General features: G+C 37.7%; 96 protein-coding genes (1 of these 96 cut by a window edge). 51 read left to right on the top strand and 45 right to left on the bottom strand.

Annotated elements, in window-relative coordinates; translation table 11 throughout:
• Positions 1-127: 127 nt before the first annotated feature.
• Both ACQ334_RS21915 and ACQ334_RS21910 read right to left on the bottom strand, forming a co-directional pair.
• Positions 128-763 carry an LON peptidase substrate-binding domain-containing protein gene (locus ACQ334_RS21915; RefSeq protein WP_430990417.1) on the bottom strand — a complete coding sequence of 212 codons (636 nt, stop codon included), beginning with the start codon at positions 761-763 and terminating at the stop codon, positions 128-130.
• Positions 764-776: 13 nt separating this feature from the next.
• Positions 777-1,526, bottom strand: a complete 750-nt coding sequence (locus ACQ334_RS21910) for a glycosyltransferase family 2 protein (protein WP_430990416.1) — start codon at positions 1,524-1,526, stop codon at positions 777-779.
• Between the two features lie 249 nt (positions 1,527-1,775).
• On the opposite strand from ACQ334_RS21910, the gene meaB reads away from it, so the two are divergent.
• Together meaB and ACQ334_RS21900 are read left to right on the top strand one after the other, a co-directional pair.
• Positions 1,776-2,666, top strand: coding sequence for a methylmalonyl Co-A mutase-associated GTPase MeaB (gene meaB, locus ACQ334_RS21905; RefSeq protein ID WP_430990415.1), 891 nt, complete (start codon positions 1,776-1,778; stop codon positions 2,664-2,666).
• Positions 2,666-2,977, top strand: coding sequence for a CDGSH iron-sulfur domain-containing protein (locus tag ACQ334_RS21900; RefSeq protein WP_430990414.1), 312 nt, complete (start codon positions 2,666-2,668; stop codon positions 2,975-2,977). The genes meaB and ACQ334_RS21900 overlap by 1 nt, the downstream gene beginning before the upstream one ends.
• Here the strand turns inward: ACQ334_RS21900 and ACQ334_RS21895 are convergent, their stop codons facing one another.
• Positions 2,978-3,202: a hypothetical protein gene (locus tag ACQ334_RS21895; RefSeq protein WP_430990413.1), complete on the bottom strand. Its 225-nt coding sequence runs from the start codon at positions 3,200-3,202 to the stop codon at positions 2,978-2,980.
• A gap of 122 nt (positions 3,203-3,324) precedes the next feature.
• Between ACQ334_RS21895 and ACQ334_RS21890 the strand changes: the two genes are divergently transcribed.
• Both ACQ334_RS21890 and ACQ334_RS21885 read left to right on the top strand, forming a co-directional pair.
• Positions 3,325-4,050, top strand: coding sequence for a tetratricopeptide repeat protein (locus ACQ334_RS21890; protein ID WP_430990412.1), 726 nt, complete (start codon positions 3,325-3,327; stop codon positions 4,048-4,050).
• A 155-nt stretch (positions 4,051-4,205) separates the two neighbouring features.
• On the top strand, positions 4,206-5,120 hold the full coding sequence (locus tag ACQ334_RS21885; protein ID WP_430990411.1) for a glycosyltransferase family 2 protein: 915 nt from the start codon (positions 4,206-4,208) through the stop codon (positions 5,118-5,120).
• Between the two features lie 9 nt (positions 5,121-5,129).
• On the opposite strand, the gene ACQ334_RS21880 is transcribed toward ACQ334_RS21885, so the two are convergent.
• The 3 genes from ACQ334_RS21880 to ACQ334_RS21870 all read right to left on the bottom strand — a co-directional run bounded on the left by ACQ334_RS21880 (position 5,130) and on the right by ACQ334_RS21870 (position 11,280).
• Positions 5,130-5,999 carry a glycosyltransferase family 2 protein gene (locus ACQ334_RS21880; protein ID WP_430990410.1) on the bottom strand — a complete coding sequence of 290 codons (870 nt, stop codon included), beginning with the start codon at positions 5,997-5,999 and terminating at the stop codon, positions 5,130-5,132.
• Positions 6,000-6,137: 138 nt separating this feature from the next.
• On the bottom strand, positions 6,138-7,949 hold the full coding sequence (typA, locus tag ACQ334_RS21875; RefSeq protein ID WP_430990409.1) for a translational GTPase TypA: 1,812 nt from the start codon (positions 7,947-7,949) through the stop codon (positions 6,138-6,140).
• Between the two features lie 187 nt (positions 7,950-8,136).
• Positions 8,137-11,280 carry a T9SS type A sorting domain-containing protein gene (locus tag ACQ334_RS21870; RefSeq protein ID WP_430990408.1) on the bottom strand — a complete coding sequence of 1,048 codons (3,144 nt, stop codon included), beginning with the start codon at positions 11,278-11,280 and terminating at the stop codon, positions 8,137-8,139.
• 166 nt (positions 11,281-11,446) lie between these two features.
• Between ACQ334_RS21870 and ACQ334_RS21865 the strand changes: the two genes are divergently transcribed.
• Positions 11,447-11,905 (top strand): methylglyoxal synthase, encoded by a 459-nt coding sequence (locus ACQ334_RS21865; protein WP_430990407.1) that lies wholly within the window; start codon positions 11,447-11,449, stop codon positions 11,903-11,905.
• Here the strand turns inward: ACQ334_RS21865 and ACQ334_RS21860 are convergent, their stop codons facing one another.
• Positions 11,906-13,033, bottom strand: a complete 1,128-nt coding sequence (locus ACQ334_RS21860) for an acyltransferase family protein (protein WP_430990406.1) — start codon at positions 13,031-13,033, stop codon at positions 11,906-11,908. It abuts the gene before it with no gap.
• 96 nt (positions 13,034-13,129) lie between these two features.
• Here ACQ334_RS21860 and ACQ334_RS21855 point away from each other — a divergent pair, with 96 nt between their 5' ends.
• From ACQ334_RS21855 to ACQ334_RS21830, 6 genes are all read left to right on the top strand, one after another.
• Positions 13,130-14,497 carry a Gfo/Idh/MocA family protein gene (locus ACQ334_RS21855; protein ID WP_430990405.1) on the top strand — a complete coding sequence of 456 codons (1,368 nt, stop codon included), beginning with the start codon at positions 13,130-13,132 and terminating at the stop codon, positions 14,495-14,497.
• Between the two features lie 94 nt (positions 14,498-14,591).
• Positions 14,592-15,692 (top strand): LBF_2804 family protein, encoded by a 1,101-nt coding sequence (locus ACQ334_RS21850; RefSeq protein WP_430990404.1) that lies wholly within the window; start codon positions 14,592-14,594, stop codon positions 15,690-15,692.
• A 4-nt stretch (positions 15,693-15,696) separates the two neighbouring features.
• A complete protein-coding gene (locus ACQ334_RS21845) occupies positions 15,697-15,981 on the top strand; it encodes a hypothetical protein (RefSeq protein WP_430990403.1) in 285 nt (94 codons plus the stop codon).
• Between the two features lie 76 nt (positions 15,982-16,057).
• Positions 16,058-17,989, top strand: a complete 1,932-nt coding sequence (locus tag ACQ334_RS21840) for a TlpA family protein disulfide reductase (RefSeq protein WP_430990402.1) — start codon at positions 16,058-16,060, stop codon at positions 17,987-17,989.
• A 150-nt stretch (positions 17,990-18,139) separates the two neighbouring features.
• Positions 18,140-20,179: an excinuclease ABC subunit UvrB gene (gene uvrB, locus ACQ334_RS21835; RefSeq protein WP_430990401.1), complete on the top strand. Its 2,040-nt coding sequence runs from the start codon at positions 18,140-18,142 to the stop codon at positions 20,177-20,179.
• A 205-nt stretch (positions 20,180-20,384) separates the two neighbouring features.
• Positions 20,385-21,482 (top strand): MBL fold metallo-hydrolase, encoded by a 1,098-nt coding sequence (locus ACQ334_RS21830; protein WP_430990400.1) that lies wholly within the window; start codon positions 20,385-20,387, stop codon positions 21,480-21,482.
• On the opposite strand, the gene ACQ334_RS21825 is transcribed toward ACQ334_RS21830, so the two are convergent.
• A complete protein-coding gene (locus tag ACQ334_RS21825; protein WP_430990399.1) occupies positions 21,483-21,857 on the bottom strand; it encodes a VOC family protein in 375 nt (124 codons plus the stop codon).
• 76 nt (positions 21,858-21,933) lie between these two features.
• Here ACQ334_RS21825 and ACQ334_RS21820 point away from each other — a divergent pair, with 76 nt between their 5' ends.
• The 5 genes from ACQ334_RS21820 (at position 21,934) to polA (ending at position 28,112) form a co-directional block, all read left to right on the top strand.
• Positions 21,934-22,677 (top strand): ParA family protein, encoded by a 744-nt coding sequence (locus tag ACQ334_RS21820; RefSeq protein ID WP_430990398.1) that lies wholly within the window; start codon positions 21,934-21,936, stop codon positions 22,675-22,677.
• Between the two features lie 257 nt (positions 22,678-22,934).
• Entirely contained in the window at positions 22,935-23,306 is a 372-nt protein-coding gene (locus tag ACQ334_RS21815; protein ID WP_430990397.1) for a GxxExxY protein, read from the top strand.
• 107 nt (positions 23,307-23,413) lie between these two features.
• On the top strand, positions 23,414-24,145 hold the full coding sequence (locus ACQ334_RS21810) for an esterase family protein (RefSeq protein WP_430990396.1): 732 nt from the start codon (positions 23,414-23,416) through the stop codon (positions 24,143-24,145).
• A gap of 85 nt (positions 24,146-24,230) precedes the next feature.
• The gene (locus ACQ334_RS21805) at positions 24,231-24,647 is read left to right on the top strand and encodes a hypothetical protein (protein WP_430990395.1); all 417 of its coding nucleotides are present in this window, start codon (positions 24,231-24,233) and stop codon (positions 24,645-24,647) included.
• Between the two features lie 594 nt (positions 24,648-25,241).
• On the top strand, positions 25,242-28,112 hold the full coding sequence (gene polA / locus ACQ334_RS21800; protein ID WP_430990394.1) for a DNA polymerase I: 2,871 nt from the start codon (positions 25,242-25,244) through the stop codon (positions 28,110-28,112).
• A gap of 157 nt (positions 28,113-28,269) precedes the next feature.
• Here polA and ACQ334_RS21795 read toward each other — a convergent pair whose 3' ends face one another.
• The gene (locus ACQ334_RS21795) at positions 28,270-28,452 is read right to left on the bottom strand and encodes a hypothetical protein (RefSeq protein WP_430990393.1); all 183 of its coding nucleotides are present in this window, start codon (positions 28,450-28,452) and stop codon (positions 28,270-28,272) included.
• Between the two features lie 207 nt (positions 28,453-28,659).
• Entirely contained in the window at positions 28,660-30,252 is a 1,593-nt protein-coding gene (locus ACQ334_RS21790) for a L,D-transpeptidase family protein (protein ID WP_430990392.1), read from the bottom strand.
• Positions 30,253-30,358: 106 nt separating this feature from the next.
• On the opposite strand from ACQ334_RS21790, the gene ACQ334_RS21785 reads away from it, so the two are divergent.
• Positions 30,359-31,006: a DsbA family protein gene (locus ACQ334_RS21785; RefSeq protein WP_430990391.1), complete on the top strand. Its 648-nt coding sequence runs from the start codon at positions 30,359-30,361 to the stop codon at positions 31,004-31,006.
• A 144-nt stretch (positions 31,007-31,150) separates the two neighbouring features.
• Here ACQ334_RS21785 and ACQ334_RS21780 read toward each other — a convergent pair whose 3' ends face one another.
• Genes ACQ334_RS21780 through ACQ334_RS21745 form a run of 8 tightly spaced genes read right to left on the bottom strand, consistent with a single transcriptional unit; the run spans position 31,151 to position 35,483 of the window.
• Positions 31,151-31,606, bottom strand: coding sequence for a DUF1801 domain-containing protein (locus ACQ334_RS21780; RefSeq protein WP_430990390.1), 456 nt, complete (start codon positions 31,604-31,606; stop codon positions 31,151-31,153).
• Positions 31,607-31,617: 11 nt separating this feature from the next.
• A complete protein-coding gene (locus tag ACQ334_RS21775; RefSeq protein WP_430990389.1) occupies positions 31,618-32,142 on the bottom strand; it encodes a DinB family protein in 525 nt (174 codons plus the stop codon).
• 11 nt (positions 32,143-32,153) lie between these two features.
• On the bottom strand, positions 32,154-32,498 hold the full coding sequence (locus ACQ334_RS21770; protein ID WP_430990388.1) for a TfoX/Sxy family protein: 345 nt from the start codon (positions 32,496-32,498) through the stop codon (positions 32,154-32,156).
• A gap of 12 nt (positions 32,499-32,510) precedes the next feature.
• Positions 32,511-32,894, bottom strand: a complete 384-nt coding sequence (locus tag ACQ334_RS21765; RefSeq protein WP_430990387.1) for a VOC family protein — start codon at positions 32,892-32,894, stop codon at positions 32,511-32,513.
• Positions 32,895-32,923: 29 nt separating this feature from the next.
• Positions 32,924-33,277 (bottom strand): hypothetical protein, encoded by a 354-nt coding sequence (locus tag ACQ334_RS21760; RefSeq protein WP_430990386.1) that lies wholly within the window; start codon positions 33,275-33,277, stop codon positions 32,924-32,926.
• 28 nt (positions 33,278-33,305) lie between these two features.
• Positions 33,306-33,890, bottom strand: a complete 585-nt coding sequence (locus tag ACQ334_RS21755; RefSeq protein WP_430990385.1) for a rhodanese-like domain-containing protein — start codon at positions 33,888-33,890, stop codon at positions 33,306-33,308.
• A 21-nt stretch (positions 33,891-33,911) separates the two neighbouring features.
• The gene (locus tag ACQ334_RS21750) at positions 33,912-35,021 is read right to left on the bottom strand and encodes a DUF2911 domain-containing protein (protein ID WP_430990384.1); all 1,110 of its coding nucleotides are present in this window, start codon (positions 35,019-35,021) and stop codon (positions 33,912-33,914) included.
• 48 nt (positions 35,022-35,069) lie between these two features.
• A complete protein-coding gene (locus tag ACQ334_RS21745) occupies positions 35,070-35,483 on the bottom strand; it encodes a VOC family protein (RefSeq protein WP_430990383.1) in 414 nt (137 codons plus the stop codon).
• A gap of 177 nt (positions 35,484-35,660) precedes the next feature.
• On the opposite strand from ACQ334_RS21745, the gene ACQ334_RS21740 reads away from it, so the two are divergent.
• Together ACQ334_RS21740 and ACQ334_RS21735 are read left to right on the top strand one after the other, a co-directional pair.
• On the top strand, positions 35,661-36,545 hold the full coding sequence (locus tag ACQ334_RS21740) for an RnfABCDGE type electron transport complex subunit D (RefSeq protein WP_430990382.1): 885 nt from the start codon (positions 35,661-35,663) through the stop codon (positions 36,543-36,545).
• 58 nt (positions 36,546-36,603) lie between these two features.
• Positions 36,604-38,085 (top strand): DUF2330 domain-containing protein, encoded by a 1,482-nt coding sequence (locus ACQ334_RS21735; protein WP_430990381.1) that lies wholly within the window; start codon positions 36,604-36,606, stop codon positions 38,083-38,085.
• Between the two features lie 350 nt (positions 38,086-38,435).
• Here ACQ334_RS21735 and ACQ334_RS21730 read toward each other — a convergent pair whose 3' ends face one another.
• The 5 genes from ACQ334_RS21730 to ACQ334_RS21710 all read right to left on the bottom strand — a co-directional run bounded on the left by ACQ334_RS21730 (position 38,436) and on the right by ACQ334_RS21710 (position 43,309).
• Positions 38,436-38,858, bottom strand: coding sequence for a hypothetical protein (locus ACQ334_RS21730; RefSeq protein WP_430990380.1), 423 nt, complete (start codon positions 38,856-38,858; stop codon positions 38,436-38,438).
• Between the two features lie 99 nt (positions 38,859-38,957).
• On the bottom strand, positions 38,958-39,449 hold the full coding sequence (locus ACQ334_RS21725; RefSeq protein ID WP_430990379.1) for a Spy/CpxP family protein refolding chaperone: 492 nt from the start codon (positions 39,447-39,449) through the stop codon (positions 38,958-38,960).
• Positions 39,449-39,784 (bottom strand): hypothetical protein, encoded by a 336-nt coding sequence (locus ACQ334_RS21720; protein ID WP_430990378.1) that lies wholly within the window; start codon positions 39,782-39,784, stop codon positions 39,449-39,451. The genes ACQ334_RS21725 and ACQ334_RS21720 overlap by 1 nt, the downstream gene beginning before the upstream one ends.
• Before the next feature lie 5 nt (positions 39,785-39,789).
• Entirely contained in the window at positions 39,790-40,365 is a 576-nt protein-coding gene (locus tag ACQ334_RS21715) for an RNA polymerase sigma factor (protein ID WP_430990377.1), read from the bottom strand.
• Between the two features lie 43 nt (positions 40,366-40,408).
• Positions 40,409-43,309, bottom strand: coding sequence for an outer membrane beta-barrel protein (locus tag ACQ334_RS21710; protein ID WP_430990376.1), 2,901 nt, complete (start codon positions 43,307-43,309; stop codon positions 40,409-40,411).
• 220 nt (positions 43,310-43,529) lie between these two features.
• On the opposite strand from ACQ334_RS21710, the gene ACQ334_RS21705 reads away from it, so the two are divergent.
• Positions 43,530-44,033: a DUF5606 family protein gene (locus ACQ334_RS21705; protein ID WP_430990375.1), complete on the top strand. Its 504-nt coding sequence runs from the start codon at positions 43,530-43,532 to the stop codon at positions 44,031-44,033.
• A gap of 121 nt (positions 44,034-44,154) precedes the next feature.
• Complete coding sequence (locus ACQ334_RS21700; RefSeq protein ID WP_430990374.1) at positions 44,155-45,873, top strand: M3 family oligoendopeptidase; 1,719 nt, start codon at positions 44,155-44,157, stop codon at positions 45,871-45,873.
• A 69-nt stretch (positions 45,874-45,942) separates the two neighbouring features.
• Here ACQ334_RS21700 and ACQ334_RS21695 read toward each other — a convergent pair whose 3' ends face one another.
• The gene (locus ACQ334_RS21695) at positions 45,943-47,343 is read right to left on the bottom strand and encodes a hypothetical protein (protein WP_430990373.1); all 1,401 of its coding nucleotides are present in this window, start codon (positions 47,341-47,343) and stop codon (positions 45,943-45,945) included.
• Positions 47,336-47,917, bottom strand: a complete 582-nt coding sequence (locus ACQ334_RS21690) for an RNA polymerase sigma factor (RefSeq protein WP_430990372.1) — start codon at positions 47,915-47,917, stop codon at positions 47,336-47,338. Before ACQ334_RS21690 ends, ACQ334_RS21695 begins: the two co-directional genes overlap by 8 nt.
• A gap of 372 nt (positions 47,918-48,289) precedes the next feature.
• On the opposite strand from ACQ334_RS21690, the gene ACQ334_RS21685 reads away from it, so the two are divergent.
• The gene (locus ACQ334_RS21685; protein ID WP_430990371.1) at positions 48,290-49,009 is read left to right on the top strand and encodes a murein L,D-transpeptidase catalytic domain family protein; all 720 of its coding nucleotides are present in this window, start codon (positions 48,290-48,292) and stop codon (positions 49,007-49,009) included.
• A 159-nt stretch (positions 49,010-49,168) separates the two neighbouring features.
• Here the strand turns inward: ACQ334_RS21685 and ACQ334_RS21680 are convergent, their stop codons facing one another.
• Both ACQ334_RS21680 and rpoN read right to left on the bottom strand, forming a co-directional pair.
• Complete coding sequence (locus tag ACQ334_RS21680; RefSeq protein ID WP_430990370.1) at positions 49,169-49,849, bottom strand: hypothetical protein; 681 nt, start codon at positions 49,847-49,849, stop codon at positions 49,169-49,171.
• A gap of 15 nt (positions 49,850-49,864) precedes the next feature.
• Positions 49,865-51,349, bottom strand: coding sequence for an RNA polymerase factor sigma-54 (gene rpoN / locus ACQ334_RS21675; RefSeq protein WP_430990369.1), 1,485 nt, complete (start codon positions 51,347-51,349; stop codon positions 49,865-49,867).
• A 132-nt stretch (positions 51,350-51,481) separates the two neighbouring features.
• On the opposite strand from rpoN, the gene ACQ334_RS21670 reads away from it, so the two are divergent.
• The gene (locus tag ACQ334_RS21670) at positions 51,482-51,880 is read left to right on the top strand and encodes a hypothetical protein (RefSeq protein ID WP_430990368.1); all 399 of its coding nucleotides are present in this window, start codon (positions 51,482-51,484) and stop codon (positions 51,878-51,880) included.
• A gap of 7 nt (positions 51,881-51,887) precedes the next feature.
• A complete protein-coding gene (locus tag ACQ334_RS21665; RefSeq protein ID WP_430990367.1) occupies positions 51,888-52,502 on the top strand; it encodes a hypothetical protein in 615 nt (204 codons plus the stop codon).
• Between the two features lie 7 nt (positions 52,503-52,509).
• On the opposite strand, the gene ACQ334_RS21660 is transcribed toward ACQ334_RS21665, so the two are convergent.
• Positions 52,510-53,727: a DegT/DnrJ/EryC1/StrS family aminotransferase gene (locus ACQ334_RS21660; RefSeq protein WP_430990366.1), complete on the bottom strand. Its 1,218-nt coding sequence runs from the start codon at positions 53,725-53,727 to the stop codon at positions 52,510-52,512.
• A 210-nt stretch (positions 53,728-53,937) separates the two neighbouring features.
• Here ACQ334_RS21660 and ACQ334_RS21655 point away from each other — a divergent pair, with 210 nt between their 5' ends.
• From ACQ334_RS21655 to ACQ334_RS21635, 5 genes are all read left to right on the top strand, one after another.
• On the top strand, positions 53,938-55,986 hold the full coding sequence (locus ACQ334_RS21655) for a tetratricopeptide repeat-containing sensor histidine kinase (RefSeq protein ID WP_430990365.1): 2,049 nt from the start codon (positions 53,938-53,940) through the stop codon (positions 55,984-55,986).
• A 61-nt stretch (positions 55,987-56,047) separates the two neighbouring features.
• Positions 56,048-56,683: a response regulator gene (locus ACQ334_RS21650; RefSeq protein ID WP_430990364.1), complete on the top strand. Its 636-nt coding sequence runs from the start codon at positions 56,048-56,050 to the stop codon at positions 56,681-56,683.
• A gap of 157 nt (positions 56,684-56,840) precedes the next feature.
• Positions 56,841-58,865, top strand: a complete 2,025-nt coding sequence (locus ACQ334_RS21645) for an SBBP repeat-containing protein (RefSeq protein ID WP_430990363.1) — start codon at positions 56,841-56,843, stop codon at positions 58,863-58,865.
• Between the two features lie 356 nt (positions 58,866-59,221).
• Positions 59,222-61,156: a tail fiber domain-containing protein gene (locus ACQ334_RS21640; RefSeq protein ID WP_430990362.1), complete on the top strand. Its 1,935-nt coding sequence runs from the start codon at positions 59,222-59,224 to the stop codon at positions 61,154-61,156.
• A 55-nt stretch (positions 61,157-61,211) separates the two neighbouring features.
• Complete coding sequence (locus tag ACQ334_RS21635; RefSeq protein WP_430990361.1) at positions 61,212-62,579, top strand: T9SS type A sorting domain-containing protein; 1,368 nt, start codon at positions 61,212-61,214, stop codon at positions 62,577-62,579.
• Positions 62,580-62,590: 11 nt separating this feature from the next.
• Here ACQ334_RS21635 and ACQ334_RS21630 read toward each other — a convergent pair whose 3' ends face one another.
• The 6 genes from ACQ334_RS21630 to ACQ334_RS21605 all read right to left on the bottom strand — a co-directional run bounded on the left by ACQ334_RS21630 (position 62,591) and on the right by ACQ334_RS21605 (position 68,102).
• Positions 62,591-63,781 carry a glycoside hydrolase family 10 protein gene (locus ACQ334_RS21630; protein ID WP_430990360.1) on the bottom strand — a complete coding sequence of 397 codons (1,191 nt, stop codon included), beginning with the start codon at positions 63,779-63,781 and terminating at the stop codon, positions 62,591-62,593.
• A gap of 9 nt (positions 63,782-63,790) precedes the next feature.
• A complete protein-coding gene (locus ACQ334_RS21625) occupies positions 63,791-64,243 on the bottom strand; it encodes a MarR family winged helix-turn-helix transcriptional regulator (protein WP_430990359.1) in 453 nt (150 codons plus the stop codon).
• 10 nt (positions 64,244-64,253) lie between these two features.
• Entirely contained in the window at positions 64,254-65,297 is a 1,044-nt protein-coding gene (locus ACQ334_RS21620; protein WP_430990358.1) for an AI-2E family transporter, read from the bottom strand.
• 28 nt (positions 65,298-65,325) lie between these two features.
• Positions 65,326-66,357, bottom strand: coding sequence for a radical SAM/SPASM domain-containing protein (locus ACQ334_RS21615; protein WP_430990357.1), 1,032 nt, complete (start codon positions 66,355-66,357; stop codon positions 65,326-65,328).
• A gap of 24 nt (positions 66,358-66,381) precedes the next feature.
• The gene (gene lepB / locus ACQ334_RS21610; protein ID WP_430990356.1) at positions 66,382-67,116 is read right to left on the bottom strand and encodes a signal peptidase I; all 735 of its coding nucleotides are present in this window, start codon (positions 67,114-67,116) and stop codon (positions 66,382-66,384) included.
• Between the two features lie 65 nt (positions 67,117-67,181).
• A complete protein-coding gene (locus tag ACQ334_RS21605; RefSeq protein WP_430990355.1) occupies positions 67,182-68,102 on the bottom strand; it encodes a lytic transglycosylase domain-containing protein in 921 nt (306 codons plus the stop codon).
• A 136-nt stretch (positions 68,103-68,238) separates the two neighbouring features.
• Here ACQ334_RS21605 and ACQ334_RS21600 point away from each other — a divergent pair, with 136 nt between their 5' ends.
• From ACQ334_RS21600 to ACQ334_RS21585, 4 genes are all read left to right on the top strand, one after another.
• Positions 68,239-70,185 (top strand): M1 family aminopeptidase, encoded by a 1,947-nt coding sequence (locus ACQ334_RS21600; RefSeq protein WP_430990354.1) that lies wholly within the window; start codon positions 68,239-68,241, stop codon positions 70,183-70,185.
• A 68-nt stretch (positions 70,186-70,253) separates the two neighbouring features.
• The gene (locus tag ACQ334_RS21595; protein WP_430990353.1) at positions 70,254-71,018 is read left to right on the top strand and encodes a glycoside hydrolase family 25 protein; all 765 of its coding nucleotides are present in this window, start codon (positions 70,254-70,256) and stop codon (positions 71,016-71,018) included.
• A gap of 73 nt (positions 71,019-71,091) precedes the next feature.
• Complete coding sequence (locus ACQ334_RS21590) at positions 71,092-71,310, top strand: hypothetical protein (RefSeq protein ID WP_430990352.1); 219 nt, start codon at positions 71,092-71,094, stop codon at positions 71,308-71,310.
• A gap of 96 nt (positions 71,311-71,406) precedes the next feature.
• Positions 71,407-71,796, top strand: coding sequence for a hypothetical protein (locus ACQ334_RS21585; protein ID WP_430990351.1), 390 nt, complete (start codon positions 71,407-71,409; stop codon positions 71,794-71,796).
• A gap of 28 nt (positions 71,797-71,824) precedes the next feature.
• Here the strand turns inward: ACQ334_RS21585 and ACQ334_RS21580 are convergent, their stop codons facing one another.
• Positions 71,825-72,253: a YybH family protein gene (locus ACQ334_RS21580; RefSeq protein ID WP_430990350.1), complete on the bottom strand. Its 429-nt coding sequence runs from the start codon at positions 72,251-72,253 to the stop codon at positions 71,825-71,827.
• Positions 72,254-72,408: 155 nt separating this feature from the next.
• Between ACQ334_RS21580 and ACQ334_RS21575 the strand changes: the two genes are divergently transcribed.
• Both ACQ334_RS21575 and ACQ334_RS21570 read left to right on the top strand, forming a co-directional pair.
• Positions 72,409-72,867, top strand: a complete 459-nt coding sequence (locus ACQ334_RS21575) for a GyrI-like domain-containing protein (RefSeq protein ID WP_430990349.1) — start codon at positions 72,409-72,411, stop codon at positions 72,865-72,867.
• Between the two features lie 2 nt (positions 72,868-72,869).
• Positions 72,870-73,244 (top strand): DUF1801 domain-containing protein, encoded by a 375-nt coding sequence (locus ACQ334_RS21570; protein WP_430990348.1) that lies wholly within the window; start codon positions 72,870-72,872, stop codon positions 73,242-73,244.
• A gap of 32 nt (positions 73,245-73,276) precedes the next feature.
• On the opposite strand, the gene ACQ334_RS21565 is transcribed toward ACQ334_RS21570, so the two are convergent.
• On the bottom strand, positions 73,277-73,666 hold the full coding sequence (locus ACQ334_RS21565) for a MerC domain-containing protein (protein ID WP_430990347.1): 390 nt from the start codon (positions 73,664-73,666) through the stop codon (positions 73,277-73,279).
• Between the two features lie 157 nt (positions 73,667-73,823).
• Between ACQ334_RS21565 and ACQ334_RS21560 the strand changes: the two genes are divergently transcribed.
• The 4 genes from ACQ334_RS21560 to ACQ334_RS21545 all read left to right on the top strand — a co-directional run bounded on the left by ACQ334_RS21560 (position 73,824) and on the right by ACQ334_RS21545 (position 78,769).
• A complete protein-coding gene (locus ACQ334_RS21560) occupies positions 73,824-74,561 on the top strand; it encodes an SCO family protein (RefSeq protein WP_430990346.1) in 738 nt (245 codons plus the stop codon).
• 104 nt (positions 74,562-74,665) lie between these two features.
• Positions 74,666-75,079 (top strand): Fur family transcriptional regulator, encoded by a 414-nt coding sequence (locus ACQ334_RS21555; protein ID WP_430990345.1) that lies wholly within the window; start codon positions 74,666-74,668, stop codon positions 75,077-75,079.
• Between the two features lie 89 nt (positions 75,080-75,168).
• Entirely contained in the window at positions 75,169-76,251 is a 1,083-nt protein-coding gene (locus ACQ334_RS21550; protein ID WP_430990344.1) for an acyltransferase family protein, read from the top strand.
• Positions 76,252-76,585: 334 nt separating this feature from the next.
• Positions 76,586-78,769, top strand: coding sequence for a T9SS type A sorting domain-containing protein (locus ACQ334_RS21545; RefSeq protein WP_430990343.1), 2,184 nt, complete (start codon positions 76,586-76,588; stop codon positions 78,767-78,769).
• A 122-nt stretch (positions 78,770-78,891) separates the two neighbouring features.
• On the opposite strand, the gene ACQ334_RS21540 is transcribed toward ACQ334_RS21545, so the two are convergent.
• A complete protein-coding gene (locus ACQ334_RS21540) occupies positions 78,892-79,878 on the bottom strand; it encodes a DUF5777 family beta-barrel protein (protein ID WP_430990342.1) in 987 nt (328 codons plus the stop codon).
• 130 nt (positions 79,879-80,008) lie between these two features.
• Here ACQ334_RS21540 and ACQ334_RS21535 point away from each other — a divergent pair, with 130 nt between their 5' ends.
• The 10 genes from ACQ334_RS21535 (at position 80,009) to ACQ334_RS21490 (ending at position 91,140) form a co-directional block, all read left to right on the top strand.
• Entirely contained in the window at positions 80,009-81,436 is a 1,428-nt protein-coding gene (locus ACQ334_RS21535; RefSeq protein WP_430990341.1) for an oligosaccharide flippase family protein, read from the top strand.
• 81 nt (positions 81,437-81,517) lie between these two features.
• Positions 81,518-83,167, top strand: a complete 1,650-nt coding sequence (locus ACQ334_RS21530; RefSeq protein ID WP_430990340.1) for a hypothetical protein — start codon at positions 81,518-81,520, stop codon at positions 83,165-83,167.
• Positions 83,167-84,132, top strand: coding sequence for a glycosyltransferase family 2 protein (locus ACQ334_RS21525; protein ID WP_430990339.1), 966 nt, complete (start codon positions 83,167-83,169; stop codon positions 84,130-84,132). Before ACQ334_RS21530 ends, ACQ334_RS21525 begins: the two co-directional genes overlap by 1 nt.
• A 23-nt stretch (positions 84,133-84,155) precedes the next feature.
• On the top strand, positions 84,156-85,076 hold the full coding sequence (locus ACQ334_RS21520) for a hypothetical protein (RefSeq protein ID WP_430990338.1): 921 nt from the start codon (positions 84,156-84,158) through the stop codon (positions 85,074-85,076).
• On the top strand, positions 85,073-86,206 hold the full coding sequence (locus ACQ334_RS21515; RefSeq protein WP_430990337.1) for a glycosyltransferase family 4 protein: 1,134 nt from the start codon (positions 85,073-85,075) through the stop codon (positions 86,204-86,206). The genes ACQ334_RS21520 and ACQ334_RS21515 overlap by 4 nt, the downstream gene beginning before the upstream one ends.
• Positions 86,203-86,976 carry a 2OG-Fe(II) oxygenase gene (locus ACQ334_RS21510; protein ID WP_430990336.1) on the top strand — a complete coding sequence of 258 codons (774 nt, stop codon included), beginning with the start codon at positions 86,203-86,205 and terminating at the stop codon, positions 86,974-86,976. Before ACQ334_RS21515 ends, ACQ334_RS21510 begins: the two co-directional genes overlap by 4 nt.
• 26 nt (positions 86,977-87,002) lie before the next feature.
• A complete protein-coding gene (locus ACQ334_RS21505; RefSeq protein ID WP_430990335.1) occupies positions 87,003-88,106 on the top strand; it encodes a DUF1972 domain-containing protein in 1,104 nt (367 codons plus the stop codon).
• Positions 88,103-89,371 (top strand): O-antigen ligase family protein, encoded by a 1,269-nt coding sequence (locus tag ACQ334_RS21500; protein WP_430990334.1) that lies wholly within the window; start codon positions 88,103-88,105, stop codon positions 89,369-89,371. The genes ACQ334_RS21505 and ACQ334_RS21500 overlap by 4 nt, the downstream gene beginning before the upstream one ends.
• Positions 89,372-89,406: 35 nt before the next feature.
• Positions 89,407-90,195, top strand: a complete 789-nt coding sequence (locus ACQ334_RS21495; protein WP_430990333.1) for a glycosyltransferase family 2 protein — start codon at positions 89,407-89,409, stop codon at positions 90,193-90,195.
• An 18-nt stretch (positions 90,196-90,213) separates the two neighbouring features.
• Entirely contained in the window at positions 90,214-91,140 is a 927-nt protein-coding gene (locus tag ACQ334_RS21490; RefSeq protein WP_430990332.1) for a hypothetical protein, read from the top strand.
• A gap of 1 nt (position 91,141) precedes the next feature.
• Here the strand turns inward: ACQ334_RS21490 and ACQ334_RS21485 are convergent, their stop codons facing one another.
• From ACQ334_RS21485 to ACQ334_RS21460, 6 genes are read right to left on the bottom strand one after another with little or no spacing between them, the layout of a single operon-like run.
• The gene (locus tag ACQ334_RS21485) at positions 91,142-91,966 is read right to left on the bottom strand and encodes a class I SAM-dependent methyltransferase (RefSeq protein ID WP_430990331.1); all 825 of its coding nucleotides are present in this window, start codon (positions 91,964-91,966) and stop codon (positions 91,142-91,144) included.
• Complete coding sequence (locus tag ACQ334_RS21480) at positions 91,963-93,429, bottom strand: B12-binding domain-containing radical SAM protein (protein ID WP_430990330.1); 1,467 nt, start codon at positions 93,427-93,429, stop codon at positions 91,963-91,965. Before ACQ334_RS21480 ends, ACQ334_RS21485 begins: the two co-directional genes overlap by 4 nt.
• Complete coding sequence (locus tag ACQ334_RS21475; RefSeq protein ID WP_430990329.1) at positions 93,430-94,470, bottom strand: SPASM domain-containing protein; 1,041 nt, start codon at positions 94,468-94,470, stop codon at positions 93,430-93,432. It lies immediately after the preceding gene.
• A 3-nt stretch (positions 94,471-94,473) separates the two neighbouring features.
• Positions 94,474-95,211, bottom strand: coding sequence for a class I SAM-dependent methyltransferase (locus ACQ334_RS21470; RefSeq protein WP_430990328.1), 738 nt, complete (start codon positions 95,209-95,211; stop codon positions 94,474-94,476).
• Positions 95,208-95,873: a methyltransferase gene (locus tag ACQ334_RS21465; protein WP_430990327.1), complete on the bottom strand. Its 666-nt coding sequence runs from the start codon at positions 95,871-95,873 to the stop codon at positions 95,208-95,210. The genes ACQ334_RS21470 and ACQ334_RS21465 overlap by 4 nt, the downstream gene beginning before the upstream one ends.
• Positions 95,874-95,882: 9 nt before the next feature.
• Positions 95,883-97,382 (bottom strand): B12-binding domain-containing radical SAM protein, encoded by a 1,500-nt coding sequence (locus ACQ334_RS21460; protein WP_430990326.1) that lies wholly within the window; start codon positions 97,380-97,382, stop codon positions 95,883-95,885.
• Between the two features lie 173 nt (positions 97,383-97,555).
• Between ACQ334_RS21460 and ACQ334_RS21455 the strand changes: the two genes are divergently transcribed.
• Both ACQ334_RS21455 and ACQ334_RS21450 read left to right on the top strand, forming a co-directional pair.
• On the top strand, positions 97,556-98,443 hold the full coding sequence (locus ACQ334_RS21455) for a glycosyltransferase family 2 protein (RefSeq protein WP_430990325.1): 888 nt from the start codon (positions 97,556-97,558) through the stop codon (positions 98,441-98,443).
• Positions 98,440-99,501 (top strand): glycosyltransferase family 9 protein, encoded by a 1,062-nt coding sequence (locus ACQ334_RS21450; protein ID WP_430990324.1) that lies wholly within the window; start codon positions 98,440-98,442, stop codon positions 99,499-99,501. The genes ACQ334_RS21455 and ACQ334_RS21450 overlap by 4 nt, the downstream gene beginning before the upstream one ends.
• Here the strand turns inward: ACQ334_RS21450 and ACQ334_RS21445 are convergent.
• Positions 99,492-100,553 (bottom strand): glycosyltransferase family 4 protein, encoded by a 1,062-nt coding sequence (locus tag ACQ334_RS21445; RefSeq protein WP_430990323.1) that lies wholly within the window; start codon positions 100,551-100,553, stop codon positions 99,492-99,494. The genes ACQ334_RS21450 and ACQ334_RS21445 overlap by 10 nt on opposite strands.
• On the bottom strand, positions 100,546-102,028 hold the 3' portion of the coding sequence (locus ACQ334_RS21440) for an ATP-binding cassette domain-containing protein (protein WP_430990322.1). It continues 188 nt past the right edge of the window; only the last 1,483 of its 1,671 coding nucleotides appear in the window; the start codon falls outside the window, past its right edge — the gene reads right to left on this strand; it ends in the stop codon at positions 100,546-100,548. The genes ACQ334_RS21445 and ACQ334_RS21440 overlap by 8 nt, the downstream gene beginning before the upstream one ends.

The raw sequence follows: 102,028 nt of genomic DNA, 5'->3' as shown, positions 1-102,028 counted from the left end.
TTCAACTTTCAACTTTCAACTTTCAACTTTCAACTTTCAACTTTCAACTTTCAACTTTCAACTTTCAACTTTCAACTTTCAACTTTCAACTTTCAACTTTCAACTTTCAACTTTCAACTTTCAACTTTCAGATATCAAATCCTTTTAAATTTTTAAAATGTCCGTTCAACTGCACCCGTTCTTTTAAGGTTTCCATTTCGGCAATAACCGGTACTACTTTTTTCAGGTGACGTTTTAAATATTCCTGTCTTTGTAATTCGTGCAGCAATTGCAGCAGTTCATACTCTTCCGTTAAAGATAAGCCTGCATGATGTGCCACATCATAACTCCACAATTCTGCATCAGGTTTTTTAAACTCTTTACTTATTTTAAGTAACTTATGCAGTTCTCTTATGGCTGCAATAATATTCTGCATCAGCGCACGGTTGCCGGCTTCCACATTATCAGGATAATTTACAATAGCGCCGCTATATAATTTCTCCGGCAGGTCTTTTATCGATTCTAAAATAGTAAATACCTGCAGGCCTTCTGTTTTAATATCCATCTTACCATCGTCGTACACGTTAGTAATCTCCAGCACTCTTACCAGGGTGCCGGTTTCCTGTAATTTATCATCAATTACAGGAGGAATACCAAATGGTTTTTTAGTATCGAAGCACTCTTTTATCAGTTGTTTATACCGGGGTTCAAAAATATGCAGGTTCAGCTGTTCGCCGGGGTACACAACAATGCCAAGTGGAAATATGGGGATAAAGTTTGTCACTATAGTTTCTTTTTTACTGCCTGTTCAACTCTTTTAAAAAAGTGTATTTTAAAAAAGTGTACCAGGCCGTGGTTTTAGCAATCAGGTAACCTTCCCAGCCATCTAAAAAACCGAGGCGTAAAATATAATGCTGAAAAAAAGTAAGCCACGGAGCCATACGCAATTTAAAAAAATTGGCCTGCTTTCCCTGCACATGATATTTTTGAGCGTTTAACCTGGCGTAGTTAATTGTTTTGCTAATATATTCATCAATATTTTGCGTGGTGTAATGCAACACATGGCCGGGCAGTAACACCATTTTTGTGGTGCTGTTTAAAGTAAGTCCTTCATGCACGGCAGCATCGTTCCAGCGGATGGTATTACGGTTAAACAGGCGCACATGTTTATCGCCAGACCATTCCCCATAGCGTATCCACTTATTGCAAAAAAAGTTTTTGAACTTAAAATTATATACGGTATTCTCATCCGCAGGGTTCAGCTGCTCTATGGCTGTTTTAAGGGTGGTATCGATGGCTTCGTCGGCATCCAGGTTCAATATCCAGTTGTATTTAGCAACAGCAATACCTTTGTTTTTATTAGGGCCATAACCATCCCAGCTGGTTTCAATAATGGTGGCGCCAAAACTTTTGGCTATGGCAATGGTGGTATCGGTACTGCCACTATCTACAATTATAATATCATCGGTAATTCCCTGCAGGCTTTGCAGTGTGGTACCAATAATATGGGCTTCGTTCCTGGTTATGATAACTACCGATAATAACATTACTGCAATAAGCTTTATACGCAACTCTTCTTTGCAAAGAAACAATAAAGAGCAACAACTTAAACGCCTGCTGCAAATTAATTTGGTTATGGGGTATGGGTTAGGGGTTACGGGTTAGGGGTTACGGGTTTCGGGTTAAATTGTTTGCGATTATTAAAAACGGCTACACCCGAATTACTTGTAACCCGTAACTTTTTTAACCCGTAACACCTTTGTTGGGAATGCCCCTATTAATTTGTTACTTTGCTTATGTGGCAGCAACAGTTAAAAGAAATACAACAAGGCAATAGTAAAACACTGGCCCGCTGTATTTCTCTTGTTGAAAATGAAGTGGCCGGTTACGAAAACCTGTTAGAACAATTGCCCTTTTCTCACACCCCTGTTATTGGTATTACCGGCCCGCCGGGCGCTGGTAAAAGTACATTGGTAGATGCCTTAACGGCATTACTGGTTGCTGATGGCAAACGTGTGGGTGTGCTTTGTGTTGACCCTTCCTCTCCATTTAATTTAGGGGCTTTACTGGGCGACCGTATCCGCATGAGTGAATGGTATAACAATCCCAATGTGTTTATACGCTCACTGGCTACAAGAGGTTCGTTGGGAGGGCTTCATCCAAAGATCATTGAAATAACGGACCTGCTTAAGGCTGCAGCCTTTGATTATATTATTGTGGAAACGGTGGGTGTAGGGCAAAGTGAAATTGAAATAGCAGGTCTTGCAGATGTTACAGTGGTGGTGGTAGTGCCCGAAGCCGGCGACGAAGTGCAAACCATGAAGGCAGGGCTGATGGAAATTGCCGATGTATTTGTAGTAAATAAAGCCGACAGGCCCGACGCCGACCTGTTTGTAAAAAATTTACGCCTGATGCTGGCTCCTGCATTTCATAATCATACCATGCCGGTACCGGTTATAAAAACCACCGCATCGCAAAAAAAAGGAATTGAAGAATTGCTCACGCTGATAAGCCATACCAAACACCTGCCACTTAACAGCAAACGCAATTGGCTGCTGGCCGAAAAAGCTTTTCGCCTTATTGAACAAAAGCGTATGAAAGACGTTAGCAAAGAAGAACTTAAAAACAATATAGCTGCTGAAGGCGATGCCTTTAATTTGTATCAATTTATAAAAAAATACTTCTGATGGAAATGATCCCTAATAAGAACTTACCGCATGTTGCCAAAAAAGAACCGGCGATGGTAAATGTTGTTCCCGGAAAAATATACTCCTGGTGTACCTGTGGCCTTAGTACCGAAAAACAACCCTTTTGTGATGGCACCCACAAGCGCATCGAGCATACCATTAATGAGCATAACGAACCCGTATTGCCTTACCGTAGCTTAAAAGTAGAATTTGAAAAGGAAGAAGAAGTGTGGTTTTGCCAGTGTAAACAAACCAAAACACCTCCATTCTGTGATGGCAGCCATAACCGGCTGAAAGAAGATCAATCTTGATCAGGCTTCATATTCTTTATTGCCTCTCCACCATTGATAGCCTACTATGCCCACAATAGCAAAAGGGGCAAACATCAAATATAAAATGCCCTGGTTAAGCCCTTTGGCAGGTTTTTCACCCATTTGTGAAGCCGTTTTAGTGCATACCGAACATTGTGCTTTAGCCTGTGGGCTAAAAACAATACCGCTAAATACCAACAACAGAATGATAAAAGTCTTTTTCATTTGCAGTGGCAAAGTTAGCGAAGAATATGCCTTTTTGAGCGGATTGTTTAACTAAAAATTTTAAAAAAAGCTGTCTGTAGAAGACAAACTTGCTTTTACTTTGCTTATAAATTATTTACTGCATGATCAAATATTTTTACACTGGTTTATTAGGTATCCTTATTTCAGCTTTTGTAATGGCACAACCGCCAAAACAAGCGGTTGCATTGTATCAAAAGGGATTGACCCTTGAAGAAAGCGGCCGGGTTCCCGAAGCCATTGTTGCCTACAAAAAAGCTATATCACTATATAAAAAATATGATTCCGCATATATACACGCCGGCCTGGCTTATGTAAAAGCCAGCAAACCAGACAGTGGGGTTATGATTTTGAAAACTGCTGTAAAACTAAACCCGGCATTTACCGATGCTTATCTTGCAATGGGCAATATTTACAGGGACGTAATAAAAAGGCCTGATGACGCCATAGAGAATTACCTGAAGGCAGTAAAAATTGACAGCACTAACAAAGTAACTTATTACAGCCTGGCCTGGTGCAATAATGCAAAAGAATATTACAGGGAAGCCGTAAAGTATGGTGTTAAAGCCCTTGAAATTGATAATGATTACAAACCCGCCTATAATGAGCTGGGCCATGCTTACCGCCAGCTTAAAGCTTACGAGGAAGGAATAGCACAATTTAAAAAGAACCTGGCCATATCCACCAATGACCTGCCCATGCTGTATATCGGCTACTGCTATATGGAATTGAATCAGAAGGATAAGGCTCTTGAAATGTATGAAGAACTTAAAAAAATAAATGAGAAAATGGCCGGGGCTATGAAAAAGAGGCTGGACGCCATGAAATAAAGCTGATCAGCTACATTATTTTACGCTTTTATTTTTTGTATCGGTTAAATGGTTTTCTCCAATCAATAAATGCTCGTGTGGCAGTTTCTGCCTGTTCTTTCATCAGCAGTTTTCTTTAGTTATCTTTAACCGGATTATTTGCAAATATTTTAATTATGGCAAACACGGCTCCTTTGGTATCTGTAGCAATGGCAACTTATAATGGAGAAAAATACATTGCAGCCCAGCTGGAAAGTATCATTCATCAAACTCATCAAAACATTGAAATTATAATTACTGACGATGCTTCTGCAGACAGTACTGTTGCAATAATCAACAATTTTCAACAGCAGTATAGTTATATAAAATTGTTCATTAATGCCGTTAACAGCGGCGTTACTAAAACCTTTGAGCATTCCTTTAAAAATTGTAGCGGCGATTTTATTGCTATATCCGACCAGGATGATATCTGGGAACTCAATAAGATTGAAACCCTATTAAGCCAGATCGGTAAAGAAGATGCTGTTTATTCTAATTCACTTTTAATAGATAAGAACGGGCAATCCCTGCACCAGGAATTTAAATCCTTAATGCACCTGCAATCTTATTATGATGGCGCTCCTTTTTTAATGGGTAATTGCGTACCCGGGCACACGATAATAATGAAAGCAGCATTTGCAAAAACGATCTTGCCACTACCTGCCGAAATGATGTTTGACAGGTGGATCAGTTTTTGTGCGGCAGCAAATAATGGAATTAAATATGTAGACATGCCACTGGTGCAATATCGCCAGCACGATAACAATGCAGTAGGTGTGGGAAAATCTAAAAATAAAAAACAGCGAAAAACCAAAACGCAACAGTTCAATATTAAACTGCAGGAGTTAAAAGCTTTTGAAAAAGCTCCTGTAACCAACAATAATACTAAACAAATACTTAGTGAAATGCTGGGCTTATTTACCCGCAAACTAAGCTTACACCGAAGCCTTTTTTTCTTTAAAAATATTGATACGCTTTTGGTGATTAAAAACAAACCGAGGTACAGGAAAAATCTGTATAGCCTTAAAATGTTTTTTAAAGCCAATTATTAAGTCTGAAACTTATCCGGTAGTATTTTTCTTTGCAAATCTTTCTTCCGCTTTTTTAAATGGAGATTTAATCACATTAAGCAGGTAGCCCGAAAAAATAAACGGCGCAAAAAGGAAACGCTTAATATCTGTTGTATATTTTTTACGGATATAATTAAGCTTAAGGTATTCGTCCAGGTAAAGTTGGTGGTGCTTTTTTACAATGTAGTTCTGATTATCTGCTTTTTTCTTTTCATCTTTAAATTGCGTAGCTACTGAAGCTGCTACAATACGGTAGTGAAATAATTTTTCGGTAATAAAATAAAATTTAAAACCGTTAGCATAAGCATTTATCCAAAACTCCCAGTCTTCGTGGCCCCAGTAAGGAATGTTGGTATCGTAGCCATTATTTTTTACCCACACTTCTTTTAAAAACATAGCGCAATTATCTATGTAATTAGCTGCTAATAATTCAGTAATATCAAAAGGGATAGATTGAAAAGTTCTTGCATCGGCACCGGTATCTCCAAAAAAAACAGGAGTGCAATATACTACCTGGTATTCGCCTTTTTCTAAAATAGCGATCCCGGTATTAATATACTCCGGTGTCAACATATTATCCGCATCCAGTGGAAGAATATATTTCCCTTTCGCATTTTTAATAGCTGTATTTCTTGCCACTGCCGGGCCTCCATTCTGCTGGTGAATTACAGTATAGCCTTCCGCTTTTAATTCGTCGAGTTTTGTAAGTGTGTACGCATCTGTTGAGCCATCATCAACAATGATCACTTCAAAAGAAAAATTTACCCTTTCTTTTTTAATACTGTCTAAAGCATCCTGTAAATAAATACCATGATTAAAGCAAGGCATTATTACAGATAACATGCAATTGGAGGCATCCATATTTATAAATTACGCAAACATAGTTCTAAAAATTTACTATTGAAAACATGCACAGATTTAAACCATGAGATAATTGGCGGGCAAAATAAAAACCCGGAAGTATTAGTTCCGGGTTAATAAACAAAGTTAAAATATAATTTATACCGCTTCGCTTTTCATCGACTTTGAAACTCTTGAACGTTCGTTCTCATCCAAAATCACTTTACGCATGCGGATGCTTTTTGGTGTTACTTCAATACACTCATCTTGTTGAATATACTCCATACATTCTTCCAGCGTCATCATGATCTTTGGAGCTGCCTTGCTGGCATCATCACTACCACTTGCACGGTGATTGGTTAATTTTTTAGGCTCGGTAGCATTTACATTTAAATCGCCTGGCTTAATATGCTCGGCAATAATTTGTCCTGCATAAACTTCATCTCCCGGATCTACAAAGAACCTGCCTCTGTCCTGTAATTTATCAATAGAGTAGCCTGTTGTTTTTTCGGTATTTTTAGATAATAACACACCATTGCTTCTGCCCGGTATTACACCTTTCCATGGGCGGTAATCGGTAAAGCGGTGAGCCATTACTGCCTCTCCTGCTGTATTGGTCAGCATATTGCTGCGTAAGCCAATCAACCCTCTTGAAGGAATATCAAATTCCAGGTGCTGCATTTCGCCTTTGCTTTCCATGATCAGCATTTCTCCCTTACGTTGTGTAACCAGGTCAATTACTTTACCACTGAATTCTGAAGGCACATCTACCACCAGGTTCTCATAAGGTTCGCACCTCTTGCCATCAATCTCTTTTACCAATACCTGCGGATTACCTACTGTTAATTCAAAACCTTCCCTTCTCATGGTTTCTATCAAAATACCTAAATGCAAAATACCTCTTCCGTAAACCAAAAAGCTATCAGCACTATCAGAATCTTCTACACGAAGCGCCAGGTTTTTTTCTGTTTCTTTCATCAGCCTGTCTCTTAAATGACGGGAAGTAACAAATTTACCTTCACGGCCAAAGAACGGAGAGTTGTTAATGCTGAACATCATGCTCATGGTAGGTTCATCCACACTGATCACCGGTAATGCTTCTGGAAAGTCCACATCACAAATGGTATCACCAATATTAAAAGTTTCCAACCCTACTATTGCACAAATATCACCTGCACTTACTTCTGTTGCTTTCTTTTTACCTAAAGCTTCAAAAGTGTACAGTTCTTTTACTTTCATTTTTTTAATGCCGCCATCTGCCTGTACCAGGGCAATTTGCTGACCTTCCCTTACAGTACCACGGGCTACTTTACCTACAGCTATCCTTCCTAAGAAAGAAGAATAATCCAAAGAAGTGATCTGCATCTGGGTAGTACCTTCATTTACTTTTGGTTCGGGTACATGTTCCAGTATCGCATCCAGTAACGGGAAGATATTATCAATTTCATCAAGTGTGGTATTCATCCAGCCGTTCTTGCTGCTACCGTAAATAGTAGGAAAGTTCAATTGCTCTTCTGTAGCATCCAGGTTAAAGAATAATTCAAAAACTGCATCATGCACTTCATCAGGGCGGCAGTTTGGTTTATCTACTTTATTAATTACCACAATAGGATGCAAACCTAAATGCAATGCTTTTTGTAATACAAAACGTGTTTGTGGCATGGGGCCTTCAAAAGCATCCACCAGCAACAACACACCATCAGCCATTTTTAAAACCCTTTCTACCTCACCGCCAAAGTCACTATGGCCGGGAGTATCAATCACGTTAATCTTAACGCCTTTATAAGTTACAGATACGTTTTTACTGAAAATGGTAATGCCTCTTTCTCTTTCAAGGTCATTGTTATCCATGATCAATTCACCGGTCTCCTGGTTATCCCTGAAGATATTGGTGCTGTGTAAAATTTTGTCCACCAGGGTAGTTTTTCCGTGATCTACGTGGGCAATGATTGCGATGTTACGAATATTCATTATGTAATTATTGTGGTAAAATATTGAAAACCAGTACAGTTATAATTTTTACCTATTTTTTTGAAGGTGCAAAGGTACGCTATTTAACCCGGCTTTCCGCATTAAATAACCATGAAATTGAGCTGGTGTGGGTAAAAGCAAATGGCCCGTTCGGGAGCCATTTGCTGTAGAAATGATGCCTGGTATGCTATTGGTTTTCCTTTACAAAACTCTTTACATACTTTTTATCTCCGGCCAGTATCGTAAAAATATACTCGCCTGCCGGCAGGTCTTTTACCGGCATAGAATAATAATTATTCCCTCTTTCAAATAATGGTGGCGAAACAGATTTTACCATTTTACCCTCTGCATTATAAATAGCCACAGTACAGCGGGTTTGTTTATCCAGTATAAAGTTTACGTTTATTACACCTGTTACCGGGTTGGGGTACATCACAATATTATACGCATCACTGGATGCTTTTATAAGCACTATATTAGAATAAGTAATGCTATTATCTGTGTTCAGCATTTTTAAACGGTAATAATAGGGTGTAGCAGGATTAAGGCCTTTATCCGGATATTCATAATTGCTGGTAGCTGCTCCTTTTGCCTTAACGTCGGCAATTTTGGTGAACTGTACACCATTAATACTTCTTTCCAGCTCGTAGCCTTTTACGTTAACCTCGTTGGTATTGATCCATTTTAAAATATTTGAACCCTGAATCTTATCTCCTTCAAGGCTTATAGATTTTACAGCCAGGGGAATAATAACCAGGTTAACCCGGAAGGTTTTCATTTCATTATGCCCGATCGCAGTTAATAAATTTCTTGCACTGTAGGCATTGTCATTCATATCTGTTTCCACATGAGTAGTGCGTTTAGCCTGGCTGATTATAAGGTTGTAACCCAATGTAGGTGTAGCATCATTATCACTCAGGTTCCATACCCTTGTAATAGTACCACGGGTAATACCTTCTTCTGCAGGTTTTACTGCCCATATCAGCGAACCCGGGTCGTCATTGCTAACATAAGAATACTGTTCGGGCAATAAAAAGTTAACCGGGTTATACACTACTCCGCATACCATGGAGTCCTGGTGTTCCAATGCTTCTTTCATATCAGCAGCAGCTGAGTAAGCAGTATGTGTGGTTATAGCAAAACGCTGGTTAAAAAGCATATCATTACCCTGGTCTTCAATACCTAAAGGGAAGCCTGAGTTGGTAGAATTAATTCTTCCTCCGGATAAAACGTTTAATTGAGCGGTATTTTGATTCAAAGTACTTACTGTGCTATTTCCCAGCTTCATAAAATAGCAATCCTGGTTGGAAAGACTGACCCCATAGCCTGTTGGATCATTTACACTGGCAAAATGTCCAATGGTACTCCAATCGTACCGGGCATTTTGGGTAGCATAATGGCCACCGTTATTAGTGAGTTTAGCTTTTATAACGGCACCTGTTTCTTCGTGCCAGACATCGGGTGAGGTGATATTAAAAGAATAAGTCCAGGTTTTATTGGTGGTGAAATTTTCTGTGATCTGGTTATCAATTTCAATCCGGGATATATTTTTAAAGAGTGTAATTCTTGTAGTGCGTGCAGGGGCAACCGTGGTACTGGTAAGTATTGTTACAGAAACGGGGCCATTGTTCTCTACTGAAGAAGTACCGGTGTTGGAATTACCAGTACCAAAATCGTTAAGAAATCCGCCGGCAGCAACTAATTCTTTATTACCATTGTGCTTATCAATAAGGCTGGTTATTACCCCCTGGTTGGTATAGGTAACTTTAAAAGAATCGCTTTCCACAAACTTAAAACTTCCGTTTACGCCGGTAGTATACCAGCTAGCCGGGAAAGATCCTGCTATATTCTGTATCTCATACACTTTGTAGCCAATTGAGGGAATGCTGTCTGCAAGTACCCTGAGGTAATGAACGTTATTTTTTACAATATCCTGGTAAGGTACTTCTGTATTAGTACTTACATCCATTACCCTTGTAGGGCCACTTATAGTATAGGCATAATCCGCATAGCCTGTTCTCTTCCAACCCAAGGGATTAAATGCAAAAAATCTTGGCAGGCCAGCACTACCGGTGCTCTTTGTAATAAGGTTACTCAGGTTGCTACGGGAAAGATTATATAACTGGTCAACATAGGAAGATATAGTGGCTTCTAACCTGCGCTGATATAAATTGCGTTCAATAAGACTCACATTTCCTGCAAAACCAAAATCATGTTCCCAGTACATGCCTAAAGCCATCCAGGCTTCTGTTTTTAAACTATCTAAAGCGCCTGCAAAAGTAGGATTGTAATTGGTGACTATTGCCGCCATCGCTTCTGCCGACCGTAGCTTTTCTAATGAGCGTTTTACCTTAGCACTTACTTCTGCTATGGAAGCACAGGCAAGGTCCCACTCGTTACCGAAGGTTTGGGTTACAGAAGGCAGGGAACTACCATACGTAGTTTCAAAATCATGAAAAAAGTCAGTTTCGTTGGATACAATGATCTGCTGACTTGCGTTGGTATTATTTATTGCCGCATCAACCAAATCATCATTAGTGGTTTCAAAATCATCCCAACCTACCCCAAAACCACCCGCAATGGTATATGGATAACCCGCTGTGCTGCATTTAGCAGAAAGGTAATTGATTGCTGCATCAGCAGTCTTTACTTCACCATACCCACCCACAAAGTTACTTTGGCCACCATTTGCCAGGTTATACCATTTTAATAAAAGTTTACTGGTATCCATTCCTTTATACCAGTAAATCTGGTTTTGCCTGTTGGTAAGCCCCGGAACAGCGGTATAACAATCGCACACACCATACCAGCAATATTTTGCGCCTGCGCCTTTCCATAAAGAGGCCATACCTAAGGGAAGCGTCTGGTTCTCCATTGCTGCTGCCATTTCAAAACGCAGGTTATATTGCCTTTCCAGGCTTCCGGCATAATACATCCCCCGCAAAACAGCTTCTGCAGGCACGCCACCATAAGTAGTAATTAAAGGGGAATAAGGCACAGTTATCTGCCCGTTTTTTATCTGGTCAATAAGCCTGCTAAACTGTGCAGGGGTTCTGTATTTTTTGTACGCTTTTACCCAAAAAGTTCCGTCGCAGTTCCATTTGCTTTGAAGATTATAATTACCCGGATGCTCAAGTTTTGTCTGGTCATTGTAGTCCATCCATACGTCAAGCATGTTTATAAAAGCAGAGTCATAATCGATCTCATTGGCCGTCCACATGTAATCGGTATGATCGTCGTTGGCAACGTAAATACGCTTTTGAGCATTTGAAGTAACCTGCAATAATAGAAATACAATAACAACACCTATCTTAGTAAATGTTTCCCTCATAAATGTTTGTTTACATTAGTTAGTTTTACTTTACATATAATGCAAGCAAGTCAATCAAATATTAGTAGCTAAGGGGAGATGGTTTTTTGATAGAATTGAGAGAGGCGAACGCAAATATATAGGTTTTTTGTAAAAATCCCGTTTTTTATCACAAATTATCAACAAGATGAGTGACGTTAGAAAAATTGCACCCCGTAAAAGAATAGCACTGGTGGCGCACGACAACAAAAAGGCCGATCTGATAGATTGGGCTGAATTTAATAAACTGGTACTGGCAAAACACGACCTTATTGCTACCGGTACTACAGGTAAAATGCTGGAAGAAAAACTGGACCGGCCTGTAAAGAAAATGCTGAGCGGCCCTCTTGGCGGCGATCAGCAAATTGGTGCCATGATAGCGGAAGGAAAAATTGATGTATTGATATTTTTCTGGGACCCGATGGAAGCACAGGCACACGATAGTGATGTAAAAGCTCTTTTACGCCTGGGTGTGGCCTGGAATATTTTGCTGGCCTGCGACAGGGCCACTGCAGATTTTATTCTTACATCACCACTGATGCAACAGTATTATGAAACGCAGATACCTGACTACAGTAATTATTTAAAGAGAAAAGTGACCCGCTAATTATACCCTGATGTAAATTTTTCTCTTATCCAAAAAATAACCCACCAGCCAGCATAGCAACATAAAACAAACAGCGAATAAAAAGGAACCAAGATAATCACCAGCGGGTTGAAAAATACTGTTGTATACCCATTGGTACAAAGTTGTTTTACTATCTGCCCTGAAAAAGTATAATAAAGTGGCACCTAATTCCGACAGCAGGTAAATAAACAAAGGGTTACGGCCGGGTACTTCAAAAAACCAGGTCCAGCCGGTTTTGTTTTTAAAGTTGATGATATAAATAAGTGTGGCAAGAATGATACAATCTAATCCGACAGTCAGCACTACAAAAGAGCTTGTCCATAATTTTTTATTTACCGGAAAATTCAGGTTCCAGCAATAGGCAGTAAACAATAACGCTGCACCAGCGAGTAATAAAACCGTTAGCCCTTCGTAACTGTTTCCTTTTTGCTGAATGTACCTGCCCACTATATAGCCAGCTATAACATTGGCAATAGCTGGCAATGTGCTTAGTAAACCTTCGGGGTCAAATGCCACCCCTTCGCCATGATACAAATGTTTTTCATTCAGTAACCACCTATCCAATATAGAGCCTGCATTGGTTTGCATACCCAGGGGATCAGTGGCATCCCCAAACACGTATAATAAAACCCAGTAAGCAAGTAAAAATATCACAGCAAGTATAACCGCTGTTTTGGGTTTTACATAATATACAATCAGCGAAGCAATACCATAACAAAGCGCTATTCTTTGTAATACACCAAAAACCCTGGTATCTTCAAAAGGAGCAAAAATAAAATTACCAGCCACATCTCTTTTTACAAACGGAAACCAATACATGAGGTAGCCCAGTAAAAAAATGATGAAAGTTCTTTTCAATATTTTCCACAGCACCTGGCTTTGCTGCAGGTTATTCCATTTAGGCATTACAAAACTCATGGCATTGCCTACAGCAAATAAAAAAGAAGGAAATACCAGGTCGGTAGGTGTAAAACCATTCCAGTGTGCATGCAGCAGCGGCGAAAAAGTAGTAGCCCCGTTACCGGGTGTATTAACAATGATCATAAAGCAGATCGTCATGCCACGAAATACATCTAATGCAGTAAATCTTTGAGTGGTTGCAGTCATAAGCAAGTGTTGTGATCTGTAAAATAAACATTTTTTATTGCGCAACTAAACATTTGTAACTTTAAACATCCCATTTACATTTTAAACTGATTGCTTATGTCAAAACCCTGGTCCCGCCGTGATGCCATTAGGGCATTAGGTCTTTCTTTTGGAACTGCTGCTCTTCCCTTTTCATCATGGGCTGTTGATGAAAATAAACAACGCATTTTATTACCGCAGCAAAAATTACAATTGGATAAACCCGTTACGGCTATTACCTGTGGTGCCGGCAACAGGGGTAATGTGTATGGCGGTTTTTCATTGGCCTACCCCGATCAATTGGATATTGTGGGTGTGGCAGAGCCGATTGCCATCCGCAACGAGCGTTATGCAAAAAAACACAACATTAAAGATGAAAACCGTTTTACTACCTGGGAAGATGTTTTTAAACGGCCCAAATTTGCTGATGCAATCATTATCACCACTCCCGATAATTTACATTACGGCCCTTGTATGAAAGCATTGGCAATGGGTTATGATGTGTTATTGGAAAAACCCATTTCTCCCAGCGAAAAAGAATGCCGTGATATTTTAGCACTGGCAAAAAAAACAGGGCGTATTGTTGCCGTCTGCCATGTACTTCGTTATGCGCCTTATTTTGTAAAGCTGAAAGAAATTATGCAGAGTGGTGTGTTGGGTGAGATCATCAGCATACAACATATGGAACCCATTGAGCACATACATATGAGCCACTCTTATGTACGTGGCAACTGGCATAACAGTGCGGCCACCACGCCCATCATTTTAGCAAAATCCTGCCACGACCTTGATATTTTAAGATGGATGCTGGAAAAACCCTGCACCAACATACAGGCATTTGGAAACCTGAAATGGTTCACCGAAAAAAATGCACCGGCTGGCAGTACTGCAAGATGTACTGATGGTTGCAAGGTAGAAGGCCAATGCCCTTACTCTGCCCTGGAAATTTATTACCGCAAGAGAGAACGCAATTATGTTTTTGACCTGCCGGAAGAAAAAGAAAAACAGGCGGCTTATGTTTTAGAACAATTGAAAACCACTAACTATGGCCGTTGTGTGTACCGCATGGATAACGATCAGCCCGATCATTACACCACCAATATTTTATTTGAAGGTGGTGTAACGGCAGCATTTTCTATGGAAGCATTCACATCTTACGACGGCCGCAGAACCAGGATAATGGGAAGCTTAGGTGATGTGGTAGGTGATATGACCAGTTTTGTGATGACCGATTTTTTAACCGGCAAAAAAACCGAATGGAAACAGGATACCGACGGCCATGGCGGCGGCGACTGGAGGCTGGCGCAGGATTGGATAAAAGCGGTATCGCAACATAACCCTGCATTGCTTACTTCTACCATTGATGCTTCTATTGAAAGCCATGTGATGGGTTTTATGGCAGAAGAAAGCAGGAAACATAAAAAAGTGATGGAAGTGAAATTATAACCACAGTCTGTGTCTTCACCGACCGGAAGGCCGGAATAAAATGAATAGCGGATTTGTTGAACTGAGAATTCAATAAATCCGCTATTTTGCATTGGTGAAACCGATATACAATTTATTTTACCGCATACTTCCCATAAGAAAAGTTAATACTGACAACCAGCTTTTTTTATTAACCGAAGAAGAAATAAAGATCATACGCACCAAGGAAAAAATTGCGATATGGTCGGCTGCATTTTTTGGCGCCATGGGTGTGGTGCTGTTGTATGTACCGCAATATGCTTTCCCGCATTTATTTCCCAATACCAATATCAGCATGTTTGGAAAAACATTCGCTGTGCCGGTTGTAATGTTAGTGTACAGTGTGGTATTGGTGATCATAGAAATTATGCTGCTCACTTTTTTAAACATCTGGTGTGCACATGAAATAGCCGTAGCCACAGGTTTTCTCAATTATCAATCTAAAAAAGAAAAAGATAAACGTAACCTGCTCATCAATATCGGTCTTGAAAAAAAGAACAAGGAAATTTTAAAATATGGTATTGATCCTTTGCAGGGCATTAATAAAAAAGCGTTGCTGGCGTGGAACTTTTTCTTCATTTTAAAAGCCACACTCAGCAATATGTTGTTTAAAATATTGATACAGCGCTTGCTTGGTCGTTACGCTATAAAAGCAGTACAGGACTTTGCAGGTATCCCCATTTTTGCTGCATGGAATGCTTATGGTACCAAAGTAATTTTAAAAGAAGCCCGTGTAATAATTATGGGGCAAAATCTTATTGAAGAAGTTTGCAGGCGCATCCGTAAAGACCAGGCACCTACTGAAGAATTTAAAAATTTATTGTACGATACTTTGCAATACATTGCAGTAAGTAAAAGAGATTTTCATCAGAATCATTTTATACTTACTAAAAATTTATTTGAAATATACAATGTGCAACCTAAAGACAGGCATTGGCTGGAAGAAGGCTATTACCAAAAACTACATGCTGCAGGTAAGGAAGAAAAAGAAGTGTGCCAGTTATTAATTTCAATTGGATTTTTATTGGATGGTAAATTATCCATCACAGAAAGATTACAGATTCATGAATTGAAAAAAGAAGGTTTACTGGATATCAGCACCGAAGAAATAAAAAAATACCAGCATGATTTTTTAAACGGCCGCGGCATTGAAGGACTGATAACAAAATATATCTGAACACATGGAAGCACCTAAAAAAGTATTTGTACCGCATATTGCCATCTGTATCATCATGGATGTAATTGGTATGGCTACTTATGCTGTTCCGGGTTTAGGAGAGTTTGGTGATATTATCTGGGCGCCTCTTTCGGGCTATATATTTTTCAAATTATTTGGTGGCAGGTTTGGCGTAATTGGTGGCGTGCTCAATTTTTTAGAAGAAGTTATTCCTTATACAGACATTATTCCCTCTTTTACCATTGCGTGGTTCATCAGGAAAAAGCAAGCAGAAAAGTTACTACGATAGGCCGCCTTTTAACAAGAATTAATTTGAGCCTCGCTTTTTTCATGTTATATTTATTCCTCATCTTAAAACACCATAAATGAAGCAATTACTGTTATCTGCTATTGCATTCGCTTTAATAAGTATAGCCACAGCACAGGTTAAGTTTGAAGCCTTAACTATTACACCCCAGTTTCCTAAGGCCGGGCAAACAGTGAGTTTTAAATACAACAAACAACTGTCGCCATTAATTGATGAAAAGAAAATAGATATTGTGGTATATCTTTTAGATGGTACTGAATACAAAGTGATAGAACCTAAAGCAGTGCAGGCAGGCACTACTTTCTCCGGCAGTTTTAAACTTGGCGATAAGACCAAATGTTTTGCTTTTACTTTTTCATCTGATAAGGAAAAGGATATCAATGCCAGCAAAGGTTATTTTGTTCCGGTGTACAACAGCAAAAACGAACCGGTTCCGGAATATTATTCTACGCTTTATAATATACAAAGGTTTTATGGCGAAGATTACTTTGGTATCACCTTCAATGCACAAAAAGTATTCAGCATTATTGAAGAAGGGCTTAAGCAACACCCTGAGTTAAAGAATGACCCTACTTTTTTTAATACCTATCTATCTTCGCTTAATGGCGCAAAAAAAGGAGAAGCAATACCCGTTATCAAAGAAGAATTGCTGAGCCTGGAAAACAAAGGCAACCTTACAGAGAAAGATTATAACACACTTATACAATGGTACACCAGGGATAAAAGAAAAGGCAAAGTTGATACCCTGACCACAGCAATGAAAGTTGCTTTTCCAAATGGTGACTGGAAAAACAATGAAGCATTAACAAAATTCTATGCGGAAAAGGACCTGGTCAAAAAAGTGGCACTGTACAACGATTATGTTACCCAATATCCTCCAACCGAAGAAAATAAAGTAACCATTGACAGATTAAAATCGCAGTTGGCTAATGCTTATGCAAAAGCCAAAGATTATAAATCATATAATGAGTGGAATCAAAAATTAAGTAAGGCAATGGCGGCCAGCAATGATAATAATATTGCCTGGGCAATGGCAGAGGCCAATGAAAATATAGAAGAGGCAAAAAAAATGTCTTTATCTGCTACCAGTTATGCCAAAGCCGAAAATCTGAAACCCACTGAGAAAAAGCCGGATTATTTTACTACCAAACAATGGACAGGTAGCCGCAAAAGCCAATACGGCATGTATGCAGATACTTATGCATTCATTATGTATCAAACGGGTGATTTTAAAACTGGTTTGCCTTACGCAAAAGATGCAGCAGCAGCCAGCGATTATAAAAACGCAGAGTACAATGAACGCTACAGCCAGTTAATGGAAAAAGTATTGCCCCCTGCAATGGTTAAAAAAGAAATCGAACAGTTTGTAAAAGATGGTGCTGCATCTTCTAAAACAAAGGCCATCTTAAAAACTTTGTATGTAGCAGAGAAAAAATCAGATGCTGGTTATGACGACTATCTTACCAAACTGGAAATGACTGCCAGAATGAAAAAAAGAGAAGAAATGGCAAAAACCATGACTAACGATCCGGCACCAAAATTCAGCCTGAAAGACCTGGAAGGCAACGATGTTAGCCTTGAAGGATTAAAAGGTAAAGTAGTGATCGTTGATTTTTGGGCAACCTGGTGTGGGCCTTGTATTGCTTCTATGCCTGCTATGAAAACAGTGCAGGAAAAATTAAAAGCAAGGGATGATGTGGCTTTTGTTTTTGTGGATACCTGGCAAACTGAAGCAGACAAAAAACAAAACGCCATTGATTTTCTGAAGAAGAACAATTACCCTTTTCATGTGTTGTTAGATAATGAAGATAAAGTAGTGTCAGAATTTAAAGTGAATGGTATTCCTACAAAATTCGTTATTGACAAAACAGGGAACATTCGTTTTAAAAGCGTGGGCTTTGGCGGTAATGACGATGCATTAATTGATGAAGTAGATATGATGGTAGAAATGGCCGCTGCAGATTTTCCTGTTGACAGGCATGTAAAATAAAAATTTGTTTACGGCCGGAAAAATTCCGGCCTACATTATTGCCGGACTGTACATTTATTATTGGTAAATTTACAGTCCGGTTTTTTATTAAATTTATTTTTTATTAAGGTTTCCAACCTTTGATAACATTCAGTTAGTTAATTATTATTCATGCAATTCAAACTTCAATCTTCATATCAACCTTCAGGCGATCAGCCACAGGCCATTCAGCAACTTACAGAAGGATTGCTGAATGGAGAACGTTACCAGACTTTACTGGGTGTAACCGGTAGTGGTAAAACTTTTACCATGGCCAACGTGATACAAAATGTGCAACGACCGGTATTAGTACTTACACATAACAAAACACTGGTAGCGCAATTGTATGGCGAGTTCAAACAATTTTTTCCTGATAATGCCGTGGGTTATTTTGTAAGTTATTACGATTACTACCAACCCGAAGCATACATGCCGGTGAGTAATACCTACATCGAAAAAGACCTGAGCATTAATGAAGAATTAGACAAATTAAGATTGCAGGCCACGGCACAATTATTAAGCGGCAGAAGAGATATTATTATTGTGGCCAGTGTAAGTTGTATCTATGGTATGGGTAACCCTACTGATTATGAAAACGGCATCATCCGTATTACGCAAGGCCAGCAAATTTCACGGCAGGCTTTTTTACATGCTTTAGTCAATTCTTTATACAACAGAAGTGAAGGCGATTTTACAAGAGGTACCTTCCGTGTTAAAGGAGATACGATCGATATTAATTTGCCTTACGTGGATTTTGGTTACCGCATTACGTTTTTTGGCGATGAAATTGAAACGATAGAAACACTGGAACTCAGCAGCGGCAAACGCATCAGCAGCGTAGAGAATGCGGCTATCTTTCCTGCTACTTTGTATGTGGCGCCAAAAGATATGTTGCAACAGGTAGTACATGAAATACAGGATGAAGTGTTGGCGCAGGAAACGTATTATAAAAACTCAGGAAAATATATTGAGGCGCAACGCATCAGCGAAAGGGTGAATTACGACCTGGAAATGATTCGTGAATTAGGTTATTGCAATGGTATAGAAAACTATTCCCGTTTTTTTGACAGAAGAAAGCCCGGCACCAGGCCATTCTGTTTGTTAGATTATTTTCCAAAAGATTTTATTGTGATGATTGATGAAAGCCATCAAACGATTCCGCAGGTGAGTGGTATGTATGGTGGCGACAGAAGCCGTAAATTAATTTTAGTAGATTATGGGTTTCGTTTGCCCAGTGCATTAGATAACCGCCCTTTAAATTTTCATGAGTTTGAAGCATTGACAGGGCAAACCATTTTTGTTTCGGCAACACCTGCCGATTATGAACTGGAAAAAAGTGAAGGCATTGTGGTGGAACAGGTAGTTCGCCCTACCGGTTTATTAGATCCGCCGATAGAAGTGCGTCCTTCTTTAAATCAGATTGATGATCTGCTGGATGAAATTGATAAGAGAATTAAAAAAGGCGATCGTGTTTTGGTAACCACACTTACCAAACGCATGGCGGAAGAGATGACGAAATATCTGGAACGTATTAACATCAAATGTAAATACATCCACAGCGAAGTAGATGCTTTGGAACGTGTGGAAATTTTACGTGAGCTACGCCTTGGTATAATTGATGTATTGGTGGGTGTGAATTTATTAAGAGAAGGATTGGATCTGCCCGAAGTTTCTTTAGTCGCTATTTTAGATGCGGATAAAGAAGGTTTTTTACGCAATGAAAGAAGTCTTACACAAACAGCAGGAAGAGCTGCACGTAATGTAGATGGCCTGGTAATTTTTTATGCCGATGTAATGACAGAGAGCATGCAAAAAACAATTGACGAAACCACACGACGCAGGGAAAAACAAATTGCCTACAATATTGAACACAATATCACTCCTACTACCATTAAAAAAGATACGCAACAAATTATGGCGCAAGGCTCGGTACTGGATGTAAGAGGTTACGATCCTGCAAACCCATACTCCATTAAACCTGATGAAGATATTGTGAGCATTGCTGCCGAAGATGAAGTAGAATACAAAACCATTCCCCAGTTGGAAAAAGGTATTGGCAAAATAAAAAAGCAAATGGAAAAAGCTGCCAAGGACCTGGATTTTATGGAAGCTGCAAGATTGAGGGATGAAATGTTCAGGTTGCAAAAAGAATTGGAAGGCATGAAAAAATAGTTTGAAACTACTTCGTAGTTTTTGGTTGCCACTAATTACACAAATTAACACTAATGGTTTTGTATTATTCGTGCCCATTCGTGTAATTTGTGGCAACCATATTCACGCAGTGAATATAAAAAATATCCTGGCCCATAAAACATCTCTTCCCCTCATTCGTCTACACTAACAGAGCATCCGATTTTTCAAAAAAATAAGTTTTCAAATGATAGTGTCTTTGGTAATTGTTGTGGCATTAGTAGCAGCCGTTTATTTTTTCATGCAGCAATCAAAATTTGGCAGTCAGCCTACCGGCGAAAGATTAGAATTACTAAGGGTTTCTCCGCAATATAAAAGTGGGGCCTTTCAAAATCAAAGCCATACACCCAGCTTAACCGAAGGCGCCAGCTTTACTTCTGTACTTGGTGAATTTTTATTCAAACAAAAAGAAAGAAAAAAACCGGCAGAGGCGTTACCTTCTGTAAAAACTGACCTGTTTGCATTGAAGAAAGATGAAAATGCTTTGGTATGGATGGGGCACTCTTCTTACTTTATGCAAATTGATGGCAAAACAATTTTAGTTGATCCGGTATTGAGCGGTGCTGCATCGCCATTAAGTTTTACCACAAAGAGTTTTCCGGGCTCGGATATTTATACTACAGATGATATTCCCGCCATTGATTATTTGTTTATCTCACACGATCACTGGGACCACCTGGATTACAATACGCTAAGAAAGTTAAAACCCAAAACAAAAACTATCATCACCGGGTTGGGTACCGGCGAACATTTACAGCGCTGGGGTTTTAAAAAAGATATGATCATTGAAAAAGACTGGAATGAAAGTGTAACACTTGCAGATGGCTTTTCAGTGACAGTTACCCCGGCAAGGCATTTTTCGGGCAGAGGATTTAAAAGAAACGGTGCATTATGGGTATCCTTTGTTTTACAAACACCCAAACATAAAATTTACCTCGGCGGCGATAGTGGTTATGATGACCATTTTAAAACTATCGGTAACCAGCATGGCCCGTTTGACCTGGCGATATTAGAATGTGGTCAGTACGATAAAAACTGGAAATACATTCACATGATGCCCGAAGAAACAGCGCTGGCAGCACAGGAATTGAAAGCTAAAAAATTACTGGCGGTGCATTGGGGTAAATTTGCTTTAGCCAATCATACCTGGGACGATTCGATTAAAAGGGTATATAAAGCCGCAAAGGAAAAGCAACTGCATTTACTTACCCCAATGATTGGAGAAAAAGTGTCTATTGATGATGATGCACAACAATTCTCAGCCTGGTGGGAGCAACTGGATTAATTATTGGGCTGCATGCACCGGCCACCAGTCATTTCCAAAAGCATCTTTAAAACCACAGGTATAACCGTAGTCCATTGTACATGGTTCCATTTGTGATACAGCGCCAAAAGCCAATGCTTTTTTATAGGTTTCATCCACATTATCTACATAAATAAAAATACCGGCAGGCCGGGGTGCAAACTGTTCGGTAGCATCGGCAAACATTATTACGGCATCCCCGATCCGCAATTCGCCATGCATAATTACGCCTTCGCTACGGGGCACAATTACCTGTTCGGTTGCCCCAAATACAGCTTTCATAAAAGTAATGAAGTCATACGCTTCTGGAATGATCATATACGGCATCAGCCGGTTGTAATGTGCTGGAATTTGCATAAGCATGTTTTGTAAAAGGTACGATTTTCCTGAAAAAATCCTATCTTACTAATCCGATATTTATAAAACATAAATCATGACAACAATTGCTCTTTACAACCTTAAAGGCGGCGTTGGTAAAACCGCCAGTTGTGTAAACTTCGCCTATTTAGCTGCTGCCGATGGTTTTAAAACCTTACTGTGGGATATTGATCCACAGGGTTCTTCTTCGTTTTATTATAAGGCAAAACCCAAAACCCACCCCGGCATTAAAAAATTAATTACCAAAGATGCCGACCTGGAAAATGGTATTATGAGCACTGATTTTGAATTGCTGGATGTAATACCTGCCGACAGCAGTTCTAAAACATTCGATATTATGCTGGAAGAAATGAAGGGTAACAAAACCAGGCTGAAAGGGGTATTGAAACAACTGGATAAAGAATATGATTTTGTGTTTATCGATTGCCCTCCGGGGTTTAGTGCTTTAAGTGAAAATATTTTTAATGCTGCGGATATTGTACTGATGCCGGTTATTCCTACTACTTTATCCATCCGCACTTACCATATGGTAAAGGATTATTTTAAAGAAAAGGACCTTGACCTTGCCAAGATGATGTGTTTTTTTACCATGGCCGACCTGCGTAAAAACATGCACAACGAAATCATGCAGGAATTATATAAGGACAAACGTTTCTTCCAAAACTATATTCCTTATTTATCTGATGTAGAAAAAATGGGTGTACACAAAGCGCCAATTATGGAATTTGCCAACAGCAGTTATGCGGCAAAATGTTATCGGGAATTGTGGACAGAGATTAAAGAAGGCGTATTAGAATAGTTGTGACACGGAGATACGCTGAGGATACACAAAGATTCACAGAGTTCTTTGTGTATCTCTGTGAAAAACCTCTGGGTAACTTTGTGGAATAAGCAAGGTGCGTTAGAATAGTTCTGACACGGAGATGCGCTGAGGATACACAAAGATTCACAGAGTTCTTTGTGTATCTCTGTGAAAAACCTCCGGGTAACTTTGTGTAATAATTCTCTTCGTGCAACCTACTCAGCTATCACTTCATCTACGTCATAAACTACACTATGACAGAAAATGAAATTGCTACTATTATTATTGGCTGTGCCATTGACGTACACCGAGCATTTGGTCCGGGGCTTTTAGAATCAGCTTACAGAGAATGTCTTCATTATGACTTGACTGAAAAAGGCCTTTTTGTAGCAAAAGAAAAGCCAATGCCAATCGTTTATAAAGAAGTAAAACTTGACCATGGTTATAGAATGGATCTGTTGGTGGAAAATAAAGTAGTGGTGGAATTAAAAAGAACAGAAGCGATAAATGATGTTCATATCGCACAACTTCTCACGTATCTTAAATTAGGTAATTATAAACTTGGTTTGATCATTAATTTTCAGAATAAATTACTTAAAGACGGCATTAAAAGACTGATTAATTAATAGCATTTTGCAGATATTTATAAAATTCTGCTTCAGGAAATTTTAATTCCACTCCGTGCATCTCTGTGTTACAACTTTGTGCATCTTTGTGAAACAAACACCAAAACATGAAAAGAGAACTCACCAGCTGGTTTAGCCCGGCACTGCAAAAAGAAATGCCCATTGTTACTTATGGAGATTATGGTTTTGCTTTGTTACTAGTACCTACTGCAGCTGCAGATTACCTGGAATATGAACGCTTTCAGTTGATGGATTGTTTGGCTCCTTATATCAATAGCGGAAAAGTAAAAGTGTTTTCTGTAAACAGCATCAACACCGAAAGCTGGATGAACAAGCAAATACAAGGTGAGCACAAAGCCATTCGCCAAAACCAGTTCAACGAATATATTTATAATGAAGTGGTGCCTTTTATCAGGAACAGCACTTCCTGGGAAACACCCATTATTACCTGCGGTGCTTCTTTTGGTGCTTTGCACAGCATGAACCTTTTTTTAAAACGTCCCGATCTTATTAATGGTGTAATTGCCATGAGTGGCGTATATAACCTGATGGAATATACCGATGGTTTTTATGATGACCAGGTGTATTTTAATTCACCCATGCATTATATTCCAAATCTTACCGATCATTACGTTTTAGAACAGATACGCAGAAGCTCTCATGTACATATCCTAACCGGCAGCGGCGAGTATGAAGCACCTGATGCAGCCAGGGAATTTGCCGGCGTTTTGTATAGTAAAGGCATTAATTACGAGCTGGATGTGTGGGGCCATGAATGGAAACACGACTGGCCAACCTGGCGGGCTATGTTACCGGCCTACCTGGAAACCCGTTTTTAGGCTTTTAATAGCTTTTTAATCTCATATATACAATAAAGCAAGGCTTTTTCTGTTATAACTAGGAATCCTTTTAAGATCCAGTCACATGAAAAAGCCTTTTCTACTTTTTGCACTAAAGTGCTCAGTAATAGTATACTTTGCCGCATGTACCAGTATAGATCAGTTAGCGGTTTCAAATTCAATTACAGATAAACTTACTACTAAAGGCGCCTGGAAGGTGAACTGCTTTGGTAATGCCACCAACGACAATACCTGCGTTTTTGAAGGTTACGCTTTTGCTTTTGATGCTTCGGGTAAAGTAGTGGCCAGTAAAGATGGCAATACCATTGAAGGCCACTGGCTGGAAGACAATATCTCAAAAACCATTACCATCAGTTTTAAAGACAGTAATAATCCCTTCGGTCAAAGATTAAATACCCAATGGTCTATTAATACGGTTGATAAATCTTCTATCAGCCTTAAAAGCGATAACAGGGAAACCCTTCTTATTTCAATAATCTAACTACTTCATCACCCCCTAAAAAAAGTGGGGTTAACCTCATAAACTTGCTTGCTCCGCTAAAAGCGGGGCATTCTATTTTTGTGTTATTAAAGCCCTAAGCTAAACAGCTGAAACCAATACCTGTAAAAACCAATATCCAATGTGGCCCGTTTAAAAATCCGTCCTTAAAACATACCGGTTTAGTTTTAAAATCCAATTTCAAATGTATTGATTAAGGTTGTTGAAAAACAACCTTTTTTGTTGTAATCATTCAAAGGCAATTGCAATAAAAACTACCGGCAGCTTTTTTTACCCCATAAAAAATGCGGGGTATCTTTTATAAACTTGCTTGCCTGTACCCCTTAAATGCGTACTAGTTTTGTGTTAACAAAGAACCTAAGAGATAATCCAATGAAACCAAACCAGGAAAAAGCCAATATCCAAACCAATATCCAAATTGTACCCGCAAAAAAAATTCGTCCTGTGAAAACAAAAAATATTACTCTTAGTCTTTAAATCCAATTTTTTTGAAAAACTTTAATTAAAGGTTGTTGTTGAACAACCTTTTTTTATTTTTTCATTGGGTTAGCCATGCATAATGTTTATTTTTACCGCATGCAAAAAAAATTATTTTTATTAGATGCTTTTGCCCTTGTGTTCCGGGCCTATTATGCGTTGATACGCAACCCACGTATTACCAGTAAGGGAAGAAATACCAATGCACAATTTGGTTTTACCAATACGCTGATCGATTTAATAAAAAATCAAAACCCCACGCACATGGCCGTGTGTTTTGATACCAGTGCGGCTACAGAACGCCACACCGATTTTGCCGATTACAAAGCCAACCGCCAGGAAACACCCGAAGATATTTCTGCCGCTGTGCCTGATATAAAAAGAATCATTGAAGGATTGAATATTCCTGTAATTGCTATTGATGGATACGAAGCTGATGATGTAATTGGTGCATTGGCAAAACAGGCTGAAAAAGAAGGCTACGAAGTTTTTATGGTTACACCTGATAAAGATTACGGCCAATTGGTTACTGAAAATATCAAGATATATAAACCGCCTTACCAGGGTGGCAACTTTGAAATAATGGGGCCTAAGGAAGTATGTGCCAAATGGGATATTGAAAGAGTAGAACAGGTAATTGATATTTTAGGTATGATGGGAGATGCGGTAGATAATATACCCGGTATACCTGGTGTAGGAGAAAAAACTGCTGCTAAACTATTGAAAGAATACGGCACATTAGAAAACGTTTTAGACAATGCAGAAAAAATAAAAGGTAAGCTGGGTGAAAAAATTGTTGCCGGCAGAGAGCTGGCGATGATGAGTAAAAAATTAGCTACTATCATCACTAATATTCCTGCTGCTGAATTTCATGAAGAGAATTTCAGGATAAAGGAAATGAATAAAGAAGCGCTTACAGCAATTTTTGAAGAGCTGGAATTTAAAACTTTAGGGAAAAGAATTTTAGGCGATGATATTAATGTAACTGCTGAGGTTTGGAATCATACTAACCAACCGGCAGAAAAAGCTCCAAAAAAAGAAACCGCACAAATGGATCTGTTTGGAAATATTATCGAACAACCTGAAGCTAAAACTACGGCGGTAGCCCCTAAGCCTGAAGGTGATGTTGAGGAGGGCTCACTAGCAGTAGACAAAAATATCAACAATACTGCACATAATTATATTCTTGCCAATACCGATGAACTGATAAGCCAATTAACAAATAAACTAATTAACCAACAGGAAATTTGTTTTGATACAGAAACCACCGGCATTGATGCGAATGATGCTGAGTTAGTTGGCCTAAGCTTTTCTATAACTCCCGGTGAAGCCTGGTATGTGCCCTGCCCTGCAGACAGAGAACAATGCATTGCACTCTTAAATAAATTCAAAGCTGTATTTGATGATGCTACAAAAGTTTGGGTTGGTCAAAATATCAAGTATGATATGCTGATGTTGAAATGGTATGGCTTTGAAATGGCGGGCAACACTTTTGATACCATGCTGGCACATTATGTAATTGAACCAGATGGTAAAAGAAATATGGATGCATTAAGTGCAAAATATTTAGGTTACGAACCGGTGCATATTGAAGAACTCATCGGTAAAAAAGGTAAGGGGCAAGGTACCATGAGAGATGTGGAAGCAGAAAAAATAAAAGACTATGCTGCTGAAGATGCAGACATCACCTTGCAGTTAAAAAATATTTTTCTTCCTCAATTAAAAGAAAAAGAAGTTGAGAAAGTTTTTTATGAAGTAGAGAATCCATTAGTGAAAGTATTAACGGCAATGGAATTTGAAGGCATCAGGATTGATGAAGGTTTTTTAAATGATTACAGTAAAGAATTAGAAAGAGAAGCCAAAGCTGCAGAAGAAAGTGTATACAAACAGGCAGGTGTTCGATTTAACCTGGCCAGCCCAAAACAATTAGGCGAAGTATTATTTGATAAATTACAATTAGACCCTAAAGCTAAAAAAACAAAAACCGGGCAGTATGCAACGGGTGAAGATGTGTTATTGAAATTAGCTGCACAAAATAAAATTGTAGATGATATTCTGGTGTTCAGGGAATACACCAAATTAAAATCCACTTATGTTGATGCACTGCCGTTGATGATCAATAAAAAAACGGGAAGAGTACATACGAGCTATGCACAAGCGGTTGCTGTTACAGGCAGGCTGAGCAGCAATAATCCTAACCTGCAAAATATTCCTGTACGTACAGACAGGGGAAGAGAAATACGCAAAGCATTTATCCCACGAGATAAAGACCATGTATTAATTTCTGCAGATTATTCGCAGATTGAATTACGTATTGTTGCTGCTATCAGCGGCGATGTAAACATGTGCGAAGCTTTTACCACAGGAAAAGATATTCATACTGCAACAGCAGCAAAAGTTTTTAATGTGGAAGAAAAAGATGTAACCAAAGAAATGCGCTACAAAGCCAAGAGTGTAAACTTTGGTATCATCTACGGGCAAGGTGCATTTGGTTTAGCAGAAAACTTAGGCATTCCAAGAGCTGAGGCCAAAGAGATCATTGATAATTATAAAAAGCAGTTTCCCAATATTCAAAAGTATATGGATGATACTATCAACTTTGCCAAAGAAACCGGGTATGTGGAAACGCTGATGGGCCGCAAACGTTGGTTAAGGGATATCAATTCTGCTAATTTTACTGTTCGTGGTTTTGCAGAGCGTAATGCTATCAACTCTCCTATTCAAGGGAGTGCTGCAGATATGATCAAACTGGCAATGATAAAAATTCATGCTGAGTTTAAAAAGCAAAATTTTAAAAGTAAGATGTTATTACAGGTGCATGATGAATTGGTGTTTGATGCACACCGCAGTGAAATTGAAATTATTAAACCGGTAATTTTAAATTGTATGCAAACCGCATTGGCATTACCTAATGGTGTGCCCACCGATGCTGAAATTGGAATGGGTGAGAATTGGTTGGAGGCGCATTAAAAAATTCCGTGTGGGTCACTCCTTTAGAGTGGCTCACCTGGAATTTTTTTATTTAGGGTGAGCCACCCTAAATAAAAAAAGGTTATCCTTCGATAACCTTGATCTCCTTAACTCAAAACTAAACTAACTGAGCAAATTGAATAGGGCCGGTACATGCTTACGCATAGTTTCTTCTCGGAGTGGTGCTTTTCTTTTGCCGCTGAATATTCCACAAATCGGCAGAAGTGAAAATTTTATGGTGTGTAAGATGTTCAAAAGCTAATGTTTCTTTTACTTCTTTTGTTAACACTTCCATTTCATCCCTGCTGATAGTGATATCCAACTTTGTTGTTGTTTTCATGACTATCTTTTTTTGTACCACAAAGAGAATAAAAAAATATACTCCCCTTTACAAATAACTCTTATACGGTATTTGTAAATGAGTAAGCGGAAAGTTTCAGGCTATACGTTATATTGTAGTAACCGGCATGCGTTATCAAAAGAAGTCAAGTCTTTAAGACTTGACTTCTTTAATCACTATTTTATCAATACTACAGTTTTGTAGTTCTTATTTCCCAAACAACCTGGCTTTCATTTTTTTGTCGTGGCCATAAATATCATCACGAAAATTTAATTTACCTTCTCCATCTACCCAGGCAGTAAAGTAGCCGATAAAAACAGGGATCGTTTCTTTTAAAGTGAGGTATTGTTCTTTACCGGCATTCATGGCGTTGGTGATTTTTACAGAGTCCCATGCTGCATCATTACGCAAAAGAAATTGTGCCAGTTTTTTAGGTTCGCCTAATCTTATACAACCATGGCTGAATGCTCTTGTAGCTTCGCTGAATAAACTTTTAGCCGGGCTATCATGTAAATAAATATCGTAGCTGTTGGGAAATAAAAATTTCACTAACCCCAATGAATTAGATAGGCCCGGCTTTTGCCTTACCGCACCATTATTCCATTCCATATTATGCGATGCCAGGTAATTTTTATTTCTTGCAATACCAGGTAATACTTCTTTTTTCAAAATACTTGTTGGCACATTCCAGTAAGGACTGAATACAATATATTTTAAATTGCCGTTGAAGATAACGGTATTATGCACCACAGAACCTGTAACCACATTCATACTAAAAGCATGTTGCCCTTTTTCATATACATGTAAACGAAACTCAGGAATATTTACCAGTAAAAAATCTGTGGTGGGTTGTGCCGGCATCCACCTGATACGTTCCATATTGATGAGTATCTGTTGCAATCTTTCTTCCACAGGTCGGTTCATTTCTGCAATTAGTGCAGTATTGATAACACCATTTTCTTTAAACCCGTAACGATGCTGAAAATTTTTTATCCCGTCTTCCAGTTCTTTTGTAAATACCGCAGATGTATCAGTGTTATTAATATCACCGGTGAGCAATAATCTTTTTTTGATGTTGGTTAAGCAAGCGGCGCTATCGTTTAGTTTATACGTTTTCCTGTCGGCGGTAATTATTTTCCAGCCGCCCTTTTTTTCAATACCATAATATTTTACCAATTGCTGTTTCAGTAAATTATATTGCTTGTTTACGGGCTCGTAATCAGCAATATTTTTCCCTTTGTTAGCCAGCATAGAATCCAATACCGCTGCAGGATTAATTTTTTTCCGGGGAATAAACCAATCCAGCTCTTTCGCATTTAGTTGATTATTTCCCTGGTAAGCTTTTCTTGCATAGCGAAAAAATTGAACGGTAAGCAGCAGTTCGGTTTTAACAGCGAGGCTGTCGCCTGGTTTTAAATTTCCTGAATTTGCAGAATCATACAATTGCAGTAGCACCGGATTATATAAGGAGCTATCCCCTGAGTAATTAATATAATCATTGTACATATCATAAAAAGTAGCTGCGTAGTCTGCAATTCCTTCTTTAAAAAACCAGGCGCATTGATAATTGCGGTTGTTATAAAAGCTACGCAGCCTGTTAGCTAAAGAATCCTTATACCCTTGTTGTACAATAAATTTTTCCATTACAGTACTGTCAATAAAAAGATCGCTGTAAGATTCTGCAGCGGTTACGGATTTGTCCCTTGCAGAAACCTGTGCATCAGCTTTTTCAGGCGTAGAGGTACAACTTATAAATATTGTGGCCATACAAATACCGGCCAGGATAAAGATTTTTATCATATTGTCGTTTTTTCAACGGCGTGCAAGGTATATAACAAAGTTGTTAGTGCTTTGTTATATAAGCAGCGCCACATAATCCATATTTTTGCAGTATTAAATTTACAACATGAAACCCATATTGATCTATTGTTATGATGCGTATTGCGGCTGGTGCTATGGCTTTAGCCCTGTGATGAAAAAAATTGCTGCTGATTTTACAGACCAGTTAGAAATTGAAGTGCTGAGTGGCGGCATGATGATTGGTGAAAGTAAAATGCCCATTGAAAAGATCGGGCCTTATATACAAAGTGCTTATAAAAGAGTGGAAGAATTAACAGGAATAAAATTTGGCGAAGATTTTTTATGGCATACTGCCAATCCTGATAAAAGCGATTGGGTGATGAACAGTGAAAAACCTGCGATTGCATTGTGTATTTTTAAAGAGTATTATCCCGAACAACAGGTTGGTTTTGCCAGCGATTTGCAATATGCTTTAAATTATGAAGGCCGTGATTTAGATGATGATGAAGCTTACCGCCATCTTGTAGAAAAATATCATTTACCCGAAGAAGCTTTTTATACCAAATTAAAAAGTGAAGACTATAAAGAGAAAGCATACTATGAATTTGCATTGTGCAAACAATTAAGTGTAGATAGTTTTCCGCAGGTACTGATACAATTTAATGAAAGCAAATTTTATCTTTTAGCAAAAGGCTATACAGCTTATGAAGAAGTGAAGGAAAGAATTGAAAGGGTGTTGAATGAAAATTCATAACTCATCCTCACCAGCAACTGAGACTAATAATCATCTACGCATTTTGCTTGCAAAAAAAGATGGAAATAGTGTTTATGGGATAAATGATTTAACCATTAAACCTGTACAAAAGCCCTGGAAAATTCCACGGCTTTGTTTTGTGAATTATCGTTGTAATATTTTCTCATACTTGTCAATCCATTGTTGCACGGTAACTTTTGTACACAGCTCACCAATCAGGCCGTAGGGTATTTTAGAAACATTTTTAAACCGTATACAACTTTTACCCATATCCAGTTTGCCAATATTTAATTTGGCATACTCATCCACAAACCATTTTGATAACTTAGGGTCGCCGTACACACACATGTGGTAAAATGCAATAAAATTTTTTTGCGATGCCAGGGCGGCAAACGGTAATGGTTGTTCGGGATTGCAATGATAACCCTTTGGATAAATGGAATGCGGTACACAATACCCAATCATACCATAACTCATACCTTCTTTAAAACCCTTAGGTAAATTTTTCTTTATTAGTTTTCGTAATTCAGTAACAGCTTGTTTCCTCTCTTCAGGCAGCTCAGCAATATATTGCTCTACAGTAGCAGCTTTAGATTGCATGGTAAAAAATTTTAGAAACTTAAAATACGAAAAAATTCCGGCCATGGGCCCAGGTTCTCTGTGTATTGCTTAGCCATCACCCGGGTAATCTGTGCTATATGCGTAAGGTCGTGTACTACCCAGGTGCTTAGTAAGTTTCGCAGGGTCACTTCTCCCAGTTTTGGATGAATACCAGTTTTATCTAAATCACTTTCTGTAAGTCGTAAGGATTTAAACCAATCCATATTTTCCTTTCTTACCCTTGCAAATTCATCCAATAGTTGTGATAATGATTTGCCATTACTTTCTTCGTACTGTGCAAACCTGTCCCATGGCACAAAGGTTTTGGTATTGCCAAATTCTAAAATCATTTTTGCCCTTGCCGCCCAATCTGTTTTTTCGCCATGAATTAAATGCCCTATCACATCAAAAGGAGAAAATGTTTCCGGCCCTTCGTTATTCATTACCCAGTCGTCACTTAAACCGGAAAGTAATGTAGTACAAACCGAAGGTGTTCTGTCTAAAATTTCTATTGCCTGTGCAACTGAATATTTCATGATACTGAAAATTATTTTTTCTTTTTAGAGGGCTTGGCAATTTTGTTATACTCCAATGCCAGTTTGATCCAATACTCCAGTTTCCTTTTTGTATTAAGCGCTTCTATACCTACAAATGCATAGCCCTTCATTACTCTTCCGGTAAAGTCCATGGGCCTGCAACCTTCCTTTTCCATTATCTCATCATATTTGGCCGGATCAAATCTTACCATCAAACGTTCCATTTCCACACCTACACACATTTTATCGTTTACCATAAAGCATAAGCCTCCAAACATTTTCTTTTCCGTTACATTTTTATGTGTAAGCGCTATAAGTTCTCTTGTTCTGTCGGCTAATTTTTCACTGTAAGCCATACCATAATTATTTTATTGCGGCACACTATGCAATGCAATCCTGTTACCTTCAGTATCAATAAAAACTGCCATGGTACCATATTCAGGAGAGATCTCTGTTTTAGGCACCATTATTTTTCCTCCGGCCAGTTCTACCTTGTCTAAAATATTTTGTACATCGGGGTTGGCATTTAAGTATATTAATGGCCCGTCAGTCATAGAGGGTTTGTGAAATCCACCGCTATCTACTAATGCACCGCCAATTCCATTCATAATATCATCCAAAGGAAACATACGCATTTTAATATTTGGCATTTCCATTGGTATCATAGTAAAACCAAAAATAGTTTCGTAAAATTTTTGTGCCCTGTTAATGTCTGTTGTTGGTATCTCAAACCAACTGATTGCATTGTTCATTCTTGTTTATTTTTTCTTTTAGATTTAAATTATTGCGGCATATTTTGTTTTTGCCATTCTACCAATACATTAATTAAACTATCACTTAATGCAGGTTTTTTATTTTTCCATGGCATAAATCCATTATCAGTTTGTGGCAATTTTACCCTTGCGATGATATCAGCAATATTTGCTTTTACAGCATCGTAGGTATTCAAGGCCTTCTTTCTTCCATCTGGTGGAAAATGGCAGGGTGTGCATCTCGACTGCATGATGGGCATTACATCTTTATCAAAAGAAACCGCCATTGCAGTTGCGGTTTTAGAAGCCTTTTTACTACTGCCGCAATTTTGCAGTATTACAATACAGCCAATGCATACTAAAATCGTTAGTGCTTTTTTCATGGTGTTTTATTTATGTTGTTTTAAAAAGTTATTGTTTAATATACAACTTATTACTGCATTCACCTGCCTTTACTTTGTTTTTCCACTCACTCATACCAAATTCCATATTATTTACCCTGGTAAATCCTTTCTGCATCAGCATATAACTTGCCATCGGGCTGCGGTGGCTATGGCTGCAATACACTATTATTTCTTTGCTTTTATATTTATTCAATTCACCCATTCTTTTCTCTAACTGCTGTACAGGAATATTAATGGCGCCTGCAAGCCTCCCAAATTTATCTTTTGCTGTTCCCTTAAACTCTTCAGTGGTACGAACATCCAGTAAGATAACGTTTTGCTTGCCCATGTCTTTAATAAAACTACATAATGCTCCGGGTTCAATACTATTAAATTTTACTGATGCTTTATCAACCAGTTTCATGTTGCAATGAGGGCAGGTGCTGGGTTTTGTATAAATTGTATTGTCACATTCGCTACCGCAGGGCAGGCAAACATATTGCGTATCGGTAAGTACTATTTTATCTGGTGCCTGGTTCTTTACGTTGTTATGTTGAAAAGTAAAAGCTGTTGCAGTAATAAAAACTGCGAAAAATATAAGCGCATTTTTCATTTTTAATTATTCATTGGTCAATTAATTAATATCCTTGCCTTCTTTTAATTTAGCGATCTGACCCTGCAGTGTTGTTTTAGTTGCATCATTAGGAGCTTGTGCCATTGCTTTTTCTGCATACTTAATAGCATTTTTAAAATCTCCTTTGGCAGAGTATCCATTCATTAATCCACTGTTTACACCAAAAATATCACCGTATCTTTTTTGTGCTGCAGTAAATACTTCCATGGCTTTATCGTTGCGTTTTTGTGTGATGAGTATTCTTCCATAAGCACCATATTGATTGGCGGTTGCAATTAATAAAGCTTCGTTCATGGTTGAATCTGATTCAGCAGTTCTGTTTAATTTTTCATAAGCCGTGGCAAGATTGCGTAATGTGATATAAGTTTTTTGCCCGCCTTGACCATCAATAGCTTTTTTACTCCACACTAATGCTTCTTCTAAATTGATATTTTTTGTAAAGCAATATTGTGTTGCGGTTAAAATAAGTGCTGGTGTAAAACCCTGCCGCCCTGTTAATTGTTCTCTTAGTCTTGCCAACACGATATTATCAACATCTACTTCCACTTTAAAAGGAACAGATAATTTTTCCCACTGCATCGCTATCACACAATATTTTTCTTTGTGTTCTATAAATTCATATTTCAGATACTCTACACTTTTATCCAATGCTACAGGTTTTACATTTACTCTTAAAGCATCGTACTTTTCGTCATAGTTAAAACTTCCCCACGCATCAGATTGATTGGAAAAAATAATGGTAACATTGTCGGCACCCATTGCCATAAACAAACCATAAGTACCGGCTTTAAGTGGCTGGCCTTCTATTTTTACATCGTGTTCAAAAGTGATGATGGTATTTTCGTTGGCACCGGCACGCCATGGCGAGGTATTTTTATTAGTAATAAAACTGGCCGTACTAAAACCATAAGTAACCACATTGCCATCGCCATAAATTTTTCCTTCCCTTTTATTTACATCCGGCCTGCTGTATTTTATAGTGATGGAAGTAATACCCACTTCTTCACTAATGGTAGCCCTTGGATTGTTGCCGCTGGGTGGCAGATCCAGTTGTGCAAAAGAATTACTAGTAATAAAAATTGTTGCAATAAGCAATCGGATAAGTTTCATTGTTGTTTTTTTAAAAGATAATTAAATTGATATTTTTAGGGGCGTTAATTATTTCGTTACAGCATTCACCATTTTGCCATATACATCATCATTAGCTTCCCATAATTCTACCTGGTTGCCTTCGCCATCCAGTATATGTACAAATTTACCGTATTCATAAATTTCCATCTGATCAACGATGGTCACTCCTTCTTCTTTTAATTGCTTGATGAGTGCTTCCAGATCATCAACCCTGTAATTAATCATGTATTGTTGCGAAGCATCACCAAAATAATCAGTGTCTTTTTCAAAAGGGCTCCAGGCAGAAAAGCCTTTCCTTTCTTTTTCATCGCTGTGCCGCCATTCAAAGCTGGTACCGTATTTATCCATCCCTAAACCTAAATGTTTGGCATACCATTCTTTTTGTGCTTCAGGATTATTGCATTTAAAAAATACACCGCCAATAGAAGTAACTCTTTTCATTCTTTTTATTGATCAAATTAGGGAAGTTATCTGGTGTTTGCAATAAAAATTTTACAGGCGGCGATGCAGTCATTTATTTTTTCCACAAATATTTATTTTATCTCCATTTGCAATTCATTAACAGTTGGCTTGTGTAATTCTTTTTGCCATTTCATCCTGTACAAAAATTCAACTGTTATGTTTTTTACACCATTATTTAAAGACGCCCGTTACTTCCAGATCATTTTTCAATGTATCTTTTTACTGTACGGTATTTTTTCGCTGGGCTGGAATGCAGACTGGGCCTTATATGCAACTTACTTAGCGGTAAGTATTGCTACACAAATAATAGCAGAAATCATTTTAAGCAGGATAAAAAATAAAACCTATCCAACGCTTACTAAAATAAAAAATGGTATTCCTTCTGCTGTTATTTCTTCCATGGGTTTATGCCTTTTATTAAAAACAAATAACCTGTCTGTTGCTGCATTAGCAGCGCTTATTTCTATTACATCTAAATATATAATACGTATTAATGGCAAACATATTTTTAATCCTTCTGCATTAGGTATTGTTATGGCGGTAGTTTTTACTGGCAACGCATGGATAAGCCCCGGCCAATGGGGAAGCGGTGCTGTTATTTTATTTGCTGTTTTATGCTTAGGTTTTATCATTACTACCAGGGTACAAAAATTAGATACCAGTCTTGCATTCCTGCTCACATTTGGTGGATTACTTTTTATAAGACAAATTATTTATCTCGGTTGGCCCATAGATTTTTTTGTGCAAAGCATCAGCACCGGAAGTTTATTATTATTCTCTTTTTTTATGATCACCGATCCTAAAACAACACCCAATCATGCTACTGCAAGAATTATCTGGAGTATGCTGGTGGCTGCTGTTGCATTTTATCTAGTCACTTTTAAATTCATTAGTACGGCTCCTATTTGGGTTTTAGTGTGTATGCAACCTTTAGTGCCTTTGCTGGATAAAGTTTTTAAAGCCGGTCAATTCAGCTGGAAGAAAATCAATGCATCAGATACAGAAAAAATTTATTCAGCAGTTATTGTTCCTAAACAATAATACAATCTGTATAACAATAACAATGTAATTAATCAATCCAACAATAAAACAAGTAAGTATGAAAAAGAAACTAATGATTATTGGTGCAGCCATTGTTGCGGCGCCGTTAATAATGTCTTTCTGCGGCTTTTATGTAAGCAAGGCAGATGGTACATTAAAAAATAAAACCAGCCAGGTGATCCTGGTACGTGATGGCAATAAAACTGTTATCACTATGTATAATGATTTTAAAGGCGATACCAAAGATTTTGCAATGGTAGTGCCCGTGCCGGTGGTGTTAAGGAAAGATGATATTAAAGTAGTGGACCAAAGTATTTTTCAGCGATTAGATGATTACAGCGCACCAAGGCTGGTGGAATATTGGGACCAGAATCCTTGTAATCCATATGCAGACGACAAAATGTATTACAAATCGGCACCACAGGTTTTAAATGAAGTAGCGGCGTCTGGTAATGCTGCCGAAAAAAGAAAAGACCTTGGTGTAAAAGTAGAGGCCAAATATTTAGTAGGCGAATATGATATTTTAATTTTAAGTGCTAAAGAAAGCGGTGATTTAAAAGAATGGCTTACTTCCAATGGCTATAAAATTCCTGAAGGTGCAGAAGAAGTATTAGATCCATATATCAAAAGCAACCTGAAATTTTTTGTAGTTAAGGTAAATGAAAAAGAAAAAAATAAACTGAACAATAATTTTCTGCGCCCTATCCAGATCAATTTTAATTCTCCAAAATTTATGTTGCCCATTCGTTTAGGGATGGCCAATGCTGATGGCGATCAGGATTTAATTGTGTATGCCTTTACCCGTAAGGGAAGAATTGAATGTACCAACTACCGCAATGCTGCTATTGCAACCGATAAAAATGTGCCTTTATTTGTGCAGAAAAACTTCAACGCTTTTTATGGCAACCTGTTTACACACCAATGGGGTAATGAAGATAAGAGTGTAGCTTTTTTAGAATATGCATGGGATGTGAGTCCGCAAAATTATTACCATTGCGACCCATGTATTGCCACAGCACCAAGTGCACAGGATCTTGTACAAAGTGGTGTTTGGTGGTTGGGTGGTAAAGACTGGGCTGATTACAGTGATGTAGATAATGACGAGCCGGATAATGGCAGTAAAAATGTACATTTTACAAGATTGCATTTTCGCTACAACAGAAAATCATTTGCACAAGACCTGATGTTCCAGGTAACACCCAATACCGAAACATTCCAGGTAAGGTATATTATTACACATCCGGCAACTGGTGATTTAAGTTGTGATGCCGGAAAAAAATATTTGCAGGAACTTAAACAGAGAAGAAAAAAAGAATTGCAGACATTAACTGCATTAACAGGTACCAACCTTAATAACTGGCAGGATGATGCTACCGCAAAAAATGATGAAGCAACGGCAACAGAAGTTCAATATGCAACATTAATACCACAGGTTAAAACTGAAAGAGACAGAGAAAAAACTTTACCTGCAGGAATGATTATTTTGAGTGTGGTAGTGTTAGGCGGTGCAGGAGTAATGAGGTGGAAGGGTATGGTGTAGAGAAAAGGCAAATGTTCAATGAGCAATGCTCAATTTCCAACGTTGAAGAAAATACAGGAGCATGTGGATTTTAGCATATAGGAAATGGGATGTTTAATGGTAAGGTGTAGAAAAAAATACAGTTAGTTGGCTATACAGGTTTTGATTTCAGGCATTTCCGTTTCTACGGAAGTGCTTTTTTATTTATCCTGGCATTTATTTCAAAATCATCCTGGTGAAGTATAACTGGTTGCAAAAAATATTAGATTCTTAGGATATTGTATTTATCCGTGTTAATCTGTGCAATCTGTGGCAAAAAAAAGCCCCGCTTAAAAAAGCGGAGCCCTTGCTATTCATATTCACCCAAATTACTAATTTCCACCACCGCCTCCGCCACGGTTGCCACCACCACCTCTTTGTGGCCTTGTAGTTGGCTCAATTTGTTCTTTCCATATTTTCAATTGATCGGCAGTAAGTACATCTTTTAATTTTGCATCTCTTTCATCATTCATTTTTTGTCTTGCAGCCTGCCATGCATCCCTATCCATTTGTCCGCCACCTGCTCTCATTTCTTCCATTTTTTTATCCGACTCTTTAAAAGAATTTAAAAAAATGTCATCTACCTGTTTCATTTTAGCAGCATCTAATTTAAAGGCACTGTCTAATTTGTCGTGAATTGGTTTCAGTCTTTCTTCAGGTGTTCTGCGTTGAAAATTTCCGCCACCACCCTGTGCATTTACAGCAGTAATGCTGAACAAAGCTGCAACTGCCGCTACTAGAATTTGTTTTTTCATTGTGTGATTGTTTTATTGTTTGTGTGAATATCCCCTAATCCGCCTGTTGGCCGAGAATTGGAGTTTTAAAATTTTTATTATTTAGTAAAAAACGATTCACTATTTTTTTTCCTCCGGCTTTTTCTTTTTACTCCATATTTTATAAAACAGCGAATCAAATTTTGGCTGCTGCCCTGCAGTACATATTTTTCTTATCGCTGCAAAGTGATTGAGCAGCTGCAATTCCATCGCTTTTTGTTTTTCAACAGAATTTTTAATCATATCTGCAATAGCTGAATCACTGAAACCTCTGTTGCCTAACTGTTTGAATTGTTCTTCTTTGCTGTTCTTTAAAGAATCAAATTGTGCTTTTGCATTTTCACGGTGCTGCTTGCTCAAAGTGTCATATTGTTGCAATTGCTCGTCATTAAATCCAATGCTGTCTTTCAAAAAACTTTTCATCATAGCACTTCTATCGGGGCTGCCACCACGATTACCTGGTTTTTTACCGCCGTCTTTATTACCTAAAAAGAAGAACAACATCCCAATATTGGTAATCAGCAAAATGCCGATTATTAAAAGGTATAGTTTACTTTTCGTTTGTGTACTCATTATGGTTCTATATTTTCAATATCATTTAATACTGTAGCTGAGCTGCTGTACTCGTCCACCGATGCATATTGCTCTTCTGATACAACAGTTGTCTTTTCCGGATAATTATATCCCACCACTATAGCATTAATACCTATCACCAAACAAAGCCCGGCCAATGCCACTGCAGGTTTGCTGATAAATTTTAAAGCACTATCCCACCTGCTTTCTTTTGCATTTTTCATTCTTGCATTTAAGCGGGTAAGCAGGTAAGGCTTTGCAGTAGCCCTGCTTGCGCCATCAAGGCTGTTGAGTGCGGCCTCGGTTAATTTATTGATGTGTTCGTTATTTTTCATTGTACTTAAAAATTATTGTTCGTATAGTAAGCATTCAATGTTTTTCTTAAATTTCCTTTTGCCCTTGCAATTAACGATTCTACTGCTGTTAACGAGATGTTCATTATTGCTGCAATATCCTGGTGCTTTTGCGCTTCCAGTTTGTGCAGGGTAAAAGCAATGCGCTGGTTATCGGGCAATTGCTCCATCGCTTTAAACAGTTCAGCTGCCCTTTCCCTGTTTTCCATCAACACACCGGGATGATTAAATTCTTCCGGGTGTATTTCTTCTTCACTGGCTGTTCCAAATAAACTCTGCACAAATGCAAAACGTTTTTTTCTTTTTTTCTTTTTTACATGATCCAGTGCCTTCGATATCACAATGCGGTACAACCAGGTAGAAAATTTTGATTCGCCTTTAAAAGATCTCACCGATTGATACACCTGTATAAAAACATCCTGTGTAATATCATCGGCATCGTCTTCATTTTGAACTATTCCCAGCGCCGTATTGTACACCATATCCTGCCATTCATCCACGAGCTTCTTAAAAGCCTGTTCATCTCCTTGTTGCAGCTGCACAATTAATTCCGGTTGGTTCAAAAGAATACTTAGTTTATGTCCAGTCTAAAGTTACTTATAAAAGTTAGAACCCACCGCCACCACCCGGGCGACCGCCTCCAAATCCACCACCTGGCATTCCACCTTCGCCACGGTTAAAATTACCACCTTGTCTTGTTGCTGCCACACCAAAGTTTTTAAGTTTGTACGTGAATGTCAGCATAAAATATTGTTTCAATACCTGTGTTTGCGCATCTTCAATATAAGCACCGGTTACAGTTCTTACAATACTTTGATTTTGTTTCAACAGATCAAACACCGATAGCTTTATTTCACCAGCTTGTTTTTTCAATATCTTTTTACCAATGGCTGCATTCCACAACCAGAAGCTTTGATTAAATCCGTCTGATAATCCACTGTAAGTATTTCCTGAAACGTCATTTTGTAAAAACCATCCTTTCTTACTTAATAAATTTACCTGTGCCCCTGCAGCCTGGTTAACATATTTTGTTGCTGTGCTGTTAGTGGTATTAGTGGTAGAATTATTAAAATTAGCACTGTACGACACATTAAAATCCACATACTCACTGATATTACTTGCAAACACAACACCTGCATTATAAGCATAGCTATTAGTAACGGTGTTAATGTTGTTGATCAAACCAGGTAGTTTAGAATAACTGAATCCTGTATTTACATTCAACGTGGTTTTAATAAACTTTAAAGGCATGCTGTAAGTAAAGAAAGTACGTAAGCTTTTGTAACCATCCAGGTTTACCGGTTTAGAAAGCTGGGACCCTTGTTTCAATACTATATTCTGTTGTATGGTAGAATCCTTAGTGGCTTTGTATGTAGCGTTTGAAATATAATCACTGGCTGTTTGCAATAATAAATTTGCAAAAAAGCTCTTGCTTGTTTTTGAATTGGTGTAAGAATAACGGCCTGTTACAAAATGTGTGTAGGATTGTTTCAGATCGGGATTACCACTGCTAACACTTAAAGGGTTATTAAGGTTTACCACATCCTGTAACTGGCTTACAGAAGGAAAGTTGGTAGAGGCCCTGTAAAATACACGGATATTACTTACGTTAGATAATTTTTTGCGCCACATTACATTGGGCAATATATTACTGAATGTTTGATGCACTGACGTTGCAGTTGGAAAAACACGTTGGCTTTCTAATTTAGAATTTTGAAAGTTTACGCCAAAGGATAATTGTTCATCCCTGCTTTGGCCCAGCCTGAAATTAGCACCCACGTTATTAGTAGTGATCGTGTTATCAAAACGATTAGACAGCGATGTATCAAACACTGTATACTTCTGGCCATCGTAATTAAACGTTTGTTGGTCGGCTTTATTTTTTTGTACAGATGGGGTATAATCAATCTGCAACTGGCTTTTTTTACCTATGGGTTCAGTATAAGCAATATTACCACCAATGGTAGTTCCATTAGTACTGTTATCGCCAAACCTGTTTTGTAAAGAATCGGTAACTAAACCATTCTTATAAAATTTGTAAGCCGCATCCGTAATTGTTTCGCCATCATTTTTTGTCCAGTTGGTATTAAATCCAAATGAAATAGTACGGCCTCTTTTAGGAAATGAGTGACGGAACATAACATTGTTCCTGATATTATAACCATTTCTGCTGGAGTTGCTGTTGCCAATAGAAGTACTGGTAGAATCGTTTATACCATAAAAATTTTGTGACGATGAATTAGATACTGATTTATTGTTTTGAAAACTTATACTCGGTATTATAAAAAGTGAATTGGCTGAATCTATCTTATACTCCAACCTCATGTTAATACGGTGATTGGTATTATCTGAAGTAGAATTTGTTTTTTGTAAACTGAATAAATTTTTAGGGTCGTAAAAAGTTTCAGTATTGGTTAAGCTTTCATTGGTATTAGTGCTGTTGTTAAAAAAGTAGCTGCCGGTTAACGTTAATTTTTTACCGTATACATTACTAAAATTTAAACCTGCTGCATTGGTTTTACTGATACCGCTGGATTGGCCTACATTAAAATTATCCGCACCACCACCAAAGCCGCCTCCACCGCCTCTTCCGCCGCCGCCTCTTCCACCGCCGCCACCGCTGCTGGTTACGCCTAACAGATCTTGTGAAGAAAAATTCTGCAGGTTAATGTTATTGAAGTTGCCGACTAAAGAAAGCCTTCTGTTGCCATTAAAGAAACTTACGTTACCTCCAGCTGTATAGCGTCCATCTGTTCCTGCACCTGCATATATTCGCCCAAACTGGCCATTTCTAATACCCGACTTTGTTACAATATTTACCGTTTTTATAGAATTGCCATCATCAAAGCCAGTAAGTGCGGCCTGGTCGCTCAGTTTATCAAATACCTGAATTTTATCAATGATATCCGCAGGCAGGTTTTTCAAAGCTGCGGTAGCATCATCACCAAAAAAGTCTTTACCATCCACAGTTACTTTTTTTACCTGCTCTCCCATTGCTGTAACAGTACCGTCTTTAGCGACCGTTAAGCCGGGTAATTTTTTTATCATATCCTCTGCCGTAGCATCGGGATTAACCTTAAACTGGCTGGCGCTGAACTCAGAAGTATCCCCTTTTTGTTTTACAGGTGGCGCTTTGCTTATTATAGTTACACCGGTAAGATCGGTGGCTATTTTTGATATGGTAAAGGGAATAGCATCCTTATTACTGGCCTGTAGGGCAATCTTCTGTTCAATTTTTTCGTAGCCGCTAAAACTTATTTTAACAATATAAGTAGCTGGTTCTAAGTTACTAAACTGAAAGTTACCCTTGCTATCGGTAACTTTTAAGCTTAATTGGGCGCTATCTTTTTGTGACACTAGGGCTATTGTAGCACCCACAACAGGTGTTTTATCAGCTTTGTCAGTCACTTTACCTTTTAAAGTTATATTCTGGCCAAAAGCTGTTGCCGATATAAAGCCGGCAAATAATAATATAAATACGTTCTTAAGTAAAAATCTTGTTTGCATACTACTTTAGACGACGACAAGAGGAAAAACTGTCGCAATAGCGGCTGCTTTTTTGGAGTAAGTACTTTTTTGAGCTGCAAGGGATAAGCATCTTATCTGATCCCTTGTGCTCTCCCTTGCAACTCCCCCCTTGCAGCTTCTCCCCTTACAGCTTCCCATTAATATACATTGGTTAATTTGCTTTTTTACAAGTAACTTGCAGCCCTAAAATTTTATCAGCATGGAGTATAATAAATTAGCTTCCGTTACCGGAATGAGTGGATTGTTTGAATTGTTATCATCAAAAGCCGATGGTGCTGTGGTGCGTTCTTTAGAAGATAACACTACCAAATTTGTAAGCAGCCGTATTCATAACTTTTCACATTTAGAAAGTATAGAAGTATTTACAGTAAAAGATAATGTGAATTTATCAGAGGTTTTTTTAGCAATGAAAGCCAGCACAGAAAAATTACCTGATGCTAATGATGCCAAAGCTGTAAAAGCATACTTTGGAAAAGTGTTTCCGGATATGGATTTCAGCAGGGTGTATGCCAGCGATACCAAAAAGATGGTAAAATGGTTTGAAGTATTGGTGAAGAACAATGTAGAGATCAAGCTTAGCGAGGCACCTACCGAAGAAGCTGAAGCGTCTGTTGCAAAAGCGAAGCCAACTGAACAAAAAACTGTTTCCGTAAAAAACAATGCGCCGGCTAAAAAAATAAATTCGCCAAGAAAGATGGCGTAGGTTTTGCCACAGATTACACAGATTTACTCGAATTAAAATACAAAATCCTGCTATAGCTATAATGTTGTAGCAGGATTTTTAGGATTTAAAACTTACTATTCACGTCTCACAACTCACAACCATGTACACTGCAGATATAAAAAAACTCCCCCGTCATTTTGTTCCAAAAGATTTTACGGTTACCGATTGGGCCAGCCTGGAACCTTTCTTTAAAAATTTATCAGAAAGAAATATAGACAACAAAGCGGGCCTGGAGCAATGGCTGAAAGACCAGAGTGAACTGGAAGCCATGGTAAATGAAGATGCCTGCTGGCGACAGATACGCATGACCTGCGATACTGAAAACAAATCCCTGGAAGAAGCGTTTAATTTTTTCTTCATGGAGATTCAGCCTAACATTCAGCCTTATGCTGATGCGTTGAATAAAAAATTAGTTGCACATCCTTTAACTACTGAGTTAGATGCAGCAAAGTATTTTACTTACCTCCGCAGCGTTAAAAAAAGTATTGAATTATTCAGGGAAGAAAACATTCCTTTACAGGCAGAGCTATCTGTTTTACAGCAACAGTATGGTGTTATTTCCGGAAAAATGCTGGTGACTGTTGACGGACAGGAATACACTTTGCAACAGGCTGCTAAATTTTTAGAAAGCCACGATAGAAATAAAAGAGAAGAAGTATACCGTAAAATTCAGGACAGAAGATTAGAAGACACAGTTCCTTTAAATGCTTTATACAATCAGCTTATTGAAAAGCGAAACCAGGAAGCAATTAATGCTGGTTTTACAAATTACAGGGATTACCGTTTTAAAGAACTGGGCCGTTTTGATTATACCAAAGAAGATTGTTATCAATTTCATGATGCGGTAAAGCAACATGTATTACCATTGGTAAACATCATCTACCAAAAGAAAAAACAAAAATTAGGTTTAACCACATTAAGGCCATGGGATATTGATGCCGAACCGGCAGGAACAGAACCTTTGCACCCTTTTAAAACAAGTGATGAGTTGGTAAATAAATCAATTGAATGTTTTACAAAGTTGCGTCCGTTTTTTGGCGATTGCTTAAAAAAGATGAATGAATTAAAACATCTTGACCTTGAAAGCAGGAAGGGCAAAGCCCCTGGTGGATACAATTGCCCATTGGCAGAAAGTGGGGCTCCGTTTATTTTTATGAATGCTGCAGGGCAAATGCATGATGTAACCACGATGGTGCATGAAGGTGGCCATGCCATTCATTCATTCCTGGCACATCCATTAGAGTTAAGTGGTTTTAAAGAATACCCGATGGAGATTGCAGAAGTAGCCAGTATGAGTATGGAGTTATTCAGCATGGATGAATGGGAAACTTTTTTTGATAATGATGCAGACTTACAAAGAGCAAAAGAACACCAGTTAGAAAGAGTAATCACAATTTTTCCATGGATCGCTATCATCGATAAATTTCAGCATTGGATATACGAAAACCCTACGCATACCAACGAACAACGTACTGCCACATGGAATGCTATTTTAAAAGAATTCCAGGATGATGTAATTGATTACAGTGGGTTAGAAAATTACCGCAGCAATGCATGGCAACGCCAGCTGCATTTATTTGAAGTACCGTTTTATTATATTGAATATGGTATTGCTCAGTTAGGTGCAATTGGCATGTGGATGCAATACAAAAACAATAAGCAACAGGCTATGGATAATTATTGCAATGCGCTTGCACTTGGCGGAACAAAAACTTTACCCCAGCTTTTTGAAACAGCAGGATTAAAATTTGATTTCAGTCCGGATAAAATAAAAGTACTGATGAAGTTTGTAAAGGGAGAGATGGATAAAATTGTTTGATTTCTAAAAATAAATAGAAAGGCTTCTTTTAAATAAGAAGCCTTTTATATAGGGATAAGTTTGTAATAACTACTTTTTCTTTGCAAAAGGTTTTATTGCAGCAGTAATTAATAAACCGGTACTGTTTAATTTTATTTCTCCTAATCCAATACCTTTTAAAGGTATTTTAATGTAAGGTTCTGCAATAAAAGAAAGACGATTATTTAGTTTATATTGATAACCGCCTGAAATGGTAAGTACCGAAAAATAATGTTTGTTTTCGTTGGTTATAGTTTTTTTGTAATTATAAGCCTGTCCTGTTGGTGTTTGATAGCGATAATCATAGGATTCACTCTTCATTAGTAAAGAAGAAAGACCAGCACCGGCTAACCAGTTGTGGTTTTTTACCTGCCTGGAACTATAATACACACTAACCGGAATTTCAAAAACTTTACAATCAGCACCAATTTCTTTCAGGTTTGGAGGAGCCCCGTAACCGGAAAATTTATATTGATAGGGAGTAGCAGAGTATATTTTTTTAGAAACATAAAATCCTGAACTTACTACAATATGTTTTCCTATAGCATAACTTAACCCGGCACCATAAGCTGGCTTAAGCTTTCCTGCATTGCTTAATTCTATAAAACTCAAATCACCACCTGCAGATACAGTAACAGCTATTTTATCTGTAAAACTCTTCTTGTTTTTCTTTGTAACATTTGTTGCAGTCTTGGTTTTTTCGTCAGCAACATTTTTTTCAGCTTCAGGCTTTGCTTTACTTGCAGTATCTGCTTTTGTAATTACTATATCTTTTTTATCAGCTGTTGTATTTACATCTTTGTTAATAATATCATCATTCTTTACTGTTGCAGGTAATTGGGCAGGCTCATCAGCTTTTTCTTTTACCAACTCATCTTTTTCTTTTTGAGTTTGTAAATCATCATCACCAGCAACAGCGCCTGGTTTTTTAACTCTTATGCTGGAACGCCCTTTTTGATTATAACCATTCTTTTTTGCAGCCACATATTGCTCCTGATTATTATTGTCGTCAACCTGAACTTGTGTTATTTTTTTCTCCAGGTTATTTTTAACTGTAGTATTTGTAATTACAGTAGTTGCAGCAACGGGTATCGCATTGGGTTGTTGATTAGCGATAGTATTGCCTGGTGTTGCTTTATCTGCCGGATTTTTGTTACCCTGTGTAGCTGCTGTACTGGCTGTTGCATCAGCCGTACCACCAGATTTTTTTTCCTGTGTAGCGGTAGCAGTTGCCGCAGTATTATTTTTATCAGAATTTTTAATGGCAAAAAATACGGCACTGCCCAGCAATAAAAAAACCAGCCAGAAAAGAACAGGCTTCTTCCTGTCTTTTTTTTGCGGCAGGTGTTTATCCAGCAATACCTCCATCTTTCCCCATGCCTCATCGTCATAAGGAGGATGATGTTGATTGGCAGCATCTCTCACCACTTTATCTATTTCTTCATCAGGCATTTTGTGCTATTAAAATTTTATTTTGGTTGAATAATATTTTTTGTAATTGCTTTCTTGCTTTGGCAAGATTTGATTTTGATGTGCCGATAGAAATACCCAGTTGCCCGGCAATTTCTTCATGGCTAAACCCTTCTACAATAAAAAGGTTTAGTACAGTGCGGTATCCTGGTGAAAGATCCTGGATAAAACGTATGATCTCATCGTAAGAAATTTTTTCAAAAGCACTCTCCTCCTGCACGGGCAAATGTACTACGGCTGTTTCAAGCTCGATAACGTTCTGGTGTTTATTATTTTTTCTGAAATGATCAATGGCGGTATACACCATAATTTTTCTAAGCCAGCCTTTAAATGAACTTACCACATCGGTATAGGCGGGTTTAAACTGGTGTATCTCTTTAAAGATTTTAAGAAAGCCATCATTTAATATTTCGGAAGCATCTTCATCCCTGCTGGTATAACGATCGCATATAGACATAGCATATCCATAGAAAGAGTTATAGAGTTTTTTTTGACTCTCTCTCTGGTTAAGGGCGCAGCCCCTTATCTGAAGATTTAGTTCGTCGGCAGTTAACAAAAATGATTTTTTAAAAGCTTACAATTGTATATCGTAAAAACCTGTAGTAAGGTTGCCACCTGTAAAAGATACTTTTTTTTTATTCCCTGTGCAAGATTTTTCGAAAATTAATGGTGTTGAAATACTATATAAACAGCCGCATTAAAACAAGGCTTTAGTAATCAGCTACTACTAATAACTATTGAAATTAATAAATAGTAATTGTCTGTAAAACAATGCAGTAAACACCCTAAGTACATTTACGCAAATAAAATATACCAAAAAATTAAATCTATTTTGTTTGATTTACCAGCACAATAAAAAGCTTTGATTAAACGATTTATATAAGTGCTTAAGTAATTCTAATATCCAACTGAAAACAACCCAACAAGAATGAGATTAATCCGTAATACAATGGCAGTTTTGCCGGTCTTATTGCTGATGGCAAATACATCTTCTCCCCTTATTGGAAAAACAATCACAGATAAGCCTTTTAGTATTGCCAAGCCGGCAGTAACACCTGCTGCTGATTATTACGCCGCATGGAATTTAAATGCTGCAGGTATATCGCAAGAGGCTTTTAGCGAAGCTATGAAAGGATATACTTACCTGCAGGAAAAAAAATTATTGAATAATACCAATGTACTTACGATAGTTGATTACAGTAAACCGTCTTCTCAAAAAAGATTGTTTGTACTGGATATGACTGAAGGGAAAATTTTATTCAACACATTGGTAGCACATGGAAGAAATTCGGGACTTGAGTATGCCACCAATTTTTCTAATGCAGAAGAATCTCATAAAACAAGTTTAGGTTTTTTTATCACCATGAATACATACACCGGTAATAACGGATATTCATTAAAATTACAGGGCTGCGAAAAGGGCATTAATGATAAAGCATTGGAAAGAGCGATCGTAGTGCATGGTGCAGAGTATGCAGATGAAAACTTTTTACACAACAATGGTTACCTGGGAAGAAGCTATGGCTGCCCTGCAGTACCGGAAAAGCTAAGTAAAAAAATTATTGACACAATAAAAAACGGCAGTTGCATGTTTTTGTATCACCCGACAAAAAAGTATAGCACTGCTTCAAAAATACTAAACAGTTAAGCTTTTTTCATTCTACAGTTTAAAGTTTTTATTGTTAGGCACAACAGGAGAAAGATACCCTGCCGTATGGCGGGGATTCTTTTTTATAGTAAGTAAGTAGTATTTCGAAAATATTTTTTTGGAACAACCCATACCGAAGGCATTGCTTGTATAAATTACTTAAAGAATAAATACCGCTGCAGCTAACTGGCATAGCACGCCAAAAAATAAACCCCAGTAAATTTCTTTTGGAGAATGATCACTTACAATTAAACGGGACGTACAAACAAGGCCGGCAATTAATAATGCTGCAGCCATTGGCCACCACATCCACATGGTATTGTACAACATTATTATCAGGAATAAACCCAGCAAGCCACCCATACCCATGGCATGCATACTGATCTTAAAATAAATATTAGACAATAAGCCGACTACTGTAGTTAAAAAAACGCCGGTCATAAATGAAGGTAGTATCAATGCCAGTTGAGGATCTGTTTTAAAGAATACCCAGGCCGTCCAGAAATAAAATATCATACTGGAGAGATACGGGCCTATCCTGTCTTGCTGTGTAAGTAAAAAAACAGATTTAATAAATCCCAGGCCTTTCATCAATAGTATAGCAAATGCAGGAAAAAAAATAGTGTTTAATACGGTGGTTAATAGCAGCCTGTATTTTTCATACAATGTAAAACCGGCAAAATAAGAGGGGTGAAAAAAAGCCAGGAAAGCAATAGCATACAAAGGCACAAACAAAGGATGAAAAACATAAGAGAAAAAATGCGCAAAAATTCTAACCAGTAGCGGTTGGCTGGTATTTTCTTCCTGCGGCACATTTACTATTGACAATTCACTATTCACTATCGGTAGTTTGGTTTATAACTCTTTTCTTAAACGGGCAACCGGAATATTCAGTTGTTCTCTGTATTTGGCAACAGTGCGGCGTGCAATATTATATCCTTTTTCCTGTAGCAATTCGGTAAGGCGTTCGTCGCTTAAAGGATGTTTCTTACTTTCTTCTTCAATCAGGTCACTCAATATCTTTTTAACTTCCCTGGTACTTACTTCCTCGCCACTTTCTGTTTGTAAACTTTCGCTGAAGAAGAATTTAAGGCGGTAAGTACCAAATTCTGTTTGTACAAATTTGCTGTTGGCCACACGGCTTACGGTAGAAATATCCAGGTTGGTGGCTTCTGCAATATATTTTAATATCATCGGCCGTAATTCTGTTTCATCACCGGTAATAAAAAATTCACGCTGGTAATTCATAATGGCTTCCATGGTATTCAGCAAAGTATTTTGCCTTTGTTTTATAGCATCAATAAACCATTTTGCCGCATCAATTTTTTGTTTGATAAAGAATACCGCTTCTTTCTGTCTTTTATCTTTTTTACTGCCGCGTTCATAATCTTTCAACATATCACGATACCCTTCACTGATACGCAGATCGGGAGCATTTTTACTATTTAATGTCAGTTCTAATTTTCCGGCATTATTAAAAATGAAAAAATCAGGAATCACATAGCTCTCTCCCTTATTGGTTTCGCCAATATTGCCTGCCGGTTTAGGATTTAATTTAACGATCTGCTTAATTACTTCTTTCAGCTGCTCATCATTAATACTTAAACCACGCTGAATTTTTTCGTAATGTTTTTTGGTAAACTCATCAAAGTATTTGTCCAGTACTTTCATGGATAATTCCACATGTTTGCCTTCGTCTAATTTTCTTTCTAATTGCAACAGTAAACATTCCTGCAGGTTACGGGCACAAATGCCTGCCGGATCAAATTGTTGTATCTGCAAAACCAACTGCCCTATCTCTTCTTCAGTGGTAATTATATTTTGCCTGAAAGCGAGGTCATCTACAATGGAAGAAATATCCCTGCGTAAATAACCATCATCATCTAAGTTGCCAATGATCTGTTCAGCAATTTTTTGTTTGTGCTCGTCAAGGTTAAGCTGCCCCAGTTGCTCCAGCATCAGTTCGTTAAAACCAACCTCCACTTTATGCGGTATCACTTTACCGTCGTCTATCTCAGGATAATTTTCATCACGCAATTTATAATCTCCCACTTCGTCATCACCTTCATTTACATATTCACTGATGTCTAAATTATCATAATCGTCTTCGCTCCCATCTGCTTCAAAATCGTCTTCAGAATCCTTGAACTCATCATTGGTTTCATCGTATTCGTCCTTATGATCTTCTTCAGCCTGTTCCAACGCCGGGTTTTCTTCCATTTCTTCTTTAATACGCTCTTCTAAAATGGCAGTAGGTACCTGAAGCAACTTCATCAACTGAATTTGCTGAGGCGATAATTTTTGTAATTGTTTTTGATATAATCCCTGACTTAAAGCCATAGTTCGGTTTAACTGGTTGGGTTTAATGATTTCATACCGGCATTAGTACACCACCTCCCGAAAACTTTAACGCCCTAATTGCCGTATTTATTAATTTTAAAATGTAAATTTAATTACAAACTTAGTTTTAAAATGAAGGAAAAAGCTAAATTTTTACTTTTTTGCATGATTTTTGTGGGAAGTGGCGCTTTCGGTCAAAAATCCACGTCGGTTATTCCACCTTTCCGGGGTTATTATTCTGTTACTAATCAACAAGATACGCCTCGTATTTGCAATATGTCGGTTATAAAATCGGGGAATAAATATTTTATTGGATATCCAAAAAAAATTGCCACAACGCCTTTTAAAACCCTAATTCCTGCCGTTCAGCCGGTCATAACCAGTAATTTTTATACACAAAATTTCGGTTTCTTTTGCAAAAAAGAATTACAGCTGGAAAAGGTAACCGGGATACCATTTAAGTTCAGGTTGGGTAGTGTGCAGCAATGCGACTGGATGGAAGGGAAACCGAATGCGGGAAAATCTTTTTAAGGAAATTATGGGATTATCGATACATTATAGCGGCACTATTAAAGATTATGCATTAATAGATGAATTGGTTATTGAAGTAGAAGATATTTGTAAAACCTTTAACTGGCAGTATAATGTTTTTACGAAGAAAAATTCAGGTAATGATACCCGGCATATTCAAAATCCGGCTTTCATCAGTTATAAAATGGAAGATGTGAAAGGCATTTCTTTTTCTCCCGAAAATTGTGAACCTGTAGCGCTTACTTTTTTCCCATCTGGTAAATTATGTTCTTTTGAAAAGTTGCTATATAACAATCCCGAAACTAATGATTTAATGGTGGAAGTAGTGAGCACCAAAACTCAATATGCAGGAGTAGATGCTCATATGGCGTTATTGAACCTGCTACAATATTTAAAAGATAAATATTTTGCTGATTTTAAATTATCCGACGAGGGAAATTACTGGGAAACAAAAGATAAAAAAATATTGGAAGAAAATTTTTCGAGGTATAATTTTTTAATGGATACTGTTGCAGATGCGCTGAGTAATTTTAAAACAGTTCCTGGCGAGCCTGTGCAATCACTTGCAGACAGGCTCGAAGAATTTTTGAAAAATAAATTGGGGCATGATAAAAAAGAGTAACTAGCAATTACGCATGCACCGCCATCTCACTCAATACCTTTTTAATAACCGCCACCATTTTTTCTCCTTTCTCTTTTATCTGTTCTTCCGACCATGTTAAACTGATAGCAGTGGAAACATTGCGGCTGATGATAGCATCGCTGGCACTAAAATCTTTATTGGCATGGAAGATTACTTTTTCTTTCAGTTCGGGGCTTAAGGCATTTAATGTAATGGAATGTTTAAGATGATCCCAAACATTTATATAGTGCCAGTTATGACGGAACCAATAAAAATTGCCGCCAAAAATTCCCTGTGCTTTCATTTCTGCAACAACTGCCTGCATAATTTCTGTAGTAGGTAAAAACCAGTTTAAGAAAGTGCAGCTGTCACCTTCAGCATCCGGTATTCTTCTGAAACTTATTTCAGGAATGGTGGCTAGAATATTTTTTAATGCTGCATGATTTTTTTTCTGGATGGCTAAAAATTCAGGTAATCTTTTTATTTGTGCTAAACCTACAGCTGCATGCAATTCGCTAATCCTGAAATTATAGCCAATAAACGGATGTGGTTCTGCACCACGGTCGTTGCCTTTATGGTCGTGCCCGTGATCGCTGTAGCCATCACACTTGATATAGGTGTCTTCATTGTTCGTCATTACCACACCACCTTCGGCACAGGTAATGGTTTTTACAAAATCAAAACTAAAAGTACCGGCATCGCCGATGGTGCCTAATTTTTTCCCTTTATAAGTGCCGCCAATTGCCTGGCAGGCATCTTCTAATAATAGTAATTTATGCTCTTTGCATATTGCCTGCAATGCATCCATATCTGCCATGCTACCGCACATGTGTACGGGCATTACGCATTTTGTTTTTGGCGTGATGGCAGCTTTTACAGCAGCCGGATCTAAAGTTAATGTATCATCCACATCCACCATTACAGGTACAGCACCCACACTTAATATTGCTTCAAAACTTGCCACAAATGTAAACGACGGCATTATCACTTCATCTCCATAACCAATGCCTAGTGCACTTAATGCAGTAGTTAATGCAGCAGTGCCACTGCTTACCAGTTGTGCATGTTTGCTGCCAAAACTATTGCAGATCTCCTGCTCCAGTTCTTTGGCTTTCCAGATGCCTTTGCGGGGGCCATCAAAGCCATAGCGCATTAATATTCCTGTTTCCAGTACGTCGTTAACATGTTTACGTTCTGCGTCGCTCCATAATTCAAAACCTGGCATAAAATATAGTTTTTATTGCTGTAAAGGTAGAAAAAACCTGCAATTAGCAACCATAAGGTTTTAGTGTTTCTGAGTACTATAAGCAACCGCCTTAAACAATAATACCGATAATAAGTATACCCTTATCATGTGATAGGACTTTGTGTTGGTTTTAATTATATTTAAACATTAAAGCTTCATCCTTAAAATTAACCGTAAAGGCTATTAACTATGCCAACTATCAGAACACTGTTATTATTACTGTTGTTAGTGCTGTTTAACAGGTCTTTATCGCAAAGCAGGGTTATTGATAGCCTGCAGAAGATTATTGACGACGGCAGGAACGATACCGAACATAATAAAGCTCTTAATGCTATTGCTACAGAATACACCCGAACTGATATGGCAAAAGCCAAAGCATTTCTTTACCGGTCAATATACCTGGCAGAACAACTTAAGAACCCTGTACTGCTGAGTTATGCTTATTCTCAAATGGTATCGGTGCAAAACAATACCGGCAAAAAAGACAGTGCTCAATATTATTTACAACTACTAAAAAATCTTGCTGCTACCAATGTGCCTGATAATGTAAAAGCGAATTATAATCTTGCTGCCGGCTTATTTTATAAAAAACAGGGTAATTATAAGGCAGCGCTGCCTTTTATGATAAACTCACTGAATGATTATATTGCTGCAGATAAAAAAAACTCCCAGGTAGGCTTACGAACTTCTATTGCCGGCCAGTACCTTAATATTGGTAATACTTATATGGATATGGGAGAGTATAAGAATGCATTACAATACCATTTGCAGGGATTAAAGATATTTGAAGAAATTGATAACAAACGGGGCATATCTTTTTGTAATCAAAGTATCAGCAGTGATTTTTTAAATCTTGGGCAATACAACGAAGCTTTACCTTACAATGCTAAATCATTAGCACTTAAAAAAGAACTGAATGACAAACGGGGGGTGGTAATTTCTACTGCACAATATGGATCAATTTATAAAGGGTTGGGTGATTATGAAAAAGCCATCGCCTATTTTAATGAAGCGCTGCAATCATTTCATGAATTAAAGCTTGTACCTGATGAAGCAAAAACTGATGTGGAATTAGGAAAAGTGTACGTATTGAAAAAAGAAACACAAAAGGCCAGCAAATATTTTGAAACTGCTAAAACCATTGCACAGCAATTAAAAGACAGCACACTGCTTATTGCTGTTGATGCAGAAAAAATAGCTATGCAAACTACAATATCATTGCAAAAAAATGATGAACAAAAGTTAATGACCAACCTGCAAACTTCAATAGAAATGCAGGATAAAAATAAAGAGATATCTTCTTACCAATACCTGGCAGATTATTATGCCAATAAAAAAGAGTTTGATAAGGCACTGGAGTATACTAACAAGCTTCACCAGATGGCCGATAGTGTGCAGGGAAAAGATTTACAGGTAGAGATAAAAAAATTAGAAGAACAATACAATTTCGAAAAAAAAGAAAAAGAAATCGCTTTATTAAAAAAAGATCAGCAATTAAGTGTAGCTAATTTGCAAAGAGAAAAGTCATTTCAATACGGTGTGATTATATTTTTGGCTATGGCTATTTTAATCGGATTTTTGGTGGTTAACCGGTACAGGGTAATGCAGCGGGCCGGCAGACTAATTGAAATGGAGAGAATGCGTAACAATATCGCCAGGGATTTGCATGATGATATCGGCTCTACATTAACCAGCATTAATATCTTAAGTAAAGTTGCCTTGCAGCAGGAAGAAAATGGCGATACTATGATGGGAGCTAATATGCAAAAAATAAAAGACCGCTCATCAGCCATCATGGAAAGTATGAGTGATATTGTTTGGGCTATAAATCCCCAAAATGATACGTTTGAACAAATGATTTTCCGGATGAAAGAATTTACTGCAGAAATACTGGAGCCATTGAACATTAATTATACTTTTAAAGAAACAGGCAATTTTTCTGCAATAAAATTAGATATCAAAAAAAGAAAAGATTTTTACCTGCTGTTTAAAGAAGCAATTAATAATGCGGCTAAATACAGTTGTTGCAAAAATCTTACTGTACAAATTGAACAAGATGCAGATTCGCTTCATTTGAAAATTACAGATGATGGAACAGGGTTTAATGAAAAAGTTGTTAAAACTGGCAATGGCTTAATTAACATGCGGGAAAGAGCCGCAGCTATGGGAGGAGAAATTAATATTAACTCGGAGGCTGGTAAAGGAACCAATATTAAGCTTGTTGTGCCCATCACATGATTGCGGTATTAACTTAAAAAATAATTGCGCTACTTTGCAAAGGGCTTTATAAATTTATTACATGCAGATTGGTATAGTTGTATATGAGGACAATAATAACCTGAGGGAGAGCCTTTGTAATTTAATTACTTTCTCTAAAGATCTATTGCTGCTTGGTAATTACGCAAGGGTGGAAGAAGTGATAACGCAAATAGAAGAACTGCAACCCGATGTAATACTGATGGATATTGATATGCCTGGTATGAACGGTATTGAAGCAGTGAAACAGATTAGAACATTCAATCAGCAGGTGCAGGTTATTATGCTTACTGTTTTTGATGATAACCGGCATGTGCTGGATGCCATTTGTGCCGGCGCATCAGGCTATCTTTTAAAAAAACATATTTCAGATCATTTGTTAGATGCCATCACTCAAGTGTTACAAGGCGAAGCACCTATGTCGCCGGGCATTGCACGTATGGTGATACAAAGCATGCAACAAAATAGCAAGCCGGTAAATAACAACTACAATCTTACCCAAAGAGAAAAAGAAATTCTCAGTAATCTTTCTAAAGGCAATAGTTATAAATTAATTGCTGCTGATCTTTCTATCAGCATTGACACTGTTCGTACGCACATCAAAAACATCTACGAAAAATTACAGGTACATACACAAACCGAAGCTGTTTCCAAAGCAGTCAACGAGCGGTTGGTATAATATTTTTTTCTGCTACTACTTTTAGGTATCACATCATCATGTGATAGTAATCCATCTTTTCATTTGCAATCTTTACGTAGAAATTTTGTACAGTAAAGTTATGTGTAAGAAAAATCTGTAGCACATAAGTTTACTCATAAAAAATAAAAACAGCAATATGAACAAATTATTTTTAACAACCGCATTTCTAAGTGCAATGATAATTGCTAATGCACAGGCGCCTGCATTGCAATGGGCAAAGCAAATAGCAGGCCCCTCTGCTAATACTGGTCGTTCTGTTGCAGTGGATGCATCCGGAAACGTTTATACCACTGGTTATTTTGGTGGTACAGTAGACTTTGATCCAGGGCCGGGAGTTGTAAACTTTACCGCAGCTAACATAGATATTTTTGTTTCAAAAGTTGACGCTGCCGGAAATTTTGTGTGGGCAAAACAATTTGGCGGGCCAGTAGGCGGTTTTGGTAACTATGGATTATCAGTTGCAATCGATGCATCCGGAAATGTTTATACCTCCGGCTATTTTGGTGGTACAGTAGATTTTGACCCGGGGCCGGGAGTATATAATTTATCGGTGTCAAATTTTGGTATCAATCCAAATATAAATAATGCATTTATTTCTAAATTAGATGCTGCCGGAAATTTTGTATGGGCAAAACAAATAAATGACGGTACGTCAACATCAACTATTCAGGGGCAGAGTATTGCGGTAGATGGAGCGGCAAATGTTTACGTTACCGGCTTTTTTCGTGGTACAGCAAATTTCCCCGGAGGTGTGATCTCTTTATCGGAAGGTACTGCAAAAACAATATTCGTTGCAAAACTGGATGTTGATGGTAATACGCTTTGGGCAAGAAATATGGGAGGGCCTTTTGATGCTTCTATTTCAATTGATATACCCGATGCGATAGCGGTGGATGGTTCCGGCAATGTTTATACAACAGGCAGGTTTTCTGGTACTGCCGATTTTGATCCCGGTGCAGCAGTATTTAATTTAACCGCCAGCACATTTTATTATGGAGTATTCATTTCTAAACTGGATGCATCAGGAAATTTTGTATGGGCAAAACAAATGCCCCAGGGTTCTACTGTGGCAACTATTGAAAGCCTGGCCATGAAAATAGATACGGCAGGAAATGTTTATACCACAGGAAAATTTGAAGGCACAGTAGATTTTGATCCTGGCGCAGGTGTTTTTAACCTGGTTGCCTCAAATTTTTTTTACGACATATTCGTTTCGAAATTAGATGCCGCCGGAAATTTTGTTTGGGCAAAAAAAATGGGCGGGCCTTTAGATGATGAAGCTTACGGACTTACATTAGATGCATCAGGTAATGTTTACACAGCCGGCTATTTTGATAACACCGCCAATTTTGACCCCGGTGCAGCAACTTTTAATTTGACTACTTCCGGCAATGATGATGCTTTTATTTCTAAACTGGATAACAACGGCAATTTTGTTTGGGCAATAAAAATGGGTGGTCCCAATTTTGATTTTGCATGGAGTATTGCTGTAGATGCAGCACAAAACGTATATGCTACAGGAGACTTTGCCGGGGTCGCAGATTTTAATCCCGGTGCAGGAGTATTTAACCTTACATCTGCAGGTAGCAGCGATATGTATATAGTTAAATTAGGTCAGTCGGTTTTAGCAATTAAACTGCTTTCCTTTACTGGTAAAAATAATGGCAGTAATAATTTATTAGAATGGTCGACCACTTATGAGACCAATAATGATCACTTCGATATTGAACGAAGTGCTGATGGTATTGTATTTGAAAAAATTGCAACAGTAAAAGGTGCAGGTAATAGCAGCTCAACAAAGCAATATCAATTTACTGATAATGCAATCTTAAAAGATATTAGCTATTACAGGCTAAAACAAGTTGATACCGACAGCAAATTTTCCTATTCTGATATTATCAATTTAAAAAGGATAGTAGATAACGCTGAGATAAATATATATCCCAACCCTGTCAGCAATAACTTTTCTATTGACTTAAGAGCAATATATAAAAATATTGTAGTGAGCATTACTAATGTATCTGGTAAAAAACTCAGCGAAACCGCTTATACGCAAAGCCAGGTAATCAATATTAAAATGAATGCGCCTGCCGGAATATATTTTGTAAAAATAACGAACGGTAATAAAATAATTAAAACACAAAAAATAATTAAAGAGTAAAAATTACGCAGATAAGTCTTATTATGATTTGCAGTAGTGCAAATCATTTTTTATTTACAAAAGCGTGGTTCGCTCTTGACAGCGAAATACTGCTTTTAGGTATCACATCATCATGTGATAGTAATCCAGCTTTTCATTTGCAATCTTTACAGTTCAAATGTAAATCACCTTATCATGCGTAAAACAGTTTCATTAATACCTCCGTGAATGCAGCTATCAATTCCCGCATTCTTATAAAAATGCAATACTCAAACCCGGATGGAAAATCAAATACCAAACCGGTGGTGTGCTGGACTTACCCCAACCATTAAAAATTATTACATAAATTTTATACAAATACCATCAAATAATTTTTTATGAAAAAAATATTCTTCCTTTTTGTTTTAGTAGTGAGTTTTATACAGCTTATTGCACAAAAACATGTAGGCATTGGCACAACCAACCCATTGGCAGCATTGCATGTGGCAGATAGTAGTGTGTTATTTACCGGACCGGCAACATTGCCGGTTACTGCAACCCCGCCACCGGTAAGCGGTGCAGGCAATCGTTTATTTTGGTATCCGGACAATGCCGCATTTCGTGCAGGCGGTGTAGGTAGTACCCAATGGGATAAAGCTAATGTTGGGCAGTACTCATTTGCTGCCGGACTGGATAGCAAAGCAAGTCAATATGCTACAACGGCTTTAGGCAACAATTGCCTTGCGGCTGCAAATTATGCTACGGCAATGGGCAGAAATACCATTTCAAGTGGTGCAGTATCTACCGCAATGGGGTTTAATACAACCGCAAGCAATACAGCAGCCACTGCCATGGGCAATAGTACCAATGCATCAGGTTTATATTCCACTGCCATGGGCAATAGTACCAGTGCAACGGGCACCTCATCCACCGCTATTGGCAGCACCAATATTGCGTTTGGCATCAACACTATTGCCGCAGGCAACAACAGCAATGCAGTAGGCGATAATTCATTTTCGATAGGGCATTATGCCCGTGCCATTGGTGATAAATCTTTTGCACTCGGCGATTCCGTAAGGGCCAACGGTTATGCAGCTACGGCCATGGGTTATCAGACTATTGCCAATGGGGATAAATCTTTTGCGTTGGGCGACTCTGTTGTTACTGACGGTGATGCCTCTTTTGCGGTAGGGAGCAAATGCTGGACCTGGGGTATTAATGCTATTGCACTTGGGTACAACACCATTGCTGCGGGAGATCAATCCACCGCAATGGGATACAATTCGATTGCTTATGGATTTTCAAGCACTGCAATGGGCCTCAGCACATCGGCATTTGGCTATAATGCAACAGCAATGGGCTACACAACAGCTGCATCGGGAAATTTTAGCACTGCAATGGGATATTACGATACAGCTTCGGCAGAAAATGCTGTAGCAATGGGGGCATTTACCAAAGCTAAGGGTTTAACATCTACCGCTATGGGTGATCAAACAACCGCATCTGGCGCTAGGTCCACTGCCATGGGGTTTGGTACAGTTGCATCTGGTACTAGTTCCACTGCCATGGGTTCCAATACAGTTGCATCCGCTTTTGCTTCCACCGCCACGGGGCTCTATACAGTTGCATCGGGCAATACTTCCACCGCCATGGGGTTCAGTACAGTTGCATCGGGCAATATTTCCACTGCCATGGGTACTCGTGTTTCCACCAATGGCCATGAAGGGGCGTTCATTATTGGTGATGGCACCTCAGGCGTAGGGTTTACAAATTGTTTTCACGACAATGAATTTAGGGCAAGGATGGATGGTGGATATGCGCTGTACACCAATGCGGCAACCACCACGGGTGTTTTTATGAACAGCGGCGATAATGCCTGGAGTTCCATTTCGGACAGTACAAAAAAAGAAAAATTCAAAAAAACAGATGGTGAATATGTGTTGACCAGCATCGGTAAAATGAAATTGGGCAGCTGGAATTATAAATCACAAAGCGCAAAAAATTTTCGCCACTATGGGCCAATGGCGCAGGAATTTTACAATGCCTTTGGTAACGACGGTATTGGGAAAATTGGTTGTGATACGTTGATAGGCAGTGCAGACATTGATGGTATAATGATGATTGCCCTGCAGGCATTGGAAAAAAGAAGTACCACATTAGCAAAAGAAAATGAACAATTGAAACAGGACAATCTTGCTTTAGAAAAAAAATTATTTGACCTGCAAAATCAGTTTGCCGGCAAGATGGTACTATTAGAAACAAAGCTGAATGAAGTACTTGCAATAAAAGAAAAAGATGCAGCTGCAAAAAAACTGGTAGTTGTTAATCAATAACCGGTAATATGGCTTTAACTGCTATTTTAAATTATTTTTTTAAAGAATGAATATTATGAAGCCGTTTATAGTTACCGTAGCAATAGTATTATTTTTTGCCTTCTCTGCAACTGCACAATTATTTGTTCAGGCTGGTGCTGTAATAAAAACTACCGGTAACGCTGTAATAACATTGCAGGATATAGACCTGGTAAATAACGGTACCATCAACCAACTTTCGGGTGAGGGGAAATTTGTATTCACCGGTGCTGCAGACAATACTATTTCCGGAAGCAATATTCCCTTGTTTGATATTATGGAGATCGCAAAAACAGGCACAGCAAAAATTTCTCTTTTACAAAACATTAATATCGGTACTGCTGTAAACTTTACCTCTGGTTTAATTAATTTAAATAACAGTACTATTTACCTGCAACCTACTGCATTGCTTAATGGTGAAAATGAAAACAGCAGGATAACGGGTACCGGCGGCGGCTATGTGGAGATCACTAATATCTTAAATGCACCGCCTGCAATTAATCCCGGAAATTTAGGAGCTATCATCACCTCATCACAAAACCTTGGCAGCACCATCATCCGCCGTGGCCATACTTCTCAGGTAAATGGTAGCAATGCAGGTAATAGTATTTACCGGTATTATGATATTATACCCACTAACAATACAGCATTAAATGCCACACTGCGCCTTAATTATTTTGATACAGAATTAAACGGCCTTACAGAAAATAATTTAACCTTATGGAAAAGTAACAACAATACTACATGGGTAAATATGGGATTTACTGTACGAGATGCCTTAGCAAATTATGTTGGGCAATCAGGACTTGCAGATTTTTCAAGATGGACATTATCATCAGCAAATAACCCTTTGCCTGTACATTTTTTATTGTTTGCAGTTAGTTGCAACAGCAATGCAGTAAACATTACGTGGAAAACAGCGCAGGAGCAAAATAGTAAAAACTTTGCTATACAAAAAAGTGATGATGGTATTCATTTTACTATAGTTGGAATTGTGGCGGCAGCAGGTAATAGCAGTACAGAAAAAACCTATTCCTTTACAGATAACAGCACTTCATACAAGCCTGCTTTTTATAAAATAGTTGAAACAGATATTGATGGAAAAATGCAATACACTGCTATTAATCGTATACAATGCGGAGCAGCAGATAATGAACTAAAGACCTTTCCTAACCCTGTGAAACAAACGTTGTTTGTAAATGTAAATACAAGAATAGCGTCACCAATTTTTATTAAAATATTTGATAGTAAAGGAGCATTAGTATTAACACAAAATAATAAGCTATTGAGTGGCAACAACCAGTTAAATATTAATATGGCTAATCTTGCAGCAGGAATATATAGCATTGCACTGGATTGGAATAACGGGCAGGAGCATAAAATAATCAAACTGCAAAAGCAATAAAACCGGTTTAACTACTTTATTGCCGGTGTTGGTACAGGTACAGCAAAATAATTCAACCTTAAACTATCACTCCAGCCATTAGGGTTTTTATCAAAAGTTTTACTGCTGAAAAATATCATGCCCTGGATATTGGGCGTGTTGCGTAAAGCTTCAATTTGCCGTGGCAATTGGGTTTTATCTTTCCAGGCTTCGTTACTGCCGGCACGATAAATGCCTAAGCCGATATAGCAATTTTTTCCATAAGTATGCTTGCTCCACCAATCTAATAATATTTCATATGAGGCTGCTTTATGGCCAAACTCCCAATACAATTGTGGTGTTACATAATCAATCCAACCGCTTTTTAACCACAGTAAAATATCTGCATACAGGTCATCGTAGTTGGTTTGTCCTGCCCTGGTATTGCTGCCTTCAGGGTCTTTATCAATATTGCGCCACACACCAAAAGGGCTTATACCAAACTGGCATTTAGGATTTATTTTTTTTATGGCTTTGCTCAGCATTACAATGATAGAATCGGTATTGCTTCTTCTCCAGTCTTCTTTATTCATTCCATTACCATACTGCTGGTATTTAGCATCATCCGGAAATTCTTTTCCTGCAATACGGTAAGGGTAAAAATAATCATCAAAATGAATGGCATCAATATCATAGCGGCTTACCACATCTGTTACCACAGCAGTTACGTATTGCTGCACTTCTTTATTGCCCGGATCAAAATAAGATTTATCGCCGTAGGTTAAAAACCAATCGGGGTGCAGCCTGGTAATATGCGTTGCGGAAATAGAAGATTTATTAATATTGAATACTGCCCTGTACGGATTCATCCATGCATGAAACTCCATACCACGTTTATGTGTTTCTGCAATCATAAAAGCTAATGGATCGTAATACGGAAGGGGTGGCTGGCCTTGTTTGCCCGTAAGCCATTCACTCCAGGGTTCATAAGGCGAAGGATAAAAGGCATCTGTTGAGGGACGTACCTGCACAATCATTGCGTTCATGCCATTTGCTTTGTGCATGTTCAGTAACCTAATAAATTCTACTTTCTGAGAATCGGAATTTAAATTTTTGCTGGACGGCCAGTCGATATTATCAACAGTGGCTACCCATACGCCACGGAATTCAGGTTTGGATTGTGCCACTGCATCAACAGGCAACAGGCAATGAGCGATAAGCAAACATGCTATGCAAAATTTCATCAATAGTAATTAATTCGATTCACGGATCTTATCCAGGAGTTTGTTCAGCGTTTTTGCTTCAGTTTCTGAAAGATTACTGAGTACGGCATCCATCTCATCCTGGTGGCTGTCTAATTTGGCCAATAGCTTTTTGCCTTTATCTGTAATAGAAACATCCACCAGGCGCTTATCAACTTTAGATGTAACTTTTTTTACAAATCCTTTCAGTATCAAACGATCTACAATACGGCTGGTATCGCTCATCTTATCCAGCATGCGCTGGCGGATCTGTAAAGTAGAAAGTGGTTGCCCGGCGCCACGTAAAATACGCAGGATATTAAACTGTTGCGATGTAAGGCCATGTTTTTCAAACATGTTCTTCATCTGCTCTGTCATCCAGTTAAAAGTATAAATGATGTTGATACCGGCTTTCTGATGTTCATTCCGGAATTTAGATTGGTTGATATCTTCCTGTATGCCCATAAATAGAATATTAATCTTTTTGCGTCTCTTCTATAGCTACTGACTTTGCAGCAAATTCGTTCATGTAAATTTTTACCAAGATAATAAAATAGCTGATTAACAAAGGGCCAAAAATTACGCCCCAGAAACCAAACAAACCAATGCCTATAATTACCCCAAAAATAGTAATTAAAGGATGTACATCTATTAATCTTTTAAGAATGGTAAGCCTGGCCACATAATCTGCATTGGTAATGATCACTACTGCAAAAATCAAGAGCCCGATAGCAGATCCTGTTTTATCGATAGAAAACAAATACAAAGTTAACGGCACCCATATTACTGCCGTGCCTACAATAGGCACCATAGAAAAAATACCAGTTAAAAAACCCCACAATCCCCAGTCCTTTACACCAAAAATGCTGTAACCAATGGCTGCAATAATACCCTGTATAATGGCCAGTACAGGAATGCCGATTGCATTAGCCTTGATCATATTTTTAGTTTCACTGCTCAACAGGTTAATATTTTCTTCTTTAAGCGGAATAAAATTATGCAGGAATTTTTCTACCAGCCGGCCATTTTTTAATAAGAAGTACAGCAGGAAAAACATGATAGCAAAATTGCTCATGATATTGGCCGAGCTGTTTAATATAGTAGGAACAATAGCTGTTGCTTTTTTTTGAAAAGCCGCTAAGTTTTCATCCGTCAGTAGTTCAATGCCTGTAAGATCGTGAATTTTAACGCCAACAATTTTTGCATCTTTCATCAGCTCTACCGGGTTGGTTAAAACTGCTGATACTTTAGTGGTCAATAATGTTACAGAAAAATAAATGGGAATAGCAATTACGACTAAGCTTCCCAAAACAAATAATAAAGTTGTCCAGGTTTTATTCCATCTTTTAATAATGGTAAGCTTGTTATAAGGCTCACGAAAAAGTATATACAAAGTAAGGGCACCCAAAAACCCTGGTAAAAAAACATACAACTGTGTAAGCAACAGAATTGCCAGCAGTATAATAATCAACAGTAGTATGATCTGCCTTAGCCGGTTATTAAATACTGAATCGTCCATAAAAAAAAGAATTTCAAATTAAAAGACATCAATCCTTCCACACTGAAGCGCCTTCGCTGCAATTGGCACAAATATCGATATTCTTACGGCTTTTCATCAGCTCACTCCTGAATTGCTTGTAATTATCATTGTGCCAGATCTCTTTAAACGATTGATTTTTTAAATTACCTAACTGGTGCATGGCATCTTTATCAAAACAGCAAGGCACCACTAAACCATCCCAGGTAATTACATTGGCATGTTGCAATTTCCAGCAGCGGTTGGCTAATTTATTTTTTGCAGTGTAAGAGCCATCTGCATTTTTTTTATAGCGGCTAAACTTATCTGTTGTGGGAATAAGATTGTTGGGGTCCGTTTCGTAATCATACACCTGTGCAGTTTTAAAACGCACTTCATCCACACCTACTTCTTTTGCCAGGCGTTTAATATCTTCTACCTGGTGTTCATTAGGTTTAACCACTAAAAACTGGAAGAAAACAAATGGCGTTTTACTGTTCAGTTCCTTTTTCCATTTTACAATATTCTTTGCGCCTTCAATCACTTTGTCCAGGTGGCCGCCTACACGGTATTGCTGGTACACATCCTGTGTGGTACCATCAATAGAAATGATCAAACGATCCAAACCACTTTCCACTGTTCGTTTGGCATTGGCATCATTTAAATAATGTGCATTGGTAGAAGTGGCGGTGTATATTCCTTTTGATGAAGCATATTTCACCATTTCTAAAAAATCAGGATTTAAATAAGGTTCGCCCTGGAAATAAAAAATGAGGTAGAGTAACTCTTTATAAATATCATCAATAGTATCCCTGAAAAAATCTTTTTGCAACATACCTGTGGGCCGGGTAAACTGGCGCAATCCACTCGGGCATTCGGGGCAGCGCAGGTTGCAACTGGTGGTAGGTTCAAAAGAAATAGAAACAGGGTAACCCCATTGCACCGGTTTGTTCAGCAAACGGCTGATATAAAAACTACTCAGCACTTTAAGGCCGTTAAAAAAGCGCCTTGGGGTAAGCTTGCTTAATAAATTGGTACTATCATTCCAGTTGAACTGAGGCATGTGCAAAGGTACGTTGATTGAGAGTTATTTGTTGAGTACAACACCTTTAATATCTGCCTGCTTAATAAACCCGGTAAACCTGGAATCCATTGCATTGTGCCTGTTATCACCTAAGCTGAAATAACAACCTGCAGGAATGGCAAGAGGGCCAAAATTATCTGTTGTCCAGGTAGTATTTTTATCCAGCCATTTAAACGGGCCATTAGTAGTATCATTAACTATAAATGGGGTAAGTTTTATCCTGGATTGATACTTTTTTATTTGTGTTTTGTCAAATGCTATGGTCATTGAATCTTTACTTTGTAAAGGGGAGCTGTAACTACCTTCCGCAGGTTTATCTTCATCCTCAACAATTTCATTAAATGCTTTTGCAGTTATCTCAAATTCATATTTTAAATTTAATTCTTCATCAAAATTTTTTCCATTAACATACAGTATTGCATTCTTCATTTCCAGTGTATCGCCACCAATGCCGCAAAGACGGTATAAATAATGAGCACCGGGTTTAAAGGCATTAAAATCTCCATTATTATATCCTGCCAGCACCGAATCCTGGTATTTACTGGTAAATGCAATAAACTGGTGAGGTTTTGGTCTTTTCAGATTTGTAGTAAATAACTTATCGCCGATCTTTAAAGTAGGTTCATTGGCTGCACTTGGAATTACATAATACTGTAACATACCTGTTATTCTTGCTACTGTCCACAGCACGAGAACAGTTCCCAGAAAAATCGCTGATCCTATAAGTACTTTTTTCATATCGTAATTTAAAAAGAAAAGCCAGTACAAAAGTACCGGCTGATTATTTTATTAAGCGTTATTTTTTATTGGTGATTATCAGAAGTAGATTCTTCGTCCAGTTCTTCAGTCATATTCTGTTCAAATTTATCTGCTTTAACTACAATTGGTTTAAAGCAAAGTGTATTATTAGCAAACTTATCGTAGTTATTAAATATCACGTTAAGCGCAATAAAGTTCATTACATAACTCCTGGTTTCTGCAGGCAAATAACTTTTTACATCCCAGAAATCGGGATTGTCTTTACCGGTTTTTTTCATGGCTTCCCAAACATTACCCACACCACAATTGTAACTGGCTACCACCAGCAGGTAATCATTATCCAAATTACGGCAACGATCTTTTAAATAACGGGCAGCGGTGTAAGTTGATTTGTCAAAATTTTTACGTTCATCTTTTATAATAACGGGCCTGAATTTTTTATGCTCTTTTTTAGCAAGGGCTTTTGCTAATTTCAATTCTCTTTTCTTTTCTGCAGCGCTCATCTGCCGTGCATATTTTAAACCATACTCTTTGGCTACCTCATCCATTATTTGCCAGTAACCTACGGCGCCTGCCCTTGAAACAGCATTACCATTAAAAGCACTTTCTAATGCCAGCAATACTTTAAATTCATTGGGTATATTATGCTTACTTAAAATTGCTGCAGCTTTTGGAAAGAATTTTTTGCCTTTATTATAAGTGCGTATCAGGTACTCCCTTCTGTTGGTGGAAAATTTTTCAATATAATCAAGTGACTGTTCTTCGTTACCACATAACAGGTCGGGGTAAACAACATTGGCCGGTTTTATTACAATATTGGCAGCTTCTTTTTTACTCAGTTTTGCCAATAATATTTTTTTTGCACTGTCTTTTTTTACCTGTGCTTTTGCAGGCAAAACCACAAGGCTGATCATTACAAAAGTTGCAGTGCAGATGTTACGAACGAAATGTTGTCTTTTTATCATATTTAAAATAATTGGGGACTGGTTACGTTACTAAAACGGGAATATTTAAAACGATTTGATAAAACCTTTATTGCGCCTTCACAAAACTTTAAGAACTTTATAAAACTTTCATTTATTACTGGCTAACCACTTATATATGCGTTTTATTACAATACTTTTCCTTACAGCCTTTTTTAATGCTGCTGCACAGCAACCTGCCAATAATTGCAAACAGGTAAACGACATCGCATTGGCAGAAAGACTTAGCCATGAGCGCATTACCCAAACCGCCAATGGGCTGTTAACTGCTGCATCAAATTTTGATGTGAAATATTACCGCTGCGAATGGGAGGTTGATCCTGCTGTAAGATTCATCAAAGGAAAAGTTACTGTATACTTTGTAGTGGCAGACCCTGCAACAGCAATCACGCTGGATTTAATGAGTCCATTGGTGGTAGATAGCGTAAAACAACGTAACCTGTTGCTTACACAACAGCAGGCAAATAATGCGGTGCAGATAACTTTCCTGTCGCAAATAAACGCTGGTACGCTCGACTCTGTAAGTATCTATTATAAAGGCGTTCCACCAAATACCGGCTTTGGTTCTTTTATACAAGATCAGCATGCAGGCGTTCCTGTTATGTGGAGCCTTAGCGAACCTTATGGCAGCCGTGATTGGTGGCCCTGCAAAAACGGGCTGGATGATAAAGCAGATTCTATTGATGTAATTGTAACCGCACCTTCGCAATACAAAGCAGCATCAAATGGTTTACTGCAAAGCGAAACGCTGATAGCAGGTGGTACCAAAAAAGTTACGCATTGGAAACATCGTTATCCCATTGCGTCTTACCTGATCTGTTTTGCCGTTACCAATTATGCGGTATTTAATAACAGCGTTCAATTGGGTAGCATTACTTTGCCCATGCAAACATATTGTTATCCTGAAAGCCAGGCTTCTTTTCAGGGTGGCACACAAAATGTGCTGGATGCCTTACAACTATACCATAACACTTTTGGCGACTACCCTTTTATAAAAGAAAAATATGGGCATGTACAATTTGGATGGGGCGGTGGTATGGAACATCAAACCTCTACATTTGTTGTTGCTATCAACGAAAGCCTTATTGCACATGAGTTGGGTCACCAATGGTTTGGCGATAAAATTACTACAGGTAGTTGGGCCGATATCTGGCTAAACGAAGGTTTTGCCACATACCTTGCCAGTTACTATGCCGAATTAAAATATCCTGCCAGTGCTATCAGCAACCGCAAAGCAGTGGTAGATTATATCACTTCGCAACCTGGCGGTTCTGTTTTAGTAGATGATACCACCAATGTGGGAAAAATATTCGACAGCAGGTTAAGCTATAATAAAGGATCGCAGCTTTTGTACATGCTAAGATGGAAACTGGGCGACTCTGCATTTTTCCGTGCCCTGAGAAGTTACCAGAAAGATCCTAAACTAATGTATGGTTTTGCCAGAACAGCTGATTTAAAAAAACACCTGGAAGATGAAAGTAAGCAAGACCTTACCCAATTCTTTAACGACTGGTATAAAGGGCAGGGATACCCGACATATAAAGTAGAATGGTCGCAGATAGGCAGCAGTTATGTAAAAGTGAAAATGAATCAAACCACATCACATGCTTCAGTCAGTTTTTTTGCAATGCCGGTGGCATTAAAATTTGTGAATTCACATTATGAAAAAACAGTAGTACTGGATAATACAACCAACGGAGAAGTGTTTATAAAAAATATCGGTTTTGTGGCAGATACCGTTTTTATTGATCCTGACTATTGGCTCATCAGCAGAAACAACACAGCCAAAAAAGTAACTGATATAACCAGTGGACAAAATATAGTTCAGGTATTTCCGAATCCTGTTCAAAGTCAATTCTCTGTTTATCTCCGAAATTTTACTAGCCCAACAGCAACTGTATATCTTTACAATACGCTGGGTCAGTTATTGTATTTTAAAAACCTTACCATAATTAATGGATCGGAATATGTAGAGCTACAATCCCGTCATCTGGCAGCAGGTATATACTATCTTAAAATAGAAAGCAGCGATGGTTTCAGGTATGCAAAGAAATTGCTAAAGTAAATTACTGGTAAAAATTCTATTTTCTTTATTGATCAACATTACGGTACTTTGCGGCAACCAGTATAGCCGTGGCAAAAAAAAAGACAACTGTTGTAAAGATCATTATTGTATCTGTTATTTATCTTTCTGCAGCATCTATTGCAGTATTCCTTATTACCAATTATGTTAATCAGCCAAAATTTGTAAGGTATCCTGCATTCGGTATTCCTATTCCGGTTAATTACGCTATTCATGGCATTGACGTAAGCCGCCACCAGGCTGCTATTGATTGGGATGATGTAAGCGCTATGCAGGATAAAAATATCAGGATCGGTTTTACTTTTATAAAAGCTACCGAAGGAATAAGTAATGTTGACGCCGCCTTCCGCCGCAACTGGCTTAAAGCTAAAGAAGCAAAAATTCCACGTGGTGCTTACCACTTTTTTATTTCCAGTAAAAGCGGCAAAGCACAAGCCGAAAATTTCATCCAGATCGTTACATTGGAAAAAGGCGATATGCCGCCGGTATTGGATATCGAGCAGGCCAATGGCGCTTCTGCAGAAGATATTCAACAAAGAGCAAAAGACTGGTTGGTAATGGTAGAAAAACGGTATAAAATAAAACCGGTTATTTATACCAATGTGGATTTTTATAATAATTTCCTGGCAGGCAAATTTGATGATTACCCACTTTGGGTAGCGCATTATTTAGTGCAGGATAAACCGAGGATAAAACGCAACTGGCTTTTCTGGCAGCACAACGAAAGCGGCAGGGTTAATGGTATTGATGCTTATGTGGATTTTAATGTGTTTAATGGTGATAGTACCGATTTTAAAAATCTATTGATGAAATAATAATTGCAACAATTAACATTATTCAGTTGTTAATTACGAACTTGCTTTACACACCAATTGCTTTTAACCAGTTATGGGTATAGAAAACGATACAAAAGATTTCTTAGTACGAATAATGCAAACTATTTCCATTGTATTGCTTTGGATGATGGTGAATGTTTTCTTTGGCTTTTATAAGGACTACGCTTTTTTTAATACCCGGCCCAACTGGACCAACTATCTCTTTTACATATTATCAGCCACCAGCCTTGTTGTGCTGATCATTCACTTAAAACGCAAATGGCGTTTGTAACTTTTTTCCGGTAGTTTTCGTTACAGTTAAAACACCCTTTTACACGCAGGCCAATGCGTATAAATTTCACTATTTTTAATTATAAACTCAACCAGCATGAGGCTTAAACTTTTCTGTAAGTATTCTGTAATAGCAGGTACCCTGATAATCTGGATAATAAAATTTGCATTGCGTCCTTATATACATTTTACACAGCCCACTAAATATTTACTTGGCATTGCACCTAATTTGCTGGGTTCTTTTCTTTTGCCATTGGGTTGCTATTGGCTGTTGGGTAAATACATTAACCTGCATGCCGATAAACAATTGAGGTGGTTTTGTGTGGTGTGCTTTGGTTTGTTGGTAATAAACGAATTGTTGCAGCTGATCCCGGTTTTTGGACGCACTTTCGATTACAGCGATATTGCAGCTTCTGCAGTGGGGTTAGCCAGTGCTTATTTTTTATGCAGTAAATATTTGTTTCGTAAACTGGCCACTTATCCATAACCAATAAACCAGTTAACTAATAAACCAATTAACTACTATGGTCCACCACAATAACCCAGTTATTTTTTATCTTTTTAAATAATAAAGTAAAATGTCCGCTTACATCACCAATGCTACGGGTTAAATGCCATTTACCTACAACAAAATAATAGAGCACTGAAAGCCTTTTTACTTCAAGGATATTAAAATCCAGTTTGCCCATAGCCGCAGTATCAGGGTACCCTTTTTTATAATTCTCCAGCGTTTTTTGCCAACCGTATGTAATACCGCTTTTGCCAATAAATTTTAAAGAATCACTTTGCCAGTAGGTAAGCATAAAGCGATCCAGGTCTCCGGTATTCCAGGCATTTAATTGTTGGGCCATACTGTTTCTTATAGCCAGTTCGTCTTTTGATTGTGCCGATGCACTGGTGCTGATAGTAAAAGATAAGAGAAATAAATACAATAGCTTTTTCATTGATTATATTTTAATAGTACAATTTAAGAAATCCATATTTTAAATAAACTGTAAACTTTAAATCAGAAAATGTAATGCTGCAATGTTTTATCCTGCTGACATAAGGCTGTCACAACGTAAACCTATTTTTGTTGCAGATCAATAAACTATAAAAAATGGAAATTCAAAAAATCAACAACTTCAGTATTATTGGAATTGCAGTAAGAACAACCAATGAAAACGGGCAATCAGGAAAAGATATTCCTTTGCTTTGGAGTAAATTTATGAGCGAAGGGGTCATAGAAAAAATTCCCAATAAAATTGATAATACCTTGTATTGCATGTATACTGATTATGAAAAAGACCATACCAAACCTTATACTACTATACTAGGTTGCAAGGTGGCGGGTTTAAGTAATATACCTGAAAGAATGATTGGTAAAACAATTGAAACCGGAAACTATACCCGTTACAATGTTAAAGGAAACCTGCTGCAGGGAGCAGTTTTTGAAGCATGGTTAAAAATATGGGCCACACCTATTACAAGAACTTACACCGCAGACTTTGAAGTGTATGGCGAAAAAGCGCAGGATCCTGCGAATGGAGAAATTGATATATTTATAGCGGTAAAATAAGTATGCTAAGCAATATTGATAATTTTTATTTTAAAAAAGAAGAGCCTTTGCAGAGCTGTTTGCTGGCCTTAAAGGAAATTATTCTTTCGCAGAATAAAGATATTACCAGTGCCTGGAAATATGGCATGCCCTTTTTTTGTTACAAAGGAAAAATGTTTTGCTATTTGTGGGTGCATAAAAAAACCTTGCAGCCTTATATGGGTATAGTAGAAGGAAAACATTTTAATCACCCCAAACTGGTAATAGAAAAGCGCAGCCGTATGAAAATTATGTTGTTTGATGCGGATAAAGAGCTGCCTGTAAAAACGATCCAGCTCATTATACAACAGGCTATTGATTTATATAAGACGGGTGTGGTGCCATTAAAAACAAAATGAGAAAATCCGGACGGCTATTTAAAAAGCATCTTTTAATGTGTATGATGCGGAGAAGCACATTTACTTTTATGACAAAGCCTGTAATTATAATAATGTGCAGAAATGATGAGGATAACAGCGATCGCTAAAAACAAATATTCATGCTGAGAAAAAAACTGTTTTAAAACCAGGAAAATAAATCCTACGGAAAAGATCAGTACCGGAGCAAAAGAATGATGGTGTTTAACATAACCATGAAATAAAGAATAAGAGCCTACCACAAAAGCTAAACCGATCATACCCCATTCAAAAAAACCATTGTGAATAATATTAATGCCAAAAACCGGTAAAGAAGTTGCTATTACCGGCAGCAGCGCACAATGTATTGCGCAGGCAATTGAAGTGCCGATACCAAAAGCGTCCCAGTTTAATTTAACTTTCATTTGAGCCTGCAAATATAATATATTTGCAATACTGTTGCAAGTTTTTAATCAGGGTTTGCAAACCCTTTTGGAGTTAAGAAAGAGAAAACCGTTAAAAGGTTGTCAACCTTTTAATCTAACTGCCTGCAACTGGCGTAAATTTGCAAAAAATGTTTTTATGAGTAAGAAGTTGTTGTTGTATGTGGTTTTTTTTGCCTTGCTGCTGGGGGGCTTTTATTTAATGGTCTTTAGTGATTACGATTTTTCAAAATCCAACCTGGTGGTGAGAAACGCTGATGTGGGCAATTTTTCCTTTATCAACCAGGATGGAAAAACCATCAGCCAACGTGAGGTGGATGGCAAAGTATATGTGGCCGAATATTTTTTTACCACCTGTAAAGGCATTTGCCCTAAGATGAACGCTAATATGCGGCGTGTGTTTGATGCTTTTAAGGAAGAGCCGGATTTTATGATCCTTTCGCATACCTGTATGCCTGAAACAGATTCGGTACCATTGCTAAAAGCCTATGAAAAAAAGATGATTGAAGGCAAACTGGTTAAGAATGCAGATGGCTCTTACAGCATCGATTACGATACGGCTAAATCTCTAAACCCTAAACCACTAAACCTTAATTGGAATTTTGTTACCGGTGATAAAACAGCACTCTATAAAATGGCAAGACAGGCTTATGGTATTGATAATGGAAAGCCAGATAGCACCCAAATGATAAAAGATCAGTTTATTCATACCCAGTTTTTTGCCCTGGTTGATAAGCTGGGAAGGGTAAGAGGAATGGTATATGATGGCTTGAATAATGATGAGGTTGACAATATGATAAAGGATATTAAAGGATTGCTGAAAGAAAAAGTGACTTCTAAAAGATTTATGAATGGCTTTAGTAATAATCCGAACTAAGGCGTGAGACGTGAAGCCTCAGTCGTGAGCAAATACAACAAGCAGTTGCTTCACTCATGCCTGACGATTGACGCCTCACGAACTTTGTTTAACTTTACACCAATATGGAAAGACTACCCGGCATATTAAAAAAGAACCACCTGAGCGTAACCGACAGCCGTAAAAAAATACTGGAATTATTTTTAAGCAGCCCGGGTGCATTGGCACATGCCGATATTGAAAAAAATACTGGTGAAATTTTTGACAGGGTAACGGTATACCGTACCCTTCAAACCTTTGTAGAGAAAGGCATCATCCATAATATTCCCACTACTGATAATTCTATTTTATATGCCCTTTGCAAACAGGATTGCGAGGCCGGGCATCACCACGATAACCATGTTCACTTTATATGCGATGCCTGCAATAAAACCATTTGCCTGGATGATGTAACCATACCGGAAGTAAAATTACCCCAGGGATTTAAACCAAAGCATGCAGAAATGGTGGTGTATGGGCTTTGTGGAGATTGTAAGTAAATGATGAAAATATAAATACCTGTACCTGGGGTTTAAAAAATTGGGTACTTTTATTCAGATTACAATTTATTTTACCAAACTCAACACTTTTGCTCCCGGCGTTAAAACCTGCTAAAGAACGTTTTCCTGCGCTCACAGGCATACGAACCATGGGAGCAGCGGCGGTATTTTTTTTACACCTTTCATTTAAGATCGGATTTAATATCTCTGTAGATGTGATGGCCCTTTTTTTTGTTTTGAGTGGATTTCTGATCTTTTATATTTACTATGAAAATGCAGCCGTAAAAAAATGGCAATTGCGGCAGTATTTTATTAACAGGTTTGCAAGGATATACCCGGTTTATTTTTTACTGGTTACCGTTGCAATATTACTGCGTCATGATTTTCGGCCCTTATTCCTGTTTAAAAATTATACGCTTACACATGCTTTGTTTCATCATTTTTCAGATATTGCCATACAACCCAGTTGGTCGATAACTGTAGAAGAGTGCTTTTATTTTTTAGCACCCTTGTTCATGTACCTGGTAACAAGGTTCAGTTTTTATTTGGCATTATTATCCGGCGCTTTACTTTTAGTTGCCGCCTTATTTATTTCAACATTGCCATTATCATTCCTCCACACTTCCCGCCTTGTTTTTTCTACCACATTCTTCGGTCATTTTTTTGAATTTTTTTGTGGTATTTTTTTAGCCCTCGTTATTTTAAAAAGAGAAAAGAAAGGAGTTATTGCATTGCAGGGAATAAAATATACCATTGGCGGCCTTGCAGGTATTGCAATGGCAATTGGCATAACAGAGTTAACCAAAAATATGAATGACCCGGGACAGGCGACACAATTCTTTTTGATCAATAATTTTATTTTACCCATACCCGTCGCTGTTTTATACTATGGGCTGATGTGCGAAAAAAGTGGCCTTGCTACTTTTCTTTCTTTTAAATGGCTGGGCTTACTCGGCCGCACTTCTTATGCCTTTTACCTGGTACATACTATAGTAATCGAATCCATCGCAGTGCCATTTATTCAGCCTTATTTTTCAGGGTATCATAACCTGTATGTGATAACTGTTTTTGTTTTGGCGCAAATAATTGCCTTTTGTATTTATGTATTTTATGAAGTGCCGTTGAATACATTTATCAGGAAGAAATTTTCATCAGCAAGAGTGGTGGTATAATCATATCTTTTTAAAGTGATATTTAGCAAGCCTGGGGTTAAGCTATTGTATGGTGATTATGAAGGTGTTAGCGCTTATACAAAGGCGAAAGCACTTACCTATGGACACATCTGCATAAAGAAGTATTTAAAAAAAAGCTGATTTTAATTTGGAATTGTATTAAAAATTATTACTTTTGAGTTCTGAAACCTAGATCTCTCTGAACAATTCGTACCAGTCTCCTGTGTAATAACACAACAACCCCACATCGTAAACATAAATCTTATCCAGGTAAAACTATACCTAAATCCCACTATTCCTGTGTTTATTTTTTGCATACCTAAAACACAAGAAAATGTTTACAAATTTTACCTCAAAAGCAATTGCTTTGCTTGTACCTGTTGCCTGTATGGTAATAGCTGCAAAAGCGCAAAATCCCATCACCAGTTACAGCCAGGTTTACTCAGCCAACATCAAAGGCGGCACTGCAGTATTGGGTAACACCAGCATGCAGATCATCAACAGTTCTAACGGTACAATACGTACCAACCGAATGAATGATATATCAGATCCATCCAATGGAGTGGGCGGAATCGGGTATACACAGTATGGTAACGATAACGACAACATGCAGTTTGCAGATATTGATGGCATTGCAGGAACTAATAATTCCACTTCTGCAGATCTTATTTTACCGGCAGGCACCAACACTATAAAATTTGCCAGGCTTTACTGGGGCGGGAGAATTTTAAATTCGGCAATTACCAGCGTACCGGATACTTTACGTAAAGTAAAGATCAGGAAAGGTGCAGGCAGTTACTCTAATGTATTAGCCGCTGCAACCAGCGTTGACCAGTTTGCCATAGCAGGAACATCAGAAACTGTTTACCAGGCCTATTCTGATATTACAGCTTATGTACAATCCAACGGTGCCGGCACATTTACCGTAGCTGATATTCCGGCCACTGCAGGCTCTACTTCTAATGGAGGCAGGTTTGCAGGTTGGAGTATTGTAGTAGCATACGAAAACCCGGCATCTCTTTTAAATAGCGTACGTATTTATCATGGTTACTACCAGGTATTTACTTCAAGCAGTGGGCCTGCATCGGTATCGGTTACACTAAATAACCTGAATGTTCCTAATAATTCTTTATCTGCAGGCGATGCTGTAATGACTGTAATGGGCTGGGAAGGCGATGGTAATCTTGGTGCTACAGGTTCTAACCCCGAAGGTGATTTTGTAAAAGTAAATAATGTGGTGGTTTCTAATAATGCCAATGTGGGTACTAATTTCTGGAACGGCAGTATCAGCAATAACGGGGCTTATGTAAACACAAAAAATCCCAGTTATGCTAACCAGATGGGCATTGATATTGACCAGGTGGATGTAGGAACAGGCTATAATATTTTACCCAATGCCAGTTCGGTTACACTTACTTTTGGCACCGAGGCTGATCAGTATTTTCCCAGCTATTTTGCTTTTTCATTACGATCAAAAGATCCTTTGGTAACTATTAACAAAACGGTTACCGATGCCAGTGCAAACAACTCCGTTGAATCTAATGAAATATTAACTTATACGCTAACAGGCACCAATGTAGGCCCGGGCCAGGCACATAATGTTTATGTGGTGGATTCACTCCCTTCCAATGTAACATACATTAGCAATTCGATGGAAGTGATCAGCGGTGTGGGTGCAACTTTAGGTGCACAAACAGATGCTATTGATGCGGCTGATAAATCTTTTAAAGGCACTTATGCCGGAAGAGATTATGTAAAATTCTTTTTAGGTGCAGGTGCAACTAACGCAGCCGGTGGTATTATGAATGTGGGAGAAACCTATACGGTAAAGTTTAAAGTACAGGGACAGGTGATTCCGGGAAGCGTTACTAATTCGGCTACCTCTTATGCTTACTCTGCAGCTAATGATTTATTTACCGATGTCAGTACTGCCATAATCGGACCATTGGGTGCTCCTTTATCAGTAAAACTGGTATCATTTAATGCAACGCTTAGCGGCAACAGATCTGTACTCGATTGGGTAACTGAATCTGAATTAAATAACGATCATTTTGATGTGGAAAGAAGTGAGGACGGCATTCATTTTACAACCATAGGTACGGTAAAAGGGAATGGCACATCTGCCACTATACACAATTATAAATTTACCGATGATTTACTTTCCGGTGCTGCTATTGTTTATTACCGGTTAAAAGTGGTAGACAATAACAACAAATCAAGTTATTCTAAAATTGTTTTAATAAGGCAGAATGGTATATTCAGTGCCTCTGCAATTACAGTGTATCCAAATCCATTTGTAACTGATGTAAAAGTATTTATTAAGAGTACTAAAACTGTAACAGCACTTTTTAGAGTAATGGCTGCAAACGGTGCAGAGGTTGTTTCAAAAAAAGTGACTGTTGAAAGTGGCAATAATATTATTGTGCTGAATGATATGGCATCTTTACCAAAGGGTACTTATATACTTGAAGTGGTTGCAGAAAATGATAAATTCAGTAAAACAATATTGAAGAATTAAATAGTTTGAATCAAACCAATAAATAAAAAAGGCGGCAAATAAATTTGCCGCTTTTCTTATTTATTAAACATGACGAAAGCAAAATAGATATGCCCTATTTCAATTGTATTAAATTCACAAATTTATTTCTTCTTTTTATCCCTGAACAAAACAAAATTTCTTGCCATAGTAAAACCCCAGCGGTATTGTCCTTTACCCCATGAGCTGAATGTTCGTGGAATAAACCTGTTTTCTAAAATGTTGGTGGTGTTAGTAAAATTTAAATGAAATAAATGGCCCGGCGTAACAATTTCAACGCCAATACCAAATGCATCATAGCGGCTGGCATCATACAATCCTGCATATTGCTTTTTTAAAGCAGCTTCAGAAGATTTAGAACGGAAGGGGTGAAAATAATCACCTACTAAAACAAACTTTTTACTCAGTGGAAGACGGATACCACCACCTAATGCAAACATACCTTTCTGATCGTTGGTTACTACATAATTGGTATGTACATAAGTTGGATTCAACTGCAAACTGATGTTGCCAAATTTTCTTGCCACCATCAGTTGTACTACCTGGCTCAGCCTGTCAGAGAAATTAGTAAAATGATTTTCTTTAATGGCCAGCAAGCTGGCGCTGTTATTAGTATCTGCAGCCATTGCACAGGCTACAATATTAGCAAATACTGTAACTGATACCGGATGTTTAGGGTCATGCTCCATTTGTTTTACAAACTGGTATTTTAACCCGGTTTCAATCAATTGGCCAAGATTACCTCCTCCTTTGGTTCTTGAAAAAAACACATTCAGTTTATCAGAAAGCCCCGCCTGGAAAGCGATTTTTACGTCTGCAGCATTATCTAATCCAAAAAACCTTTTGATACCCCCATTAGTACCGGCTGCATCTCCAAAATTATGCACCACTTTAAATTCAAGAATGCCTTTGTGCAACACTTCCACTGTATTGGCATTAATTAATTTCTGAGAATAAAAAACTTTAGTAGCCTCACCGGCAGGCTCCTGCTTGCTATCCATCGAATTCATCAGCTTAGTTACCGCAGAATCTTCCTGTGCAAAAACTGTAGCACTGATTAGTATTGAAAAAAGTAAAATAATTTTTTGCATATTAATAAGTTTTTGATTGTACTACTTATCGCATTAAATAATACAATGGTTGCCAGTGCAATTGCTAAATAAATATCACAGCAATTGAATAACTTTATACATTACAGCAGCTGGTGCAGCAACGATTATAATGAAAAAGAAATTTCTTCATGATATCTCGGCCAACTTACTTCAGGTAGTCATCAACCAGTTGTGTGGCCTGGCTATTTTCTACATCCTCTCTGCACGGCTTGCTAAAAATGATTTTGGAGAAATCAACTGGTCGTTGGCTGTTTTACTGACTACATTCAATATTCTTTCATTCGGTATCGACCAGGTATCAATAAAAAAAATTGCATCCGGAAAAGATATCCGGCTAACCCTTTCGGCATATGTAATGCATGTTGTTGTTTCCGGGTTGATGATGTATGTTTTATTACTGACCTGTAATTTTATCTTCCCAAAGTTCTTTCAAACACACCAGTTTTTATTATTGATAGCTATTGGGAAACTGATGATATTTTTTTCTACCCCGTTTAAGCAGCTGGTAGCCGGTTTAGAGAAATTCAGAGCCCTGTTGTACATGGCCGTTTGTTCCAATATTTTGCGCAGCCTTGCTTTAATAGTACTAACATTTACCCATCAGCTGACTATTAATATTATTATAGCAATATTTATTATTGGGGATATTGCAGAACTATTACTTTGCCTGCTGCTAACAAAGTATTATTTAAAGGTGTCTTTATCTTTCCAATGGGATACCGGTAATTACAAAGCTTTACTTAATGAATCGTTGCCTCAATTGGGTGTAGCTATTTTTACTTCTGCTATGGCCCGCCTGGATTGGATATTCCTTGGTTTAATGGCGTCAAATATTATTTTGGCTAACTATAGTTTTGCCTATAAAGTTTTTGAGGTATCTACTTTGCCGCTATTGATCATTGCGCCATTGTTAATACCCCGGTTCACAAAAATATTCCAGCCTGGTGCAGCCGTTGCAGAAAAAAAAATGAATGAGCTGTTGATTTTATTACGGTACGAAATTATTATTGCCTGCGGGGTTGGCTTAACATTGAATATTTGGTGGGTTCCGGTAATTGACCTTATCACACATAATAAATACGGTGCAGTAAATAAACAAACCATACTTATCCTCTCCTTTTGCCTGCCCTTTTTATACTTCATTAATTTTTTCTGGACGATAAGTTTTGCACAGGGCCATTTAAAAAGAATTTTTTATATTTTTCTCATTTGCTTCATTATAAATTTAACAGGCACTATTACTTTAATTCCCTTTTTTAATGCTGAAGGTGCTGCCATTGCCTACCTGGTATCAATTATAGTTCAATCATTGTTGTTTTATAAACAGTCTGGTTTTAACCAATATAAAACCATCATTGGTGGCACAGTAATGCCAATGCTATGTGCTATTGCTGCCGGGGTAATTGGTAATTTGTTTTTTAGTAATGTATGGCTCATATTTTTAGCATCTTTTTCAACCTATTTACTGTGCCTGGTATTAACCAAACAGATCAGGCATTCTCATTGGTCCGTATTTAAACAGGTAGCAGGCTTATAGCGGGCAACCTAAAATGATGATTTTGCGATTATTATAGTACTGGTTAGAATAACTGATACTTTACGCAAAACACTATACCGGGTGAACACAAAAAAAGTAACCGCCATTTTACAAAAAAGGCTCGCTGCCATCGACTGGAAATTACTGGTTTTTCTTTTATTATTTTTAAACGTAAAACTGGTAGTAAAAGTTGCTGCTGTGGTGCTCATCTGTTTTTTACGCCCTGGTTTTAAATTGGGCTTTGGTATTAAAAATCCACGGCTCCCTATTTTTTATCTTTTAATAATCGGGATTGCTTTATTTAACTGGCTAATCAGTGGCTTATTAACCAATATCAATTATTCATTAGCCGTGATCACAGGGATTTTATTCTGGTTGCTTTGTATTATTGCTGCCCACCAGGTAAAATCGGCAGTTGAAAAAAACGACCCGGAAATTATTCATCAGACACTGCTCGTTTTTTTTATCATTAATGCAGTTGCTTCATTAGCTATTTACGGCAGCATCGTTTGGGAAACAGGGGCAATTAATCCATACAAGTACCAGGGTAATTTTCAAAAATATTTTATTGGCACCGGCGATTATATAAAAGGTATTACAATGGATACCTCTACCACCAATGCTGTTATCAATGCGTTTGGGGTGGTTTATTTTTTATTGCGCAACAAGTTGGGTTGGGCTTTATTATGCATGGCCATATTATTGCTCACCGGAAGTAATGTAACCAACCTGTTATTATGCACCGTACTATTGTATATTTTTTTCTTTCAAAGCACTAAAAGCCAAAAAAGTATTATTGTAGTTTGTTTATTATTCCTCGTGGTTTTCCTGGCAAAAATATCCCCGGAAAATACCAGCTATGTAACTGATGCTTATGAAAAATTTTCAGGCAAACCAAAAATTTCCAAAAGACAGCCTGCTAAGATCATTCCGGTTACTGAAAAACCTGATAGTATTTTAACTCCTGAAGAAAAACAACAAAAAATTGCTATTCTTTATATTGACAGCATGGCAGCGGCACTGGTTGCAAAAAACAGTTCTGCAACAGCGCATGCAACAACTATAATTACTGCCGAAAACCTTAAGAAGAAACCGGAAATACCCAAGGCCAATATACACAGCGCCCCCTTTCAACATAAAAACGATACTACTTTTTTCCAGGAAAACCTGATGGCTTTTATAAAAGCTGATAGTGTTGAACAATCCGTATCAGCTGTAAAGCGATACAATATGCCGGGTAAAATAATCGCACTTTTGCAAACTGCAGCTTACTTCCAATTACATCCGCTGAAAATAATTACAGGGGCCGGTATAGGTATGTTTTCTTCTAAACTGGCATTCCGCATAAGTGCTTTAAAGATTGCCGGTGGTTACCCTGCTAAATATGCATTTATCAGTAATGATTTTAAAAACAACAGCCTTGCTCTTTACCTCAATTATTTTACTAAAGGAAGTGAAACACATTCTTTGATCAATACGCCTAACTCTACTTATACGCAATTAGTTGGTGAATACGGATTGGCAGGAATTCTTGCCTTCATATTTTTTTACCTCGGCTTTTTTGTAAAGCAATATAAAAAACTCACCTATGGTATTCCTGTATTATTACTGATGGCGGGTTCATTTTTTTTAGACTATTGGTTTGAACAATTGTCTGTTACTGTTTTATTTGAGCTGTTATTGTTTTTGAATATTAAGGAAAATATAAAAGTACAAGTTGTAAAATCGTGATGAAGCAAGTTCCTGAAATAACTGTTTTGATGCCTGCGTATAATGCAGCAAAATATATTGCGGCTGCAGTTGAATCTGTATTAAATCAATCTTTCGGCAATTTTGAATTATTAGTTATCAACGATGGTTCTTCGGATGATACTGAGTGGATCGTAAAAAATTTTGCAGATGAAAGAATCAAAATTATCAACCAGCCACACCAGGGTATTGCTGCTGCATTAAATATCGGTTTGCTCAATGCTGCTGCACCATTGATCGCCCGATTTGATGCAGATGATATCTGTTACCCCGATCGCCTGCAGATTCAATATGATTTTTTTAAAGCTAACCCTGAATATGTGTTAACGGGATCTGACGTTGATTATGCCGATCATAACAGCGAATACCTTTATCACTATAGCAACATCGGGCATACTCATAAAGAGATCAATGACAGAATCGGCACCTTCTGCCCCTTTATCCATTCCTCGGTAATGTATAAAAAGGATATAGCACTTACTATTGGCGGCTACGATGCTAAGGCACATACTTTTGAAGACTACCGTCTCTGGATAAAATTTATCACCAAAGGAAAAGTGTGCAACACAAAAAAGCCACTGATTATGGTAAGACTAAATCCGGAATCAGTAACGGTGGATGAAAAATTGCGTGGTAAAAGATTCGGCATACTAAAAAAAGAGATGTTGTTTGCTGATAACATATCAAAAGAACAGGAAGAGGAGTTATTAGAAATTTTACACAGCCAGAATTTTATGCGCTTTAAAAATTATAGCTACAACATATTGATCGCAAAAAAATATTTGTGGAATAATTATCAGCCGGCAAAAGCAAGGTCTAGTGTGCGAAGGGCCATAAATTTTATGCCCTTTCAAACCACAGGATACGGCCTTTTTATTTTATCCTGCCTGCCGCAAAAATTTGTTCATCGCTTTTATAAAAAATATAAACTCTTAACTGGTGCATAAAAATACTATTCATTGATGGCAATATGATCCGCAATACTTTAAAATATTATTACAATAAATGGTACCAGAAGTTTCATTATGATACTTTTAAAAATGCCATGCTTACCGGTAAACAACTTGCCGAGGCAAATAAATCGAAAAAAAATATTGCCGGTCTTGATGACGTTGCTTTCCAGGTCTTTTCTCAATATGGTGAAGATGGCATCATACAATATATCATCAGCCAGGTAGAAATTCCTAACCCCATATTTATTGAATTTGGTGTGGAATATTATACTGAATCTAATACCCGTTTCTTATTGCTCAATAATAACTGGCAGGGGTTGGTTATTGATGGCAGCAAACAGAATATCCGTTTTATTAAACAGGATTTCATTTACTGGAAGTATACTATTACTGCCTGCCACAGTTTTATAACCAGGGAAAATATCAATGCCCTTATCAGCAATTATACCAGCTGCAGCGATATTGGATTGCTAAGTATAGATATTGACGGTAATGATTACTGGATCTGGGATGTTATTGAAGTAGTGCATCCGAGAATAATAATCTGTGAATATAATGCTACCCTGGGTAGTACCTATAAAGTAAGTGTGCCTTATGCTGCAGACTTTGAACAAACAAAATCGCATTTTTCAAATATATATTATGGCGCTTCATTAGCAGCGCTTTGTCACCTGGCCGAAAAGAAGGGATATGATTTTATTGGCACCGCAAGTTCTGGCGTAAATGCTTTTTTTGTACGGAAAGATCTTTCTGCACCATTCATCAAATATACTGCCGCAGGTGGGTTTCATGAGTCGGTGAACCGCAGTTCAAAAAACAAAAAAGGGCAACTTGATTTTTTACCCGCTGCCGAAAAATTGAATGTAATTAAAGATATGCCGGTAACCGATGTTGTTTCGGGTTCGTTGCACACTATAAAAGAATTGTACAATTTATGAAACCGGCAACCACCATAAAATTATTTTTAGATGCCCATATTTTTGATGGCGAGTTCCAGGGCAGCCGCACTTTTATAAAAGAGCTGTACAATATTTTGCTGCATAAAAAAGAACTGGAATTATACATTGCTGCTTACGATATTGAAAACCTGCAGCAATATTTTCCCAAGGCAGAAAATATCTTCTTTATCAAATTGCAAAATCGTTCCAGCATAAGAAGGTTATTATTTGATATCCCACTGCTGATAAAAAAACATGGTATTCACTATGCTCATTTTCAGTATATGGTTCCGCTGATTAAAAATTGCAGGTTTATTGTAACTACTCATGATGTACTTTTTAATGAATATCCGAAAGAATTTCCTTTATGGTACCGGTTGAGTAAAAACTTACTCTACAAAAAAGCTGCAAAAAAAGCTGATATACTGACCACGGATTCTGACTATTCAAAAAAATCAATTCAAAAATATTTGCACATACCTGCATCCAGGGTGAATGTGATAAGATTAGGTATCAATGCATCATTTTTTGAACCTTACGATCAACAGGCAGCCAAAGACTTTATAAAAAATAAATATGGTTTGGACAGGTATATTCTTTTTGTAAGCAGGCGGGAGCCCCGAAAAAATCATACGCTCTTACTACAAACTTATTTAGACCTGAAGCTATATGAGGCAGGATACCATCTTGTTTTTATAGGCCACGAAAGTATTACAACTCCTGAGTTTGATGATATGCTGAATGCTTTACCTGTGGGTATAAGATCTTTTATCGTTTTTAATGAAAAAGCCAGTGATGAAGATTTGCTGAATTTTTATAAAGCTGCTGCAGTTTTTGTGTATCCTTCAAAGGCAGAAGGGTTTGGCTTGCCACCTTTAGAAGCCGGCGCCCTAAAAATTCCTGTTGTATGTTCTAATAGCTCAGCCCTGGGTGATTTTACTTTTTTTGGCAAGCATCATGTTGACCCAGGCAACTATTCCGCTTTTAAAAACGCTTTGTATGATGTATTAATAAATAAGCCGGACAATAACTCGCTGGCTGAAATTGCTGCAACAATACAACAGGATTACAGCTGGCAAAAAACTGCAGACCAGTTTTACCAGTTACTAAAACAAAATAGCATGTCATGATCAATTTTGATTTTTTAAACCACAACAAAGAAAAGTTGAGAACAGATTACCTGTTGGCAAAGCCGTATCCTTACCTGGCTATCGACAATTTTTGTGATGCAGATAAGCTCAGTCGCATGTATGAAGGTATTCCTGAACTGAAAAATAAAAGCAGGGATTACATTTTTGCTCATAACAAATTTGAAAAAGCCAATTATAAAGAATTAGGTCCATTGTTTGAAGAGTTGCAAAAAGATCTTTGTTCAGATGCAATGAATGACTTTCTGAGTTATATCGCCAATGAAAATGTTTTTGTTGATCCTGTTAATCATGGCGGTGGTTTGCACCAGGGGCAAAAAAATAGTTTCCTGGATATGCATCTCGATTTTAATTATCATCCGCTGCATAAAAACTGGTACAGGAATATGAACCTGTTGCTATACCTGAACAAAAACTGGAAACCCGAATACAGGGGGCATTTAAAATTAGTTGACCTGCGAAGTGGTGAAGAAAAAGAACTGGAGGTACCATTTAACAGAATGATCATTCAGCAAACAAGGGCCTATACATTGCATGGTTATGGCATGACGAATTTCCCAGAACACAAGTACCGTACTTCTATTGCCACATATGCTTATACAGTACACCAGCATCATGTGGAAAAGCCACGTACAACGGATTGGATTGTAAAAGATGCCGCCCCTGCTAAAAAATTTATTGCCGCTATTTACGGGCCGGCAGTAAAAATTAAAAACAGTTTATTTGGCAGTAACACTGCAAAAAATCAATAATGATGTAACCCTTAAATATATCGCACATGAAAATTGGCATTATCGGTACCAGGGGAATTCCCAATGAATACGGCGGGTTTGAACAGCTTGCAGAAAAATTATCTGTGGGATTGTTGCAAAAGGGCCACTCCGTAACGGTATATAATTCTCATAAACATTCTTACCAGGAGAAAACATTTAACGGCGTTGATATTGTACACTGTTATGATGCAGAATACAAGCTGGGTACTGCGGGGCAATTTGTATATGATTTTAATTGCGTAATGGATGCCAGGAAAAGAAATTTTGATGTGCTGCTTTTCTTAGGTTATACCAGCAGTTCGGTATGGGGTATGTTGTATCCAAAAAACACCGTCATCATCTCAAATATGGATGGCTTTGAATGGAAAAGGGGAAAATACTCAAAACCGGTAAGGCAATTTTTAAAATATGCTGAGAAGCTGGCTGTAAAATTCAGCGATTATTTTATTTCCGATTCTATTGGCATGCATACTTACTTAAAAAGTAAATATGGTAAGCACAGCCAGTATATTGCTTATGGTGCAGAAATTTTAGATAATCAAAGAGAAGAGTGTTTATCAGAATATAATTTGTACAAAAAAAATTATTTTATGCTGATGGCCAGGATGGAGCCTGAAAATAATATCGAGATGATATTAGATGGATTTCACCAGTCAGCATCCGAAAAGAAATTTGTGGTAGTGGGCAATACCAATAATAAGTTTGGCAAACGCATCGTAAAGAAATTTGAACATGATAAAAGAATAGTTTTTGCCGGGGCTATTTATGATACACAAATTACACATACACTCAAGTACAATTGCCCCCTCTATTTTCATGGCCATACCGTTGGCGGTACCAACCCGTCGTTGATAGAAGCCATGGCCAGCCAGGTATTAATTGCCGCACACGACAATAATTTTAACAGGGCGGTTTTAGATGGTAATGGTTATTATTTTAATTCGTCTAAAGATGTGCAGCAGCTTATAGAAGCTGTACAGCCTGCCATAAAAGAAGAAACGATGACGCTGAATAATTTTATGAAAATAAAAAACAGCTATAACTGGCCATTAATTATTGACCAGTATGAAAAGTTTATTGTGGAATGCTATAGCCATCATAAAAAATGAAATCACTTTTTATCATTGACGACAATATGGCCAACAAGATCAGCTACTATCACCTGGCCTGTTTTTGTATTGCCCTCCCATTCGATTTTTTTTATAGTCAATTGGTGCTGATAAGCTTTGCTTTACACACATTGATCCACCTTAAACAAAGCCGGTTTCGGTTGTTTGCAGATAAAAATACTTTAATTCCAATTACAATTTTTTTACTGGGACTACTTACCATTTTTTACAGTAGTGATAAAACAGAAGGATTAAATATCGCCGGCAGGCAGTCGGCTATTTTTATTATCCCGGTATTGCTGGCGCTTAACCCACTTGATCTTTCCACTTACAAACTACCACTTTTAAAAATATTTGCGCTTACCTGTACGGCAGTAATTTTATATCTGTATGCAGATGCTGTTCATACGCTGGTGTATTTTCATTTACCACTTTCCACATTATTCACTACGGCATTCATTAATCATAATTTTTCGCTGCCAGTAGCCATGCATGCCACTTACCTTTCCATGTATGCAGCTTTTGCTTTGCTTACATTTTTATATGTTATAATAAAAGAAAGCAGCAGGAATGAAAAAATATTTTTTTCGTTCTGTTCTTGTCTTCTTTTTAGCGGCATTGTACAATTAACATCAAGGGCTGTTTTTGGTGGCATGTTACTGATCATTCCGGTGGGTGTTTCTTTCTTTTTACTTAACGGCAAAAAGAGAATCGTATTCCTCAGTATTTCAGGAGTGATAGCAGTAACTTCTTTTTTTATCATTACAAAGATTGATGCTTTTAAAACAAGGTATGTGAGTGAGCTTAAAAACGACCTTACCCAAACCGCTATTAACAATGAAATTCTGGAGCCTCGTGTTGCCCGCTGGCAGCTGGCATTCGACCTGGTAAAAAAATCCCCGGTTATTGGTTATGGAGCAGGTAGTGAAAAAGAATTATTGAAACAAAAATATTTCGACAACAAATTGTACATCTCTTACCTGGAAGAGTTTAATGAACATAGCCAATACCTTAGTTTTTTATTACGGGCAGGGGTCATTGGCTTATGCCTGTATCTGTTTGTACTGTATTACGGATTTTCAGTTGCTGTTAAAAATAAAGACTTCCTGTTTTTTTCCTTTATGGCTTTAATTGCAACTGTATCCGTTTCAGAAAATATACTGGATCTGAATAAAGGCATATTTTTTTACAGTTTCTTTTTCTCTTTTTTTTTAACCGGCAATCAACCGCAAATATTTTACAGAGGCAACCAGGCTACATTTTGATACGTTTTTAATAGTATATATAAAAGGTCCGTAGGATGAACAAACTTTCGGTGGTAGTAATAACTTTTAATGAAGAAAAAAATATTGGGCGCTGTCTTGATTCCGTTAAACCAGTAGCAGATGAGATCATTGTGCTGGATTCTTTTTCAACTGATACCACAGTGTCCATTGCTTTACAAAAAGGGGCAGTTATTCATCAACAAAGTTTTGCAGGATATATTCAGCAAAAGAACAAAGCCATCAAATTAGCTTCTAATAATAATGTGCTTTTACTTGATGCTGATGAAGCTTTAAGCGATGAATTGGCGATGTCAATAGCAGGTGTAAAACAAGATTCGGCCCAAAAGGCTTTTACCATGAACCGTTGTAATATTTATTGCGGCCGTCCTATACGTCATGGCCTATGGTATCCTGACAGAAAGTTACGCTTATTCGATAAACGCATCGGTTCATGTGGAGGATTAAACCCTCATGATAAAATTATATTAACAGAAAATTGCGGAGTACAACAACTTAAGGGAGATCTGTTGCATTATACCTACCAGTCATTTGACGAATATATGATCCGCAATGAAGAGGTAAGCAATACGGCAGCAGAATCAATTTTTAACTCAGGCAAAAAAGTGCATTGGGCAAAAATTTTTCTAAGCCCCGCCTGGGCTTTTATCAACGGTTATTTTTTAAGACTGGGGTTTTTAGATGGCCGAAATGGATTGGTTATTGCAACACATACGGCCAGCCAGAGCTACAAAAAATATTATAAACTAAAACAATTACAAAAAAGAGCAGCAGGTAAAATGCATTGGCAAAATGCAAAATTTTAAATTTAAAGCTTTATCATTTTGACTCGTATTCAGGTTAACATATTACAAACCCTAGCGTACTTTGATATTTTTCATTATCCCTTAACTAATGAAGAGATACGAAACTTTCTAAGTATATCAACCAGCCAGGCTGCAGTTGATGAACAGCTAGTATTACTTGTTGAAAATAAAAGCATTTATAAACTTGATGAATTCTATTCTTTACAAAATAATATTGCCATCGCATCAAGAAGGCGAAACGGCAATATAAAAGCAATAGCAGAAATACAAAAAGCCGGAAAAGCTGCACGTATATTATCAAAGTTTCCCTTTGTTGAAGGCCTGGCATTGTCAGGTTCCTTATCAAAAAACTTTGCTGATGATAATACTGATATAGATTTTTTTATCATTGCTAAAACCAACCGGCTTTGGATTGCCCGTACAATAATGCACTTATTTTACAAATTGGCAAAACTGGCTGGAAAGCAAAACTGGTTTTGTATGAACTACTATGTAGATGAAGCTGGTATGGAAATAGAAGAGAAAAATATTTTTACCGCCATGGAGATCATTACACTCGTTCCAATGGAGGGATTGAGCCGGGTGAATAATTTTATGTATACCAATAAATGGGTGCAAAATTATTTTCCGGGATACAAAGCAAAAAATACTGCTGCACAGGAAATTAAAAAAGGATGGCCGCGGTCTTTTGCAGAAATGCTGCTGAACGGAAAATTGGGTGATAGCGCAGATAACTGGCTGATGAAAATTACTGCCAGGCGCTGGAAAAAGAAAGAACGCCAACTTAACCTGAATGCTAAAGGTATTTGCATGGGCATGTTGGCAGAAAAACATTTTGCTAAACCAGACCCTAAAAATTTTCAGTTTAAAATACTGGAGCAATATGATAGCAAAGTGGACCAGATACTATACAAACAAAATAAAAGTTTGCTGGCGGCTAAATAACCTATTTTTTCTTTTTAAAAGAGATAATATAATAATCTCCAATAAATTTCCACGGCCATTTACACTTCCATTTATCTTCTTTATTCCTCAAAAAATTATATACTGACGAATGTTTTTCTCCAAAGCCTTCTATATATGATGGTGGCACCAATGTACATAGGCCTTCTACTGTAAGCAACTCAAAATCGTTTTGTAAATGCCGCATCACAAAAGACGGATTATAATACCAACAGTTAAAATACTCACCCTCTACATGTGCAGTTACTCCTTTGCTGCTGAATAAGCGGCGGAAAGCGGTTTTAAATTGCCCTTTAAATAACAATAAAAATTCCCATAGGCAAAACTTTGGTAGTATAACCAGGGTGATCTTTCCCCCGGGATGTAATAATGCACTGAAAGATTGTAATACTTTATCCAGTTCGCCGGTGCAGTTCAACCCTGCAAAGTTGGAAAAAATGTAATCATATTTTTTTTGCTGTTGAAGGCAGTGCAGTTGTGTAAAAGAGATCAACTCATTGGTAACCTGTAATTGCAGGTTTGCTGCTCTTACTTTTTGTTGCAATTGCTCCTGCATGCCTTTTGAAATATCAGTGGCATGTACCGTATGCCCCTGGTGTGCAAACCAGATTGCATCTTCGCCTGTACCACTGTTTAGTTCGAGTACTTCGCTTGCAGGTAAAATAAATTGTTGCACATGATTTCTTATTCTTTCTCTTTTATACCGGATAATAGTATCGCCGGAATACAGTGCATCAAATTGTGCAGCCTGTTTACTAAAAGCTACAGCGGCCTGTTCTTCATTAATATGGTGCAACGGCAAACTCATACAGCAGGTTTTTGCAATTGCTGCAATTTTTGTTTTTCAATAAAAGTAGCCGGCAAATAATATAACCAGGAAATAGCTTTGCGTATAGTTTTATAATTTGCTTTAAACGGATTTGCTATCACCTGTTTTGCATTTTCAAATGCCAGGTGTTTACGATAACTTTTATGAACATAAGTATGCAGCTGTTTATAAAATGCCGGCTGGTAAGTATTACGGAACATCAATGCCATTTCATCAGAATCTGTCCAATTGGTTTTATTATGCAATTCATTTTTTACTTTTTCAAAAAATACGGTACCCGGTAGTGGATACGAAACTGAAATACCAATTTCGTAAGGTAATAATGTATTGATCATTTTTATCGTCAATTCAATATCTTCTTTGGTTTCTCCCAAATACCCAAACTGAATAAAGAAAGATGGGTTAATACCATTCTTCTTCAGTAATCTTGTAGCTTCATAAATTTGCTGCACCGTAGTTCCTTTATCCATCGCATCTAATATCTTTTGAGAGCCGCTTTCTGCACCCATCCAGATATTAGCACAGCCTGCTCTCGCCAGGTCTTTAATGTTATTTTCCTGTAATAATAAATCAACTCTCCCCTGCATCTTAAATTTGAATTGCAGGTTTTGTTGTGCTACCAAATCAGCAAACTCATTTACCCATCCGGGTTTTAACCCAAAGATGTCATCACAAAACCAGATATGATCAAACTGAAATTTTTCTTTCAGCATTGTTAATTCGCTCACCACATTTTGTGGACTTCGAACATTATACCTGTTGCCATAAATGGGCTTTGCACACCAGTTGCATTTAAACGGGCAGCCTCTGGTAGTTCCCATATTCATCGAAAAATAGCCTGCATGCTTCAGCCACATTTTTTTATACGGTTCCATATCAATAATGTCCCATGCAGGAAAGGGTAATGCATCCAGGTCTTTCAACACACTGCGCCTTGGTGTTTTTACAACGGCATTGTTGTGTTTAAACGCCAATCCTTCAATAGTAAAAAAATCACGTTCTTTTTTTATAATGGCATCCGTTAATTCAAGTAAGGTGGTTTCAGCCTCTCCTAATAAAATAAAATCGGCACCGGCATTTAAGTACATTTCATACCTGTCGGTACTGTCGGAACTGGAAACAATTACAGTGCAACCGCTGCTTTTTGCATAGCGGATCATTTTAAATGCTGCCTCCCTCATGTTGGTAAGGCACATTTTGGTGAGATAATTAAACCCATCATCATATACTACAAAAAACGTTGGCTGTATTTTCTCTAATGGTGCAATCACTTCTTCGGGTTGGTGGGCAAACATGGTATCAAATAATGAAACATTATAACCACTTTCTCTCATAAAAGCTGCTGCATATAATGTACCCAATGGTGCATAAGGCTGCCCTGCCGACCATTGTTTGGGATCGAAACGAAGAAAGTAGGAATGTGAAAAAAGTATATTGTGCATTTATAGTTTTGTTTGAGGAGAAAGGTTTAAATAACAAACACATTTTTTACAGGTCTCATTCCTGTCTGTATTTAATTGCTTCCTGAAAGTAATGGCATTGGCGCTGTTCATAATTTCATCTAAAGGATCATTCTTTATATTTCCATAAGCCTCATGAAAAAAACAGGGTCGTACAGTACCATCTGCCTCAATTACGGCAGACACCCAGGGCGCATTACATTTTTTATAAGGCAGCTCGTTCAATCCATAAAACGAAGCATAGTACTGGTATATCTTATTAATTTTTTCAGGAGACTCTGCAATATAATTACTGGCAAAGTCTTTTTGATATGTGGTTAATAAAATATCAATCACACTTTTTAATTCCGGCAGATCCTTTTCCCCTGGTAAAATTTCATGTTGCCTGCTTTTATCCCATAATACTTCACGGTTAAAAGCATGGCTGCTTACATCGGCTGGTAAAAAACTGATCTGGTCCAACCCAATTTCCTTTGCACTGTCAATTATTTGTGACCATACTCTAAAGTTTTGTTGATGTATCACCGTTCTGCAGGTAATTTTAAAATCAGGGTTAATGACTTTTATTACGTCAACACCTTCAGCCATTTTACCAAATGCATCCGGGATGTTACGTATAGCATTGTGCATGGTTTCATCGCCATCTAATGACACAATCACATCGTCCACCCACTCCACAATCTGCAAAGCATTTTTCTTTAGCGTTAACCCGGTTGATAATAAACTGATCTTTATTTTTTCCTGTTTTAAAATTTTACAAAACTGAAAAAAGTTAGGATTCAATAATGCCTCACCTCCAGACATTAAAACTTGTTGTGTACCAAATTTTTTTAATGCGCTTAACAAACCTGTAATATCATTTGCTGTAAGCTGTTTCAAATTATGATTGCCTTTCCATATATCACACATCACACACCTGCAATTACAGGCGCTGTGCGGCATCAGTATCACAATGGGTAAAGCACTGATGACATGCGTTTGCAGTGTGCGGTATCTTTTATATGTGGTCAATACATTTTGCATATACTACTGGTAACGGTTTTTTATTACCACATGATAAAACGGGCTTTTGTTTTTATTAAACCTGTTAAATAACGATGTTGGGTCGTATAAAAAATGGTGATTGAATTTATCCAGGTCTTCAATAGTATGATGAAAATAAAATTCTGTCATTACTTCGCAGCCTGCACTCACAAAATACGATATCGTTCTTTCCTTAGCTGCGGCAATTTCGCTTTGCCTGTAAAAATGAGAATCAATGATATGTATTTCTCCCTGCAGCGTCAGGTATGCTAAAGCCTCAGTAATTATTTTTTTTAATGAAGAAAAGTATTGGATAGAAGCAGCAAAAACAATAATATCAAAACTTTTGTCCTGCAACTGTTCGCCGTTTAAAGCACACTGAATAAAATTAAGGTTAGAGATCTTACTAAAGACTCTTTTTGCCTGTTCCAGTTCCACACCATTTACATCAATACCAGTTACGTTGCCTTTTGTGCTTGTTGCTAATTGCGCTGATAACCATCCGTTGCCGCAGCCTATTTCAAGTATATCCGGTTCATTATTTCTGTGCCTGATATGATCAACCAGTTTTTTTGCAGAGCGTTTCCTTATTTCCCATTCGTGATAGTAAGAATGTAATTCATTTACTGCAGGCAGATTTGCCACTTCTTCATCTTTATACATCCGCCCTTCCTTCTCTCGCAGGTAAATGTACAACCGCTCAAACTCATCGGTTGGGTTATATGTAAAGATGGAGCTCATGATTTTTTTTCAACTTTGTAAATAACATTTTCTTCGAGCATATTTTTTTTACGAAATACACAGGTGAGCTTAAAATTATTTTTTGCTGCCATTGTATATATCATTTCCATATCGCAGCCATCAAATAAAATCATCAATACTTCACTATCAGAATGCATATAATCAGCCAGTGTTGTAAATAAGGCCGAAAAATATTCGCCATTTTCTCCGCAAAGCCAGGCATGATCTTTTGCAATAACCGGTTGCTTTTTATAATAAGGCGGGTTGATAGCAATGATATCAAACTGCTGCGGTGGAATGTTTAAAAAGAGATCTGATTCAATAACTTTTATTGTAACATTATTTTGCACGCTGTTTTTTTTTAGAGCTTCTACAGCAATAGTATTGATGTCTGTAGCAGTAACTATTGCATTTTTTTTTGCAGCAACCATGGCAATCAGGCCACTTCCGCAACCCAGTTCTAAAAATCTCTTTTTGTTTACCTCATAAGTATTAATGTATTGCAGCAATAACTGCGTACTGAAAAAAAAACCCGGGTGAAAAACTTCCGGCGGAATACTCATGCGTATATCTTTATACCTGTAGGTCCTGGTTTTAGAAAGGTATTTAACCAGCAAAGGCTTATACGTACGGGCAACAATATTTTTTAGTACTGCGTTCAAAATAATAATTTAAAAACCTTCAATTTCCGGCTGGCGGTATTTCCATAATACCTGCAATGCTTTTAGTTCGTAAGGTTTTGCATACAGCCCGGTTTTGTAACGCAATGAAGCCACATTACGAAGTACATTTTTCTTAAAATTATTTAACCTGATATCCGATGCGGTTGGATAATATCCATTTAATACCGTTTCAAAATCTTTTATCTTATTGATCATCTCCGGTGTTAACCATGGTGTTAATGGATTTTTTCGCAGGTCAAATTTTTCCCATTGCGGACTTATCCAGTCTTCCAGTGTTTCCGGAAAATGAAAACCACTGCCCAATACTTTATTGTACATATCGGTACCTTCTGCAGGAACAGGGCTGTACACATAAATAATTATTTCTGTTCTGGGATTGATCTGTTTGATCTCTTTAATAAAAGCAATATCCTGATCAATTTGTTTCATCGCCTGCTCAGGTGAATCTGCCGGCGTACCTAACACAAAAGAATACTCAGGTATGATATCAAATTTTGCAATACGTGCAGCAAAAGATCTTATTTCGGCAGCCGTTTGCGTGCCGCCTTTATCCATTTTTTTTAAGATTTCATCATTGCCTGTTTCTGCACCAAAGAAGATCATCTTACAGCCGCTTTCTCTCATCAACGCCAGCGATGCATCACTGTATTTATCAATCGTATCAATTCTTCCTTCGCCCCACCAGATCATTTTTTCCGGTTGTATCAGTTTCGAAAATTCTACTGTTCTTTTTTCAGAAACAAAAAAATTATTATCATGAAACTCAATGGCATTACCACCGAATTTATCTTTCAGGTATTTAATATCCTTATAAATTAATGGTGCCGACTTACCCCTCCACCTGGCATTATAAATAGGTACTACAGCACAAAAAGAACATTTAAAAGGGCAACCCATGCTGGAATGATAAGCAATGGTTTTTGTACCGAGATAAGTTTTACCAAGGTAATATTTTAAAGGGTAAAACTGGTTCAGCTTATCGTATGGCAATGCCGGTAATTCGTCCGGATCATACAATTCATCTTTAGCCGTTTTAATAATCTGTTCGCCGGATCTGTAAATGAGGTTATGTATAAATTCGTAGGGTTCATTTTTTTCCAGGGCATTCAATAATGCAGGAAAAGATTTTTCTCCCGGGCCATTGATCACAAAATCAACAAAGGAAGAGTGGAGTACTACTTTATTTTGATTAGAAGGAAAATAACCACCCCAGATGATTTTAATAGCAGGAAACAATTCACGGATTTTTTTTGAAATGGGTATCGCCTGTTTTAATTGCGGGCCAGGCATACAGGTACTGCCAAAATAACCAAAATCACCACTGGCCAGGTAGCTGTGTATCTTATCCCATGGATCCTGTTCCAGGTTGCCATCCACTATAACATAATCATACAACCCCTCAATAGAAGAAGCGATACTGAGAATGGAATTAGGTATCCTCGGCTTATAATTTGCACTTCGTGGATTAAATAAAAGTACCCTTTTCATTCTGCTATAGAAGTTAGTGTTAATTTGTATTCATTAAAACGGGCAATCAGGACAAACAGTTGCCTGTAAATCTATTTTTTACAACTGCATTTTACATTGTTGAAGCATCCTTTTTAAAAGAAAACCCGTTTGGATGGTGGTAGCCCTGGAATAGGGCAAAAAAATCGTAAAAAATGCCTGGTACGGAGTTATCCTCAAAAGTAAGCATTGTTATGCCCACCTGTAACCGGGCAACATATATACTGGAGACAATTGAAAGCATCCGTAACCAGACTTATCCAAACTGGGAACTCATCATTATGGATGATGGCTCCGATGATAACACTGAAGAATTGATTTACCAATTAAACGATAAGCGCATACTTTTTTATTCAACAGCACGAACAGGTAATATCAGCAAATTGAGAAAAGCGGGTATTGATAAAACTACAGGTTCTTTTATTGCATTTATAGACTCCGATGATATCTGGGCTGCAACTAAACTTAAAGAGCAGGTAGCTGCCTTACACGCAAATGAAGGAGCCGGCTTTTGTGTTACAGGTGGATTCAATTTTATACGTGCAGGCGAACCTGTAGATTATTTTTATACCCGAAGAGAAGGAATGAAATACGGCGATCTTTTCACTTTATTCTTCCGGTCTGAACTTTCGGGTTATTTACAGGCATTGTTGTTTCGCAGAAGCTGTATGGATGTTGCGCCTTTTAAAGAAACAGATTCGGATATAGATTTTATTGTGCGGTTGGCCCACAATTTTAAAGGGATCATTCTTTATACACCTCTTTTCTTTCGCCGTATTCACGATAAAAATTACAGCCATTTTAATTGGGAAAAAAACTATCATAAATACATAAGGTTAATACAGGAGTATAAAAAAAGCATGACACCCGAACTTTTAAAAGAGGCCAGTTTCAGTTTGTATATCAACTTTGGCGAAGATTGCTTGTCCAATAAAGCACCAGGTAAAGCCATCCGTAATTTTTTTAAAGCCTGGGCAAATAAACCGTTGAGTATGATACCTGCAAAAAAAACTGCTAAAGCCATGTTACAATATTTAAGATGACAGGAACAGGTAATACTATAAAGTTAATAGCGGATATACCTTCAAAACCCTGGACAAAAAAAACTATGCCACAGCGGATACTTGCTATACGCCTGCAGGCCATGGGCGACATGGTGATAACATTGCCTTACCTGCAACAATTAAAAAAAATGTTGCCGCCCAATACAAAACTGGACCTGTTAACACGTGAAGAGGTACACGAAATTCCACGAAATATACTTTTGTTTAACAAAATACATTCCATTAAAGGTGGCCGCAACTTTAAGAAGCAATTATTGTATACCGGTTTACTGTTGCCAAAATTACTACTGCAGCGATATGATGTAGTGGTCGATCTGCAAAATAATATCCTTAGCCGTATCGTTCGTAAATCGCTAATGCCAAAAGCATGGTCAGAGTTCGATCGGTTTTCTCCTGTTGCAGCAGGAGAAAGTACAAGGCTTACCATTGAAGCGATAAGGCTTGGCGAATGCTTTGCTGATAAAACGGGTTTTCAATTTAAATATGACAATGATTGTACAAGAATACTGAAAGCAAATGGCTGGGATGGTGAAAGCGAATTGGTAGTGCTAAATCCTGCTGGCGCCTTTATTACCCGTAACTGGCCTGTTGATTATTATATAGATTTTGCAAAGCTATGGTCAGAAAAATTTCCCCGTACGCAATTTCTTATTATTGGTGTACATACAATCGCTGAAAAAACCACCATTCTAAAAAAAATGCTCGGCAATAAACTGATCGATCTTGTGAATAAAACAAACCCGGTGCAGGCTTTTGCACTTATTCAAAAAACAAAATTGGTTTTATCAGAAGATTCGGGACTGATGCATATGGCATGGGTATCAGGTATTCCTACACTAGCCATATTCGGGTCCACAAAAAGTCAACGGTCCACACCATTGGGCGATCATACTTTATTATTGCATTCCGGCGATCTTGAATGTGGTAATTGTATGCAGGAAATTTGCCGCCATGGCGATACGCATTGTCTCACCCGGTATACAGCAGCTTTTGTTTTTAAAAAAGCCCTTAAGCTGATCGGTAACATTCAGGAATAATTATAAAGCCTTGCAACAGCTTTAACGGTAGCTGTTATTACAAATGGAAATTGCGGAACAATTTTGCTATTGGTATTTTGTAAAGCTGCCAGCGCTTTTTGTGTCATTTCTTCAGTGGTGTTTACAATATGCCAATGATCTATATCCTGGTACATGGCCCTGCAGAAACTTATCACGATGGCTCCGCTACCAAGCGCTTCAAGGCACACCCCGGAAAAACCTTCGTAGGAAGATGGGTGCAAAAAAACTATTGAGTGTTGCATTAGTTGTAATACCATTTCATGCGGCAGTTCGCCGGTAAGCACAATGTTATCCTGTAAATCGTATTTTGAAATAAGCGTCTTTAAATTTTCTTTTTCCGGTCCATCGCCAATCAGCATTGCTTTAACTGCTGGTCTTTCTTTTTTAATAGCAGCAACAATTCCGATAAACTGATCATATCGTTTTAATGCTATTAATGAACCTGCACCAAGAATATCAATATTTTTTTCTTTTGCTGCAGCAGCAAATTGCTTAACATCTACTCCGGAAGGAATTACGTGCAGTGGCTTTATCCCATGATTATTTTCAAATTCATCCTGCAAAAAATCTGATAGCGCTATTAACCTGTTGGGGTTTAACTGAACCCGCCGGGGATATTTATTTTCTTTCCTGGCATCCTGCCCAAACAGCCAGCAATAATGCCTGCAATTATATTTTCGTGCAAACCAATTGCCTGTTAAAGCACATTCGCCATACCAAAAACTTAAGACACCAGTTACTCTATTAGTTCGGTTAATACGTTTTAGTGTAACTTGTATTGAACGCCGGAGTAATAATTTGTGTACGCCTCTTTTGTTATGTCCGTTAAAACTAATTATCGTTGCACCGTACCAATTGTAGGTTGTTTTAGTAAATGGATAGTGAAAGCTGAGTACGATAATATTTGTTTTCGGGTATAGTTCTTTAAAATGTTTTACAAAACTTTGCTGCAATGGCAGGCAGGTAGTATCTGCCACAGACGAAGGAAAGCCCGGCGTAAGAATAATTAATGTGTCGTTTACACTATGCATCAAGCGAAATAGTTTTATTGCAATAAGAGAAGCTTTTTTTATCGTGGGTGATCATTACAACCAGTTTGCCTGCCTGTGCCAGTTGCCTGAAATGCTCCAGCAACAGATTGGTTCCTGCTTCATCTATTTCATTAAAAGGTTCATCCAGCAATATCACTTCGCTGTTTTTATACAAGGCCCTTGCTATGGCTACACGTTGCTGCTGGCCACCGCTGATATTGCTACCATTTTCTGTAATTATTTTTTCAAGGCCTTCAGGAAATCCAGCTGCAAGTTTTTCAAGCCCTGATATATTTAAGGCAGAGGTTAATTGCTCTTTATCATAATTTGCTTCTTCCAATGTAATGTTACGCAACAAGGTATCATGAATAAAGAATTTTTGTTGCCTTACATAAGCTACCGATGGCCAGCATTGCTGAATTGTTGCCGGTGCTGCTATTACATCATTAATCAGTATTTCACCGCCATTTACAGCAGGCAAAAAACCCAATATCAGGTTTAATATGGTTGTTTTCCCTTTGCCCGATTCTCCGGTAATACCCACAAAATCTCCTTTTTCTATGCTGAAAGAAATATTATTCAGCACCCGTTGTTGAGCATATTGAAAACTAATATTTTTAAATTCAATTTTTTGCAGGGTTTGTGCTTTATCAACTACACCTGCTGCATCATTTCCTTTTTTACGTGGCGTTAATTCATTCAATGTAAAATCATAGGCCTTCATTTGTCCGCTTACGTTAATCATTTTTACAATGCCTGGTATTATTTTATAAGCCGCCGCCATAAAAGCGCCAATGGTTATAAATGTGGCGCTGTCATCATTTCCCGTCCACTTTGCAATTACCACCATCACAAACAAACCAAGCACTGCAAATATTTCAATAATGCGGTTGGGCATGCCCTGCAATGCTATCGAATCAAATAAATGAGTACTGAATTGCTGGCGTGTGGTAACAAAGCGTTTCAGAAAAAATTCGTTACGGTTATAAATATTGCCTTCTACATAACCTTTCAATGCGTCTAACAGGTATTGCAATGATTGCTGGTTACTTTCCTGTATATTTTTTTTGGCAGCGGTTAATTTTCTTTTTATAAAATAAGCCACCACGATAACGGGTGGCAGTAATATCAGCAACAATAGCAGGAATAATTTTGCATTAAAAAGAACAATGGCAATAATCGTTATCAGTATAAGTGAGCATTGTGTGATGAGTTGCTGAATACCTGCAAGCATATACTGGCAATATTCAAAAGGCTGAAAACAAATAGTACGAATGTGTGCAGAAGAATCTTTATTAATAAATTCTTCGAAAGCGGCCTGCTGGTAGTTGATTAAGTTTTGTTGCGAAATACGGATGGCGACTTTACTGCTGAAAGTGTTGTAAGCTTTAGAAACAAGATAAGCGCTCCAGTTTTTAATGGCAAAAAAAATAACGAAGAGTGCAATGAAAAGTACGGAGTTTGCTTTTGCAATA

Source organism: Ferruginibacter sp. SUN106, assembly GCF_050611765.1.
Taxonomy (GTDB): Bacteria; Bacteroidota; Bacteroidia; order Chitinophagales; family Chitinophagaceae; genus Ferruginibacter.
The sequence above is the reverse complement of the archived record's forward strand: the minus strand, read 5'-3'. Positions and strand labels throughout refer to the sequence as shown.

Coding starts and splice junctions, on each gene's coding strand:
- ACQ334_RS21910 (WP_430990416.1), bottom strand. CDS start 1,526: ATGTTATTATCGGTAGTTATCATAACCAGGAACGAAGCCCATATTATT.
- meaB (WP_430990415.1), top strand. CDS start 1,776: ATGTGGCAGCAACAGTTAAAAGAAATACAACAAGGCAATAGTAAAACA.
- ACQ334_RS21900 (WP_430990414.1), top strand. CDS start 2,666: ATGGAAATGATCCCTAATAAGAACTTACCGCATGTTGCCAAAAAAGAA.
- ACQ334_RS21895 (WP_430990413.1), bottom strand. CDS start 3,202: ATGAAAAAGACTTTTATCATTCTGTTGTTGGTATTTAGCGGTATTGTT.
- ACQ334_RS21890 (WP_430990412.1), top strand. CDS start 3,325: ATGATCAAATATTTTTACACTGGTTTATTAGGTATCCTTATTTCAGCT.
- ACQ334_RS21885 (WP_430990411.1), top strand. CDS start 4,206: ATGGCAAACACGGCTCCTTTGGTATCTGTAGCAATGGCAACTTATAAT.
- ACQ334_RS21880 (WP_430990410.1), bottom strand. CDS start 5,999: ATGGATGCCTCCAATTGCATGTTATCTGTAATAATGCCTTGCTTTAAT.
- typA (WP_430990409.1), bottom strand. CDS start 7,949: ATGAATATTCGTAACATCGCAATCATTGCCCACGTAGATCACGGAAAA.
- ACQ334_RS21870 (WP_430990408.1), bottom strand. CDS start 11,280: ATGAGGGAAACATTTACTAAGATAGGTGTTGTTATTGTATTTCTATTA.
- ACQ334_RS21865 (WP_430990407.1), top strand. CDS start 11,447: ATGAGTGACGTTAGAAAAATTGCACCCCGTAAAAGAATAGCACTGGTG.
- ACQ334_RS21860 (WP_430990406.1), bottom strand. CDS start 13,033: ATGACTGCAACCACTCAAAGATTTACTGCATTAGATGTATTTCGTGGC.
- ACQ334_RS21855 (WP_430990405.1), top strand. CDS start 13,130: ATGTCAAAACCCTGGTCCCGCCGTGATGCCATTAGGGCATTAGGTCTT.
- ACQ334_RS21845 (WP_430990403.1), top strand. CDS start 15,697: ATGGAAGCACCTAAAAAAGTATTTGTACCGCATATTGCCATCTGTATC.
- ACQ334_RS21840 (WP_430990402.1), top strand. CDS start 16,058: ATGAAGCAATTACTGTTATCTGCTATTGCATTCGCTTTAATAAGTATA.
- uvrB (WP_430990401.1), top strand. CDS start 18,140: ATGCAATTCAAACTTCAATCTTCATATCAACCTTCAGGCGATCAGCCA.
- ACQ334_RS21830 (WP_430990400.1), top strand. CDS start 20,385: ATGATAGTGTCTTTGGTAATTGTTGTGGCATTAGTAGCAGCCGTTTAT.
- ACQ334_RS21825 (WP_430990399.1), bottom strand. CDS start 21,857: ATGCAAATTCCAGCACATTACAACCGGCTGATGCCGTATATGATCATT.
- ACQ334_RS21820 (WP_430990398.1), top strand. CDS start 21,934: ATGACAACAATTGCTCTTTACAACCTTAAAGGCGGCGTTGGTAAAACC.
- ACQ334_RS21815 (WP_430990397.1), top strand. CDS start 22,935: ATGACAGAAAATGAAATTGCTACTATTATTATTGGCTGTGCCATTGAC.
- ACQ334_RS21810 (WP_430990396.1), top strand. CDS start 23,414: ATGAAAAGAGAACTCACCAGCTGGTTTAGCCCGGCACTGCAAAAAGAA.
- ACQ334_RS21805 (WP_430990395.1), top strand. CDS start 24,231: ATGAAAAAGCCTTTTCTACTTTTTGCACTAAAGTGCTCAGTAATAGTA.
- polA (WP_430990394.1), top strand. CDS start 25,242: ATGCAAAAAAAATTATTTTTATTAGATGCTTTTGCCCTTGTGTTCCGG.
- ACQ334_RS21795 (WP_430990393.1), bottom strand. CDS start 28,452: ATGAAAACAACAACAAAGTTGGATATCACTATCAGCAGGGATGAAATG.
- ACQ334_RS21790 (WP_430990392.1), bottom strand. CDS start 30,252: ATGATAAAAATCTTTATCCTGGCCGGTATTTGTATGGCCACAATATTT.
- ACQ334_RS21785 (WP_430990391.1), top strand. CDS start 30,359: ATGAAACCCATATTGATCTATTGTTATGATGCGTATTGCGGCTGGTGC.
- ACQ334_RS21780 (WP_430990390.1), bottom strand. CDS start 31,606: ATGCAATCTAAAGCTGCTACTGTAGAGCAATATATTGCTGAGCTGCCT.
- ACQ334_RS21775 (WP_430990389.1), bottom strand. CDS start 32,142: ATGAAATATTCAGTTGCACAGGCAATAGAAATTTTAGACAGAACACCT.
- ACQ334_RS21770 (WP_430990388.1), bottom strand. CDS start 32,498: ATGGCTTACAGTGAAAAATTAGCCGACAGAACAAGAGAACTTATAGCG.
- ACQ334_RS21765 (WP_430990387.1), bottom strand. CDS start 32,894: ATGAACAATGCAATCAGTTGGTTTGAGATACCAACAACAGACATTAAC.
- ACQ334_RS21760 (WP_430990386.1), bottom strand. CDS start 33,277: ATGAAAAAAGCACTAACGATTTTAGTATGCATTGGCTGTATTGTAATA.
- ACQ334_RS21755 (WP_430990385.1), bottom strand. CDS start 33,890: ATGAAAAATGCGCTTATATTTTTCGCAGTTTTTATTACTGCAACAGCT.
- ACQ334_RS21750 (WP_430990384.1), bottom strand. CDS start 35,021: ATGAAACTTATCCGATTGCTTATTGCAACAATTTTTATTACTAGTAAT.
- ACQ334_RS21745 (WP_430990383.1), bottom strand. CDS start 35,483: ATGAAAAGAGTTACTTCTATTGGCGGTGTATTTTTTAAATGCAATAAT.
- ACQ334_RS21740 (WP_430990382.1), top strand. CDS start 35,661: ATGTTTTTTACACCATTATTTAAAGACGCCCGTTACTTCCAGATCATT.
- ACQ334_RS21735 (WP_430990381.1), top strand. CDS start 36,604: ATGAAAAAGAAACTAATGATTATTGGTGCAGCCATTGTTGCGGCGCCG.
- ACQ334_RS21730 (WP_430990380.1), bottom strand. CDS start 38,858: ATGAAAAAACAAATTCTAGTAGCGGCAGTTGCAGCTTTGTTCAGCATT.
- ACQ334_RS21725 (WP_430990379.1), bottom strand. CDS start 39,449: ATGAGTACACAAACGAAAAGTAAACTATACCTTTTAATAATCGGCATT.
- ACQ334_RS21720 (WP_430990378.1), bottom strand. CDS start 39,784: ATGAAAAATAACGAACACATCAATAAATTAACCGAGGCCGCACTCAAC.
- ACQ334_RS21710 (WP_430990376.1), bottom strand. CDS start 43,309: ATGCAAACAAGATTTTTACTTAAGAACGTATTTATATTATTATTTGCC.
- ACQ334_RS21705 (WP_430990375.1), top strand. CDS start 43,530: ATGGAGTATAATAAATTAGCTTCCGTTACCGGAATGAGTGGATTGTTT.
- ACQ334_RS21700 (WP_430990374.1), top strand. CDS start 44,155: ATGTACACTGCAGATATAAAAAAACTCCCCCGTCATTTTGTTCCAAAA.
- ACQ334_RS21695 (WP_430990373.1), bottom strand. CDS start 47,343: ATGCCTGATGAAGAAATAGATAAAGTGGTGAGAGATGCTGCCAATCAA.
- ACQ334_RS21685 (WP_430990371.1), top strand. CDS start 48,290: ATGAGATTAATCCGTAATACAATGGCAGTTTTGCCGGTCTTATTGCTG.
- rpoN (WP_430990369.1), bottom strand. CDS start 51,349: ATGGCTTTAAGTCAGGGATTATATCAAAAACAATTACAAAAATTATCG.
- ACQ334_RS21670 (WP_430990368.1), top strand. CDS start 51,482: ATGAAGGAAAAAGCTAAATTTTTACTTTTTTGCATGATTTTTGTGGGA.
- ACQ334_RS21665 (WP_430990367.1), top strand. CDS start 51,888: ATGGGATTATCGATACATTATAGCGGCACTATTAAAGATTATGCATTA.
- ACQ334_RS21660 (WP_430990366.1), bottom strand. CDS start 53,727: ATGCCAGGTTTTGAATTATGGAGCGACGCAGAACGTAAACATGTTAAC.
- ACQ334_RS21655 (WP_430990365.1), top strand. CDS start 53,938: ATGCCAACTATCAGAACACTGTTATTATTACTGTTGTTAGTGCTGTTT.
- ACQ334_RS21650 (WP_430990364.1), top strand. CDS start 56,048: ATGCAGATTGGTATAGTTGTATATGAGGACAATAATAACCTGAGGGAG.
- ACQ334_RS21645 (WP_430990363.1), top strand. CDS start 56,841: ATGAACAAATTATTTTTAACAACCGCATTTCTAAGTGCAATGATAATT.
- ACQ334_RS21640 (WP_430990362.1), top strand. CDS start 59,222: ATGAAAAAAATATTCTTCCTTTTTGTTTTAGTAGTGAGTTTTATACAG.
- ACQ334_RS21635 (WP_430990361.1), top strand. CDS start 61,212: ATGAAGCCGTTTATAGTTACCGTAGCAATAGTATTATTTTTTGCCTTC.
- ACQ334_RS21630 (WP_430990360.1), bottom strand. CDS start 63,781: ATGAAATTTTGCATAGCATGTTTGCTTATCGCTCATTGCCTGTTGCCT.
- ACQ334_RS21625 (WP_430990359.1), bottom strand. CDS start 64,243: ATGGGCATACAGGAAGATATCAACCAATCTAAATTCCGGAATGAACAT.
- ACQ334_RS21620 (WP_430990358.1), bottom strand. CDS start 65,297: ATGGACGATTCAGTATTTAATAACCGGCTAAGGCAGATCATACTACTG.
- ACQ334_RS21615 (WP_430990357.1), bottom strand. CDS start 66,357: ATGCCTCAGTTCAACTGGAATGATAGTACCAATTTATTAAGCAAGCTT.
- lepB (WP_430990356.1), bottom strand. CDS start 67,116: ATGAAAAAAGTACTTATAGGATCAGCGATTTTTCTGGGAACTGTTCTC.
- ACQ334_RS21605 (WP_430990355.1), bottom strand. CDS start 68,102: ATGATAAAAAGACAACATTTCGTTCGTAACATCTGCACTGCAACTTTT.
- ACQ334_RS21600 (WP_430990354.1), top strand. CDS start 68,239: ATGCGTTTTATTACAATACTTTTCCTTACAGCCTTTTTTAATGCTGCT.
- ACQ334_RS21590 (WP_430990352.1), top strand. CDS start 71,092: ATGGGTATAGAAAACGATACAAAAGATTTCTTAGTACGAATAATGCAA.
- ACQ334_RS21585 (WP_430990351.1), top strand. CDS start 71,407: ATGAGGCTTAAACTTTTCTGTAAGTATTCTGTAATAGCAGGTACCCTG.
- ACQ334_RS21580 (WP_430990350.1), bottom strand. CDS start 72,253: ATGAAAAAGCTATTGTATTTATTTCTCTTATCTTTTACTATCAGCACC.
- ACQ334_RS21575 (WP_430990349.1), top strand. CDS start 72,409: ATGGAAATTCAAAAAATCAACAACTTCAGTATTATTGGAATTGCAGTA.
- ACQ334_RS21570 (WP_430990348.1), top strand. CDS start 72,870: ATGCTAAGCAATATTGATAATTTTTATTTTAAAAAAGAAGAGCCTTTG.
- ACQ334_RS21565 (WP_430990347.1), bottom strand. CDS start 73,666: ATGAAAGTTAAATTAAACTGGGACGCTTTTGGTATCGGCACTTCAATT.
- ACQ334_RS21560 (WP_430990346.1), top strand. CDS start 73,824: ATGAGTAAGAAGTTGTTGTTGTATGTGGTTTTTTTTGCCTTGCTGCTG.
- ACQ334_RS21555 (WP_430990345.1), top strand. CDS start 74,666: ATGGAAAGACTACCCGGCATATTAAAAAAGAACCACCTGAGCGTAACC.
- ACQ334_RS21545 (WP_430990343.1), top strand. CDS start 76,586: ATGTTTACAAATTTTACCTCAAAAGCAATTGCTTTGCTTGTACCTGTT.
- ACQ334_RS21540 (WP_430990342.1), bottom strand. CDS start 79,878: ATGCAAAAAATTATTTTACTTTTTTCAATACTAATCAGTGCTACAGTT.
- ACQ334_RS21535 (WP_430990341.1), top strand. CDS start 80,009: ATGAAAAAGAAATTTCTTCATGATATCTCGGCCAACTTACTTCAGGTA.
- ACQ334_RS21525 (WP_430990339.1), top strand. CDS start 83,167: ATGAAGCAAGTTCCTGAAATAACTGTTTTGATGCCTGCGTATAATGCA.
- ACQ334_RS21520 (WP_430990338.1), top strand. CDS start 84,156: ATGATCCGCAATACTTTAAAATATTATTACAATAAATGGTACCAGAAG.
- ACQ334_RS21515 (WP_430990337.1), top strand. CDS start 85,073: ATGAAACCGGCAACCACCATAAAATTATTTTTAGATGCCCATATTTTT.
- ACQ334_RS21510 (WP_430990336.1), top strand. CDS start 86,203: ATGATCAATTTTGATTTTTTAAACCACAACAAAGAAAAGTTGAGAACA.
- ACQ334_RS21505 (WP_430990335.1), top strand. CDS start 87,003: ATGAAAATTGGCATTATCGGTACCAGGGGAATTCCCAATGAATACGGC.
- ACQ334_RS21500 (WP_430990334.1), top strand. CDS start 88,103: ATGAAATCACTTTTTATCATTGACGACAATATGGCCAACAAGATCAGC.
- ACQ334_RS21495 (WP_430990333.1), top strand. CDS start 89,407: ATGAACAAACTTTCGGTGGTAGTAATAACTTTTAATGAAGAAAAAAAT.
- ACQ334_RS21485 (WP_430990331.1), bottom strand. CDS start 91,966: ATGAGTTTGCCGTTGCACCATATTAATGAAGAACAGGCCGCTGTAGCT.
- ACQ334_RS21480 (WP_430990330.1), bottom strand. CDS start 93,429: ATGCACAATATACTTTTTTCACATTCCTACTTTCTTCGTTTCGATCCC.
- ACQ334_RS21475 (WP_430990329.1), bottom strand. CDS start 94,470: ATGCAAAATGTATTGACCACATATAAAAGATACCGCACACTGCAAACG.
- ACQ334_RS21470 (WP_430990328.1), bottom strand. CDS start 95,211: ATGAGCTCCATCTTTACATATAACCCAACCGATGAGTTTGAGCGGTTG.
- ACQ334_RS21460 (WP_430990326.1), bottom strand. CDS start 97,382: ATGAAAAGGGTACTTTTATTTAATCCACGAAGTGCAAATTATAAGCCG.
- ACQ334_RS21455 (WP_430990325.1), top strand. CDS start 97,556: ATGCCTGGTACGGAGTTATCCTCAAAAGTAAGCATTGTTATGCCCACC.
- ACQ334_RS21450 (WP_430990324.1), top strand. CDS start 98,440: ATGACAGGAACAGGTAATACTATAAAGTTAATAGCGGATATACCTTCA.
- ACQ334_RS21445 (WP_430990323.1), bottom strand. CDS start 100,553: ATGCATAGTGTAAACGACACATTAATTATTCTTACGCCGGGCTTTCCT.